This window comes from Variovorax sp. 05L425 (genome assembly GCF_056397705.1).
Map to the genome: position 1 here is coordinate 1 of NZ_JBFTNY010000018.1, position 110,825 is coordinate 110,825.

The window sequence follows — 110,825 nt, forward strand, 5'->3', positions numbered from 1 at the left end:
AGGGGCCGTCTGCGGCGTTGCCCACGCTTGCAAGGCCACAGCCTTGCTGCGCGCGGGCGCCTTGCATCCAGCCCCTTTGCACGGCAACGCGATCCCCGGAAGTAGTGTGAACAGACCCTAATGGACAAAGACTGGCTCCGTTTTCACCCCAACCCGTCGAAGCCGCGTTTTGCGCCGCCGCCCGGCGCGGTCGATGCGCACTGCCACGTCTTCGGGCCAGGCGCGCAGTTCCCCTACGCGCCGGAGCGCAAGTACACGCCCTGCGACGCCTCGAAGGACCAGCTCTTCGCACTGCGCGATCTGCTGGGCTTCGAGCGCAACGTGATCGTGCAGGCCACCTGCCATGGGAACGACAACCGCGCGCTGGTCGACGCCATCGCGCATTCGAACGGCCGCGCGCGCGGCGTGGCTTCGGTCGCGGCGGAGGTGAGCGACGCTGAAATCCGCCTTCTGCATGAGGCCGGCGTGCGCGGCGTGCGCTTCAACTTCCTCAAGCGCCTCGCGGACTTCACGCCGCCGGAGGTGCTGATGCGCACCGCCGAGCGCATCGCGCCGCTGGGTTGGCATGTGGTCGTGTACTTCGAGGCACAGAACCTGCCCGAGCTGTGGGACTTCTTCACCCGCCTGCCGACGATCGTGGTGGTCGACCACATGGGCCGCCCCGATGTCACCCAACCGGTCGACGGGCCGCAGTTCGAACGTTTCGTCCGATTGCTGCGAGAGCATCCGAACATCTGGTCGAAGGTGAGTTGTCCGGAGCGCATCTCGCAGTCCGGTCCGCCGACCTATGACGACGTGGTTCCGTTCGCGCGGCGGCTGGTCGAGACCTTTCCCGACCGCGTGCTTTGGGGCACCGATTGGCCGCATCCCAACCTCAAGACGCACATGCCCGATGACGGAACGCTGGTCGACATGATTCCCCGCATCGCGCCGACGGCGGAGCTTCAGCGCAAGCTGCTGGTGGACAACCCGATGCGGCTCTACTGGGCCTGAACCCGCCGCCGCCCTGTTACTGCTGCGGAATACCCGCTTGGCGGATCACCTCGGACCAACGCTGAATCTCGTCCCTGAGCAAATCCGCCTGTTGCCGCGGCGTGCTGCCCTGCGCTTCGACGCCGATCTGGCGCAGACGCTCCTTGACCTCCGGCGTGGCCAGTGCCGCATTGACTTCCTTGTTGAGCCTTGCAATGACGGCCGGTGGCGTCTTGGCTGGCACCGCGAATGCGTTCCACGAGGCGACATTGAAATTGGGCACGCCGCTCTCCGCGACGGTCGGCGTGTCGGGCAGCGCGAACGAGCGCTTCGCGCCCATGACCGCGATCGGACGCAGCGACTTCCCGCTGATCTGACCGAGGATGGGCGCGAGGATCTCTACGCCTGCGTCGATCTGCCCTCCGCGTAGCGCCGTGATCATGGCCGGTGAACCATTGAAGGGAACCACCAGCGCATCGATGCCGGTGCTGCGCTTGAGCAGCTCGGCGGCCAGGTGCTGCGTGCTGCCGACGTTGATCGTGCCGATGTTGACAGTGCCCGGGTGCGCCTTCGCATAGGCCAGCAGTTCCTGCATCGTCTTGAACTTCGAGTCCGCGGCAGCGACGAGGGCGACGTCGAAGTAGCCGAGCGTCGAGACCGGCGCGAAATCCTTGACCGTGTCGAAGGGCAGTTGCTTGAACAGCCCTACGCTGACGGCATTGGCGTTGGACATCAGCAGCACGGTGAGGCCGTCCGCCGGCGCCTTGGCCACGGTGTCGGAAGCGACCACGCCCCCTGCTCCGGGCTTGTTGTCCACGATGATGCTTTGCCCGATGGACTCCGACATCTTCTGCGCGACGGTGCGCGCGGTCAGGTCGGCGACGCCGCCTGCGCCGAAGGGCACCACGAGGCGGATCGGTTTTGCGCTCGATGGTTGCGCGTTCGCACCTGCACAGAGGGCCAATGCAGCCTGGAGGAGCGCTGAACGCCGGGCGATGTTGAGAGCCGTGCGCTTTTTCATGCCGCGGCATTGCGCGCCTGCGCATGGCGCGCAGCAAATGCCACATACCAGTCGAGGCTGCCGGGATTGGCCATCGCCTCCCGGTTCACGACGCGCTCGACAGGCTGGCCCAGCAGCAATTTCTTGATCGGCAGCTCCTGCTTCTTGCCGGACAGCGTGCGCGGAATCTCCGCGACCTGAAAGATGTCGTTGGGCACGAAGCGCGGCGACAGCGAGGTCTTGATGGCGTTGTCGATCTTCGCGCGCATCGCGTCGTCGAGCGCGACGCCTTCGCGCAGCACGACGAACAGCGGCATGTAGCTTTCCCGGCCGAGGTATTCGAGGTCGACCACCATCGAATCGAGCACCTCGGGCAGGCCTTCGACCGCGGTGTATATCTCGCTGGTGCCCATGCGCAGGCCCTGGCGATTGATGGTGGCGTCGCTGCGGCCGTAGATGATGCAGCCGCCGTCTTCGCCGATCCTGATCCAGTCGCCGTGGCGCCAGACGCCGGGGTAGGTGTCGAAGTAGCTCGACAGGTAGCGCGCGTTGCCTTCGTCGCCCCAGAAGTACAGCGGCATCGATGGAATCGGCTGGATGCACACCAGTTCGCCGACTTCGCCGATCACCGGTTGGCCCGATCCGTTCCACGCTTCGACTGCAGCACCGAGGAAGCGGCATTGCATCTGGCCCGGTATTTCCGGCAGTTCGCGGTTGCCGCCAACGAAGGCGCCGCAGAAGTCGGTGCCGCCCGAAATGTTGTACCACCACACGGCCGGCGAACCTGCCGCAAGCACTTGCGCCGTGCCCCAGCGTTGCACCTCTTCGGGCAGCGGCGAGCCGGTGCTGCCGAGCGCGCGCACGCGCGAGAGATCGCCGCATTGCTTCGCGACCAAGCCGGCCTTCATGCAGTTGGTGAAGTACGCCGCGCCTGCCCCGAAGAAGGTCACCTTGTGCCGCGCGACGAAGCGCCACAGCACGCCCCAGTCGATCTTCTCCCGGCTGCCCGCCGGATTGCCGTCGTAGATGCAGATGGTCGCGCCGAAAGCGAGCCCGGAGAGTTGCGAGTTCCACATCACCCAGCCGGTCGAGCTGTACCAGTGGTAGCGCTCGCCGTGGTTGTTGGCGCCGTAGCTCGGCCCCAGGTCGTGGTGCAGGCCGCAGGCGTACATGTTGACGATGATTCCGCCCTGGCCGTGCACGATGGGCTTCGGCAGGCCGGTGGTGCCGCTCGAATAGACGATCCACACCGGATGGTCGAAGGGCAGCCATTCGGGCTCGAAGGCGGCGGTCGCGGCATCGTGGCGTGCCGTCGCGCTGGTCCATTCGGCTTCGGCCGGAATCTGCGTCGCCGCGAAAGGCGTGCGCACCAGCACCAGCTTGCGCACGCTCGGCAGCGCGGCGCGCAATTCCTGCACCACGGCGCTGCGGTCCAGCGGCTTGCCGCCGTAGTGGATGCCGTCGACGGCGATCAACACCTTCGGCTCGATCTGCCGGAACCGGTCGACCACCGCGACCATGCCCATGTCCGGCGCGCAGACGCTCCACACGGCGCCGATGCTCGAGCAGGCGAGAAATGCGACGAGCGTCTCGGGCACGTTGGGCATATAGGCCGCCACGCGGTCGCCGCGTTCCACGCCGAGTTCGCGCAGTGCCAGTGCGAAGGCGGCGATCTGCCGGCGCAGTTCGGGCCACGACATCTCGCGGACTTCGCCGAGTTCGTTGTCGCTGATGATCGCCGGCATGCCGGCGGCGTGCGCCGCGTCGACGTGGCGAAACACTTCGCGCGTGTAGTTCACCTGTGCACCAGGGAACCAGCGTGTGCCGGGCATGTGCGTATCGGTGACCACGCTGCTCGCGGGCGTCGGCGAGTGCATGCCGAAGAAGTCCCAGATGCTCTGCCAGAACGCCGGAGGGTCGGTGACCGACCAGCGCCACAGCGCGTCGTAGGACTCGAATGAAAGTCCGCGCCGGTCGCGCAGCCAATCCTGGTAGAGGCGGATCTGGGGAATGAAGGGTGCGGGTGTGGTCGGGTTCACCCGTCGAGCCTATCGCGCCCTGCCCCGGTCCTTCAATGCGGGTAAGCACAGAGGCTCGCGTCGACCCTGCCGGGGAACGGGGCGCAGGGGGCGCAGGGTTGGATGCCTTGTCTGTGTCACCGGTTCGTGGTGTACTTTTGGGTGATCCAGAACCACCGATTTTTGAAGGAGCGGACATGTCACTGCGCATCAACGACGTCACACCCGATTTCACGGCGAACACCACCCAGGGCCCGATCAAGTTCCACGACTGGATCGGCGACAAATGGGCGGTCCTGTTCTCGCACCCGAAGGACTTCACGCCCGTGTGCACCACCGAACTTGGCTATATGGCGAAGATCGAGCCCGAATTCACCAAGCGCAACGCCAAGCTGATCGGCCTGAGCATCGATCCGGTCGATGCGCACGATCGCTGGGCCAAGGACATCGAGGAGACCCAGGGCTACCTGCCCAAGTACCCGATGATCGGCGACACCGACCTCGCCGTGGCCAAGCTCTACAACATGCTGCCCGCCGAGGAGCCCGGCACCTCCGAAGGCCGCACCGCGGCCACCAACGCGACGGTGCGCTCGGTCTTCATCATCGGCCCCGACAAGCGCATCAAGCTGATGCTGACCTACCCGATGACCACCGGCCGCAACTTCGACGAGATCCTGCGAGTGCTCGACTCGATGCAGCTCACCGCCGCACACAAGGTCGCGACGCCGGTCAACTGGAAGAACGGCGAGGATGTGATCATCTCCGGGTCCGTTTCCGACGAAGACGCCAAGAAGCTCTTCCCGGAAGGCTGGAAGGCACCGAAGCCCTACCTGCGCGTGGTCAAGCAGCCGGGCTGATCCGCGCGGCGGTCCCCGCATGATCTTCGAGCAAGTCCCCACCGGCGGCTGCCAGTCCTACCTGATCGGCTGCGGCGACACCTGCGTGGGGGCGCTCGTCGATCCGGAGCTGAGCCAGATCGACCACTACCTCGCGCTGGCCAGCCGCGACGGCGTGCGCATCCGCTACCTCATCGACACGCACACGCACGCCGACCACTTTTCCGCCACCAAGGAACTGGCGCGGCGGTTGGGCGTGCCCGTCGTGATGCACCGCGCCAGCCCCGCGCCTTTCGTCGACATGCGCATCGGCGACGGCGAGATGGTCGTCATCGGCAAGCTGCGGCTGCAGGCACTCCACACGCCGGGCCACACGGCCGACTCGATGTGCCTGAAGCTTGACGACCGGGTCTTCACCGGCGACACACTGCTGATCGGCGGCACCGGGCGTACCGATCTGCCGAGCGGCAACCCCGAGGCGCTGCATGACAGCCTCTTCAACCGCCTGCTGCACCTCGACCCCGCGCTCAAGGTCTACCCGGCGCACGACTACAAGGGCCGCAGCCACTCCACCATCGGCGACGAGATCGCCAGCAATCCACGGCTGCAGAAGCGCGATCGTGCCGAGTTCGTGGAGATGATGCGCAGCCTCAACCTCACGATGCCCACGCACATCACCGAAGCGCTGCGCACGAACATGAGCGGCGGCAAGACGGTGGCGAGCCTGTTGGCCGAGGCCAGCGCGGCCGTGCCCTTCATGTCGCTGGGTGAACTCAAGTCGCGCGTCGAGGCGGTCGAGGACGACCTGATCGTGCTCGACGTGCGCGAGCGCGATGCCTACGAGGGCGGCCACGTCCCCGGCGCGCGACTGCTGCCGCGCGGCCAACTCGAACTGCGCGTGAACCAGGATCTGCCGGACCCCACGCGCCGCATCATCACGTGCTGCGAGTTGGGCTACATCTCGACGCTCGCGGCAGCCACGCTTCGCGCGATGGGATTCCAGCGCGCCGTCGCGCTCGACGGTGGCATGAAAGCCTGGCGCGAAGCCGGCTATCCGCTGAAGCCCGGCAAGGAACCCTGAGCGGGACGCTTGTAAGCCGGGCGCTGACATCCACGCGCGGGCCGCGGGGCCACATTCCAAGCTTGAAGGAGACGACATGAAACACCGAATCCTCACGCTTGTTTTCGTCTGCGCCGCAATCACTGTGCTCGCCGGGTGCGAGCCGAAGCCGCAGCCACCCAAGGCGGCTGCGGCAGCAGGCGTGGCGGCTTACCTGTAGTCTGCGGCGCCGAAGCGGCTAGAACTGAACGCCGATCCCCGCCTGAATCAGGTCGGCATCGCGGTCGTACCGGGTCGCAAAGCGATTCCAGGTCACGCGCGCCAGCCACTTCCGGCTGATCCTGTAGCTGGCCGACACGGAGACGAGCCCTGAAACACGGCCGTCGCCGGTGGAATCGATGGGCGACCGGTTCTTTTGGGTGATGGCGACATACGGGCCCACGCCAGCGGACAAGGTGAAGCGGTCGTCGAAGAAGGCGTTGGCGACCCAGAGCTGGACTGCGACGCCGTCGCGGCGGGACTGGACCTCGCCGTCTTCATGCAGCAAGGACGCGCTCACGTCGAAGTACCGGCCGAGCCCGTGCCGATATTCCAGGGATGCGGCGGGCGAGGACTCCGACCGGTCGCTGTTCAGGATCGACGCGCCGACCATCAGGGTCAATTCGTCGCCGGTGACATTCGACGTTCTTGGGATGGGGCGCTCGCGCGGACCCGGCCCGTCCGGGGCCTCCAGTTGATAGCCAATACCGAACAGCAGCGCGGTCGTGTCCGGACCGCCGTTGGTTTTCACGCGGTTGAGCTTCATCTCCCCGATCCAGCGGTTGTCGAAATAGTAGGCAAGTCGCAGGCTCAGGACCGCGCCCCATCCATGGGCGTTGTCATAGCTCGGGAGGTACTGGCTGGTGACCGTGTCGAAATAGCGGTAGGGGCCTGCACCGGCCGACAGTTCGAGGCGGTTCTCCGCCAGCGGCAGGCGCGCCCATAGCTGCAGCGCCTGACCGTCTCGATGGTGAGACGGAATGTGGCCTTCGTTGAGCCACGAAAAGCTCCAGGCGGCATAGCGCCCGAGGCCCTCGCGGTAGCTCCCTTCCCAGGAATACGAATGCTCGCCCGCGCTGACGAGAGGACCGGCAAGCAGGGACACTTCCTGGGCGCCGGCGATCGAAGTGGCGGCAAGGATGCCTGCAGCGACGAATGGTCGAAGGGACGCCGCGCGAAACGATCGCGCGCCGAATCTCGATGCCCGGTTGTCGGAAGGTTTGTTCTTCTTCAAGGCACAAAAGCATACCGACCTTGTGCAAAGTTTCAGTAAGCCAAATGTCTGATGCAGGGCCCTGCTCGTTCATTGACACCGCTTTCCGTCCAGCGCACCATTTTTGGCTTCCACGCACGCCCTTCGCAGGAGGAAACAGATGTCTGAATCGTTCCGCGATTTCGAACATGCCGGCTGGGCGGACCCCACCGTGTGCGCCAGCTACGACGACCTGATGTCGAGCCTCACGACCCAGTCCATCGGCGCCCTGCTCGACGGCGCACACGTGAAACAAGACAGCCTCGTGCTGGATGTCGCATCGGGTGCGGGCTACGTGGCCGGTGCGGCGCTGGCGCGGCACGCGACGGTGACGGGCATCGACTTCTCTGCCGAACAGGTGCGCATGGCCATGCAGCGCCATCCCGCCGCGACCTTTGTCGAAGGCGATGCCGGCAACCTGCCTTTCGCGACCGACGCGTTCGACGCGGTCGTCGCCAACTACGGCGTCCTCCACTTTCCGGATCCCGAGCGCTTCTTTGCAGAGGCCTTTCGCGTGTTGAAGCAGGGCGGCCGCCTGGCATTCACCGTGTGGGACGTACCAGGCGAGACCCAGCTCTTCGGCGCGGTGCTCGGCGCGATCGGCACGCACGGTTCGCTCGACGTGGGCTTGCCAGCCGGCCCCAACATGTTTTTCTTTGCCGATGCCTCGGCCTGCGAGAAGGCGTTGGCACCGGCGGGATTCAAGGATTGCGTGGTGACCCGCGTGCCGCAGACGTGGCGCCCTTCGACGGGCGAGCAGATCCTGCGCACGATCAAGACCGGCACGGTGCGCACGCGTGGCACGCTCCGGCGGCAAAGCGCTGAATCGCTGGACGCGATCGACGAGGCCATCCTGACGGCGCTGGAGCCTTTCAGGAAGGCGGGCGGCTATGAGGTCCCGATGCCGGCGGTGCTGGTGGTTGCAGTCAAGCCCGGCTGATCGCCCTTGATCTACGCAACGCTGTCGCGGCGAACGTCAGACGTCAGTAACGGGTGGTCGACATCACCGTCGCGCGACACCTGGGGCGTTCTTGCGGCGCCAGCAAGGCGCAGTTGTCCAGCGCGCGCCGCTGCATGTCGCTCAACCTTCGCTCGGCGGGTGCGGGTGCATATCCGTGACCATATCCGTAGCCGGGCGCAGGCCTGTAGACCGGCGGCGGCGGGGCGTAGTACCCCGGCGCCGGATAGTAGACGGGTGGCGGCCGCTGGTAGTAGACCGGTGGCGCGGGTTGATAGTAGACCGGCGGCGGAGCCACGTAGGCCGGCTCCGCCGGGACCACATAGGCGGGCGCCGGCTGAGGCTGATAGTAAGTCGGCCCGCCCACATCGACGCCGATCGACACGTCGGCACTGGCAGTAGCGGCAACCGAAAGGGCAGCGACCGCCACGGTGGCCGACAAGGCCCATTTGACGAACGCGATGCCATGGAATCTCAAGGGGAATTCTCCGAACAAGGGGCGATGGCCCTGTGGTGATGCATGAAACGCTCTACCGGCAACGCCGGTGGACACGCTGACATTCTGTGACGTATCCGAAGAATGCGGCGCGGAGCATTCTCGCGCACTTCACCGCCATCCCCTATGCGAGGCGAAACAGGCTTGTCGCTTCCAGGTCAAGCACCGGCAGTTCGCGCTGATTGAACAAGCGCCAGCGCCAGCGCAGGATGCCGAGCGTCGGCCGCTTTTCGGAAACGCGCACCTCGACCACATCCGCGATCAGCCGCAGGCTGTCGCCGGGCCGCACCGGGTTCGGCCACTTGAGATACTGGAGGCCGGGCGACGCGAAGGATTCGGAGCCGACCAGCGCGGCATCGGTCACAAGCCGCATCGCAATCGCGCTGGTGTGCCAGCCGCTCGCGATGAGTCCGCCGAACGGCCCCTCGGCGGACTGCTTCGCATCGGTGTGAAACCACTGCGGGTCATAGGCCCGCGCGAACTGGACGATCTCCGCCTCGGTCACGAGATAGGGCCCGGCCTCGATGACCTGCCCTTCGTGGAACTCGGCGAACTTCATCGTCAGTACGTTTCGAGGTGCAGTCGACCCTCGCGCTTGAGGCTCGCGCCCACGGTGTCCCAATCCAGGCCCGCTTCGGTCGCCACGTCGCGTAGTGCGAGCACCACGCCCTCCTCCATGCTTTTCAGGCCGCACACGTAGAAGTGGCTTTGCCCGTCCTTGAGAAGCTCGACGAGATCCGCCGCGCGCTCGCGCATCATGTCCTGCACGTAGCGCTTGGGCTGGCCTTGTGTGCGCGAGAACGCGAAGTTGATGTCGATGAAATCCTTGGGCAGCGTCTGCAGCGGTCCGAAGTACGGCAACTCCTGTTGCGTGCGCGCGCCGAAGAACAGCATCAGCTTGCCGCCCTCGAACTTGCCGCTCTTGCGCAGGCGGCGGCGCCATTCGGTCATCGCGCGCATGGGCGCGCTGCCGGTGCCGGTGCAGATCATCACGATGTGCGACTTCGGATGGTTCGGCATCAGGAAAGAGTTGCCGAACGGGCCGATGACCTGCACCTTGTCGCCGACCTTGAGGTCGCACACGAAGTTGCTGCACACGCCGCGCACCGGGTTGCCCTGGTGATCCTGCAGCACGCGCTTCACGGTCAGCGAGACGTTGTTGTAGCCGGGCCGCTCGCCGTTGCGCGGGCTTGCGATGGAGTACTGGCGCGCGAAGTGTGGCTTGCCGTTGGCATCGAGACCGGGCGGGATGATCGCGATCGACTGGCCTTCGAGGACCGGGAAGGGCATGGTGCCGAAGTCCAGCACGATGTGGTGCGTCTGGTTCTCGTAGCCGGCTTCGGTGCAGTTGAAATTGCCGACAACGGTCGCGGTGGTCGGGCTCTTGGGCGGGAAGAGGTTGGTGTACGCATGCGCGGCCGACCACGGCGGCACGGTCGCACCGTACTGCGCGGAGTTGAAGGCCACTTCGCCCGGCGCGGCAGGCGGCTGCGGCGAAGCCGTTGGCACCTGCATCTGCACCTCGCCGGGCGACGCGACGCCTTCGGCTTCCAGTTGTTCGGGCGAGAGTTCGGCGGGCAGTTCGTCCCAGGTCAACTGCTCTTCGATCGAGTAGGCGCGGGCCACGGGCATGGTGCGCCAGTTGTCGATCGACCCGGTCGGGCACGGCGAGATGCAGGCCATGCAGCCATTGCACACATCGGCGCGCACCACATAGTTGCGGTCGTCGTGCGTGATGGCGTTGACCGGGCAAGTCGCCTCGCAGGTGTTGCACCGAATGCAGATCTCGGGGTCGATCAAGTGCTGCTTGATGACGTTGATTTCGGCCATGTCCATGATGTCTCCTTGCTCTCCCCCGGCGCGTGCGCTTTCAGCCGAACCTGACGTATTCGAAGTCGACGGGTTGGCGGTTGATGCCCATCACGGGAGGGGCAATCCAACCGGCGAACTTGCCAGGGTCGACCACGCGGCCCATCAACGATGCCACGAAAGCGAAGTCTTCGGGCGTCGGCAGCCATTCGCCCTTCTTGGCGTTCCATTCGGCTTCGTTCACCACGCGGCCTTCGGGCGACATCTTGATGCCGGCAAGCGCGCCGATCTGGCGATTGAAGGCCTTGTGCGGCACGGTGAGACGGGTCGGGATGCCGGCCTTCTCAAGCACCTTGTTCCAGCGGCCGACGCCGGCCACGGAGTCCTTGATGAAGTCGTCGCGCAGCACTTCGTTGAGCGCGTTGAGCATCGGCACGTCTTTCTCGACGAGCTGGCCGTTCACGACTTCGAGCACCTTGTAGGTCTGGCCCTTGAGCACGTGGTCGTCGGTGCGCTTGCCTTCTTCGTAGCGGCCCTTGAGGCCGGAGCTGTAGAAGGTGGCGGCGTTGCTCGACTGGTCGGCGCCGAAGAGGTCGATGGTGACGCTGTAGTGGAAGTTCAGGTAACGCTGGATGGTGCCGAGATCGATGGCACCTGCCGCGCGCACCTTCTGCGGGTCGTCGGTCTTCAGCTCGTTCATGACCTGCGCGGTGCGTTGCAGCACGCGCGACACGCCGCTTTCACCCACGAACATGTGGTGCGCTTCTTCAGTCAGCATGAACTTCGTCGTGCGCGCCAGCGGGTCGAAGGCGCTCTCGGCCAGCGCCGACAGCTGGAACTTGCCGTCGCGGTCGGTGAAGTACGTGAACATGAAGAACGCGAGCCAGTCGGGCGTCTTCTCGTTGAAGGCGCCGAGGATGCGCGGGTTGTCCTGGTCGCCGGACTGGCGCTGCAGCAGCGCCTCGGCTTCTTCGCGGCCGTCACGGCCGAAGTGCTTGTGCAGCAGGTAGACCATGGCCCACAGGTGGCGGCCCTCTTCGACGTTGATCTGGAACAGGTTGCGCAGGTCGTACATGCTGGGCGCGGTGAGGCCCAGGTGGCGCTGCTGTTCGACCGATGCGGGCTCGGTGTCGCCTTGCGTGACGATGATGCGGCGCAGGTTGGCACGGTGTTCGCCGGGCACGTCCTGCCAGGCCTTCTCGCCCTTGTTGTCGCCGAAATGGATCTCGCGGTTCGCGTCGCCCGGGTTCAGGAAGATGCCCCAGCGGTAGTCGCGCATCTTGACGTGGCCGAACTGGGCCCAGCCTTGCGGGTCGACGCTCACGGCCGTGCGCAGGTAGACCTCGTAATTGGTCGAGCCATCCGGGCCGACGTCGTCCCACCAGTTGATGAAGTTCGGCTGCCAGCCTTCGAGCGCGCGCTGCAGCGTACGGTCTTCGCTCAGGTTGACGTTGTTCGGGATCTTCTCGCTGTAGTTGATCGTGCTCATCGTTGTTCCTTGGGGTTGATCGGGCTCTGGGTGCGCTGTGTCATCAGACGCGGTTCAAATCGAAGCCGGCCTTCTCGCCGGTGCCATAGACCTTCAATGCGCCCTTTTCGCCTACGGCGTTGGGACGCTGGAAGATCCAGTTCTGCCAGGCGGTGAGCCGGCCGAAGATGCGGGTGAACATGTTCTCCTGGCTCGCGAAGCGCAGGTTGGCTTCGAGGCCGGTGAGCGCGTCGGGCGACATGGCCACGCGCTCTTCAATGGCGATGCGGATTTCGTCGTCCCAGTCGATGTCGTCCGGCGCCATCGTGACGAGGCCGAGCGCCATGGCCGCGTCGGCGTCGAGCGGCTTGCCGGCAGCAGCACGAGCGGCTTCCATCGGCGCGGTCTCCTCGTAGAAGCGGCGCTGCAGTCGGCTCTGGTCGTTGACCAGCGGGAAGAAGCCGAAGTTGAATTCGTTGAGCGTGATCTTCGGAGCCTTCTCGGCATCGTCGGGCAGCGCGAGCATGTAGGCACGGTCGGCGGCGAAGGCGATCTCGGCCAGCGTGCCGGCGAAGCAGGAGCCCGACTCGATCAGCGCGAAGAGGCTGCGCGACGACACGTCGAGGCGTGCCAGCGTGCGGCGCAGCGCGCCGATGGTTTCGCGCACCAGCCAATGGTCCTTGTGGGCCAGCATCGTGGCGTCGCTGGCGAGCACGGCCTGGGCGTCGCCCTCGGTCTTCAGCAGCCAGGTGCCGATGTCGAGTTCGTTGGTGCGCATGCAGAGGATGGCGTCGTCCAGCTGGCGAGCCATCGCGAGCGGCCACCAGTTGACGCCGGCGGCTTCGATGCCGGCGATGTCGGTGGGTTGCGCACCCTTCGGTGCCTTGACCGTGAAGGTGGCGGTGCGGCGGGCGCGGTCGATCTCGATGGTGACGTGTTCGTAGCGCAGGCTGTCGGGGCCGTCTTCGCGCTCGACGCGGGTGAGGCTCACGCCCTTGCCGTTGGCTGGGCGGTCGCTGGCTTCAGCGAGCTTGGCGGCGCGATCCTGCACGGCGGCGCCGAACTGTACGGGCTTGGCGATCGCGTCGACGAGACGCCATTCGACGGCACGCTGGCCGCGCACGCCTTCGACGCTGGTGCAGAAGATGTCGGCGAGGTCATGACGCACGTGGCGCTTGTCGGTGACGCGGGTCAGGCCGCCGGTGCCGGGCAGCACGCCGAGCAGCGGCACTTCGGGCAGCGAGACGGAAGAAGAACGGTCGTCGACCAGGATGATCTCGTCGCAGGCCAGGGCCAGTTCGTAGCCGCCGCCGGCGCAGGCGCCGTTCACGGCGGCGATGAACTTGAGGCCGGAATGCTTCGACGAGTCCTCGATGCCGTTGCGGGTCTCGTTGGTGAACTTGCAGAAGTTCACCTTCCAGGCATGGCTCGACACGCCCAGCATGAAGATGTTGGCGCCCGAACAGAAGATGCGGTCCTTGGCGCTGGTGACGATGACCGAACGGACTTCGGGGTGCTCGAAACGCACGCGGTTCAGCGCGTCATGGAGTTCGATGTCCACGCCCAGGTCGTAGCTGTTCAGCTTGAGCTTGTAGCCGGGACGGATGCCGCCGTCTTCCGCGATGTCGAGCGACAAGCGGGCCACGGAACCCTCGACGCTCAGTTTCCAGTGACGGTACTGCGTGGGGTCGGTGCGGTAGTCCACGCGGGCAGGGTGAGCAGCGGTTTCAGCCATGACGGTCTCCTTGGGGGTTTCGAGGGCATCTAGGAACAATAGTGCATTTGCCTATCGCCATGACATGCATCATGCTGCATGTTTTGACGCGAGTCAACCCTGGAATGAATTTTTTACAGCAACGCGGATGCGTGGACTCAGCCTTCGCGGCTCATGGATTCGCGCACGGTGTCGCGCAGCAAGCTGAAACTCTCTGCCAAGTCGTGCCCGCTCGTGTCCACGCTCAGGTCGGCCTTTGAATAGAAAGCCGCACGGCCGCTCAGGATGCGCCGCAAGTCGTCCATGGCTTCCTTGCTGGCGGCCATCGGGCGGGTGTCGCCCTGTGCGGCGACGCGGCCCATGTGCTCTTCGGGCGCGGCCTGCAGCCAGACGGTGGTGCAGTGGGCCAAGAGCTGGTTGAACGTGGCGGGATCCGAGACGATGCCGCCGGGCGTGGCAATCACCACTTCGCTGTAGATCTGGACGGTTTCTTCCAGGGCGCGGCGCTCGTAGCGGCGATAGGCGTTGGTGCCGTAGAGATCATGGATTTCGCGCACGCTGCAGCCGGCGAACTTCTCGATCTCGCGACTCAGTTCGATGAACGGGACATCGAGGTCGTCGGCAAGCATCTGCCCCAGCGTGGACTTGCCGGCGCCGCGCAGGCCGACGAGCGCGATCCGGCGGTACCGGGCCGGATCACCCGCGGCGGTGCCGAGCAGTTCACCCAGCGCGACACGGGCGCGACGCAGGTCCGCCTCGCTGCGGTGTTCGAGAAGCTCGCGGATCAGCAGCCACTCAGGCGACGTGGTGGTCACGTCGCCCACCAGCTCGGCCAGCGAGCACTGAAGGGCGGTCGACACCTGCTGCAGCACCAGGATGGAGGCGTTGCCGATCCCGTATTCCAGGTTGGCCAGGTGACGCTCGGACACATTGGCCGCCTGCGCCACGGCCTTGCGCGTCAGCCCCCGGCGTGCGCGCAGGTTGCGCACCCGTTCGCCCAAGGCAACCAGCAGCGGATTCTTGGCTTCCTCGCCCTGCGGGGTCGCATCGGTGGGCGCGTTCAACACCGCTTCGTCGGCTCGCTCGTTCATGGCTCTCTTTCACTGTCCTTGATGGGCTGCGCTCAGGGTTAACACCCGCTCATGCACTATATTGCTTGACACCCTTGGGTCCGATGCTTATGGTTCGTGTACAGGCAAGATACTGCACACAAGCGATTGCCGCAAGTTTGTTCCCCACGCACCAAGAGACGCCCATGTCCAAGCAAGCCTTTCACCAGCTCGTCGCCGACGTGGCGACACAGATCGCCGGCCGCCCTCTCGACGCGGACCTCGACCTCTGGCTCAACACCCATCACGGAGCCGGCAGCCCCACTTACGAAAGCCTGAAGCAGGCCTGCATCGACGGCGCCGCCGAGGGCTACCTGTGCGACCGCGAAGGCGGCGGCATCCGCTACGGGCGGGTTTTCAAGGCCGAGGATGCGCTCAGCCGCTTCTCGGTCGACGTGGTCGACATGCAGGACATCGCCGGGCCGCATCACACGCATCCGAATGGCGAGATCGATTTGATCATGCCGCTGGAGGGCGACGCGACTTTCGACGGCCGTCCGGCCGGCTGGTGCGTCTATCCGGCGGGCAGCGCCCATCGCCCCACCGTTGCGCAAGGCCGCGCGCTGGTCCTTTATCTCCTGCCTGAAGGGCAGATCCAGTTCACCAAATGACAGAACTTCTCGCTAACTATGTCGCCGGCAAATGGCAGGCCGGAAGCGGCGCCGGCACGCAACTGTTCGACCCGGTGCTCGGGACCGAACTGGCGCGCGTCGACGCCACCGGGCTCGACTTGGCCGATGCCTTCCGCTTTGCACGTGAAACAGGCGGTGCGGCGCTCCGCGCGCTGACCTACCGCCAGCGCGCCGGCCTTCTGGCCGCCATCGTGAAGGTGTTGCAGGCCAACCGCGACAGCTATGACGAGATCGCCACCGCGAACTCAGGCACGGTGAAGAACGATTCGGCAGTCGACATCGACGGCGCCATCTTCACGCTGGGCCAGTACGCCAAGTGGGGCGACGCGCTTGGCGACGTGCGCGCGCTGCGTGACGGCGATGCCGTGAAGCTCGGCAAGGAGCCGGCGTTCCAGTCGCAGCATCTGCAAGTACCGACGCACGGCGTGGCGCTATTTATCAACGCGTTCAACTTCCCGTCATGGGGCCTTTGGGAAAAGGCCGCGCCCGCCCTGCTCTCCGGCGTGCCGGTGATCGTGAAGCCCGCGACTTCGACCGCCTGGCTGACGCAGCGCATGGTGCGCGACGTGGTCGAAGCCGGCGTGCTGCCGGCCGGCGCGCTGTCGGTGATCTGCGGGAGCTCGGCCGGGCTGATGGACCAGCTCGAAAGCTTCGACGTGGTCTCGTTTACCGGCTCGGCCGAGACGGGTGCGGTGATCCGCTCGCATCCCGCCGTCGCGCAGCGCTCGGTGCGCGTCAACATCGAGGCCGACAGCCTGAATTCCGCCCTGCTGCTGCCGGATGCGGCGCCGGGCTCCGACGCCTTCAACCTGCTCGTGCGCGAAGTGGTCCGCGAAATGACGGTGAAGTCGGGCCAGAAGTGCACGGCGATCCGGCGCATCCTGGTGCCGACCGCCGTCTACGACGCCGCCGCCGAGGCGATCGGCGCCAAGCTCGCCGGGATCACGGTCGGCAACCCGCGCAACGAAACCGTGCGGATGGGTTCGCTGGTCAGCCGTGCGCAGCTCAACGCCGTGCGTGAGGGTCTGGAAGCACTCAAGACGCAGGCCAACGTGCTGCACGACGGCAGCCAGAAGGCGCTGGTCGACGCCGACCCTGCCGTTGCGGCCTGCATCGGCCCGGTGCTGCTCGGCGCGCGCGACGCCGATGCGGCCGACCGCGTGCATGACGTGGAGGTCTTCGGGCCGGTCGCCACGCTGCTGCCTTATCGCGATGTCGATCACGCCGTTGCGCTCGCGCATCGCGGACAGGGCTCGCTCGTGACCTCGCTGTACGGCGCTGACGACGCCGCGCTCGGCCAGGCGGCCGTCCAGCTTGCTGCAAGCCACGGCCGCGTGCATGTCATCACGCCCGAAGTCGCGCAGGCGCAGACCGGCCACGGCAACGTGATGCCGATGTCGCTGCACGGCGGTCCCGGCCGCGCGGGCGGCGGTGCCGAGCTTGGCGGCCTGCGCGCGCTGGACTTCTATCACCGGCGCAGCGCGGTGCAGGCCAGCCCCGGCGTGCTGGCGCAGCTCGGGCTGCAATAGCAGCAGCCCGCAGCCGGCATCACGAAAGACGACGAACTGAGGAGACAAACGATGAGCCTGCCCGATACATTCAACTTCGCCGAGCACCTGTTCGCACTCAATCGCGGGCGGGCGCCGAAGACCGCCTATGTCGACGATCGCGGCGTGCTCGGCTACGGCCAGCTGGAAGACCGCGCCCGCCGCCTCGCCGCCGCGCTGCTTGCCGAGGGCGTTCACCGCGAAGACCGGGTTCTGCTGCTGATGCTCGACAGCAGCGACTGGCCGGTGAGCTTCCTCGGATGTCTCTACGCCGGCATCGTGCCGGTCGCGGTCAACACCCTGCTCACCGCCGACGACTACGCCTACATGCTCGCCCACAGCGGTGCGACGGCGGCGCTCGTGTCCGGCGCCTTGCTGCCGATGCTGCAGGAAGCCATGGCGAAGGGGCTGAGCGAAGTTCGCACGCTGTTCGTATCGCAACCCGACGGGCCGTTGCCAGCCGGCGCGCACAACCTCGATTCCGCCATCGCAGCGCGCGAACCGCTGGCCGCGCCTGCCGCCACGTCACCGCGCGACCACGCCTTCTGGCTCTACTCCTCCGGCTCGACCGGCAAACCCAAGGGCACGGTCCACACTCATGCCAATCCGTGGTGGACGGCGGAGCTGTATGGCAAACCCGTCCTGGGCCTTACGGAGGGCGACGTGTGCTTCTCTGCCGCGAAGATGTACTTCGCCTACGGGCTGGGCAACGCGCTGACTTTCCCGCTGTCGGTCGGCGCCACCGTGCTGCTGATGGCCGAACGGCCGACGCCCGACGCGACCTTCAAGCGCTGGACCGGTGCCCACAAACCCACCGTCTTCTTCGGCGCGCCGACCGGGTTCGCCGGCATGCTGGCCTCGCCTCGCTTGCCTGCACGCGAAGCTGTCGCGCTGCGCATGTGCTCCTCTGCCGGAGAAGCACTGCCGGGCGAGATCGCGCAGCGCTTCAAGCAGCACTTCGGCTGCGAGATCGTCGACGGCATCGGTTCGACGGAGATGCTGCACATTTTTATCTCGAACCGCCCCGGCGATATCCGCTACGGCACGACCGGCAAGCCGGTCGAAGGCTACGCGATCGAACTGCGCGGCGAGGACGGCAAGCCCGTGCCCGTCGGCGAAGTCGGAGACCTCTATATCAAGGGCCCGAGCACTGCGGTCATGTACTGGGGCAACCCCGAGAAGAGCGCCGACACCTTCCGCGACGGCTGGACCAAGAGCGGCGACAAGTACTCGTGCGACGCCGACGGCTACTACACCTACGCGGGACGCAGCGACGACATGCTGAAGGTCAGCGGCATCTACGTCTCGCCTTTCGAGGTCGAGGCCACGCTGATGCTCCATCCCGCCGTGCTCGAAGCCGCGGTGATCGGCAAGCAGGATGCCGACGGGCTGACCAAGACCAAGGCTTATGTCGTGTGCAAGGACGGCCAATCGGTATCGGAGGACGAACTGAAGGCCTTCGTCAAGGAACGTCTCGCGCCGTACAAATACCCGCGCTTCGTCGAGTTCGTCGACGAACTGCCGAAGACCGCGACCGGAAAGATCCAGCGGTTCCGCCTCCGCGAGCGGGAGCAGCAGGCGTGACCGCCGGCTCCGAATTCGCCGCCATCCGCTGGCGGGGAAAAGACGTGCGCATCGAATATGTGCGCATCGCACCGGAACGCGCCGATGCGCCACTGCTCGTCTTCCTGCACGAAGGCCTCGGCTCCATCTCGATGTGGAAGGACTTCCCCGAACGCCTGTGCGAGGCCGGTGGTTTTCGCGGGCTGGTGTTCTCGCGCCCCGGCTACGGCCGATCGACGCCGCGCGATCCCGAAGAAGTATGGGACGTCGACTTCATGCACCGGCAGGCGCACGAGGTGCTGCCGGCCTTCTTCGACGCCATCGGCCTCGCGGAAAGCCCCTGGCTTTTCGGGCATAGCGACGGCGGCTCGATCTCGCTCCTGTACGCTGCGCGCTTTCCTGATCGAGTGGCCGGCCTGGTCGTCCTGGCACCGCACATCCTGGTCGAAGACGTGACGGTCGCCAACATCGAACTGGCCCGACAGGCCTACCTGGAAACCGACCTGCCGAAGAAGCTGGGCCGCTACCACGACGACGTGGACTCCGCCTTCTGGGGCTGGAACCGCATCTGGCTGCATCCGCCCTTCCGCCAATGGAACATCGAGGCAGAGCTCGACGGCATCCGTTGCCCGGTTCTTGCTATCCAGGGAATCAACGATGAGTACGGAACCCTCCGCCAGATTCACGGCATTGCCGAGCACGTGCCGCAAACAAGGCTCGTGGAGATCCCCGACTGCGGGCATTCCCCGCATCGCGATCAACCTGAAACGGCGATAGTTGCGACCGTTTCTTTCGTGAATGAGTACTCGGGGAAACCCAGGGAAAACGCTTAATTGAGAGATGAATAGTTTACCTATAAAGTATTGACGTCTCGAGCATCGGCGGATGCCCCCTGGAAATCGGACCGGCCCGGTCCACAACCATCTGAATATTTCAACAAGGAGTCATCCATGAGCACCCGCATCGCACGCACCACCCTGACAGCCCTCGCGCTGGCCTGTATCGCCACGCTCGGATATGCCCAACAGGGCAAGCTGAAGGTGGGCATGATGCTTCCGTACAGCGGCACGTACGCGGCGCTCGGCGTGGCCATCGAAAACGGCTTCAAGCTTCGCATCGAAGAGCAAGGCGGCAAGCTCGGCGGCCGCGAGATCGAGTTCGTGAAGGTCGACGATGAATCCGATCCGGCCAAGGCCACGGACAACGTCAACAAGCTCATCAAGCGCGACAACGTCGACGTGATCATCGGCACCGTGCACTCCGGCGTCGCGATGGCGATGGCCAAGGCCGCCAAGGAAAGCGGCACCGTGCTGATCATTCCCAATGCCGGCGCCGACGCCGTGACGGGCCCGATGTGCGCGCAGAACATCTTCCGCAGCTCGTTCTCGAACTGGCAGCCGGCCTACGCGATGGGCGAAGTTGCCGGCAAGCAGGGCAAGAAGAAGGCGATGACCATCACCTGGAAGTACGCCGCCGGCGACGAGTCCGTGGCGGGCTTCAAGGAAGGTTTCGAAAAGGCCGGCGGCAAGGTCGAGAAGCAGCTGACCGTGCCCTTCCCGAACGTCGAGTTCCAGGCCCTGCTGACCGAGATCGCCGCAGCCAAGCCGGACGTGGTGTACGCGTTCTTCGCGGGCGGCGGCGCGGTCAAGTTCGTCAAGGACTACGCGGCGGCCGGGCTCAACAAGACCATCCCGCTTGTCGGCCCCGGCTTCCTGACCGACGGCACGCTCGAAGCGCAAGGCGATGCCGCCCAAGGCATGCAGACCACCCTGCACTATGCCGACGGCCTGAACACGCCGCGCGATACCAGCTTCCGCACCGCCTATGCCAAGTCCTTCAAGCTGCAGCCCGACGTGTATGCGGTGCAGGGCTATGACGCGGCGCAGATGCTCGCCGTCGGCCTCACTGCCGTGAAGGGCGACATCTCCAAGAAGGCCGAGTTCGCGTCTGCCATCGAGAAGGCCAAGATCGACAGCCCCCGCGGCACCTTCACGATGAACAAGGCGCACAACCCGGTGCAGGACATCTACCTGCGCAAGGTCGAAGGCAACGAGAACAAGCTCGTGAACATCGCCGTCAAGAACCTGGCCGACCCCGCCCGCGGCTGCAAGCTCTGAAGACGACCTGAGGAAAGACGCGCTGCATGGACTTCGGTACCTTTCTTGTTCAGTGCCTGAACTCCGTGCAGTACGGCTTGCTGCTGTTCCTGGTGGCTTCCGGGCTGACGCTGATCTTCGGCATCATGGGCGTGATCAACCTCGCCCACGGCAGCTTCTACATGCTGGGCGCCTACATGGCGTTCGCACTGTCGCCGCTCTTCGGTGACCAGTTCATCGTGATGCTTCTGGCGGGCGTGGTGCTTGCGGCGGTGTTCGGCTACGTGCTGGAGTGGGCCTTCTTCAGTTACCTCTATCAGCGCGATCACTTGCAGCAGGTGCTGATGACCTACGGGCTGATCCTCGTCTTCGAGGAACTGCGCTCACTGCTGGTGGGCAACGATGTGCATGGCGTGAAGGCGCCGCCATGGCTCGACGGCAGCTTCGCGCTGGGCGATCTCATGAGCTATCCCTGGTATCGGCTCTTCGCCTCGGCGGCGTGCGTGGTACTGGCGATCGGGCTGTACTTCGTGGTCAACCGCACGCGGCTGGGCATGATGATCCGCGCCGGTGCCAGCAACCGCGACATGGTGCGCGGGCTGGGCATCGACATCCGCCGGCTCTATCGCATCGTCTTCGCGGCCGGCGTGGCACTCGCTGCGCTGGCCGGCATGATCGCCGCGCCGATGTCGTCGGTCTATCCGGGCATGGGCGCGAGCGTCCTGATCATCTGCTTCGTCGTGGTGGTGATCGGCGGCATCGGCTCGATCACCGGCGCACTGGTCGCGTCGCTGCTGGTGGGCTTCGTCGACACCTTCGGCAAGGTGTTCTTCGCAGAGCTGAGCGGCATGGGCGTGTATGTGCTGATGGCGATCGTGCTCATCTGGCGCCCCGAGGGTTTGATGGGACGAAAGATCTAGCATGCAGCGCCTCTCTTATTTCGTTCCGCTCCTCTGCGCCATCGCGCTGGCCGTGCTCGGACCGATGCTGAGCCCCTATCTCTCGGACCTGATCGTGAAGGTGATGATCCTTTCGATCTTCGCGCTGAGCCTCGAACTGCTCGTCGGCATGACCGGCCTCGTGAGCCTCGGCCATGCGGCCTTTTACGGCATCGGCGCTTACGCGACGGTGCTCGGCTCGGGCAAGGAGGGTGGCTCGATCGCCTTCCTGCTGCCGCTGGCGATGGGCTCGGCCGCCGCCTATGCGCTCGCCGTCGGCGCGCTGAGCCTGCGCACGCGCGGCGTGTACTTCATCATGGTGACGCTGGCCTTCGCGCAGATGGCTTTCTTCGTGTTTCACGACACGGCGCTCGGCGGCGGCAGCGATGGCATCTACATGTACATCCGCCCTGCGCTCGGCGCACTCGACATGGAAAACAGCCGCGTGCAGTTCTACTTCGTGCTGGCGGCGCTCGTCGGCACTTACGGCTTCCTCGCGCTGATCCGGCGCTCGCGCTTCGGCGCGGCGCTGGCCGGCATCCGCGTCAACGAGCAGCGCATGCGCGCGGCGGGCTTTCCGGTCTACGGCTACAAACTCGCGGCCTTCGTGATCGCGGGCGCGCTGGCGGGGCTGGCGGGATTCCTGGTGGCGGCGCGCGACGGCGTCGTCAATCCTGAATTGCTGGCCTGGCACAACTCGGGCGAGGTGCTGCTGATGATCATCCTGGGCGGCCTCGGCCATTTGCGAGGCGCGGTGATCGGCGCCGTCGCCTTCACGCTTCTGAAGGAGCTGCTATCGACGCAGGCGCTGGTCGGTCCGCTCGCGGACCACTGGCAATTGACGCTGGGCCTCGCCATCATCGCCTTCGTCGCCTTGCTGCCCAAGGGCATCATCGGCATCGCGTCGCGACTGTCGCCGTCGCCGGGAGGTGTGCAATGAGCGCAGCGACGGGCCGCCCCGAGCAAGCTCGCACCCCCTCGGGGGGCAGCGAGGACACGAAGTGCCGAGCGCGGGGGCTTGTATGAGCACCCTGCTCGCCGTCGAAACACTCACGCGCCGCTTCGGCGGGCTGGTAGCCGTCAATGCCGTGACGCTGGACCTGCGCCGCGGCGAAGTCCACGCGGTGATCGGCACCAACGGCGCGGGCAAGTCCACGCTGATCAACATGCTCTCGGGCGAGATCAGCGCATCCGATGGCCGCATTTCGCTGGATGGTGAGGACATCACGCAGCGCGCGCAGTTCCGCCGCGCGCTGGCGGGCGTGGGCCGCAGCTACCAGCGCACGACGATCTTCCCGGAGTTCACTGTGCTGGAGAACTGCCGCCTCGCCGCGCAGGCCGCGACGCCGCGACCGTGGGCGATCTGGCAGTCTTCGCGGCAGTGCACCGAGAGCAACGCCGCCGCCCGTGAATCGCTGGCTGCCGCCGGCCTCGACGCCGTGGCTGACCGCATCGCAGGTACGCTGAGCCACGGCGCCAAGCGCCAGCTTGAAGTCGCGATGTGCCTCGCGACCAAGCCGCGCGTATTGCTGCTCGACGAACCACTCGCCGGCATGGGCGCCGAGGAGACGGAGCGCATGCTCGGGCTGCTGAGCAATCTCAAGATTTCGCACGCAATTCTTCTCGTCGAGCACGACATGGATGCGGTGTTCCGCATCGCCGACCGCATCACGGTGATGGTCAACGGCACGGTGATTGCGACAGGCGATCCGGCATCGATCCGCACGAACCCCGAGGTTCGGGTCGCTTACTTAGGCGAGGACCACTGAAATGCTTCAAGTCCAAGGCCTCAACACCTACTACGGCGACAGCCACATCCTTCGCGGCGTCGACGTCGAGATCCCTGCCGCCACCTCGGTCGGCCTTCTGGGCCGCAACGGCATGGGCAAGACCACGCTCATCCGCTCGCTGATGGGCTACGTGCGTCCGGCCTCCGGCCACGTGCGGCTCGACGGCCAGGAAGTCACGGCATGGGCGCCGGAAAAGATGGCGCGCCGCGGCATCGGCTACGTGCCCGAAGGCCGGGGCATCTTCCCCAACCTGTCGGTGCGCGAAAACCTCGTGATGACCGCGCGCCCCGGCATCGACGGTCGGCGCGACTGGACCTTCGACCGCGTGATGGCGACGTTCCCGCGCCTGACCGAACGGCTCTCGCACGGCGGCCAGCAGCTGTCCGGCGGCGAGCAGCAGATGCTCTCCATCGGCCGCGCGCTGATGACGAATCCGCGCCTGATGATCCTCGACGAAGCGACCGAGGGCCTGGCGCCGCTGATCGTGACCGAGATCTGGCGCGTGATCAGCGACATCCGCGCCACCGGCATCGCGACGCTGATCGTCGATCGCGACTGGCGCAAGGTGCTGTCGCACACGGACCAGGCCGTGGTGATGGAGAAAGGCCGCATCGTGCGGCACGGCGCTTCGGCGGAGCTGTTGGCTTCGCCGGCTGTGCTTGAAGAACTGCTGGGCGTTTGAGCCGAAGCAGTCGCGCTCAGAAGGTCGGCGCGTCCGGCTCCGGTTGCTGCGGCTTCGGCTTGGAAACCAGCGCCTTTTCCGCATCCGAGAACTTGTCGCCGATGTAGGCATCGAGCCGCTCGGCGGCGTCCTTGGCTTCCGCTTCCTTCGATCTCACCGCGCCCGCAACCCTCGCTTCGTCAGCCTGGACCGCGGTCTTCGCCGCCGCCAGCGACTGCTTGCTGTGTTCGTGGCACCCTGAAGCGGCGAGCACGACGCAGGCCGCGACCGCCGCTTGGATTAGCGTGAATGGATGATGCATATCAACCCCCCTTTTCCATGGCCGGCATTCGAATGCAAGAGGCAACGGACAGAGCGCACTCGGATGACTGCATCGCAATGACGGTGAGTGAAAGATATCCGGACGTCGCCGCGGTCGCGACTCCCATTCGGAAGATTGACGAGCGACATGCGCCATAACGCCTTCGAGATAGGGCCTCGATTGCGATTCCCTGCACCGAGTGCCAAAATTTCGGCCCTCTGATCCGAAGCATGCCCCTGCCGCAGACACTGCTGCGCCATGTCGGCGGTGTCCCGGTCCTCGAGGAGGAACGCCATGTCATTGCATCGATCCCCACTGTCGCGTCGGGGCATTCGCGCGGCCTCCGCCTGCATGGTCGCTTCGGCCACACTGCTGCCGGCAAACGGCAGTGCCGGCCGCGCCGCCGATGGCTTCGATCCGCTGCTTTCGTCGCCACGCAGTGTCTGCGGGCCCGTGGTCTCGGGTCCGCCAGCCCTTCTCAAAGCGCTGGTTCGCGTCGCAAGCCAGACCGCCGCATCCGCACCAGTGGCCAGCAGCGACGTGCCGCTCTACAAGGATCTCGGTTCGCTCGCGTTCCCCATCACGACCCGCAGCCCCAAGGCGCAGGCGTATTTCAACCAGGGACTGCGGTTGTCGTTCGGCTTCAACCATGCCGAGGCGCAACGCGCTTTCCAGGCCGCGCAGAAGCTCGACGCCACATGCGCGATGTGCTTCTGGGGCGAGGCCTACGTGCTCGGCACCAACATCAACGTACCGATGATGCCGGAGGCCAATGCGCCAGCCGTGGCAGCACTGGGCAAGGCGGTGGCGCTCAAGGGCGGCGCGAGCGCCAGGGAGCAGGCGTTGATCGGCGCGCTCGAAAAGCGCTATGTCGCGAATCCTCCGCCGGACCGCGCACCGCTCGACGCCGCCTATGCCGACGCGATGAAGACGGTCGCGGCGGCTTTCCCGGCCGACGACACGATCCAGACGCTCTACGCCGAAGCCGCCATGGACACGCAGCCCTGGGACTACTGGGAAGCTGGGGGCGCCAAGTCAAAAGGACGCGGCGAAGACATCGTCGCGACGCTCGAAACGGTGCTCCGGCGCAATCCTGTGCATCCCGGCGCGATCCATCTCTACATTCATGCGATGGAGGCGTCCACGCAGCCTGACAAGGCTCTGCCCTACGCCAATCGCCTCGCGGCGTTGATGCCGGGCGCCGGCCACGTCGTCCATATGCCCGCGCACATCTACTACCGCGTCGGCAGGTACCGCGAATCGATGACGCTGAACCGCAAGGCGGCACAAGTCGACGAAAACTACTTCAAGACCTCGGCGTCGGACCCCATCTACAAGACGGCCTACTACCCGCACAACATCCATTTCGTCTTGGTTTCGGCGCTGATGGGCGGCGACGGCAAGACCGCTGTGGAGTCGGCCGGAAAGCTCGATGCCTCGGTGCCGATGGAACTCGTGAAGAGCTTCCCGATCCTGCAGCCGATCAAGTCCGCGCCCTTTGCGGCGCATGCGCGTTTCAGCGACGCCGACACCATCCTCAAGCTCGCGCCGCCGTCGGGCGATGCGGCGCTGGTGTCGACTATGTACCACTACGCGCGAGCCGTCGCCTACGCATCTCGCAAGGACGAGGCCAACGCGCAGAAGGAGATTGACGCCATCCAGCAGATCGAACGCACGGCCGACTACAAGTCCTTCGAGGCATGGCAGTTGCCCGCCAGGGAGATCATCCGCATCGCCGGCCTCGTGGCGTCCGGGCGGCTCGCCGACGCGAAGGGCGATCTCGATGGTGCGGCCAGGTTCTATCGGGACGCCATTGCGATCGAGGACACCCTCCCCTACACCGAGCCGCCCTACTGGTACTACCCCGTGCGGCAATCGCTTGGATCAGTGATGCTGCGTCAAGGCAAGCTCGACGAGGCGCAACAGGTGTTCAGGGACTCACTGGTGCGCGTGCAAAACAACGGATGGGCGCTCGCCGGACTGGTGGACGTGGAGCGCCGGAAGGGCGACGCCGCGGCTGAACGTGCGGCGCGGAAAGCCTATGAACGCACATGGCTCGGAACGCGCGGAGGCCCGGATCTGGCCCGGCTTTGATCCTAGATCTGATCGATAAAGCGCCGCAGTCCTTCAAGATCGATCACGGTGATGCCGCCGTATTCGATGCGCAGCAAGCCGGCCTCGCGCAGCCGGTTGAGCGCTGCGTTGCACCGCTGCCGCGACAGCCCCGAAAGATTGGCGATCTCCTCCTGCGAAGTCTCCAGGTGCGTCTGCCCGAGCGGATGAAGCCACGGATGGAACAGCCCCGCCAGCGCGCGCGCCACCTGGCTGTCCGCATCGAGAAGCCTCTGCGCCGCATAGTTGCCCATGAACCAGTGCAAGCGCTCGTTGATCTGCACCAGCAGGAAATGATTGAAGCTCATCTGCGTGCGGTGCAGCCACTCGAAGGTGTCGATCGGCAGCACCGCCACGCGGCTGTCGCGCAGCGCGATGATGTCGGCGGTGCGCGGCACGGCGCGCAGCAACGTGCCCTCGCCGAACCAACTGCCCACCGACAGACCGCCGAAGGTCACCGAGCGGCCGTCCTCCGAGGTCAGCGACCATTTGAGCAGGCCTTCCAGCGTGCCGTACCAGTGCAGCGGGGTTTCGCCCCGCCGGCACAAAGCCGCGCCGGCGGCGACGTGTTCCTCACGCATGTCGTCGAGCACGCGGGCCTGTGCGTCTGGCTCCAATTGAGGAAACCAGCCTGACAACGCCAGTAGCGTGGAAATCGACAGTGACAGCGAAACGGACGCCGCTTGTCGCTCGGCCGGCTTCTTGTGATGCATGAACGCTCCAGCGCCTCGTAAACCCTGATCCGAAATGTCGTCGCGATGACTGCCAGGGCGAAGGCAGCCAAAAATAATACAGCGCTGTCCACAGGAGATAGCGCATGTCGAAACGCAAAGTGATCGTGACCATCGCCCCGACCGGCGGCATGGCGCACAAGTCCCAGAACCCCCACCTGCCCACCCAGCCCGCGGAGATCGCCGCAGACGTGGTGCGCTGCTGGAACGCTGGCGCCAGCGTGGCTGCGATCCACGCACGCCGGCCCGACGACGGTGCCACCTGCAATGCCGACGTCTATCGCGACATCAACACGCGCATCCGCGCAACCGGCTGCGACATCGTGATCAACAACTCCACCGGCGGCGGCGTGCATGGCGACATGGTGAAGCCGCTGCCAGGCAATCGCTGGGAGATTGCGTGGGAAGAGCGCATCAAGGGCATGGATGCCGGCGCCGAGATGTGCACGCTGGACGCGACCACGCTCAACTTGTCGTTCGAAGGGCGCGAGATCCTGATGGATACGCCGCTCACCAAGGGCCGCGAGCTGGCAGCCGGCATGAAGGCGCGCGGCATCAAGCCCGAGTGGGAGGTGTTCAGCCCCACGCACATCCTCCAGGACACGACGACGCTGATCAACGAGGGGCTGGACGAGGAGCCTTACTTCATCAACCTCGTGATGAACGTGCACCGAAATTTCCAGAACGCGATGCCCTTCTCGCCGCGCCATCTGCAGATGATGGTCGACACCTTGCCCAAGGGCGCGATCTTCTGCGTCAGCGGCATCGGGCCGTCGCAGCTGGAGGCGAACATCAGCGCGCTGCTGCTCGGCGGCCATGCGCGCGTGGGGCTGGAAGACAACCTCTACTACCGCCACGGCGAGGTCGCGACCAACCTGCAACTCACCGAGCGCATCGTGCGGATCATCCGCGAGATGGACATGGAGCCCGCCACGCCAGCCGAAGCGCGCCAGATGATGGGCCTGCCGCGCGTCGGCACGCCGCGGCCCGAGTTCGCGCCGCACTGAACTAGGCGACATGGCGGAGGATGCCAATGAGCACGACAACTGAACAAGCGAAGCGGGTGGCGGTCGTCGCCACCGGCGTGATCGGTGCAAGCTGGGCGGCGTACTTTCTCGCGCGCGGCCTCGACGTCGATGCGACGGATCCCTCGCCCGGCGCGGAGTCCCGGCTGCGCGATGCGGTCGCGCAGCACTGGCCCACCCTGCAACGCTTCGGGCTTGCGGAAGGCGCGTCGACAGATCGCCTGCGGTTCCACGAGCGGCTTGAAGACGCAGTGGTCCATGCGGACTTTGTGCAGGAAAACGGCCCGGAACGCATGGACGTCAAGATTGACCTGTTCCGCCGCATGGACGCCGCCGCGCCCCCGCGCACCATCCTTGCGTCCAGCTCGTCGGGCCTCGCGATCAGCAGCGTCCAATCCGCGTGCACGCATCCGGAGCGCGTGGTGCTGGGTCATCCCTTCAATCCGCCCCATCTGATTCCGCTGGTGGAAGTGGTTGGCGGCGAGCACACGTCGGCTGAGACGGTGGCGCGCGCGATGGCCTTCTACGCCGTGATCGGCAAGCGGCCGATCCACGTGAAGCGCGAGGTGAAGGGCCACATCGCGAACCGCCTGCAGGCTGCGCTCTGGCGCGAGGCCTTCCATCTGGTGGACCAAGGTGTCGCATCGGTGGCGGACATCGACACGGCCATCGCGCACGGCCCTGGGTTGCGTTGGGCCGTGATGGGCCCGTTCATGAACCTGCATCTTTCAGGCGGCGCGGGCGGCATTGCGCACGTGCTCGACCACCTCGGTGGTCCGATCGAAGATTGGTGGCACGACCTGGGTGCGCCTTCGATGACACCCGCACTCAAGCAGCAGGTGGCCGAAGGCGTGGCATCGGAACTCGGGGCGCGGCGCACCAGCGACCTCGAAGCGGCACGCGACACCTTGCTGTTGGACCTGATTCGCGCCAAGGCCGCGTCAAGCACACTCGAATGACAAGAAGCGACGGCCGGTGCAATCCGCGCCGCAGGCAAGCTCCGGAGACATGACCATGACCACCCCCGGCTTCTTCGACGACGAAACCCAGATCGCGCCGCCGCGCACGGTGCGCATCGATTTCGACGACGGCTCCTTCGTGCTGCGCTCGCCCGTCGCGCTCAGGCCTTACGCACGCTGCATCGGCGAATGGCTGGAGCGCTGGGCGCGCGAGACACCCGATGCGCTCGCGCTGGCAGAGCGCAACGACAGCGGTGAAGGCTGGCGAACGCTCGACTACCGCAGCCTGCGCCGTGCAGTCGGCGCCGTGGCGCAGGGCCTGCTGCACCTGGGGGTACCGAAGGACCGGCCGGTCGTGATCCTGTCGGACAACGCGATCGATCACGCGGTCCTGATGCTCGCCACGATGCACATCGGCCGCACCGCGTGCTCGCTGTCCAGCGCCTACTCGCGCATGGCGAAGGATCCGACGCGGCTGCACGGCATGCTGCGCGCGCTCGACCCGGCGCTGATCTACGCCTCCGACGCCAAGGTGTACGGCGCGGCGCTCGCAGGCTGCGGCAGCAATGCGATCACCGTGTTCAGCCGCCATGCCGACGCGCACTCCGGCGCGCAAGCCTTCGATCGATTGATGCAGACGGAAGAGACACCGGACGTCATGCAGGCCTTCGAAGCGATCGTGCCCGACGACCACGCCAAGTACCTGCTCACCTCCGGCTCGACCGGCCGGCCCAAGGTGGTGATCAACACGCACCGCATGCTGTGCGCAAACCAGCAGATGATGACGCAGACCTGGCGCTTCCTGGACAGGGAAAAGCCGGTGCTCGTCGACTGGCTGCCCTGGAGCCACACCTTCGGTGCGAACCACAACTTCAACATGGTGCTGTGCCACGGCGGCACGCTCTATATCGACGAAGGGCGGCCCGCGCCGGGACTGATCGAGAAGACCGTGCGTAATCTGCGCGAGGTTCGGCCCACGCTGCTGTTCAACGTGCCGCGTGGCTTCGACATGCTGCTCCCCTTCCTGGAGGCCGACGAGGCGCTGGCGGCCGAGGTGCTGTCGCGGCTGCGGCTGGCCTTCTATGCTGCCGCGGCGCTGGCGCCATCGACATGGCAGCGGCTGGAGGCCGTGGCGCATCGCGCCCGGCCTTCGCGCCCGCTATGGCTCACCACATCGTGGGGCGCGACCGAGACTTCGCCCGCCATCACTTCGGCGCACTGGCAGCTCGACGGCGCAGGATGCATCGGCGCGCCGCTGCCGGGGTTGGAGCTCAAGTTCGTGCCCAACGGCGACAAGCTGGAGATGCGGGTCAAGGGCGTGTCGGTGTTTCCCGCGTACCGCAACGCTCCGCGCGAAAGCGCCGAAGCCTTCGACCAGGAGGGCTACTACCGCATCGGCGATGCAGGCTATCTCGCGCATGCGGACCGGCCCGAACGCGGCGTGATGTTCCACGGCCGCGTGGCGGAGGATTTCAAGCTCTCGAGCGGCACCTGGGTGTCGGTCGGCACGCTGCGTGTCGATCTCGTCTCACGCCTCGCCCCGCTGGCGCAGGACATCGTGATCACCGGCCACGACCGCGCCGACATCGGCATGCTGGTGTTTCCGAGCCCGCAGGCTGCGTCCCGGCCGAGGGAGGAACTGCACACCGCGCTGCTGCGCGTGATGCGCGAGCTGCGCGACTCCGGCGCTGGATCGTCCCAATGCCCGGTGCGCGCGCTGGTGCTCGGTGCGCCGCCCGACATCGACGCCGGCGAGATCACCGACAAGGGCTACATCAATCAGCGGGCGGTGCTGACCCGGCGCGCGGCGGAGGTCGAGCGGCTGCACGGCGAGGGGCCCGATCAGGAGGTCGTTCGCGCGGCCTGAAGGCGCGGCCCGTCAGGGCGCCGCAAGGCTGCTGGCTAGAATCAAATTTGATCGCCAGCAGAAGGATTCGAAGTGAGAAGGTGGCTTGTATTGCTGAGCCTCGCGGGTTGCAACGCCCAGGCAGAGACCCAGTGGTTCACCGTGACCGGCAATCCGGCCGACGCGTCGGTCGACACGGTGCAGGTCGACCCCGTCGCGACGAAGACCGACGGCAGGCTCCGCACGATGAACGTGCGCGTCAGCCGCAAGACGCAACGCTTCAACTGGGATCAGGTGCCCTACCGCTCGTATGAATCCAGCGTGGTCTTCGATTGCCGCGCCCGGAAGGCCAGCTACATCTACGCCAAGTTCTACCAGGCGCCGCTCTGGCAAGGTCCGCCGAACAAGACGAGCGACTACGCGAGCAGTCCACCCCCCATGCTGTTCCTCGACGTCGACCCGAATCCGACGAACCGCATCATCCGCGCGGCCTGCCAGGTCACGGCGGGATAGCGGCCCGATGCCTGGCGATGGATCGGACCGGAATGACCGCATCGATCGCCCTGGTGCTGTTCGACCTGGATGGCGTGCTTTGCGGTTACGACCGTCCGGTGCGCGTCGACCACCTGGCGGCTACGACCGGCCGAAGCACGGAGGTGGTTCGGCATGCCATCTGGGGCACGGGCCTGGAATCGCGGGCGGACGCGGGGTTGATCGGCGACGACGAATACCTCCGCGAACTGGGCCGACTCCTCGGCTACCCGCTGACGCTGGATGAGTGGCTGGCCGCGAGGCGCGCTTCCATGACGCTCGACGACGAGGTGATGCGGCTGGCGAGGGCCGTCGCCGAACGCACCAGGATTGCGATCCTCACCAACAACTGCAAGCTGCTCGCCACGCACATGGACCGGCTCTGCCCCGAGGTGGCTGCACTGTTCGGCGACACCATCCATGCCACGGCATCGTTTGGCGCCACCAAGCCGGCGCCCGCCGCCTACCTGGGTTGCCTGGGGGCGCTGGGCGTGACACCTGCCGGCACCTTTTTCATCGATGACGCCGAGCCGAACGTTACCGGCGCGATCGGGGCCGGGCTGCAAGCCTACGAATTCACCGGCGCCGATGCGCTGGCGAAGGAGCTCGGGTCTCGCGGCCTCTTGTGAGCGCGCGCTCTCAGCGCCCGGACGCACCGCCCGGCGGGAAGCCGGCAAACAGCTTGTCGAGCGCGGCCTGCACGCTGGCATCCACACGTGAAGGATCGTCCGGCAGCACGCCGCTGGCACTGCCACGCCAGATCGCCCGTTTGGTACGCGCATCGAACATGTCGACCAGCAGCGTGCCCTTCTCATAGGTGTCGACGGACATCGTGTGGTAGCCCGGCCATCCGCTGCCGACACCGAGCCAGTTGAGATCGTGGCCGATGCCGCTGTAGAAGTTGTTGAAGTTCTGCCCCTGGACCCGGGTCACGTGGGCGGACACGTGCACGTCGCCTTCGGGTGCGAGCTTCCAGCCTCGCGCCTGCAAGCGGGCGTCGATGCCGGCGACGATGCTCTGCGGCAGCAACGCCCCGCCGTCGGCGCTGGTGATCCAGCTGTAGCTCCGGTAGTTGCCGAATTGGGCCTGAGGGTCGTAATCGGTCTGGATGGTGGCAGTACTTGCGCAAGCGGCCAGCAGCATCGTGAGGGCCATGGCAAGGAATCTTCCGATCATGTTCACTCCTGTTGCGGTGCCGACGCATCGTACAGGCGGAAAACTTGAGCCCCCATCAGTTGAACGTGTGTGTGCGCTCACGACACACCCATTTCTGCTGTAGCGTACGCGACACGGCAAGCCGAACTAAATAAACGGCACCGTATCCTTATTCCCTCCCCAACCACTGAACCTTTCTTTCCCTCTCTCATGATGAAGACAAAACTGTTTGCGCTGGCGGCCGTTGCCGCGCTCGGATCGGGCAGTGCCCTTGCGCAAAAGGCTGGTGACTGGCAAGTCGGCGCCGGCTGGTTTCACCTCTCCCCGCAGGATTCGAGCGATCCCCTGACCTTCACCTCGCCGGTGCACGCCGTGGTTCCCGGGTCCGGTGCCAGCGTCGGCAATTCCGACACGCTGGGCCTCAACGCCACCTATTTCGTCGACAGCCACTGGGCCGTCGAGGGCGTGATGGGTATCCCGCCGAAGTTCAAGCTCGACGGCGTCGGCACGCTGGGCCCGATCGGTGAACTCGGCGAGGCACGGCAGTGGAGCCCCACCCTGCTCGCCAAGTACTACTTCAACGAGGGCGAAGCCAAGTTCCGTCCCTACGTCGGTCTCGGCGCCACTTATGTCTGGTATAGCGACGTGAACCTCACGCCCGGCCTCCAGGGCGCGCTCGCCAGCCGAATTGGCATCCCGGTCGCCGTATCGTCGACCACGGCCAAGATCGACAGCAAGTTCGCGCCGGTGTTCAACGTGGGCATGGCCTATCAATTCGATCCGCATTGGGGCGTGGCCTTCTCGGTGTCGTACATCCCGTTGCGCACGAAGGCCAACCTGACCACGACAGCGCTGGGCGTGCCCGTGGCGACGAGCGAATCGAGCCTGAAGCTCGATCCGATCGTTCCGTACCTGGCCCTGACCTACAAGTTCTAAGCCCCCAAGCCCCGGTCTCGGGCCGGAGAGCGCACCGCGCTCTTCGCGTCTCCCTCAAGTTTGTCGGTTTCCAGCCGATATGCGTTGGCGCACTCCCTCCGCATCTTTCTGGAATCACGATCATGTTCTTGAGCAATATCTCGATTGGCAGGCGCCGGGCCTTTTCTCAACCGGCCTCGCTGATCTAGACCTCGGGCTGGGCCGGGTTTGCCTGCTGCTCGCTGAAGCGCTTTTCGGCAGCGACCAGATGGGTCGTCAGGACGTGTGAGATCACATTGATGCCGAGGCCCGCGAACAGCGCCGGAAGCAGGTATAGCGCGACGCGGACTTCCGAGACAAAGAGCACATCGTCCGCCAGCGACGGCGTCGCGGCTGCGGTCGTGGCCAGTCGCTGGAGGAAGAAGACGTCCAGCCCCGCGATCGCGACCAGCGAGAAGCCGAGCACCAGGACGGTCATGCGCGAGATGGCCTGCTTGGCGATCAGCACGGCATAAATGCAGAACGGCAGCACCACCGAGATCGCCACCATCATCCAGAACCTCGCTTCCGTGAAGACCGAATAGCTGACGTGCATGACTGAACACCTCGTAGGGACTGCTTTGATCGAAACGAAAGCGCGCAGCTTGGCATTCAAGCCGCCCCGGCATTGTCTAGCGAGCGTAAAGAAAATTGAACGGTCGATGCCTGCTGTAACGGCGGCAGCGCTCAGCGTTGCTTGGGCGGGGGCGCCGCGGGGCGCTGCTTCCTTGCCTCCTCATCCCCGAGCAGCTTGTCCAGTTGCTGCCCGATGCGCGCGCCGATCGCGGTGCCGACGCCCGGCAGCACGGCCGTGCCGACGGCCGCGCCTGTGAGCGCCGCGCCGGTCAGCGAGAGCACGGGCGCGTCGAGCGTGCCGCCGAGCTTGAGAGGCACGCCCACTACGCCGTCGACGAGGTCGACCGCCGCCTCGCCATCCAGGCGTCGATTGACCACGGTGGCGCTGCCGCTTGCCCTGAGGACGCCGGAGCGTGCCTTCAGGCCGCTGTAGCGCAGGATCACGCCTTCGTCGGCTATCTGCGTGTCGAGCGTGCCGCTGAGAGCGTCGAGCGGCGTCTGGCCGCCGCGACCGAAATTGCCGGTCACAGCCTTGGCCAGATCAAAGCCGGTCAACGTAGCGGGCGCCACGGTGAAGCGCGTGTGCGTATGCAGTCGGCGAACGAGTTCTCCAACGTTGTCGCCTTCGGCATCGACCTCGGTCTGCCCCTGCAGCCGGCCCTCGACCACGCTGTGCCGGCCAAAGCTGCGGACCAGCACGCTGACGTCCACGTTCTTCGGCGTCAACTGCGCCGTGAGACGCAGCCGTCCCTTGTCGTCGGTCTGGAGCTGGGTGCTGCCGTTCCACGTGCCGTCGGCGACGTCGATCAGCGTGCGCCAGCGGTCCTCGTTGCCTTCGCGCTCGACACGCAAGCTCGCGACCGGCGTCACGCCCGACCGCCGGATCTCGCCCTCGCGTGGCCGCCAGCGTGGATCGAAGCGAAGGTCCACGTCGTAGGCCAGCGCAATGTCGCGGCGGTCGACCCAGGTCACGTCACGCATGCGTACCCGCTCGACCGGGATGTCCGCGAGCGTCCACGCGCCCGCCAGCAGCACAACCGCGTCATCGGCGGCATCCCAGCGCCCACGGAATGCACGCACGGACGCGCTGGGCAGCATCGCCCCTTCGACCTCGATCTCGGCGATGGACACCTGGCGATGCCAGAGCGATGCCAGCCGAGGCCGAACGACCAGGTGGCGCACGGTGATCGGCCGTGGCTGAACAGTCGCCACATCCTCCAGCACGATGACCGGCGCGGGTCGCAGTGCCCAATGCGCTGCGCCGATCCGCAGGCCGATGCCGGACGCCTTCTCGAAACGCGAAGAAAGCGCCGCGGCAAAGGCCTCGTCGCCCGGCAAGTGTCCGCGGACCCAGAGGCCGACCCCGACGAGCAGCAGTACCACCACCGCGGCAGAAACAGCCATCCAACGTCGAGCCTGGGTCATGATGCGAGCTTGCTTGGTTTGTGTGGCTTGTGCTGTCAGCCGTGGGCGCGCGTTTTCGGCGGCAATCGCTATAGTTTTGCCACCTCAACTGGAGACTCTTTCAATGCGCATCTGGAAAAAAGAAATCTCGCTCAACGAACTGACCCGAAGCCACGTCGATACGACGGTCTCCAACCTTGGGATCGAATTCCTCGAAATTGGGGACGATTTCATCCGGGCGCGCGTGCCGGTGGACAAGCGAACCGTGCAGCCCTACGGCATCCTGCACGGCGGCGTCTCGGTGGTGCTCGCGGAAACGCTGGGATCGTGTGGCGCGCACTATTCGGCGCCAGAAGGCCACCGCGCGGTGGGCCTGGATATCAACGCGAACCATCTCAAGTCCGCCTCCACGGGTTGGGTCACCGGCACTGCACGCCCCGTGCACCGGGGCCGCACCACGCAGGTGTGGCAGATCGACCTGACCAATGACGAAGGTGAGCTCACCTGCGTCTCCCGCATCACCATGGCCGTCCTGGCGCCGCGCGGCGGCTGACGCATCCCCTGCATTCCTTTCGACAACAACAACGAGGAGACACACATGAGCGATAGCGATTCCTACCTTCCCCGGTGGCGCAAGGTCACGGCCTCCGCGGGCGCCATCGTCGCGCCCGACGAGCGCCTGCCGTGGCCACAGACCGCCGCGATGGGCGTGCAGCACGTGATCGCGATGTTCGGCGCCACGGTACTGGCGCCGATCCTGATGGGCTTCAACCCCAACATCGCGATCCTGATGAGCGGCATCGGCACGCTCCTGTTCTTCTTCATCACCGGCGGACGGGTGCCGAGCTACCTGGGGTCCAGCTTCGCCTTCATCGGCGTTGTCATCGCAGCCAGCGGCTATGCGGGCTCGGGGCCCAACAACAACCTGGGCGTGGCGCTGGGCGGCATCATCGTCTGCGGCCTGGTCTACGTGCTGATCGGCGTGCTGGTGGCGCTCACCAATGAGCGGCGCACCCGGCGCGCGCCGGTGCGCGGACTCGAAGGCCTCGAAGTGGAAGAGGTCGAGCAGGACGTCGCGGTGCACTGGATCGAGCGCCTGATGCCGCCGGTGGTCACCGGGGCGGTGGTCGCCGTGATCGGGCTCAACCTGGCGAGCGTGCCGATCAAGAACATGGCGCCCACGGGCTTCGACACCTGGATCCAGGCGCTGACCTTTCTCTGCGTGGGCCTGATCGCGGTCTACACGCGCGGGATGATCCAGCGGCTGCTGATCCTCATGGGCCTGATCGCCGCGAGCGTAATCTACGCCGTGCTGACGAATGGCCTGGGGCTGGGCAAGCCGATCGATCTCGGACCGTTGGCGGCAGCGCCCTGGTTCGGCATTCCGACGTTTTCGTCGCCGGTGTTCGAGGTCAATGCCATCCTGCTGATCGCGCCGGTCGCGGTCATCCTGGTGGCCGAGAACCTCGGCCACCTCAAGGCCGTCGGCGCGATGACGGGACGCGACCTCAATCCCTACCTGGGTCGCGCCTTCATCGGCGACGGCATCGCGACCATGGTGAGCGGCGCCGTCGGCGGCACGGGCGTCACGACCTACGCCGAAAATATCGGCGTGATGGCGGCCACCAAGATCTACTCGACGGCGATGTTCGTCGTTGCCGCGCTGATCGCGCTGGTGCTGGGCTTCAGCCCGAAGTTCGGCGCGCTGGTCCAAGCGATCCCGCTGCCGGTGATGGGCGGCGTGAGCATCGTGGTGTTCGGCCTCATCGCAGTGGCGGGCGCCAAGATCTGGGTCGACAACCGGGTCGACTTCTCGCAGAACAAGAATCTCATCGTCGCCGCGATCACGCTGATCCTCGGCACGGGCGACTTCACGCTCAAGTTCGGGCAGTTCGCGCTCGGCGGCATCGGCACCGCGACTTTCGGTGCGATCCTGCTCTATGCACTGCTGGGTCGATCACGCCGTTGAAGTGCAGCGAAACATGCAACCTCATGAAAGAGATGTTGTGTCGCGTCATCGAGATCGAAGAGTTTCACGGCGCGGAAGCCACTCCCGTTAGACTCCAACGCTTTTCGAACCTACGTTTTCCATGGCCGATGCTTCCGCCGCGCGCACCAAGGCGGTATTCGAATTCAAGAGCGCCACGCTGCCGCTGATCGCGGTCATCCTCAAGACCGCTGATCTAGAGGTCCTGGCGGAGGCGCTCGACGCCCAATTGGCGGACTCCCCCGACTTCTTCGAGCAGGAGCCGGTGGTCATCGACCTTTCGCTGTTGCAGGAAGAGCAGGCGGGAGCCGACATCGACTTCGCCGCGCTGCGCAGCCTGCTGGCGCGCCACCAGACGCAACCCGTCGCGGTGCGCGGCGGCAGCAATGCCCAGAACATCGCCGCGCGGGCTGCAGGCCTGTCGATCACGGCCATGCCGGTCGCGCCGACGCCTCGGGCGCCCGCACCGCCGGCCGAGGCGCCGAGCGAAGCTCCCCAGATCGTGCGCGAGGTGCCGGTGCCTGCCAACGGCACGCTCGTCATCGACAAGCCGCTGCGTTCGGGCCAGCAGGTGTATGCGCGCGGTGGCGACGTGATCGTGACCGCCGTCGTGAGCTTCGGCGCCGAAGTCATCGCGGACGGCAACGTGCACGTTTACGCACCATTGCGCGGCAAGGCGATCGCCGGAGCACGCGGCGACACCGGGGCACGTATCTTCACGACCTGCATGGAGGCGCAGCTGGTGGCCATTGCCGGCATCTACCGCACCGCCGAAGTCGCGCTGCCGGACGACATCGCCGGCAAGACGGCACAGATCTCGCTGGACGGCAAAAAAATAGTCATGAACCCGATCCTCTGATCCGGCTCCGCGCAACAGAACAACCGAAACGAACGAAGAAGGAATGGCAATGGCCAAAATTGTGGTGGTGACCTCAGGCAAAGGCGGCGTCGGCAAGACGACCACGAGCGCGAGCTTTGCATCGGGGCTCGCCCTCGCGGGCAAGAAGACGGCCGTGATCGACTTCGACGTCGGCCTGCGCAACCTAGATCTGATCATGGGCTGCGAGCGCCGGGTGGTGTTCGACCTCATCAACGTCATCCAGGGCGAGGCCAACCTGAGCCAGGCGCTCATCAAGGACAAGCACTGCGACAACCTGCACGTGCTGGCCGCCTCGCAGACGCGCGACAAGGACGCGCTCACGCAGGAAGGCGTCGAGAAAATCCTCAAGGAACTCGCCGACCAGGGTTTCGACTACATCGTGTGCGACTCGCCCGCGGGCATCGAGGTCGGGGCACTGATGGCGATGCACTTCGCCGACGAGGCGCTGGTCGTGACCAATCCCGAAGTCTCCTCGGTGCGCGACTCCGACCGCATCCTCGGCATGCTGAGCTCGAAGACCAAGCGTGCCAAGGAAGGCGGCGACCCCATCAAGGAACACCTGCTGATCACGCGCTACAACCCCAATCGCGTGGCCGGCGGACAGATGCTGTCGCTGGAAGACATCCAGGACATCCTGCGCATCAAGCTTATTGGCGTGATCCCCGAGTCCGAGAGCGTGCTGCAGGCCTCCAACCAGGGTGTGCCGGCGATCCACGACAAGGAAACCGACGTGGCCCAGGCCTACAGCGATGTGGTGGCGCGCTTCCTCGGCGAAGAAAAGCCGATGCGCTTCGTCGACGCCGAGAAGCCCGGCTTCTTCAAACGAATCTTCGGAACGAGGTAGCCATGTCACTCTTTTCCTTTCTGCTGGGCGAAAAGAAGAAGACGGCGAGCGTCGCCAAGGAACGGCTGCAAATCATCCTCGCGCACGAGCGGAGCAGCCTGAGCGGCAAGCGCCCCGACTACCTGCCTGAGCTGCAGCGCGAGCTGATCGCAGTGATCTCCAAGTACGTCTCGATCAAGGCCGAGGACATCAAGGTCCACCTGGAGAAGCAGGACGATCTTGAGGTGCTCGAGGTCAAGATCGAACTGCCCGACGCCGCGCTCGCGGCACGCTGAGCGCAGGCAGCAGGCTCGCCACGGCCGTGAATTCGTCATCCAGGGCTTCCATCGGACCGCCCTGAGGGCGTATCGTGGCAACTCCAACACCAACCTGGAGACACCGCACCATGGCAACTAGCAAAACGAGCACTACCGCCGCGAAAAAGGCGGGCTCACCGCGCGGCACGGCCGCCGAGGACGTCCAGGACGCCTTCATCAAGCCGCTGAAAGGCATTTCCGATCGCCTTCAGAACCTTCCACTGGCCGGCGCGGCCGGCGCGATCGTCGAAGGTGGACGCAAGGACCTGCAAGCCCTCATGCAAGCCAACGAGAAGTCCTACCAGGGACTGCAGGCCGTCGTGAAACGCCAGACCGAGATGCTCAAGACTTCGATCCAGGAATGGCAGGGCACGGTCAAGGGCATGTCGGCTGGCGATCCACGCGAGAACCTCGCCAAGCTCGACGCCATGGGCAAGGCGGCGTTCAAGCAGGCGCTCAATGACATCCGCGAACTGTCCGAGATGGCAGCCAAGTCGCAGGCCGAGGCTTTCGACGTGGTGCGCAAGCGCATCAGCGACAACGTGGACGAAGTCAGCAAGCTCTTGCGCACGCGCAAGTAGGCCTTGGGAAGGCCTTCGCTCAGTGTTTGTCCTGCGCGAAAACGAGAAATAGGTCCGTGACGTCGGCTGCAAGAAGCGTACATTGATACGGTTTACCTTTGCGATCCGAACGATCACGTATCAGCCATGGCATCGATTTCTCAGACGCGCGCATCTTCCAGGGCAGCCAGCGAAGCCGCCAACCGTGAACGACTGCGGCAGGCCCTGCCTGCCACCGTCGATCACCTCCAGCGCCACCAGGCTGGCCGGATTGACGACAACGACATCGACGCCTACGTCAGACTGAACTGGCTCGAATGGCACGGCGGCGGACTTCGCCTCACCATCACGGGTCGCAACGTCTGCGCACAGATGGCGCCGTCGACCACCTGAGCTACTGCGGCCAGTTGGCGCGCCAGCCGTTCACGACGGCATTTCTCGATACTCGCCAGACAGCCGGGCTCCGCGATGCCAGTCCGCGTAGGGCTGGACGTAGCCCCGTCCTATGAACTGCGGTTGCGGCCGTACATCCCGGTGGTCGCGGTCTGCGCCAGGGCCATGCTCGACGCGCGACCCCTGCTGCTCGTACCGGTCATGCCGATCGGGTCCCCCGTCGAAGCGCCGGTCCTGCGCGAAGGCGCTTCCTGCCATGCACATCGCCAGCGCGGCGGCAACGGCAGTCATGCTTTTCGACTTGTTCATCTGGACCTCCTTCTGCATTGACGAGGAGTCCAGTGTCGAACGCGCATGTATGTCTCCGATGAAGCAAAAGTAAAGCTGGGACCGGGACCTGCCCGGTCCGCCTCACGGTGCGGTGCCTTGAGGCCCAGTGGACGGCGCCGCGGCGTAACCGGCGCCGTGCGGCGTGATCTTGCGTCCCAGCGCCTCGCCCCATCGCCGCACCGGCGCGCTCGCCCGCTCGGCCGTGTTGTCCACGCCGCGCCGGGTGGCGCTGGCGCCGCGCTCGATGCCATGGCCGGCTGCATCCGTCCCGCGTTCGATGCCATTCAGGACCTTGCTGTCGTGCGGAGCCGCCTTCGCCGCCGCGTGGCTGCGCTTCGGCTGCGGCGGGCTGTCCGCGTTTTGCGCGAAGGCGGTTTGCGTCAGTGCTGCTGCGACGACAAGCGCGAGAGTCGTTGTTGCGCGGGATGAGAACATGGGCTTCGATTCCTTTCGATTCAAATTCAGGCTGTCTTGTTGTCGGCGGCGGCTCTCGCCATGCGCTCGCTCTTCCAGTACACGTCGTCGCCGCCATCCATCCGATTGAGCACGCGCGCCAGCACGAACAGCAGATCGCTCAGGCGATTGAGGTAACGGCGCGGCGTATCGTTGATCTCGGCCTGCGCGCCAAGGGAGACGACCGCGCGCTCGGCGCGGCGCGCGACCGTGCGGCACACATGCGCCAGCGATGCCGCGCGAGTACCGGCTGGCAGGATGAATTCGGCCAATCTCGGCAGAGTCGCATTGTGATCGGCCAGGGCGTTGTCGAGTTGCAGCAGCGCCTCTGCCTTGAGCAGGGTGAAGCCCGGCATCGACAACTCGCCGCCGAGGTTGAAGAGCTGATGCTGCACGTCAACGAGCAGTTCGCGCACGGCCTCGGGCATGGGCTCGCAGAGCAGCACGCCGATCTGCGAGTTGAGTTCGTCGACGTCACCCATCGCATGCACGCGCAGGTGGTCCTTGGGGACGCGCGTGTTGTCGCCGAGGCCGGTGGTGCCGTCGTCGCCGGTGCGCGTCGCGATCTGTGTGAGTCGGTTGCCCATGGAGTGCTCTGTATCTTTCGGGGGTGCGATTCGTAGAATGGTAGACCCTTCAGGAGACAGCCGATGAACGCGCCCACCGCCCTTTCCCATCTCACGCCGGAGATCGCGCTGCGCGAGGTACCCGACGCGCTGATCGAAGCCCTGAAGGCGCGTTTCGGCGAGCAATGCTCCACGGCGCTCGCCGTGCGCACGCAGCACGGCCGCGACGAGTCCTCTTTTGATGCACCACCGCCTTCGGCCGTGATCTTCGCCGAGAGCACGCAGGATGTGGCCGACGCAGTCAAGCTGGCAAGCGAATACAGCGTTCCGGTGATCCCCTTTGGCGTCGGCTCGTCGCTCGAAGGGCACCTGCTGGCCGTGCAGGGCGGCATCAGCATCGACGTCAGCCGCATGAACCGCGTGCTGTCGACCAATGCCGACGACCTGACGGTGACCGTACAACCCGGCGTGACGCGCAAGCAGCTGAACGAGGAGATCAAGAGCACGGGCCTGTTCTTCCCGATCGACCCGGGCGCGGACGCCTCCATCGGCGGGATGGCGGCGACGCGCGCCAGCGGCACGAACGCGGTGCGCTACGGCACGATGCGCGAGAACGTGCTTGGCCTCGAAGTCGTCACCGCGAGCGGCGAGGTGATCCGCACGGGCACGCGGGCCAAGAAATCGTCGGCGGGTTATGACCTCACACGCCTCCTGGTCGGCAGCGAGGGCACGCTGGGCGTGATCACCGAGATCACCCTGCGCATCTATCCCCTGCCCGAGGCCGTGTCGGCAGCGATCTGCTCATTCCCGAGCATCGAGGCGGCCGTGCGCACGACCATCGAGATCATCCAACTGGGGGTGCCGATCGCGCGCGTCGAACTGATCGACGTGAACACGGTGCGGATGGTCAATGCGTACGCCAAGCTCAGCCTGCGCGAAGAACCCATGCTGCTGATGGAATTCCATGGATCGCCCAGCGGCGTGAAAGAGCAGGCTGAAACCGTGCAAGAACTCGCCAGCGGCCACGGCGGCAAGGCTTTCGAGTGGGCCAGCACGCCGGAAGAGCGCACCCGCCTCTGGACAGCGCGGCACAACAGCTATTTCGCCGCCGTGCAGTCGCGCCCAGGTTGCCGCGTGATTTCGACCGACACCTGCGTGCCGATTTCCCGGCTTGCAGATTGCCTGCTCGAATCGGTCGCGGAAGCTGATGCGAGTGGCATCCCCTACTTCCTGGTCGGCCACGTCGGAGATGGGAATTTCCATTTCGGCTACCTTCTCGACCCCAACGCACCCGAAGAACGCGTAACTGCCGAGAAACTGAATCACGCCCTGGTATCACGCGCGCTCGCACTCGAAGGCACCTGCACGGGCGAACATGGCGTCGGGCTGCACAAGATGGGCTTCCTCGTGACCGAGGCCGGCGCTGGCGCGGTCGACATGATGCGCACGATCAAGCGGGCACTCGACCCGAAGAACATCATGAATCCCGGGAAGATCTTCAGCCTCTGAGACCTTCCCCGTCAATTCACGCCGTCTGGCGGATGCGGTCTATCAGGCCGTTGAGCGCGTCGAGAGAGCCGAAGTGGATGGCGAGTTCGCCGCTCTCTTCCACCCGGCCATTGCGCTTGCTCCGCTTCTTGATGCGGACTTCGACCTCGGCCGCCAACAGGTCGGCAAGTTCCTCCTCTACCCGAAGCAAGTCGCGCGACTTTTCGGCCGCGCCGCGCCGCGATGAAGGCGAGAGACTGAACTCGGCCGCCAGCTTCTTCACGAGCGCCTCGGTCTCGCGCACCGACATCTTCTTGGCGGCGATCTGGTTGGCGGCGGTGATTTGGGTGCCCTTGTCGAGCGACAGCAGCGCGCGCGCGTGGCCCATGTCGATGTCGCCGGCCATGAGCATCGCCTGAGCCGGCTCAGCAAGGTTCAGCAGGCGCAGCAGATTGCTCGCGGCGCTTCGGGAACGCCCGACGGCCTGCGCCGCCGATTCGTGAGTGAGCCCAAACTCAACGACCAGGCGTTGCAAACCTTGGGCTTCCTCCAGCGGATTCAGATCTTCACGCTGGATGTTCTCGATGAGCGACATGGCCGCGGCGGCTTCATCGGGCACGTCGCGCACCAACACCGGCACACTTTCGAGCCCGGCCAGGCTGGCGGCCCGGAAACGTCGTTCACCCGCGATGATTTCGAACTCGGCGTTCTTGGCGCGTGCGATGTCCGGATCGAGTCGGCGAACCAGAATCGGCTGCATGATCCCCTGCGCCTTGATGCTTTCGGCCAGCTCGTAGAGCGCGCCCTCGTCCATCTGCGTGCGTGGCTGGTAGACGCCGGGCACCATCTGGTCGAGATTCAAAGTCGTCGGGTTGGGTGGCGCGGCGTCGTCAATCACGGCATTGTCCGAGCCGTTGAAAGTCGGCCCGAGAAGTGCTTCGAGTCCGCGGCCGAGGCCCTTGGGTTTTTTGGTCGCCATGGAGATCATTTTTCCTTCAAGAGGTCGTTCAGCAGCTTGCGGCCTTCGGGCCAGTCGTCGAGGCCGGATTCGCTGTTGATATGGCCACAAGCACCAAGGTCAACATAACCGGCGCCCCAGTCCTCGGCCATTTCGCGGGAGCGTTCGGCTGCACAGTAAGGATCGTTGTTCGCCGCGACCATCAAGGCGGAAAACGGCAGCGGCCGGCGGACGATGGGCGCCCAGCCTGGGATCATCTGCCGCAGGTCGTCGCGCTCCGCATCGCCCGGTGCGACGAGCAATGCGGCACGTACCTTGCCCGTATGGCCCGAGTGAGCGGCCCATGCTGCCACGAGGACGCATCCCAGGCTGTGCGCCACGAGCGCCACCGGGCCGGGTGCGGCCAGCACCTCCTCCTCGAGTCGCGCCGACCAATCGCCGCGCAGAGGCCGCATCCAGTCGTGCTGGTCGACCCGATGGTCGCCATAGGCCGCCTCCCAGCGGCTTTGCCAATGGGCGGGGTCGCTGTTCTGCCAGCCGGGCAGCAACAGGATCTTGGGCTCAGGGGCCATCGGGGGCATGTACCGTGACTTGCGGCGCGTCCATGGGCACGGGTGCAGCGGGCGCCGTTTCCGCCGCCATCGCGCTCGCAGGCGGCATCTTGACGACGAGTTCCTGCGCGAAAGCGATGAACGCCTGGCTGCCCTTGGCGGGCGGGTCGAACACGACCCCGGGCAAGCCGTAGCTCGGCGCTTCGGCCAGCCGCACGTTGCGGGGAATCACCGTATCGAACACCTTGTCGCCAAAATGCGCCTTGAGCTGCTCGCTGACCTGCTGCTGCAGGGTAATGCGCGGATCGAACATCACGCGCAGCAGGCCGATGATCTGCAAGTTCTTGTTGAGATTCGCGTGGACCTGCTTGATGGTGTTGACCAGGTCCGTCAGCCCTTCGAGGGCGAAATACTCGCACTGCATCGGGACGATGACGCCGTGCGCGGCACACAAGCCATTGAGCGTCAGCAAGCTGAGGCTGGGCGGGCAATCGATCAGGATGAAGTCGTACTCCGCACCCACCGCCGCCAGCGCCGTGCGCAGGCGCTTTTCGCGCCGATCGAGCGCCACCATTTCGACTTCAGCGCCGGCCAGTTCCCGGTTCGCACCCAGAACGTCATAGCCGCACTTCTCTGACTTCACGCGGGCTTCGGCCACGGACGCCGACTCCAGCAACACGTCATACACCGTGGTTTCGAGCTGACGCTTGTCGATGCCTGAGCCCATGGTGGCATTGCCCTGCGGATCCAGGTCGATCATCAGGACGCGCTGGCCGACATTGGCCAGGCCTGCCGCCAGATTCACCGTGGTCGTCGTCTTGCCGACGCCGCCTTTTTGGTTCGCGATGCAGAAGATCTTTGCCATGTCTCAGCCGCCCTGCCCGGCAGTCTGGCGAAAAACATGGAAGGGATGCTGGAGGTTTTTCATGCTTACCTGGAAATCGCAAGCCTGAAGCCGAATCCGATCAGAAAAACGCCTGCCAACTTGCCCAGAACACCCGAGATGCGCGGATTGGCGCGCACCCGCTCGGCCAGGAAATGCGTCAACAGCGTTGCCGTCAGACCATACAGAAAGGTCAAGGTGGCGATGGTCAGGGCCATGACCGCGAAGGTGGTGAGCCCCTGATGGCGGGCCGGATCGACGAAGAGCGGGAAGAACGCCATATAGAAGACGATCGCCTTCGGATTCAGCAGCGTGATCATCATCGCTTGGCGAAGATACTGCCGGGGGCGGATGTTGAGGATCGGCGCGGCACCAGGCTTGGCCCGCAGCATCTTGAAGCCGAGCCATGCAAGATAGGCGGCGCCGAGCCATTGCACGCCCCGGAATGCCGTCGGGTAAGCCGTCAGAAGTGTGGCAACGCCGGCAACGGCAGCCCACATCAGCACTTGGTCGCCTGCAATGACGCCCAAAGTGGCCGCCAAGCCCCCGCGAATTCCGCCTTTGCTCGTCGACGTGATCAACGCCAGATTTCCCGGCCCGGGAATCGCCAGAAAGAGAACGATGGCCGCGACGAACGCGCCGTAATCAGCGATGCCGAACATGCAAATTGCTCAAAAAGGGAAGCGTCGAGTCTAAGCGAGGTCGACGCGCGCGACGTCGGTCAGGCGACAGGTTTTCGCATCCAGACGATGCATCGCTCGGCATCAAGGCCCGGAACAGACAGTTGTTCCACGTGAAACACCTCGACTTCGGGCGGAAGGTGGGCGATTTCCTCGTTGGGCACCCTGCCCTTCATGGCCAGCCAAGTGGCACCCGGGGCCAGGAGGTGTAACGACCCTGAGACGAAATCCGCAAGGGACGCGAAGGCCCGGGAGCTGATGACTTCGTATTGGCCCGTCATGGACTCGACGCGTGCGTGCAATCCCCGGAGATTGCGAAGCTCGAGCTCCGACGCAACCTGCTGAATGAACGCCGCCTTCTTGGCGACGGCATCGACACACGTGATGTCAATATCCCCTCGCAGAATCGCAATCACGACACCCGGCAGCCCGGCCCCGGCACCAACGTCCAGGAGTTTCGCCGGGCCGGCACGTTCTCGACTGAGCGGACCTACGGCCGCAAGGCTGTCGAGCAAATGATGCGTAAGTACCGTCGCCGGGTCGCGCAAGGCGGTCAGGTTGTAGACCTTGTTCCACTTGAGGATGAGCGCACCGTAGGCGAGCAGCTGCTCGCTCTGGCGGTCGGTCAATGTGATGCCGAGCTCTGAGGCACCCTGCCGCAGCATTTGCTCCTGGCTCATTCGGCGGCTTGCGGCTCTGCCGCCGGGTCGCGTACGAATGCGCGATGCCCGCCTTTGCGGAGATGGATCATCAGCAGAGAGATCGCCGCTGGCGTCACGCCGGAAATCCGCGAAGCCATGCCCAGAGTTTCGGGCCGGTGCTTGGTGAGCTTTTGCCGGACTTCGAAACTCAAGGCCTTGACCTGGCTGTAATCGAGATCATCCGGCAGTTTCAGGTTCTCGAAATGCGCGGCCCGCTCTACTTCGTCATGTTGGCGATTGATGTAGCCGGAATATTTGGCGGCGATCTCGATTTGCTCGATCTCCGTTTCGCCCAACGGAGCATCCGCACGATATTTGCCGCCGTCCAACGACATCAGCGACTCGTAGCTCACGTTCGGCCGACGCAGAAGCTCGCCAAGATTGTGTTCATGGTCGATGGCCTTGCCCAGCACACGCTCGGACTCGCTTGCCGGCAAGTTCCGCGGATTCACCCAGATCGAACGAAGCCGCTCTGTTTCACGTGAAACAAGATCTCGCTTGCGGGCGAACGCATCCCAGCGCGCGTCATCCACCAGACCCAGCTTCCGCCCCGCCTCGGTCAACCGCATGTCGGCGTTGTCTTCTCGCAGCTGCAGCCGGAATTCGGCGCGGCTTGTGAACATCCGGTAGGGCTCGGTCACGCCCTTGGTGATCAGGTCATCGACCAAGACTCCCAAATAGGCTTCGTCGCGGCGAGGCAGCCATGGATCTTCGCCGCGGCATTGCAGTGCAGCATTGATGCCCGCGAAGAGACCCTGAGCGGCCGCCTCTTCATAACCCGTCGTACCGTTGATCTGGCCCGCAAAGAACAAACCGTGGATGGCACGCGTCTCGAAATTGCTCCGCAGCTCGCGCGGGTCGAAGTAGTCGTATTCGATCGCGTAGCCGGGTCGGAGGATGTGGGCGTTCTCCAGGCCCGCCATCGAACGGACCAATTGGTACTGGATGTCGAACGGCAGGCTGGTCGAGATTCCGTTCGGGTAGTACTCGTTGGTGGTAAGCCCTTCCGGCTCCAGGAAAATCTGATGGCTTTCCTTATCGGCGAATCGGTTGATCTTGTCCTCGACACTCGGGCAATAGCGCGGGCCGACGCCGTCGATCTTGCCGGTGAACATCGGGCTGCGGTCAAAGCCTGAACGGATGATTTCGTGCGTGCGGGCGTTGGTGTTCGTGATCCAGCAGGGCATCTGCTGCGGGTGCATGTCCGCGCGGCCCATGAAGCTGAAAACCGGCATTGGGCCGGCACCGCCCGGCATGCCGTCGCCGGGCTGCTCCACGCACTTCGAAAAGTCGATGGTCCGCCCATCCAGCCGCGGTGGGGTGCCAGTCTTGAGGCGACCTTGAGGCAGCTTCAGCTCCTTGAGCCGTGCCGAGAGGCTGACCGCCGGCGGATCGCCCGCTCGCCCGGCCTGGTAGTTGTCGAGCCCCACGTGAATGCGCCCATCGAGGAAGGTCCCCGCCGTGAGCACCACTGCGCGAGCACGGAAGGCAATTCCGACCTGCGTGACGGCGCCGACTACGCGGTCGCCTTCGATCATCAAGTCGTCGACCGCTTGTTGGAACAGCGAAAGGTTGGGCTGATTTTCCAGCCGGCGCCGGATCGCCGCCTTGTAGAGAACCCGATCGGCCTGCGCGCGGGTTGCGCGCACCGCCGGCCCCTTGCTCGAATTGAGCACCCGGAACTGGATTCCTCCTTCGTCCGTCGCGATCGCCATGGCTCCGCCAAGCGCATCGACTTCCTTGACGAGGTGGCCCTTGCCGATGCCGCCGATCGAGGGGTTGCAGCTCATCTGCCCCAATGTCTCGATGTTGTGGGAAAGCAGGAGCGTGCGGGCGCCCATTCGGGCGGATGCAAGCGCGGCCTCGGTGCCGGCATGGCCGCCGCCAACGACGATCACATCGAATTCTTCGGGATAGAGCATGAGAGTGAGGACGCACTGGCGCGTGCGCTGCGCAAAGGGGCGCTGATTTTAATCGCCCGCGCCTTTGCATGCCCGTTGAAGGACAAACAAATCCCTACCCAGACTCGCTCCAATCCCTTGTCGCCATTGACTTTTCCGCTATCAATTGAATAGCAAACGTGCGCGCTATGGGGCTCGATCCAACGCCTTCTTCGCAGCCCCTACGCCCAGCGCGGCCAGCACGAGGAACACCACTGCAAGAATCAGGAACAGCCCGAACAGGATCTTGGCGATACCGGCCGCTCCCGCGGCCACGCCACCGAAGCCCAGCGCACCGGCAATCAGCGAGATCACGGCAAAAATAATCGCGTACTTCAACATGAGCCGACTCCTCGCGATGACACCACCGCAGCGCTGCGAGCTTAGAGAGTCGCACAGCCGGCGCTCATAGTCGCCCCACGCGAGACGCCGTAGGACAAAAACGCGGAGACCTCGAACCCGCTAGCATCAGCCTCCCCTTCCGAAAAATGTTTTTCGTCATTCCATTGGAGTTTTTCGCATGAAGCTGTACTACTCGCCGGGCGCCTGCTCGCTGTCTCCCCATATCGCGCTGCGTGAAGCCGGCCTCGCCTTCGAACCCGTGCTCGCCAGCACGAAGAGCCACAAGCTGCAAGATGGAACCGACTACTACGGCATCAATCCGTTGGGCTATGTGCCGCTGCTCGAACTCGACGATGGCACGCGCCTGCGCGAAGGCCCGGCCATCGTGCAGTACGTTGCCGACCTCGCGCCTGCGAAGAACCTTGCGCCGGCCAACGGAACCCTCTCGCGCTATCGCCTGCAGGAGTGGCTGACCTTCATCGGTACCGAGATCCACAAGAGCTTCTCGCCGCTGTTCAACCCCAACATGCAAGAAGAAGCCAAGACGGTTTTCAAGACCAAGCTCAAGTCGCGCTACGAGTGGCTCGACGGCCAACTCGCAGGCAAGGACTACCTCATGGGCGAACACTTCACCGTCGCCGACGGCTACCTGTTCACGGTGACCAACTGGACGCAGCCGACGGGCGTCGACATCTCTTCCTGTGCCAACGTCAAGGCCTGGCATGCGCGCGTTGGCGCACGACCGGCCGTGCAGGAAGCGATGAAGGTCGAAGGCCTGCTCAAGTAAAGGGGAGCGCTGCGGGTGCGGCACTCAGTGCGTCAACGGCTTCTGCCTTGACGCGAGCAATGCACCCGCCCATAGCGTGACCCCCGAGGCCACGAGACCTCGGGCCAGGCCGCCGGCCCCGTCCGAGATCCATCCGGCAACGGTCGGCCCCACGATCTGCCCCAACGCGAAGGCGATCGTGAAGGCGCTGATACCCGTCGCCCATTGCGCAGCCGGGAGGTTGTGCCTCACCAAGGCTGTCGTCGACGCCACGACCGACAGAAACACCGCGCCGAACAGAAGGCCCGACGCCATGGCCACGGGCCATGCATGGCTCAGCACCGGCAGCATCGTGGCCACCCCCAGCAGTGCGTTGAGAAACGCTTGCGGTCCCCCGCCGCGATAGCGGTCCAACAGGCCAGCCCATAGCCGCGACGAAGCCATGCAAGCCAGCCCCAGGAAGGCGTAGAACATCGTGATGTCGCCCGCCCTGGCGCCCTGCTCGCGCAGCAGCGCGATCACGAAGGTCATGTAGCCGATGTAGCCGGCACCGAACAGCGTGTAGCCGGCGAGCGCCCAGCTGAAGCGACGCACAGGCGTTCTGTCGAACCGCACGGCGTGCTGTGACGCGGCCACCGGTTGCACGTGCACCTGCACCGGCATCGCACGCATCGCGGCGGCCAATACTGCGGTCGCCGCAAAACTCGCGAGCGCAAGCGCCCACCATGCCCAGGCCCAGCCATGTGAAACACCGGCCGCGGCCTGCAGCACCGCGGGCACCAGCAGCGCCGAGAGCGTGATGCCAAGGCCCGTACCGCCGTAGTACAGCCCAAGCAGAAAACCAGCGCGCGACGGCTGCAGCGTGCCCAGGCGTGCCGCCAGCAATCCACCCGCCACGAACACCCAGGCACTCGCGAGCCCCGCCAGCAGCCGTTGCAACAGCAAGGCTGCCGCCGACGTGAAGAAGCCGCTGGCCACCATGAAGACACTGGCCCACAGCGCGCCGCCGACCAGCAGGCGTATCGGGCCGAAGCGTCGCATCAGAGCCGGCGTCATCAACGCGCCCAAAAGATAGCCTGCGGCGTTCGCCGTGTTCATGCTCCCCGCAAGGGTGTAGCTCCAACCGAGGTCTTCGCGCATGGGCGGAAGAAGCAGGCCGTACGAAAAGCGCGTGATGCCGAGCGAGACCGCGGCACCCAGCGAGAGCGCCAACGCCAATCGCAGCACTTGCGCGGGCGTGGGCGTGGCGTCGTGAACAGTCATGGATGCGCGGCGATTCTGAGGCAGCACCTACCAGCAAAGCGACAACCCCGCGACAGCGGGGCTGATGTCAGGGGACTACCCTCCGTCTCGTTCTCCACAACATTCATCAACTCCAAGATGTCCTCCCTCTTCGATCCCGTGCAAGCTGGCGACCTCCAACTCAGCAATCGCATCGTCATGGCGCCGCTCACGCGCAACCGCGCACCCGACGCAGTGCCGCGCGACATCACAGCGACCTACTACGCGCAGCGCGCCAGCGCCGGTCTGCTGATCACCGAAGCCACCGCCATCAGCCACCAGGGCCAGGGCTATGCGGACGTGCCCGGACTCTATGGCACCGAGCAGCTCGATGGCTGGAAGCGCGTCACCGATGCCGTGCACGCCGAGGGCGGCAAGATCGTCGTGCAGTTGTGGCACGTCGGGCGCGTCTCGCACACGGAGCTTCAACCCGACGGCGGCAAGCCTGTCGCGCCCTCCGCCATCGCGGCCAAGACCAAGACCGTGCTCATCAGGGACGGCGTCCCGACCTTCACCGACACCTCCGAGCCCCGCGCGCTCGACGCCAGCGAGCTGCCCGGGATCGTGCACGCCTATGCCGTCGCCGCTCGCAGCGCGGTCGAGACCGCGGGCTTCGATGGCGTGGAGATCCACGGCGCCAACGGCTATTTGCTCGACCAGTTCCTCAAGACCGGCAGCAACAAGCGCACCGACGACTACGGCGGCAGCATCCAGAACCGCGCGCGCCTGTTGCTCGAAGTGACGCGCGCGGTGGTCGACGCCGTCGGCGGTGGCAAGACCGGCATCCGCCTGTCGCCTGTCACCCCGGCCAACGACGTGCATGACGACGACCCGCAATCGCTGTTCGACTACGTCATCCGGCAGCTCGCGCCGCTGAATCTCGCCTACATCCACGTCATCGAAGGCGCCACCGGCGGCCCGCGCGAACTTGCCGATCGCCCGTTCGACTACGAATCCCTCAAGGCGGCCTATCGCCAGGCCGGCGGCAAGGGCGCGTGGATGGTGAACAACGGCTACGACAAGTCGCTCGCCGAGGAAGCACTGAAGGAAGGCGACGACCTGGTCGCCTTTGGCAAGCCCTTCATCTCCAACCCTGACCTGGTTCGCCGCCTGCGCGAAGGTGCGCCACTGAATCCATGGGACAAGAACACGTTCTACGGCGGCGGCGAAGCCGGTTATATCGACTACCCGGCACTTTGAGCTCGCCCCCAGGTTGCCCGCACTTCGTGTCGGGCGCCCACCCCCTACCGGGGCAACCCCAGCGGCCCGGCAAGCCGGTTCCGCGGGGTTCATGAGTTCGCCCCCAGGCTTGCCCACTTCGTGTGGCCGCCAACCCCCTTCCGGGGGCAACCCCTGCGGCTCGGCAAAGCCGGTTCCGCGGGGTTTCTGGCCTTGGCTGTGCGGGTGCGGCAGGCCTGCATTCAGGATGAGGTGAAGGCGACGCTGACGCGCAGGCCGCCTTCTTTGGACGCCTTGGCGAAGGTGAGTTCGGCACCGAGCAGCCTGGCGTAGCGGGCGACGATCGCAAGGCCGAGGCCCGCTCCTTGTCCCAGCTTTTGGCCCGCCGGCCCCTGCGCCCAGCGCTGCATCAGGTCGCTCTGCGTTTCCGGCGGAATGCCCGGGCCGTCGTCGACCACGCTCATTGTGTGTCCGGCGAGCTCGATGGTGATCGTGCGTCCGCCATAACGCAGCGCGTTGTCGATCAGGTTGTCGAGCGTGCCTTCGACCAGCGCCACATTCGCGACCACGGTCACCGGCTCGTCGAGCCCTTGCGCGCCCAGGTCCACACCCTTCGCATCCGCGCGTGCGAGGTGCCGCAGCACGGCGTGCTGAATCAGCTCATCGAGCCGCAGCGGTTGCCGCTGCAGGCCCGTGCGGCTCTCATCGGCCAGCGCGAGCGCCAGCAATTGATCCACGAGATGACTGGCACGGGCCTGGCTCGCGGCGATGTTCTCCAGCTGCTCGCGCCACACCGCCGGCGTCTGCTGCGCGAGGCCATAGTCAGCGAGCGCACGAATCCCTGCCAGCGGCGTGCGGAGTTCATGCGCGACATTGCCCGCAAACTCGCGCTGCGCCGACGCGCTCTGGGCCAAGCGGTCGAGCAGCGCATTGAGCGTGTCTCCCAACTGCTCGAGTTCGCGCGAGCTTCGGGCGACCGGCACCGGCGCGAGGTCATGAGCGTCCCGTTTCTCCAGCGTCTGCCGCAATTCGCCGAGCGGACGAAGCTCGCGTCCGATCCCGCGCCAAAGCCAGGTGGCCAGCGCCGCGAGAAGCACGAACTGCGGCGCCAGTGAATAGACCAGCAGTCGCTCGACCAGCACCGTTCGCGCGCGCGTGGTCTGCGCGATGACCACGCGATAGGCGTCGGGTGCCTCGTGGTTCAGCACCACGGCACGCAGAGCCTGGCCCTGGTAGAGGACGTGCGAAAAACGGTAGCGCGCACCCGCCTCCGGCGCCGGCGCCTCCAGCCCTTCATGGCCGGCCAGCAACGACCCGTCCGGCCGCAGCACGGCGAAGAACACCGACTCGGACTGGTCGAAAAGCACGCTTGTCACTTCGCGCGGCGACAGCAACAACTCCATGCCGCGCTCGCCGGCCTGCACATTGGCCGACACCGAGTAGGCGTCGTCGAGCATCGCCCGATCGAAGGCCTGCTCGGTGAAATAGCTCGCCACGTAGAGTGCGACCGCCGTGCCCACCAACCAGGTCAGGCCCAGCGGAATCAGCACGCGCCGCAGGACGCGCGCGGTCAACGACGGCGCCGCCGAGTCGCGCGGCGGCGTCGAGGTCACGCGTCCGCTTCCAGCAGATAGCCGATGCCGCGCAAGGTGCGAATGACCGCGCCGCTACCCACCAGCTTCTTGCGCAGACGCGAGATGAAAGCCTCCAGCGCGTTGTCGCCCAGCGATTCGTCGAAGGTCGACAGCTTGTCCGAGAGCTCGCGCTTGCTGATCGTGCGGCCCGGTGGACTCATCAACTCCCAGAGCACTTCGAATTCGCGGGCCGGAAGGTCGAGCGGCACGGCGCCAACCCCGAAGCGCCGCGCCCTCCGGTCCAAGCGCAACTGCCCGAGGATCGCGATGTCTTCGGTGCCCTGCGCACGCCGGACCAGCGCGCGAAGCCGCGCCTCGACCTCGGCCAGATCGAAGGGCTTGCCAAGGTAGTCGTCGGCGCCCGCATCGAGTCCGGCGATTCGCTCCTCCGTGCGGTTGCGTGCCGTCAGCACCAGCACCGGCGTGCGGTCGCCGCGCGCCCGCGCATGGCGCAATGCCGTCAAGCCGCTGGCGAGGCCGCTGGTCGGACTGACCGTGGCAGGCAGGTTCAGGTCCAGCAGCACGGCGTCAAAAGTCTGCACACGCCAGAGGTGGTCGGCCTCCTCGACGCTCGCCGCCACATCGACGCGATGGCCCGCGTCACCGAGGCTGCGCAGCATCACACCGCGCAGGACCGCATCGTCTTCAACCAGGAGGATTCGCATGGGATGTGAGAGAAAAAAAGGTATGTGTTTTTACAGCATGAGAGACGCGGTGCGGCGCGAACACGGTAGGCTCGGCCTGTCACGTCCCCTCGCTGGACATTGACATCGTGAGAAGGTTCAAACTTGCAACTCGTTCACACTGAAGGAGCATCCACGATGAGCCAGAAGTTTCAGGTCACGGGCATGAGCTGCGACCATTGCGCCAACATGGTGCAAAACGCCGTACAGACCATCGACCCCAAGGCGCAGGTCACGGTCGATCTCGAGACAGGTCATGTCGACGTGGTCAGCCAGCATCCGAGGCAGGACATCATCGTGGCGATCGAAAACGCCGGTTACAAAGCGCAGTAGCGCTGTACCACCGACGGCAACGGGTTCGGCGCCCGTTGAGAAAAAAGGAACAAATTCGCCGAATAGTTGAATACTTTGTGTTTCAAAGTGCAAAATGGCCGTTGCATTCACACTTGAACGCAGAGGGTCGCATGCTTGGGAACCTGATCCCGTCGTCAGTGCGGGAATCCTCCTATCGGCGCAGGTTCATGGAGAACCGCCAGGACAACCTGTTCATGGGTTCCTTCGGGGACTTCGAGGCTGCCGCGGCCTGTGCCCCGACACGCGCCGCAATCGACTTCTCGGACGCCACGGCACCCCTCCATATCCCTCAGGTCCAGTTCTCTGACTATCCCAGCGTATTCTGGCTCGGCCGGGCCTTGTCCGAGGGCATGCGCAGCGTGCTCGAAGTGGGCGGCAACGTGGGCGCGAGGTACTACGCGTTCCGCCGGATGCTGAGCTACCCGCCGGACCTGCGCTGGACCATCAGCGAATCGAAGGAAATGGTCGCACGGGGCCGGGAACTCGCCGCCCAGCGCCAGGTCGGCGATCAGCTGGCGTTCGTCGCGGACGATCAGCCCCTATTGGATGCACACGAGGTCGTGTACGCCTCAGGCAGCCTGCCGTACCTTCCGATCCGGATCTCCGACATCATCGCGGCCCAGCCCTCGAAGCCGAAGCGCATCATTCTCAATATGATCCCGGTGCACCCGGAGCGCACGCTCTACACGCTCAACAGTTCGGACGCCGGCATTTCGCCCTGCCGCATCCAGCATCACGACGAACTGCTCACCGAGTTGCTCTCTGCGGGCTATGAACGCCGCGACGGATGGCGCAACACTGGCATCAACATCCGGATTCCCTTCGTCCACGGGGGCGAGCAACTTTATTACGCCGGCTGCTGCTTCGATCTCTTCAACTAGCCGGACCGATCGCTGCAGGAACTCTCAATCGGTGGGGATGCGGATTCGAAGCTGCCGCCGCGAAGGGTCCGGCGCGGTTTCCGCGGACAGCGGCGCGATCATTGCGGGCAGCACCAGCGCCCGGGCGAGTGCTGGCGAACGACGCTGAAAGTCTTCCAGCCGCGTCAGCACCTTGTCGATCCACGTGAGGCGCTTGTCCAACGCCTTGGCCGCGCCCTCGGAGTTCTTGGTCGCCTCGACGGCCACCACCTCGTCCTGGAAGCCCTTCCAGTTCGACGGGTCCAGCATGTTGGTGCAAGTCGAAATCGAGGTCGACAACGCCCTGGCCGCATGCCACCAGTGCGCCGGCACGAAGATCATGTCGCCCGGCTTCAGCACCGTGCGGTAAAGCGTTGCCTTGGCGAGCAGCGGAAAGCGCACGCGATCCTGCATCACCGGATCGTCCACCATGGATTGGTTCGGCAACGCCGAGCGCGGATAGAGGTACTGGCTGTCTTCCGGGGCAAAGACCACGAACTCCTTGTCGCCGTAGATCTGCACGATCCCCGCGTGCGAGTTCTCGCCATCGAAATGCATGACCGGGAACTTGCTCCCGACCCCGCCGACCAGCAGCTTGAGATAGCCGTCCGGACGGCGCCATTTCTCCGGCATCAGCGGACTTGCATAGCGCCGCGGAAAGGAAAACTTGATCTGCGGCCTCACGTCCGGCAGCAGTTCAGGCAGCACCTCGTGCAGGAACGAGCGGTACATGTACGGGCCGGGCTTTTCCGCGCTGGACGCAAGCACCTCGTCGATGAACTGATCGAAAGGCATATCCCGCCCATAGCCGATCGCCACCGCCTGGCTGCCGAAGCGCTTCTTGAAGTTCTCCGGCGTCCAGGTCCGCATGGCCGCCCAGCCCTTGCCGACGTTCGAGATCACGACCGGCCGGTTGCCATGCATGTAGCGCGCAAGGAAATCGTCGTAGCTCAGCTTGTCGCCGTCGACGCGCTCGATGGGAAGCCACGAAGCCGCGACGCGCGCCGCGCCTTCGGTCGTTGTCCCGGCGTCCGTGGAATTTTGCATTTGCATACAAAGATACTACAAGGAAGCCATTGGGCTGCCTAGCTACCGTTCGTCACATGTCGAAAGGATCACTTCCGAATCACAATCCCGCGCGCCTGCAAAGCCCGCCCGTCATCAGACGATCGCTACCATCGGCCTCCATGCCCCCCAACCCGCGCATCCTCATCGCCGAAGACGAATCCGCCATTGCCGACACGCTTCAATACGTCCTGCGGACCGACGGCTTCGTACCTGTCTGGTGCCCGACGGCGCAGGAGGCGATCGCGCAGTTCACAGCAGAGCCGCCCGCGCTCGCCATTCTCGACGTCGGCCTGCCGGACATGAATGGCTTCGAGCTTTTCAAGCGGCTGCAGGCGCTGCCCGGCGGATCGCTGGTGCCAATGCTGTTCCTCACGGCCCGCAGCGACGAGATCGATCGCGTGGTCGGCCTCGAACTCGGCGCCGACGACTACATCGCCAAGCCCTTCTCGCCGCGCGAGCTGGTGGCGCGCGTACGAACCATCCTGCGGCGCAGCGCACGCAGCAACGGTCAAGGCGCGCCGGTCGTGTCAACGCCCGCTCCGCCGCCGGCACCGGCGATGCCCTTCGCACTCGATGCCGAGCGGATGCAGATTCGCTACTACGGTCGCCTCCTCGAACTCTCGCGCTACGAATACGGCCTGCTGCGCCTCATGGTGCAGCGCCCCGGCCGCGTCTTCACGCGCGACGAATTGCTGCGGCTGGTGTGGGACGAGTCGAGCGACAGCTACGACCGGACGGTCGACGCGCACATCAAGACACTGCGCGCCAAGCTCAAGGCCATCGCGCCGAACATCGAACCGATCCGCACACTGCGCGGCACGGGCTATGCACTGAACGAAGAGCTGCCGCCGAGCACGTGACAGGGTGACGAGAAGAACCCGCATCTTCATCGGCATCCTGCTGATCTACACGGCGGGCATTGCCTTCCTGCTCTACCGCGTCGTCGCCGACATCGACCCGCGCTACCGCGAATCGGCCGAGGAATCGCTGGTCGAGACCTCGCAGCTCATGGCGAGCCTGATCGAACAGGACGTCATCGCCGGCGCCATCAACATCTCGCGGCTGGAGCCTCTGTTCCGCTCGGTCTATGCGCGCCAGTTCTCGGCGCAGATCTACAACCTGCACAAAAGCCGCGTGGAACTGCGTGTCTACGTGACGGACCGCAATGGCCGCGTGCTCTTCGATTCGCTCGGCCGCAGCACCGGGGCCGACTATTCGAAGTGGAGCGATGTCAGCCACTCGCTTGCCGGTACCTACGGCGCGCGCACCTCACGCGACATCGAGGGCGACCCGATGACTTCCGTGATGTACGTCGGCGCACCCATCCGCTGGGACAACGAGATCGTCGGCGTGGTCACCGTCGGCAAGCCGGTGCGCAGCTTCGGCCAGTTCGTTCAGGATGCACGCGCGCGCACCTTGGGCGTCGGCGTGGGATCGGCCTTTGCGCTGCTGGTGCTGGCGATCATCGTGTCGATCTGGCTGGTCCGGCCATTCGGCTTGATCTCGGACTACGTCGGCTGGCTGCGCAGCCAGCGCAGCCTGAGCCTCTCGCGCATGGTCCGCCGGGCGGTGGACACGCTGCGCAGCGGTATCGGCGAGATGCGCGACGCGCTCACCGGCCGCAACTATGTGGCCGACTACGTGCAGACCTTCACGCACGAGATCAAGAGCCCGCTGTCGGCCATCCGCGGCGCTGCGGAACTGATCCAGGAACCGTCGATGCCTCAGGCCGAGCGCGAGCGCTTCCTCGCCAACATCGCGAGCGAGACGCAGCGCATCCAGGAAATCGTCGATCGCATGATGGAACTCACCGCCCTCGAGACGCGGCGTGCGCTGGAGCGCAGCGAGCCCGTCGCGCTCGCGCCGCTGCTGCGGGAGGTCGGCGCCGGTGCGCAGGCCGCGGCATCAGCGCGCGACATTCGCGTCAACGTCGCTATCCACAACGAAGCCAGCGTCGAGGGCGATCCCTTTCTGCTGCGCCGCGCGATCAGCAACCTGCTCGACAACGCGATCGATTTCTCGCCGCCGGGCGCGGAGGTTCTTCTCGCGTTGGAAGCCAGCGCGCGCCAGGCCAGGATCATGGTGCGCGATCGCGGCCAGGGCATTCCGGACTATGCGAAGGACAAGGTGTTCGAGAAGTTCTATTCGCTCGCGCGGCCGCACAGCCGCAAGAAGAGCACCGGCCTCGGCCTCGCCTTCGTGAAGGAGATCGCGACGCTGCACCGCGGACGGATCGAACTCTCCAACGCGCCACGTGGCGGTGCACTCGCGACGCTCACGCTCCCGCTGCTCTCACATCACTGACTGATCAGTGCCAGATAGGCGTTGCGGGTGCCGGGACTCACGGCGTCGATCAACTGCTGATAGGAGGTCTTGTGCCGCGCCAGCATGCGTGCGGATGCCACCGTCTTCGACTTGCAGTACCAGTGGCAGGTGTGCTGCATCAGGAAAAGCTCGGCCGACATCGTGAAGGCCTTGTCCTTCGGCGTGCGGTGCGCATCGTTGCGCATCACGTCGGCGATGCCGCGTGCGTGAATGGCGAATGCCTTGCGCAGATCGAAGGTCGCAGCCGGAAAGAACTGCTGCACGTAAGGGATGGCGATGGGCAGCTTGCTCACGCGCGTCTCGCGTTCGTCGACGCTCGCGAATTCCGCCGCAAAGCTGTCGAACTGCCCCGACAGCTTCTCCTCCGTGCTGTCCAGGAGGCCCCAGATCTGCGCACGCCGCTCCGGATCGTCTTCACCGAGGCAACGCAGATAGCCTTCGGTGAGGTTTTCCATCAGCTTCTCGATCTGGTAGTGGCCCAGATGGCTGCCCAGCAACGCGATGCGACGACGCTGGTCGGCGGACTTGAGGATGGAGGCGCCGACGACGAGGAAGGCCGCCAGGATCAGAATTTCCATGACTGCGTAAAAAGAGAGGGATGTGGAGTGTAGATACCTCCGCAACCCCCTCGCCTTCACGCGCTACCTGAACAGATCGAGGATGCGATTGCGCTCCTCGGGCTGAGCGGGCGGACTCACCGGCACCCCCGCCAGCTCCTCCGCCGTTGGCGCCGGTGCCTGCGCCTGCGTATCGACGCCGAGGCTTGCGATGCCACGGCCCGGCGCGTAGTCGTCGAAGTACCACTCGCCCTCGACGTTGACCACGCCCGCCGGGGCGCGTGGCTCGCTCACCGGCACGCCCTGCAGCGCGGTCTGCATGAAGCCGACCCAGATCGGCAGACTCAGGCTGCCGCCCGTTTCTCCTCGAACGCCCAACTGGCGCGGCGTGTCGTAGCCGACCCAGGCGATGCCGACCATCGTGGGTTGGAAGCCGGCGAACCAGGTGTCGAAGGAATCATTGGTCGTGCCGGTCTTCCCGAAGAGGTCATTGCGCTTGAGTGCCTGGCGCGCCTTGGTCGCGGTACCGCCATTCACCACGCTCTGCAGCAGCGAGCCCATGACGAAGGCATTGCGCGCCGGGATCGCGCGCTTGTCTTCGTCGAGCACCGGCGGTTCGGTTTCGAGCAGGACCTTGCCGCGCAGGTCAGTGACACGCGTCACGAGGTAGGGGTTCACGCGATAGCCGCCGTTGGCGAACACCGAATACGCAGCGGCCATCTGCATCGGCGTGACGGAGCCAGCGCCCAGCCCCATCGGCAGATTGGCCGGATGCCTGTCGCGGTCGAAGCCGAAGCGCGTGATCCAATCCTGCGCGTAGTCCACGCCGATGGACTGGAGCACGCGGATCGTGACGAGGTTCTTCGACTCCTGCAGCGCACGACGCAGCGTGATAGGGCCTTCGTAGGTGCCCTCGAAATTCTTGGGCTCCCAGGCCTGTCCGCCGGAGCCCGCTTCAAAATACAGCGGCGCATCGTTGACGACGGTGCTCGGCGTGAATCCCTTTTCAAGCGCGGCGGAATAAATGAAAGGCTTGAAGCTGGAGCCCGGCTGGCGCCAAGCCTGCGTGACGTGGTTGAACTTGCTCTTGCCGTAGTCGAAGCCACCCACCATCGCCTTGATTGCGCCGGAGCGCGGATCCAGTGCGACGAATGCGCCTTCGACTTCGGGCAGCTGCGTGATCTCCCACCCGCCCTTCGCTGTCTTCGCGACGCGGATCACCGCACCACGGCGAATCTTGATGGCGGCAGGCGCCTTGGCCGCCAGACCCGACTGCGCGGGCCTCAAGCCGTCGCCCGTGATCTGCAGCATCTCCCCGTTCGCGCGAACGGCGTTGACCTCCTTGGCGCTCGCATCGAGCACCACGGCTGCGATCACGTCGCCGTTGTCCGGATGGTCGGACAGCGCGTCATCCACCGCATCGTCGAGGTCCTTGGGATCGTCGGGAAGATCTGCGAAGGCCTCGGGGCCGCGGTAGGCCTGACGCCGTTCGTAGTCCATGATGCCCCGGCGCAGCGACCGGTAGGCCGCAGCCTGGTCGGTGGCGACCAGCGACGTGTAGACGTTGAGGCCGCTCGTGTAGATGCTGTCGCCGTACTGCGCATGCATCATCTGCCGCACCATCTCGGCCGCGTGCTCGGCGTGCAGGCGGTTCGGGTCGGCCGCATCGCGCAGATGCAGTTCTTCCGCCTTGGCCTGTGTCGCCTGCTCGGCGGTAATGAAGCCGGTCTCCTGCATGCGATCGATCACGTAGAGCTGGCGCGCACGCGCCCGGCGCGGATTGTTCAGCGGGTTGTTCGTGCCGGGCGCCTTGGGCAGTCCCGCCAACATCGCGGCCTCGGCGACCGTCACGTCCTTCAGCGGCTTGCCGAAGTAGGTTTCGGCCGCAGCGGCGAAACCGTAGGCACGACTGCCCAGGTAGATCTGGTTCAGGTAGATCTCGAGGATCTGGTCCTTGGTCAGCTCGCGTTCCAATTGCATCGCCAGCAGGATCTCGTAGGTCTTGCGGCTCAGCGTGCGCTCCGAGCTCAGGTACACATTGCGCGCCACCTGCATCGTGATCGTCGAAGCGCCCTGCTGCCTGCCGCCCTTGAAGCTCGCGACCGCTGCACGCAGGAAGCCCTTGTAGTCCACGCCGCCGTGGTCATAGAAGCGCGCGTCCTCGACGGCGAGGACGGCATCCTTCATGACCTTGGGGATGTCCGCAAAGGGCGTGAGATTGCGGCGCTCTTCGCCGAATTCGCCGATCAGGTTGCCTTCGGCCGAGAAAACCCGCAGCGGCAGCTTGGGCCGGTAGTCGGAGAGCTCCGAGATATTGGGCAGCTTCGGGTAGATCAGGACCACTGCGATGCCCGCGGCAATCAACAGGACGAGCGCTCCGGCCGCAGCAATGGAGCCGCCCCAGACGGCGATGCGCCGAAGCCGGTTCGATCGGCCCGGCTGCGCCGGCCCGCTGGAAGGTGATGTTTTGGACATGGCAAGAAGTGTCGACGGAGGGGGAAAAGCTCGGAGAGCCCGTTGCGGAAGCGCAGATTGCTATCGAATGAATAGCGCGGTCGACCCGGAGTAGGAGCGCCCAGACAATTCTCAAGTTCCCCGTCGAAACTGCATAAGAAACGAAGTCTTCATACTGACCGATTGAGCTGAAGCCCGTATGAAGTCCCGCCCGCCGCCGACTTCACACAGACTTCACACAACGCCGCCAGCTTCAAACAGGCTTCCAACTGGCTTCTCGGCGGCCCACGACATTGGCTCCCGTGCACTGTTGCACGACACCCATCGAGGGACAAGGACCAACGTCATGGAAACCACCCTACCCCGCCCCGGCCGCTGGCTCTGGCTCGGCACATTCGGCCTCGCCGCCGCCTGCTTCGTCATGCTCGTCGCGCGCCCCGCGCAGGCCCAGGAAGCGCCGGGGCCGCGGTTGAAGACCGAAAGCCCGTATTTCTTCGTGAAAAGCGACGATCCCGAAGTCGACCGCCTGCCGCTCAAGGGCACGGAAGTCGACGTGAAGATCTCCGGGGTGATCGCCGATGTCACCGTCACGCAGACGTATCGCAACGAAGGGCAGAGGCCGATCGAGGCGAGGTACGTGTTCCCTGGCTCGACCAAGGCGGCGGTCAGCGGACTCAATGTGCGCCTTGCCGATCGCCTCATCACCGCGCAGATCCGCGAGAAGGCGCAGGCACGGATCGAGTACGACAACGCGAAGAAGGAAGGCAAGACCGCCGCGCTGCTCGAACAGCAACTGCCTAACGTGCTCCAGATGAACGTCGCCAACATCCTGCCGGGCGACGACGTCAAGGTCGAGCTGCGATACACCGAGCTGCTGGTGCCGCAGGGCGGCAACTACCAGTTCGTGTTTCCGACGGTGGTGGGCCCGCGCTACAACAGCCCGCAATCGGAAAACGCGCAAGCCCGCTGGGTCGCGCAGCCGACGCTTCGCGCTGACATTGCGGCGGGCACCACGTTCAAGCTCAAGGTCGCGCTCGACACACCGCTGGGCATCAAGGAAGTCCGCTCGCTGACGCACGAGATCGACGTCAACCGGCGCGACGGTGACGCGCATGCCGACATCACGCTCGTCCGCAGCGCAGGGCCCGCGGACAACCGCGACTTCGTGCTCGACTACCGGCTGGCCGGGGAACGCATCGAATCGGGCCTCATGCTCTACAAGGGCCAGGGCGAGAACGCGGAGAACTTCTTTCTCGCCATGGTCGAGCCGCCGAAGTCGGTGGCTGCCAGCACCATCACGCCGCGCGACTACATCTTCGTCGTCGACATCTCGGGCTCGATGCACGGCTTTCCGCTCGACACCGCCAAGGTCGTGCTGGAGCGCCTGATCGGCGGCCTGCGACCCAGCGACACATTCAACGTGCTGCTGTTTTCAGGCAGCAACCGCATGCTGTCGCCGCACTCGGTGCCCGCCACCCGCGCCAACATCGACCAGGCGCTCGCCACCATCCGCAACTACAACGGCGGCGGCAGCACCGAGTTGATTCCGGCACTGAAGCGCGCCTACGCCGAACCCAAGGCCGAGGAGATTTCGCGCACGATCGTGGTCGTGACCGACGGCTATGTCACCGTCGAGCGCGAAGCCTTCGAGCTGGTGCGCAAGAACCTTTCAAAGGCCAACGTCTTCGCCTTCGGCATCGGAACCTCGGTGAATCGGCACCTCATGGAAGGCATCGCGCGCGCCGGCATGGGCGAGCCCTTCATCATCACCGACCCCGTCCAGGCGCCAGAACAAGCCGCGCGCTTCCGCCGCATGATCGAGTCTCCGGTGCTCACCAGCGTCAAGGCCCGGTTTGAAGGGCTCGACGTCTACGACGTGGAACCCGCCGCGCTGCCCGACGTGCTCGGCGAACGTCCGGTGATCGTGTTCGGCAAGTGGCGTGGCGAGGCGAAGGGCCGCGTCGTGATCGAAGGCCGCAGCGCCAGCGGCCCGTACCGCCAGGACCTGAAGGTCGATCCCCGGACGCGCCAGGACGCCGCCGCGCTGCGCAGCCTCTGGGCCCGCCATCGCATCGCAAGCCTCAGCGACCAGGAAGCGCTGGAAGGCGGCGACGACTTCCGCCAGCGCATCACCGATCTCGGCCTGCGCTACAGCCTGCTCACGCAGTACACGAGCTTCATTGCGGTCGACCAGGTGGTGCGCAACGCCGCACCGCAAAACAGCGTCGGCATCGACCAGCCGTTGCCGCTGCCCAAGGGCGTCAGCGAGTTGGCAGTTGGTCAAGGCCTGGGCGCCGAAGTGCCGAGCACGCCGGAGCCCGAAATGCTCGGCGCGGTCGCGGTGGTGTTGTCGATGCTGGCGATGCTGCGCCGCCGCGCACGCCGCAACGACACGCGTCGACTCACCTCCTGAGGAGACAACGCCATGACCCTCGCCGCCCTCGCACACACCCACCCGCGCGTCATCGACTGGGGCATCCAGCTCGATCGCGCACCGGCCGCCGGCTGGCTGGCCTTGCAAGCCGCTGCGCTCGCACCGCATTGGATCTGGATGGTCCAGCGCCTGCGCGATGGCTCCGACGATCCGCTTGGGTTGCTCGCGCTCGTAGCGCTGGCCATCCTGACCTGGACATTGCGGCGCGAGCTGCGCCCTGCGCCCTGCCTCGGCTGGCTGGCGGTGGCCGCGTTCGGCACACTGGCTGCGACGCTTCTGCGCACAGGCGCAGGCCCGCTGCCTTCGCTTCCACCGCTGGCCGCCGGTCTCGTCGCGGTGCTTGCCCTGGCCAGCGGACTGCTTGCCTTCCTTCCGAAGCGCGTGGCCGCGCTGCCTGTCGCAGGGCTTGCAGTGCTCGCGTTGCCGCTGCTCTCTTCGCTTCAGTTCTACGCGGGCTACCCCTTGCGGGTGCTCATGGCTGAAGCCAGCCGCTGGTTGCTGGCGCCTGGCTTCAGCGTGGTGCGCGAAGGCAGCAGCCTGCTGGTCGACGGACAACTGGTGATCGTTGATGCACCCTGCTCCGGCGTGCAGATGGTCTGGCTCGGCTACTTCACGGCCTGTGTGGTGGCGCTATGGGCCGGACGCGACGACCGTGGCTTTCTCGCCCGGCTACCTGGCGTGGGCTTGCTGGTGCTGGCCGGCAACATCGTGCGCAACAGCGTGCTCGTGGCGCTCGAAGGTGCAGGCCATGCGCCGCCGCCCTGGTTGCACGACGCTTTCGGACTGATGCTTCTCGCGCTGGTCTGCGGCGGTATCGCTGGGGTGATGGCCGGGGTGATGGCCCGCATCCATTCCACACCCACAGGAGCTCGCCGTGTCGATCACGCTCTTTGAACGCTGGTTCGCCAATCGATTCGTCAACCGGATCGCCCACAAGTCAGCCTTCGCCCTCGTCATGCTGCTGTGTGTGGTCTGGTCCGCTGCCAACGTGCTGCACGCCCGGCCCGAGCCCGCCGCCAGCACCCCGTTCCAGGAATGGCCAGCCGACTGGGACGGCGAACCGCTCCGCCCCCTGGCGCTGGGCGACGTGGAGCAGCGTTTCGCGGCGCACTTTCCGGGAGCCATCGCGCGAATGACTGATGGTCAGCAGATCCTCGTCATGCGCCGGGTCGACAAGCCCACCCGCATGCTGCATCCGGCGGCCGACTGTTACCGGGCGCTGGGCTACGGCCTCGCGCAGGCACGCCTGGAGCGCGATATCCACGCCCGACTGTGGCGCTGTTTCGTCGCCGAGCGCGCCGACGGGCAGAAATTGCATGTCTGCGAGCGAATCGTCGATGCCGAAGGCCGCGCTTTCACCGACACTTCAGCCTGGTACTGGGCGGCAGCCAGCGGCCGGTCGAACGGGCCATGGCAAGCTGTGACCCTGGCGAGACCGATCGAGTGAGAGAGATTTGCTGAAAAAAGCACTGCTTTACCTTTTCTTCGCGACCCTGGCCCTGGTGTTGACGGTCGCGGTCGCCGCGTTCCTGATCGTGAGACTGGCACTGGCCCCCGGCCCCGACGAATGGTCCGCACGCGTCAAGGCCGGGCCGGTGTCATTCGATGTCGGCGTCCCGACGGCCATCCGGTTGGCAACTTCCTCGTGGTTCGCACCCTGGATCGCCGGACGCACCCTCGACACCAAGTTCGGCCCGCTCACATTCGGTTGGAACGAGCCCTCCGCCACGCTCGAGCTGAAATGCGCACCCTGCGCCGCCACGGTGCCCGCGCTCGGCAGTGCGCCCATCCGTTTCGAGCGCCTCAAGGCGAGTGTGCGGCGCGACGGCGGCACATTGGGCGGCAACCTCGAAGCCTCGCCTTCCGGTCCAACGCCCGCGGCCCCGGATGGCAAGGGCGACGACACGCTCCGTGCCCGATGGGACGGCCGCCTGACTCAGAAAACCCTGCACCTGAACATCAACGTGGCGGAAGCGCCCATTGCCAGCTGGTACGCAGTCCTTGCACCCGACCTCGCCGAACTGCGGCGGGCGCGCATCGGCGGCACGCTGGGCCTCCGCGCCCAGGTCACGCTGCCCGCCGGAACGTTCGCCATGCAGCCGCAGATTTCCCAATTCACCGTCGACGGCCTGGGCACCGAGGCGATCGCCAACGCACGCAGCAGTTGCGGTACACCAAGCCGGCTCACAAGCGAAAACTGGCTAGCCCGCGCCGTCATCGCCGCCGAAGACCAGCGCTTCTTTACTCATCCGGGCTACGACCTCACGGAACTCGCCGCCTCGCTGGAAGCCAATCAGAACGCCTCCAAGGTCGCGCGTGGCGGCAGCACGCTGACCCAGCAACTGGCCAAGTTCCTGGTGACCGGCGGCCAGCAGAACGCCGACCGCAAGCTGCGCGAGTTGCTCTACGCGGTCGAAATGGAACAGACGCTGGGCAAGGCGCGCATCCTCCAGCTCTACCTCGACAACGCCCCCTGGGGCGCCCAGATCTGTGGCGCAGAGACCGCTGCACGCACCTATTTCAAGCGCTCCGCGCGCAACCTCGAACCCGCGCAGGCCGTCTGGCTGGCCGCCATGCTGAACAACCCGGCGGCGGCGGTGCGCAAATGGCAGCAGGACGGCAACATCAACGTCGACCGCGCCAAGTGGGTGGCCGACGGCGTGCGAGGCATCACCAAATCGCAGCGTGACGCGCTCTTGCGCAACGTAGCCGGAGCCCGCTTCGCACCACCTTGACGCGCGCTGCGCCGCGCACCAGCACGGCGCATCGCCGACCGGCTGGAAGGCTTCTTCGCTGGCACATGTCTTGCGATGGCATCCGCAATGGATGCTGTCACCGCCCCTCCGCCCTCAGCCGTTGAGATCGTCGCGCTGACCAAGCGCTACGCCGCCGGTGCGCCACCCGCCGTCGACCAGATCGACCTGCGCATCGCCAGCGGCAGCTACTGCTGCCTGCTCGGCCCCTCTGGGTGCGGCAAGAGCACGACGCTGCGGATGGTCGCGGGTCATGAGTCGGTGTCAGGCGGCGATATCCTGCTCGACAACCGCAACATCACCAACCTGCCCGCCGCCGCGCGCGGCACGGCAATGATGTTCCAGAGCTTCGCGCTCTTTCCCCACCTCTCCGCGCTCGACAACGTCGCGTTCAGCCTCAAGATGAAGGGCGTCTCGAAGAGCGAGCGCCACAAGCGGGCAAAGAACCTGCTGGAACGCGTCGCGATGGGACACCTGGCCGAACGCAAGCCGGCCGAACTCTCCGGCGGCCAGCAGCAGCGCGTGGCGCTGGCGCGGGCCCTGATCACCGAGCCGCGCGTGCTGTTGCTCGACGAGCCGCTGTCGGCGCTGGACCCTTTCCTGCGCATCCAGATGCGCGCCGAACTGCGCCGCTGGCAAAAGGAACTGGGCCTCACCTTCATCCACGTCACGCACTCCCAAGAGGAGGCGATGGCCCTGGCCGACACGATGGTGGTGATGAATCACGGATTGATCGAGCAGGTGGGTCCGCCGCATCAGGTCTACAACCATCCGTCCAGCGAATTCGTCGCGCGCTTCATGGGAGGCCACAACGTCTTCGCCCTGCACGGTGGGTTGATCGCGGTGCGCAACGATCACATGCGGATGGCGCCGGAGACTGGCGCGATCGGGGAAGTCGGCCTGCCGGCGCATGTGACCGATGTGGAATACCAAGGGACCTATGTGCTGCTCGGATTGCGGCTCACAGGTGTGCGGCCGGCGCAGAGCAGCGTCTCGGTGCTGCTGTCCGAACAGGCCTTCGTCGCCCGCACCTACGAGGTCGGCGAGAGCGTGCGCCTCAGTTGGTCCGAGGCCGATGCACGTCCGCTGGGCCCCGGTGCCGCGCGACCCGGCAAGCGCAACGACGGCACACCGATGCCCCGGCACGAACCGCTGGCCGCCCTCGCCGCGATGGCGGCCTGACAAGCCGCACGCGTGCCGCGTCGCCCCCTTCCCTTTCCTCACCACCGCCTCTTCGGAGACCCACCATGTCCAGAAAAATCGAAACACCCTCCACCGGCGTGCAGCGCCGCACGCTGCTGCAAGGCACCGCGGGCATTCTCGCGACCGGAATCTTTCCGGCCATCCATGCGCAGGAAAAGATCGTGCTGCGCTACCTCGGCACCGCGGTCAACCAGGACAAGGCGATCGCCGAGAAGTTCAAGGCCGACACCGGCATCGAGATCCAGTACGTGGCCGTCACCACCGACGACGTCACCAAGCGCGCCGTGACCGCGCCGAACAGCTTCGACCTGCTCGACACCGAGTACTTCTCGCTCAAGAAGATCGTGCCCACGGGCAACCTGAAGGGCATCGACACCAAGCGCGTGAAGAATGCCGACAAGATCACCACGCTGTTCACCAAGGGCGAAGTCGCCGGCAAGAAGGTCGGCAGCCAGGGGACGGCGCCGATCAAGGTGATCTACCTCGAAGGCGAGAAGAGCAAGGCTTTCGCGACGTCGCCGACGCAGTTCATGTCGCTGATCCCGACCACCTACAACGCCGACACGCTCGGCATCCGGCCCGACCTGATCAAGCGGCCGATCGGCTCGTGGGCCGAACTGCTCAATCCCGAGTTCAAGGGCAAGGCCGCGATCCTCAACATTCCGTCGATCGGCATCATGGACGCGGCGATGGTGGTGGAGTCCAAGGGCCTCCACAAGTACGCCGACAAGGGCAACATGACCAAGGCCGAGATCGACCTCACGATCAAGACGCTGATCGAAGCCAAGAAGGCGGGTCAGTTCCGTGCGCTGTGGAAGGACTTCAACGAGTCGGTCAACCTCATGTCCTCGGGCGAAGTCGTGATCCAGTCGATGTGGTCGCCTGCGGTCACGGCCGTGCGCAGCAAGGGCATCGACTGCACCTTCCAGCCGCTCAAGGAAGGCTATCGCGCCTGGGCTTCGGGCTTCGGCCTGCCGGCCACGCTCTCAGGCAAGAAGCTCGACGGCGCCTATGAATTCATCAACTGGTTCCTGGACGGCTGGGCCGGTGCCTACCTCAATCGTCAGGGCTACTACAGCGCCGTGCTCGAAACCGCCAAGGCCAAGATGGAGCCCTACGAATGGGCTTACTGGATGGAAGGCAAGCCCGCCACGCAGGACATCAAGAGCCCGCAAGGCGACGTCATCGCCAAGGCTGGCTCGTTGCGCGACGGCGGCAGCTACGAGGAACGCATGGGCGCCATCGCATGCTGGAACGCAGTGATGGACGAAAACGAGTACATGGTCCGCAAGTGGAACGAGTTCGTAGCGGCGTGAAGCTCGCCCCCCAGGTTGGCTCACTGCGTGTAGCCGCCCACCCCCCTGCCGGGGGGCAACACCAGCGGCCCGGCAAAGCCGGTTCTGCGGTGTTTCCCGAACGGGCATTGCTGCGCTTGCGATGAGTGCGCAGATTGCCAGTGTTCACGACAGCGCGACGCCCGAACGGGCTGTCAAGGCCTGGTGGCAGGCTGCGCCGTTCGCGCTGGTGTTCCTGTTGTTCTTCCTGATTCCGCTGGCGCTGATCGCGATGGTCAGCCTGTGGAGTTTCAACGAGTACGAACTCATCCCCGCGCTGTCGCCGCGCAACTACCTGAGCATCTTCGAAGGGTGCTCGCATCTCACCGACAACGGCGACCTCTGCGTCACGCTGTCGACCTATCTCAGCACGCTCAAGTTCTGCGTCCTCGTCTGGGCCATCACGCTGCTGATCGGCTTCGCCGTTGCGTACTTCCTGGCCTTCCACGTGCGTTCGCCGGGGATGCAGACGCTGCTCTTCGTGCTGTGCACAGTGCCGTTCTGGACTTCCAACGTGATCCGCATGATCTCGTGGGTGCCGCTGCTGGGCCGCAACGGACTGGTGAACCAGGGCCTGATGGGGCTGGGATTGATCGACTCGCCCATCGAGTGGCTGCTGTTCTCCGACTTCTCGGTGGTGCTCGCCTTCGTGCATCTGTACACGATGTTCATGATCGTGCCGATCTTCAATTCGATGATGCGCATCGACCGCTCGCTGCTCGAAGCCGCGAGCGACTCCGGCGCATCGGGCTGGCAGACGCTGTGGAACGTGATCGTGCCGCTCTCGCGCACCGGCATCCTCATCGGCTCGATCTTCGTCATCACGATCGTGATGGGTGACTTCGTGACCATCGGCGTGATGGGCGGCCAGCAGATCGCCTCGGTCGGCAAGATCATCCAGGTGCAGACCTCCTACCTGCAGTTCCCGCTGGCGGCGGCGAACGCGATGATCCTGCTGGCCGTGGTGCTGATGATCATCTGGGGCCTCACGCGCCTCGTCGACATCCGCAAAGAGCTATGAGCAACCGCATCGGCGAACAACGCGCGGCGGGCTTCTGGCCACTGGCCTTCGTCTTCGCGCTCTTCGTGCTCTTTCTCTACGGGCCGATGATCACGATCTTCGTGCTGAGCTTCCAGGGCCCGGAAGGCGGCCTCACCTTTCCGTTGCGCGGCGTCTCGCTGCACTGGTTCCACAAGCTGGCCGAAGGGCTCGGCACGGTGGAAATCGCCGCTGCATTCCGGCGCTCGCTGATGCTGGGCACGGTCGTGATGCTGTTCACCGTGGTGCTGTCCGTGCTGGCGGGCCTGGCGTTCCGCAAGAAGCTCAAGGGCGGCAACGCGCTCTTCTTCGTGACGGTGGCGAGCCTGATCATGCCGTCGATCATCGTGTCGCTCGGCATCGGGCTGCAGTTCCGCCTGCTCGACACAGGCATCAAGGGCGTGCTCACCGCGCTGGATGCGACCAGCACGCTCGAAAATTACGGCACCGCGCTGGGACTTCTCACTTCGGCGCTCGGCGCGCACCTGACATGGACGCTTCCTTTCGGCCTGCTGATCATGTTCGCCGTCTTCAACCGCTTCAATCCGGCGTATGAAGAAGCCGCCCGCGATCTGGGCGCGACACCATGGCAGACCTTCTGCCACGTCGTGCTGCCGCTGATCGGGCCGTCCGTGGTCGGCATCGGCATGTTCGGCTTCACGCTCAGCTGGGACGAGATCGCGCGCACCTCGCAGGCCATCGGCGACGTCAATACCCTGCCGCTCGAACTCCAAGGCCTCACATCGACCGTGACGACACCGTCCATCTACGCGCTCGGCACGGTGACCACCGTCGTCTCATTCGCCGTGATGGGGATCGCGCTCGGTACCGCGGCACTGCTGCGCAGGCGGGCCACGCGTCGTCGCTGATGGCCCGCCTGCTCGTCATCAACCCCAACACTTCGGCTTCGGTCAGCCAGTTGCTGGAACGCCATCTGCGTGCAAAGGCCGGCCCCGCGCTGGACATTCATACGGTCACCGCCCGCTTCGGCGCGCCTTACATCGCCAGCGAAGCCAGCTACGCAGTGGCGCAACACGCGACGCTCGACGCATGGGCCGTCGCGCATGCGCACGGCCAGCGGCCCGACGCGGTGCTGATCGGTTGCTTCGGCGACCCCGGCCTGTTCGCTATGCGCGATGGCGCGGGCTTGCCGGTCAGCGGCCTCGCGGAAGCCGCGTTTCAGTTCGCAAAGAGGTATGGCCGATTCGCCGTCGTCACCGGGGGCGAGCCGTGGCGGCCGATGCTCGAACGGCTGGCCTGGTCGCTTGGGTTTTCGACATCGCTCGCGGGCATCCATACAGTCGCACCGACCGGCGCGCAACTCGCCGCCGACCCGGCTGGTGCCCACGCCCTGCTCGCCGAAGCGTGCCGCGAGGCGATCGTGCGCTTCGACGCGCAGGCGGTCATCCTCGGCGGCGCAAGCCTGGCCGGCATGGCAGCCGAAATCGCCGCCGCGGTGCCGGTGCCGCTCGTCGACAGCGTAGATGCCGGCGCGGAATGGGCGCTGTCTACAACGCAAGCGCCAGCCACCTCGCGCGTGACGGCAAAGGGCTTCGGTATCGCCTGGCAAAGCGTGTCCTGGGAACTTGAAGCGCTCGGTTGAGGCGTCCCCACCCCTAGCGCGGTCGTCCCGACCGTGCCACCATCTTTCGATGACCACCCCACACCATGCCCACAACGCGCACGCGGTCGAACCGGTTGCGCTCGCCCAACCCCGTGGCGTCGACCAGATCGTCGCGGGCGTTTCCACCAGCGACGGCGACGGCGTCAAGCTCACGCGGGTGCTGCACCAGCCCCTGCAGCAGCGTCTCGACCCCTACCTGATGCTCGATGCCTTCGGCAGTGACAACCCCGGCGACTACATCGGCGGTTTTCCGAGCCACCCGCATCGAGGCTTCGAAACAGTGACCTACATGATCTCCGGGCGCATGCGCCACCGCGACAGCCACGGCCATGAAGGGCTGCTGTCGAACGGCGGCGTGCAATGGATGACGGCCGGCCGCGGCCTGGTGCACAGCGAGCTGCCCGAGCAGGAAGAAGGTCTCATGGAAGGCTTTCAGCTCTGGCTGAACCTGCCGGCCAAGGACAAGATGCGCGAGCCCTGGTATCGCGACATTCAAAGTGAAGAGATACCCGAATTCACCACGCCGGCCGGTGTTCACGTGCGTGTCATCGCCGGCGAAAGCCACGGCGTCGCGGGCGCGATGCAGCGCGAACATACCGAGCCGCTCTACCTCGACATCACGCTGCCGCCCGGCTCCGAGTTCGCGCAGCCGCTGCCGGAGAAGTACAACGCGCTGGTCTACGTGTTCCGCGAATCGATCTACATCGGAAGCAGCGAGGTCCCCACAAAGCGAATGGTGATCCTCGCGAACGAACCGGGCAGCGACGGCGTGGCGCTGCGTGCGCCGGCGTCCAATCACAGTCCGGCCCGTGTGCTGCTGATTGCCGGCAATCCGCTGCATGAGCCGATCGCCCAATACGGCCCCTTCGTCATGAACACGAGAGAACAGGTGACGCAGGCCGTGCACGACTTCCAGAACGGCAAGTTCGCCTGAGTGGCTCGCCCTCGTTCACCTATCTTTACGCAGGCTAACTCGGCCCTCACGGTCGGGAAACATGGGATCGCCACACTTGCCTTCACCTGCTGCCCATCGGCGGCGGGCTTCTTCGAAAGGAAGCACTCTCATGATCTCGTCTCGCAAAAGCCTTCTCTGTGCCGGTCTGCTGGCTGCCACCCTCGCTTCGACGGGTGCCTTCGCGCAAGCCCCGGCGGCACCTGCTTCGCCACCCGCCCAAGCCCAGTCCGGCGCCAATCCGTCGCACGCACGGCCTGACCGCGCGCAGCGCTTCGAGCAGATGCAGCAGCGCCGTGCTCAGCATCTCGCAGCCCTGAAGGAAAAGCTCAAGCTCACCCCGGCGCAGGAAGGCGCGTGGAGCACGTTCTCGGCCGCACAGCAGCCGCCGGCGCGCCCCGCCGGCCAACCCCGCATGGATCGCGAGGAGTTCACCAAGCTGACCACGCCGCAACGCCTGGACCTGATGCAATCGCGTCAGGCGGAACGCACCGCCATGTTTGCCAAGCGCGCCGACGCCACGCGCAGCTTCTACGCCGGGCTGACCCCGGATCAGCAGAAGACCTTCGACGCGGAGGCGATGCGACGCTTCGGTCCCGGCGATCGCGGCGAGCATGGTGAACACGGCGGCCGCCACCACCCGGCTGCGCCAGCCAAGAGCTGATCGCCTCGCCTCCATCAATAAGCCCACGACGTGCAAGCGTCGCGGGCTTATTGCATGGCGCTATGCCCATCGCTGTAGGAACAGGCCCATGTTCCTCGCGGTCTGGCGAAGAACGTCGCGCGTTCCTACACTTGGCGGACGTTGGTCAGCTTACAAACTTCATCTGTGAAGCCCTCGTCCCATACGGCGGCCGTGATGCCCCTGCCGACTTCGCTCAAAGTCATGACGGTGAACACCCACAAGGGCTTCACGGCGCTGAACCGCAAGTTCATCCTCCCCGAACTCAGGGACGCGGTGCGCACGGTGGGTGCGGACGTCGTCTTCTTGCAGGAGGTGCTCGGCACGCATTCGCGTCATTCACGCAAGATCGACAACTGGCCCGAGGCCCCGCATTACGAATTCCTGGCCGACACGATGTGGCCCCAGTTCGCCTATGGCCGCAACGCCGTGTACCCGAAAGGACACCATGGCAACGCGGTGCTGTCGAAGTTCCCGATCGTCCATCACCGAAACCACGACGTATCGATCACCGGCCCCGAGAAGCGCGGGTTGCTGCATTGCGTGTTGCGGCTGCCGGCAAGGCCGGTCGACGTGCATGTGATCTGCACGCATCTGGGCCTGGCCGAGAGCCATCGGCAGGAACAACTCGAACTGCTCTGCCATATCGTGCGTGACGAGGTGCCGGCCGACGCGCCCTTGATCGTGGCCGGCGATTTCAACGACTGGCGCGGCAAGGCCCATCGCATTCTCGAAGCGGGCGCTTCATTGCGGGAGGTGTTCGTCCTCGCGCACGGCAGCGCGGCCAGGACCTTTCCGGCACGGTTTCCGGTACTGCCGCTCGACCGCATCTACGTGCGCAACGCGGCCGTGCACGCTCCCATCGTGCTGCCGCGAAGGCCCTGGTCGCACCTGTCGGACCATGCGCCGCTCGTCGCGGAGATCGAGCTATGAGCGCCGCGCCGGGCCGCCCCAAGCAAGCTCGCACCGCAGTGCGCAGCACGGAGGTTAGCTTATGAGCGCAGCCGGTGGTCAGCGCTGGATCGGGGGCAACCGCGTCGAGTTGCTGGAAAACGGTGAGACGTTTTTCCCGCGCGTGTTCGAGGCCATCCGCAGTGCACGGCGCGAAGTCATCGTCGAGACCTTCATCCTGTTCGAGGACAAGGTCGGCAAGGCGCTCCATGCCGTCATGCGAGCGGCGGCGCAAAGGGGCGTGAAGGTCGACCTGATGATCGACGGCTTCGGTTCCCCGGACCTGTCGCCCGAATTCATCGAGGGCCTGACGTCCGCAGGCGTGAAGCTGCGCGTCTTCGATCCCGGCACGCGCCTGTTCGGACAACGCCTCAATGTCTTCCGCCGGATGCACCGGAAGATCGTGGTCGTCGACGGATCGACGGCTTTCGTCGGTGGCATCAATTTCGCCGCCGATCATCTGCTCGACTTCGGCCCGAAAGCAAAGCAGGACTACGCAGTGGCGCTCAAGGGGCCGATCGTCGCGGAGATCCATCGCTTCGTGCTCCACGCCATTGCGGTCGGCGGCAAGGGATCTGGATGGTTCAGGCGCCGGCTGAGCGCCTCCAGTCATGTTGCCGACGAGGCGCAAGGCGAAGCCGAAGTCCAGTTCGTGACGCGCGACAATCGCCGGCACACCGACGACATTGAACGCCACTACCGGGCTGCCATCCGGAGTGCGCGGCAACGTATCTTGATTGCCAACGCGTATTTCTTCCCCGGCTACACCTTGATCAAGGAAATGCGACGCGCGGCCCGGCGCGGTGTCGATGTGCGCCTGATCCTGCAAGGCAATCCCGACATGCCGATCGTCAAGACGGCGGCCAGCATGCTCTACCACCATCTCCTGCACGCCGGCGTACGCATCTACGAATACTGCGAGCGGCCGTTGCATGGCAAGGTCGCTCTGGCGGACGATCAATGGAGCACCGTCGGGTCGAGCAACCTCGACCCGCTCAGCCTGTCGCTCAATCTCGAGGCGAACGTGATCGTGCGGGACAAGGCCTTTAACCAGATCCTGTGGGATCGACTCGATGCGCTCATGCAGCACAACTGCAACCAGATCCAGGCCGCAGACCTCACTGACTGGAGCGCTTGGCGACTGGTGCGCAGCTTCTTCATCTTCCACCTGTTGCGCTGGTATCCGGCGTGGGCCGGGTGGCTGCCACGCCATGCACCGAGGCTGAAGCCGCTCGAAGGACCCCGCCCGGGCGGCTCCGGCGCGACCCGGACGGACGCGGCGTGATGGCCAACACTCCGGCAACGGGCGTCGTCGCGCCGTCACGCGCCGCTGCGTCGGACGGTTGGCACCGCGCGAAGCGCATCGCCGCATGGGTGTTCTTCGCACTGGTCGTCTTCCTGGTCGTGCGACAGGCCCGCACCATCGACTGGCGCAATGTACTGGCATCGGTGCGGGAGATCCCGCTGCCTATGCTGCTCGCGGCTGCCGGCCTCGCCGCCTGCAGCCACGCGCTCTACAGCACCTACGACCTGCTCGGCCGCCGAATGACGGGCCACCGGCTCCGCACCGGGCCGGTGATGAGCGTCACCTTCATCAGCTACGCATTCAACCTGAACCTCGGCGCGCTGGTGGGCGGCGTCGCCTTCAGGTATCGCCTTTATTCACGGCTCGGGTTGGACAGCAACACGATCACGCGCGTGCTTGGCTTCAGCATGCTGACCAACTGGTTCGGCTATGTCGTGGTCGCCGGCGCGGCCTTCTGCTTCTGGCCGATGTCCCTGCCCCCGGACTGGAAGATCGGCGACGAGGGCCTGCGCATCCTCGGCGCAGTGCTGATACTCGCCGGGCTGGCCTACCTGACGCTGTGCGCCATCGCCCGCGAGCACACCTGGCGCGTGCGCGGTCACGAGCTCGACACGCCGCCGCTGCGCATCGCGCTGCTTCAGCTGGTCATTTCCTGCGCGAACTGGTCGCTGATGGGCGGGGTGATCTGGTTCCTGCTCGAGCAACGATTGCCTTACCCGACAGTGCTTGCGGTGTTCCTCGTCGCCGCGGTGGCGGGCGTCATCACGCATGTCCCCGGCGGGTTGGGCGTGCTGGAAGCCGTCTTCCTCGCGCTGTTGTCGCACCGGCTCTCGCAGGACCAGCTGCTCGGTTCACTGCTCGCGTATCGCGCGCTCTACTACCTCCTGCCGCTGATCGTGGCCTGCGTGGTCTATCTCGTGACGGAAGTGCACGCCAGGCGCCTGCGTCGGCCATCGCCAGCGCCTCTGTCCTGACAACCCTGCGTCAGCGAAGCCAGCGCATCCTTCGCTGATTTACGGCTTATCGCCTACAGGAAGGCCATGAAGCGAGACCTAACTTGAGGGCATGTCGCTTCATTCCGTCACCCTTGCGAGCCAGACCGACCTGAACGGGTTCCGGCGCGAAGCCCGGGCCCTGCTCGCGGCGCTTGTTTCGCCGGAGGAGGTGCAATGGCATGCGCCGCCGGGGATCGCCACCGTCCTTTCGCAAGGAGCAGGAAATGCCGTGAATGGGCATCTTGCCGACAGGCCGCACGGCGGGATCAATCTCTTTCTGCCACGTTCATTCATGTCGTTGTGCGACATCGTCATCCTCAACAACGACCCGGATCGCTTCGGCCTCCTCTATCGGCTGCTGTGGCGACTCGTCCACGAGCCCGGCTTGCGCCGCACCCCGCTGGACGGCGACCGCGTGCGTGCGGTTCACATGGCCCAGGCGGTGCGTCGCGACATCCAGAGGATGAAGGCGCTCGTCCGCTTCAAACCCGTCGAAGAAGGGATCGCCGGGGAGTCGTTGCACATCGCGTGGTACGAACCCGACCATTACATCGTCGAGGGGATCGCGCCGTTCTTCGCTCGTCGATTTGCGCAGGTCCGCTGGGCGATCCTCACGCCGGCATGCAGCGTTCGATGGAATTGCGAAACGCTGGAATTCAGACCGGGCATTCGGCAGTCGATCCCACGCGAAGCCAGCGACGGCCAGTGGCTCATGCACTACCGCGAGGCTTTCGATACTGCGCGAACCAGCGTCGCGCCCGAGACGGCGAATCGCAGCGACACTCGACGGTCGTCGAACTCACGAGTAGGACTCCATCCTTAATCGATGTTGCAATGCAGCAATTTTGGCGGCGAAAGTCTATAGTGCTCTGACACCCAGCACACAACGTTCCATGACGCACGACATCTCTTCCCCCCGCTTTTTCAATCCGCTCATGCTGTGGGCCGACGTCGCCGTCAAGACCAACGAGATGCTCCTGTCGTCCGGCTCGGTCATCCAGATGCGTACCGAGCGCATCGCCCGCGCCGGGCTCACGCCGAGCGATGACGATCTCGCCGAATTTCAGCTCATGGGCCACGAGAAACTGGCCGCGGCGAGCGAGGCAGGTGCCGCGATGGCGAACCAGATTCACACAACGCAATTCGCTCTCATCAATCGGGCGGTCCGCCATTGGCTGGGCAGCGGCGTGGCGCTCTTCTCGTTGTCCACCAGCGTCACCGCCGCACAGGCCTTGAGGCACGCCGAAGCACTCGGAACCGCCGCCGCACGATCGGCCGCAGTAGTCACTCAGTTCACCAGCGCCGGCGCCCGCATCGTGCAGCGTGGGCTCAAGCCGATCCACGCCAAGGCGACGTCGAATGCGCGCCGGCTTGCCGGCGAACAGGCTGCGTGAACCTCAGCGCGCCGCGATCAGCCGCAGCAACGTAATCTCCGAAGGCGCACCGAAACGCTTGGGCGGCCCCCAATAGCCGGTGCCGCGGCTTGTGTAGACCCACATCTCGTGCAACTTGTGCAGGCCCGCCGTGAAGGGCTGCTGCAGCGGGACGAACAGATTCCACGGAAAGAACTGTCCGCCGTGCGTATGGCCCGAAAGCTGAAGGTGGTAGCCCGCCTCGGCGGCGGCTGGCGCGCTGCGCGGCTGGTGCGCAAGCAGCACACGCGTGTGAACCAGCGGAGGCGCGTCGAGCAATGCGCGCTGCGGATCGCTCGCATGCTCGGCATCGAAATGCACCGCGGTGTAGTCCGTCACCCCAGCCACCAATAGCGCGCTCTCGAGCACTTCCTCGTCGGTCTGCGCGCCCTTCACGTTGCGCGTCTGCAGGACGACATGTTCGTTCAGCAACACGCGAAGCCCCAGCCGACGCAGTTCGTCGACCCACGCATGAACGCCGGCGTAGTACTCATGGTTTCCGGTCACCACGAAAGTGCCGTGCTTGGCGCGCAAACCCTGGAGTGGCGCAATGTGATCACGCAATTCCGGCACCGTGCCGTCGACCAGGTCGCCGGTGATCGCGACCATGTCGGCACTCAAGCCGTTGACGGCATCGACGATGCGCTGGATATAGCCGCGCTTGATGGTCGGCCCCACATGGATGTCGCTGAGCTGCGCAATCGTGAATCCGTCCAGCGCGGACGGCAGGTCTCGGATCGGCACGTCGACGCGCACCACATTGGCCGTGCGCCGCGCATTGAGAAAGCCAATCAGCGAAGTCCCCGTGGCCAACAGCGGGACCGTGACGGCGCTCAGGTCCTGCCATCGCGACCAATCGATCGTCCAGCCAAGCGCCAGCGTCGTGAGCCAAGTCAGCAGCAAGCCGGCATCGCGCACCATCGTGAGCACGAACATGGATGAAAACCACCCCATGCTCAGTAGCCCGATCCATTTCCAGCCGTCGGCGAACTGCCGGCGTTCGGAACGCATGCCGACGAACGGAAGCGGCATGGTTGCCGCGGACACGACCAGCGCCGCCAGCAGCAATGACCAGCCGGCCCCATGGCCGGCGAGCGAAGGCAGCAGCCGCACGCCGATGTAGACGTGCAGCAGCGTAATGAGAAGGATCAGGGGTCGAAGCGGCATCGGAGCCTGGCAGGACGGGCAAAACCCGGACCCCACATGTGCGAGCAGGAAGCCCCACATTCAAGGTGCATGCCACCCTGCCGGCGCATATTTAATCTCAGGTCCGACAACCGTGCGCGCGACCGAGAACGCGCGCCTGAAACCGCGAACGTCAGGAGTGCGCGGCGATGCTCGTACCGGCCGGCCACACGAACACCGTGCGTGTCGGGCTGCCCGGCAGGATTTCCACCTGCTGTTTCAGCGTCTGGCCTCCGAGCGTGGCTTCGACTTCGTATCGGCCCGGATCAAGCCGCGCGACCAAGAACGGGCCATCGGACACGACGCGGCTCAATACCGTCTCGCCGGACGCATTTCGCACCGTCACCTCGACCTCGGCGGCGAAATCCGCCCGTTTCGCGTCCTTGATGGCGAATTCGAAGGTAGCCGGCCATCGGGGCGCAACGGTTTCCATCAACTCGGCCTCGTCACTGCTCACGCCGCCGCTCATGTACTCGACGCCGTTCATCATGTGGATCGGGGGGTTGTAGACCGCGTGTGCCGCCAGTGCACCGAAAAATGACACGCCGCCGATGGCCAGGCTGGCCACGGGATTCCAGAAACGCTTGGTTCTCATCGCGATGCCCTTCTTGTTGCCGTAATGAGTGTGAAGCGAACTTCACGCCAACACTATCTGCAAGAAGACTTAGGAGAACCTGATTGCGGTCGCAGTTTCGCGCGACCCCCGGCCATCAGAAGCCGAGTCAGTCGCCTGTGCTGGCGGAAGCCTGGTGTTCAGGCCGCGGCAAGCCCATCGCCGACGCGAAATCAACGTTCGATGGCCACATGAATACCGCCTTCGACCCGACGCCGTTGAAGACCACCAGCGGCTGGGAGAGCGTCACCCCGCCCATTGTCGCCTCGACATCGTAGGCACCCGGATTGAGGCGGGCCAGCATGAAGGGCGAACCGGTGGAAGCCTGCATCACCTCCCTGCCGGAATACCGTTCACGCACCACGACGTTCACGTCGGACGGAAACCGAACGCCTGAACCGGATCGCGTGATGCCGAACTCGAGCGTGGCTGCCCAGCGGGGCGACACAGTCTTCATGAATGCCGCTTCATCGCCGCTTCTGCCGCCGCACATGTATTCGATGCCCTGCGCCACCTTGATGGGCGGATTCGTCAGCGCCTGCGCCGACGTGAATGCACCAAAGACGACGACGGCCGCCAAGGGCCGGCAAAATCGGGTCGGGATCATTTGCTCTGCTGTCCTCTTGCTCAAAATGGCGTGAAATCCGCCGGAGATTTTGCTTAGCAAGAGTCGGGCTAGGAATAGCGTTTACGCGCATTCCCGAACAGAGCAGCGGTCAGGGGGCCGAAAAAGTCATAAAGCACCGTCGCTTTTGCTTTTGGAGCATCGGCGCCCCGCAACAACCATCAAACGTCGATATTCGCGGCTCGCAACGCGTTCTGCTCGATGAATTCGCGACGCGGCTCGACCTCGTCACCCATCAGCATCGTGAACACGCGGTCGGCCTCGATCGCATCGTCGATCTGCACGCGCAGAAGGCGCCGCACGCTGGGGTCCATCGTCGTTTCCCACAACTGCTCGGGATTCATTTCGCCCAGGCCCTTGTAGCGCTGGCGTGAGGTCGCGTTCTCTGCCTGGCCGATGAGCCAACGCATCGCTTCGCGGAAATCGCCGACCTTTTCTTCCTTGGCCCTCTCGCCTTCGCCACGCTTGACGAGTGCGCCCTCGCCCAGGAGATCACGGAAGGTCTTGGCCGCCTCGGCCAGCGCGGCATAGTCGGCGCCATGGACGAAGTCCTGAGTAAGCACGCTGCTCTTGATGTTGCCGTGATGGCGGCGGCTGACGCGCAGCAACGGCTTGTCGGTGCGCGCATCGAACTCGCTCGAAACGTCCGCCGGCGCGCCGGTGGTGTTCAATTCGCGCAGCTTGTTCTGCAGTGCGACAGCCGAGGCTTCTGCGCTGGCCGTGGTGTCGAGATCGAGTGAAACGCCATCGGCGATCGCGCGCAGCGCCTCCGCGTCGAGGAACACACCCAGGCGCGCGATCACCGCTTCGGCCAACTGGTGCTTCCGCGCCAGTTCGGCCAGCGTATCACCGCTGAGCGTGGTCGGATTGGCACCGCCGGTCGTGACGCTAGCATCCTTCAACGCGACCTTCAGCAGGAACGCATCGAGGGCCGGACCATCCTTCAGATACTGCTCCTCTTTGCCGACCTTGACCTTGTAGAGCGGCGGCTGCGCGATGTAGATGTGCCCGCGTTCCACCAGTTCCGGCATCTGCCGATAGAAGAAGGTCAGCAGCAAGGTGCGGATGTGCGCACCGTCCACGTCGGCATCGGTCATGATGATGATGCGGTGGTAGCGCAGCTTGGCAACGTTGAAGTCGTCAGCACCACCGCCTGAAGTCGTCGCGCCCGCGCGGCCGATGCCGGTGCCGAGCGCGGTGATCATGGTCAGGATTTCGTTGCTGGTGAGCAGCTTTTCGTAGCGCGCCTTCTCAACGTTCAGGATCTTGCCGCGCAGCGGCAGGATGGCCTGAAACTTACGGTCACGTCCTTGCTTGGCCGATCCACCGGCGGAGTCACCCTCCACCAAGTAAACCTCGCACAGCGCCGGGTCCTTCTCCTGGCAATCGGCCAGCTTGCCGGGTAGGCCCATGCCATCGAGAACACCCTTGCGGCGCGTCATTTCACGCGCCTTGCGTGCCGCTTCGCGCGCGCGCGCTGCCTCGACGATCTTGCCGCAGATGATCTTCGCGTCGTTGGGCCGCTCTTGCAGGTAGTCGGTCAGCAGACGGCCGACGATGTCTTCGACCGGCGCGCGCACTTCGCTCGACACCAGCTTGTCCTTTGTCTGGCTGGAAAACTTGGGCTCCGGCACCTTCACGCTCATCACGCAGCAAAGGCCTTCGCGCATGTCGTCGCCGGTCACTTCGACCTTGGCCTTCTTGGCCATCTCGTTTTCTTCGATGTACTTGTTGATCACCCGCGTCATCGCAGCGCGCAGGCCGGTGAGGTGAGTGCCACCGTCACGCTGCGGGATATTGTTGGTGAAGCACAGCACCTGCTCGTTGTAACCGCTGTTCCACTGCATCGCGACTTCGACGCCGATGTGCGTGCCGGGGATGCCGCCATAGGTATCGGCCGGCTTTTCGCCCGCCGCGTAGAACACGTTGGGGTGGAGGACCGTCTTGCCCTTGTTGATGAACTCGACGAAGCCCTTCACGCCGCCGGCACCCGAGAAGTCGTCTTGCTTGCCGGTGCGTTCGTCGATGAGCCGGATGCGAACGCCGTTGTTGAGGAAGCTCAGTTCGCGCAGTCGCTTGCTCAGGATCTCGTAGTGAAAATCCGAGTTTTCCTTGAAGATTTCGGTGTCTGGCAGGAAGTGCACTTCGGTGCCGCGCTTCTCGGTCTCGCCCGTCACCTTCATCGGCGAGACCTCGACCCCGTTCACCGTCTCGACGATTCGATTTTGCACGAAGCCCTGGCTGAATTCGAGCGTGTGGACCTTGCCTTCGCGGCGGACGGTCAGGCGCAGCATCTTGCTGAGCGCGTTGACACAACTCACGCCCACCCCGTGCAGGCCGCCCGACACCTTATAGCTGTTCTGATTGAACTTGCCGCCTGCGTGCAGTTCGGTCAGCGCGATTTCCGCCGCCGAGCGCTTGGGCTCGTGCTTGTCGTCCATCTTCACGCCGGTCGGAATACCGCGGCCGTTGTCGGTCACCGAAATCGAATTGTCGGTGTGGATCGTCACGACGATGTCGTCGCAATAACCCGCGAGCGCCTCGTCGATCGAGTTGTCGACCACTTCGAACACCAGATGATGCAGACCGGTGCCATCGGATGTGTCCCCGATGTACATGCCGGGACGCTTACGCACCGCCTCGAGTCCTTCGAGGATCGTAATGGAACCTTCGCCGTAGGACGTGTCGGCCGACGGTGGCGTCACTTCGATCGGAATCGCGTTGTCGATCTCAGGGGTGTAAACCGGCTCGGTGTGCGGCACTTCCGGCTTGTTTTCTTCACTCATCAGACTCTTTCTCATCGGCAGCCCCGGAGCTACCGTCTCATTTCGGGAAACACCGCGGAACCGGCTTTGCCGGGCTGCTGGTGTTGCCCCCTGCAAGGGGGTGGGCGGCTACACGCAGTGAGCCAACCTGGGGGTGTGTCAAATCCTCATCGGCATCACGACGTACTTGAACGACGCGTTTTCAGGGATGGTCATCAACACCGAGCTGTTGGAATCGGCGAGGTCCAGCTTCACCATGTCCTGGCCCATGTTGGCCAGCGCATCGATCAGGTAGGTCACGTTGAAGCCGATCTCGATGCTGTCGCCACCGTAGTCGATGTCGAGCTCATCCTGCGCTTCTTCCTGCTCGGCGTTGTTGGACGCGATGCGCAGGGTGCCCGGCTCGATGTTGAGCCGCACGCCCTTGAACTTCTCGCTCGTCAGGATTGCAGTGCGCTGGAGGCTGGCCAGCAGCGGCGCACGCCCCAACGTCACCGTGTTCTTGTGGTTCTTGGGGATCACGCGGTTGTAGTCGGGGAACTTGCCCTCGACCAGCTTGGTGACGAACTCCATGCCACCGAAGTTGAACTTGGCCTGGTTGTTCGCGAACTGCATCTCGATCGCGCCCTCGGCATCGGACAGCAGGCGCTGCATCTCGAGTACCGTCTTGCGTGGCAGGATCACTTCCTGGCGCGGGACTTCGACATCCAGTGTCGCGGAAGCAAACGCCAGACGGTGGCCATCGGTCGCGACCAGGCTGAGTTGCTTGCCTTCGGCCACGAACAGGATGCCGTTCAGGTAGTAGCGGATGTCATGGACAGCCATCGCGAAGGACACCTGGCTCAGCAGATCCTTCAACGTCTTCTGCGGAACGCTGAACACAGGACCGAAGTTGGCCGATTCCTGAACCAGCGGAAAATCTTCGGCCGGAAGCGATTGCAGCGTGAACCGGCTCTTGCCACCCTTGAGCACCAGCTTGTTTGCACTCGATTCGAGGCTGACCGTCTGGTCGGCCGGCATGGTGCGGAGGATGTCGATCAGCTTGCGGGCGCCGATGGTCGTCGTGAAGTTGCCCTCGTCGCCGCCGAGTTCGGCCTGGGTACGGATCTGGATTTCGAGGTCGCTGGTGGTCAGTTGCAACTGGCCGCCCGTCTTGCGAATAAGCACATTGGCCAGGATGGGCAACGTGTGCCGCCGTTCCACGATGCCCGCCACCGATTGCAGCGCCGCGAGGACCTTGTCTTGCGTAGTCTTCAAAACGATCATGTTCTTACCTCTTCCTTTATTTCTTTAATTCAAATTAGTAGTAGTAGATAAGGGATGCACCGCGCTGTGGACAGGGCGATTTTCCGCTTTCGTGACAAGGACTTGACGCGGCCCGTTCGCTGTGTGCAGCAGCGCTTTCGTGGTGTCGCGTCGGCGCGAACAACTTCGGGTTGCGCGATGCCCCTGTGGACAAGCTGTCATTTGTGCCGGAACTTTCCCCAGGGTTGTCCTTTGACAGGCTTCAAGATTCTGCTCAAGGAATCCATCCATCATCCCTTGAGAGTTTGCTCCAGCACGTGCAGTTGCTGGTTGAGTTCGGTGAGTTGTTGCCGCTCGCCGGAGATCTTGCGGACCGCGTGCAGAACGGTGGTGTGATCTCGGCCTCCGAAAAGCTCGCCGATTTCCGGAAGGCTCTTCTGCGTCAGTTCCTTGGCGAGGTACATCGCGATCTGCCGCGGCCGGGCGATCGAGGCCGGCCGCTTCTTCGAATACATGTCGGCGACTTTGATCTTGTAATAGTCAGCCACCGTCTTCTGGATGTTCTCGACCGAGATCTGGCGGTTCTGGATCGACAGCAGGTCGCGCAGGGCCTCGCGCGCCAACGCGATGGAGATTTCCTTCTGATTGAAGCGCGAGTACGCGAGGATCTTGCGCAAGGCGCCCTCGAGTTCGCGGACGTTGGAACGCACGTTCTTCGCGACAAAGAATGCAACCTCCTCCGGCATCTCGGTGCTCTCGGCGCGCGCCTTGTTGATCAGAATCGCCACGCGCATTTCGAGCTCGGGCGGTTCGATGGCAACGGTCAGGCCCGAATCGAAACGAGACACGAGTCGTTCATGAATGTCCGCAAGTCCTTTCGGATAGGTATCGCTCGTCATGACGATGTGCGACTTCTTGGCGAGCAATGCCTCGAACGCGTTGAAGAACTCTTCCTGCGTTCGATCCTTGTTTGCGAAGAACTGGACATCGTCGATCAAAAGCAGATCGAGGGAGTGGTAGCGCTCCTTGAACTCGTCGAAAGTCTTGCGCTGATACGCTTTGACCACATCCGAGACGAACTGCTCGGCATGGATGTAGAGAACTTTGGCGTCGGGCCGATCCGTCAACAGCCGATTGCCCACCGCATGCATCAAGTGCGTCTTGCCGAGGCCGACGCCGCCATAGATGAAAAGCGGGTTGTAAAGATGACCCGGCGTGGTCGCGACATGCATCGCCGCGGCGCGTGCCATGCGATTGGCCGTACCCTCCACGAGCGTCTCGAAAGTAAGGCCTGAATTTAGCCGGTTCTTGAACGCCGCTGGCGTCAGGTCTTCGCCCGGGCTCGGCAAGTCGCGCGGTACGTCGGCGTCGGACACGACGGTTAACGTCGTAGGCCGATTGACGATTTCCCGAGGAGCAAGCGCTAACTCAATAACCACGGGCTGACCGTAGAGCTTCTCGGCCATCGATGCGATTTTTCCGGCGTACTGCGCGCGGATCCAGTCCAGCTTGAACCGGTTGGCGACGAAGACGGTGACGCGAGAGAAGTCATCTGCCACCCTTGCGGTCAGTGGCTTGATCCAGGTGTTGAATTGCTGTTCTGACAGCTCCTGCGCGAGCTGGTCGACGCAGGCTTGCCAAAGGCTGTCACCGACGCCGTCACTCGACATGGGTGCCCTGAAAAGTGGTTTGTCCCTCAGCCATCTTCCGTTTTCGTGTTGTGGATAGTCGCACCCGAGATGCGCCGCCGATTCTAACTTGTCAAAAACTTATCCACATCATTTCGGCGGTGCTCGAAGGGATGCAGATGGTCCAGAGGGATTGTGGGGCACCCGAATATTTGCGATAATCGCGGGTTTCCCTGAAAACCCTTTTGTGTGTTTCGGGGTATCTCGGGTCCATGTCGGGTCTTCGGATCTGACTGGAGCTTGTGCCAAGGGGCGCAAATACCGGGAATGCCGGGTCATCCGGTCACATCAGGAAATCCATCATGAAACGCACCTATCAAGCATCCAAAACCCGCCGCGCCCGTACCCACGGTTTCCTGGTCCGCATGAAGACCCGCGGTGGCCGCGCCGTCATCAACGCACGCCGCGCCAAGGGCCGCAAGCGCCTCGCCGTCTGACGGCACGCATCGGCACCGTTGCCAGTCGTACCGTTCGCGCCACGATCTTCTGACGGCGTCTTGCGGTTGGCTTCCATGCAGCGGCTCAAGACCCGCGCGCAATTTCAGGCTGTACTCGCAGGTGCCACCGTGGCACGCACTGCCCACTTTGCATTGCACCGTTGCACGCTTGACGTGCCTTCGGGCGCCACAACATCACTCTTCGATAAGCATGATGTGTGGGTCGGCGCGATGGTCCCCAAACGCTGGGCACGTCGTGCGGTGACCCGCAATGCAATCAAACGCCAGATCTACGCCGTGAGTGCCGCCACGTCTGAAGGTTCGCTGCCGCGCGCGGCGCACGTCGTGCGTCTGCGCGCGGGATTCGATCGCAAGGCGTTCGTGAGCGCGACATCCGACAAGCTCAAGGCCGCCGTTCGCGCCGAACTTCAGCAATTGCTGGCACGAGCCGCCACGGCGGACAAATGATGCAGCGTCTGTTGATCGGCCTCGTGAAGGCCTACCGCCTGCTCCTGAGCCCTTGGCTCGGCCAGGCTTGCCGCTTCGAGCCCACCTGCTCTGTCTATGCGATCGCTGCCCTTGAACAGCACGGCGCGGCAGTCGGAAGCTATCTCACGCTGCGCCGCATTGCCCGATGCCAACCCTGGTGTCCGGGCGGCCACGATCCGGTTCCCCCCAAGGCCCAAGGCCCGACCTCGCAATCGAGATCGCTGTTCGCCTTTCTCACTACCGACGACAAGAAGTCTTCTTCATGAACGATATCCGCCGCACCATCTTGTGGGTGATTTTTGGTTTCTCGCTGGTGCTGCTGTGGGACCAATGGCAGGTCTACAACGGCCATAAGCCGACCTTCCTTCCGTCGACCAAGACAGCTGCGCCGGCCAATCCGCCGGTTGCGCCGGCCGCATCATCGGCCAGCGGCGTACCGGCTGCGGCTGGCGCCGCCACGAGCACGTCGGTGCCGGCGCAAGGCGCCGCAGCCGCCATCGGCGAAAAGGTGACTGTCTCGACGGACCTTTTCAAGGCGGTGATTGACGGCGAGGGCGGGACTCTGTCCGAACTGCAGTTGCTCAAGTTCGTCGACCAGACGAACAACGGCGGACTGGTGGAATGGGCGCGTCGTCTGGTTGGTTTGCCGGTCGCGCAGAACGAATCCAGGCCTGTGACATTGATGGAAAACGGATCGCCGGCGACGCGCTATGTGGCCCAGACCGGGCTGCTGAACCCGGTGGACACGGGTGATCGATTCCCCAATCACTTGACTCTGATGACTGCGCGCAGTGGTCCTCGCGAGTTGGCCGATGGCCAAAACACCCTGGAAGTGGCGTTCGAGTCACAGCCGGTAGGCGGCCTGAAGTACGTCAAGACCTACGTGTTCCAACGCGGCGACTATTCGATCCACGTCAAGCACCAGATCGTCAACGTGAGCGATCAGCCGCGCGATGCGCAGCTCTACCTGCAGTTCGTGCGCCACGGCACGGTCGCTTCCGGCACGATGTTCGGCACCAACACCTTCACCGGCCCGGCCATCTTCACCGAACAGAAGAAGTTCCAGAAGATCGCGTTCACGGACATCACCAAGAACAAGGTCGAGCTTCCCGGTCCTGCCACCAACGGCTGGGTGGCGATGGTGCAGCACTATTTCGTCTCCGCCTGGCTGCTCAACGTCCCGGGCAGCGATGGGATCAAGCGCGAGTTCCGCGTGGCGGATCTCGGCAACAACCTGTTCTCCGTCGCAATGGTTTTGGAGCTGCCCAAGCTTGCGCCGGGTGCTGCGCAAACCATCGACAGCAATCTGTTCGCCGGCCCCGAAGAAGAGAAGAAGCTTGAGGCACTCGCGCCGGGCCTCGAACTCGTCAAGGACTACGGCATTTTCGCGATCATCTCCAAGCCGCTTTACTGGCTCCTCAACCAGTTGCACGGCATCCTCGGCAACTGGGGCTGGTCGATCGTCGCACTGGTCGTGCTACTGAAGGCGGCCTTCTTCTGGCTCAATGCCAAGGCCTACGCAAGCATGGCCAAGATGAAGGCCATCAATCCGAAGATCATGGAAATGCGCGAGCGGTTGAAGGACAAGCCGCAGGAGATGCAGCAGGAGATGATGCGCATCTACCGCGAGGAGAAGGTCAACCCAATGGGCGGCTGCTTCCCGATCGTGATCCAGATCCCGGTGTTCATCGCGTTGTACTGGGTGCTGCTGTCCTCGGTCGAAATGCGCCACGCACCGTGGATTCTGTGGATCCATGACTTGTCGGCACCCGATCCCTGGTTCATCCTGCCGGTCGTGATGACCGCGACTTCGCTGTTCCAGACTTGGCTGAATCCGACACCGCCGGATCCGATGCAAGCCAAGCTGATGTGGATCATGCCGCTGGCGTTCAGCGTGATGTTCATCTTCTTCCCGGCCGGTCTGGTGCTGTACTGGATCACGAACAACGTGCTTTCGATCGCGCAGCAGTGGTTCATCAACAAGCGCCTCGGCGTGCTCGGCAACAAGCCCGCCAAGAAGTAGGGATCGACCCCACTCTCACCCTTCAAGGGCCGCGCAAGCGGCCCTTCTTGCTGAAAATCACAGTCATGCTTGCGCGCTCCACCGATCCGATCATTGCCATCGCCACCGCCTCCGGTCGTGGCGCAGTCGGGATCGTGAGGGTGTCCGGGCCGCAGATGGCGTCGCTGATAGCCGCAATCTGCGGGCGCAATCTCAAGCCACGCGAGGCGACCTACCTGCCCTTTCGCGATGCCGAAGGTGAGCCCATCGATCATGGCCTTGCGATCCATTTCCCGGCACCCAACTCCTTCACCGGCGAGGACGTGCTCGAACTGCAGGCACACGGCGGAACGGTTGTCCTGCAACTCTTGCTCGCACGCTGCCTGGAAGCTGCTGCCGAATTCGACCTCGAAACCGCGCAACCTCGACTCGCCGGCCTGCGCGTGGCCGAACCGGGCGAGTTCAGCCAGCGTGCCTTCCTGAACGGCAAGATCGACCTGGCCCAGGCGGAAGCCATCGCCGACTTGATCGACGCCAGCACCGAAGCCGCAGCACGCAGTGCGGGCCGGTCGCTGTCCGGGGCGTTTTCGAAGGAAATCCACACGCTGCTCGATGCACTGGTCCGTCTGCGGATGCTCGTCGAAGCGACACTCGACTTTCCTGACGAAGAAATCGATTTCCTCCAGGAGGCCGACGCAGTGGGGCAACTGGCGTCGCTGAAATCCCAGTTGGGCGCGGTGCAGCAGCGCGCCCGCCAAGGTGCATTGCTGCGCGAAGGCATCAAGGTCGTCATCGCCGGCCAACCCAATGCCGGCAAGAGTTCGCTGCTCAACGCCCTGGCAGGCGCCGAACTGGCCATCGTGAGTTCGGTCGCAGGCACGACGCGCGATGTCGTCTCGCAGACGATCCAGATCCACGGGGTCCCGCTCCATGTGGTGGATACGGCCGGACTGCGCGACAGCATCGACGAAGTGGAGCAAATCGGCATCGCGCGTGCATGGGGGCAGATCGAAGACGCTGATGCGGTGCTCTTCCTGCACGACCTCACACGCACGCCGTCGCCGGATTACGTGGAAGCGGATGCCGAGATCTCGCGCATCTTGGCGACGAAGTTGCCGGCGAGCGTCCCGGTGATCGACGTATGGAGCAAGCTGGACGCTGTGCCGTCCGCCCTGGCGTCTTCCGGCATCAGCATTTCGGCCCGGACCGGCTTCGGCATCGAAATGCTGCGCACCCGCCTGCTCGAAGTGGCGGGATGGCAGTCGGTTCCGGAAGGGGTCTACCTCGCAAGGGCGCGCCACGTACAGGCGCTGTCACGCGTCGAGGAGCACATCGACGCCGCTGCCGAGCACCTGGCCGCGAGGGCGCAATCCCTGGACCTGCTGGCCGAGGAACTGCGTCTCGCCCAGAACGCGTTGAACGAAATCACGGGCGAATTTGGTGCGGACGACCTCCTTGGCGTGATCTTTTCCCGCTTCTGCATCGGGAAGTAACCGAAAATGAAAGCATATGTGACAAGTGTCACCATGCATTTAAGCTTTCGCAGATACTCCGGGACGCATAGCAGGGGCCTACAACGATGTCATCCAGCATTCAAGATCTTTGCCGCGCGATCGCTCAGAACACCAGTTATGACGCCTTTGCGCCAGCGTTCACCGCGCAGCAATGGGAAACGGTGGGCTCCTATTTGCAGCCCCACGACCTGCCCGCGGGGCAGGTGCTGATCGACCAGGGTGCCATCGATCGCACCCTCTTTTTTATCGAACGCGGCGCTCTCAGCGTCCACCTGATCGGCGACAAGGGCCAGATGCAGCTGGCGATCCTGAATCCGGGATCGGTGGTGGGCGAAGGCGCGTTCTTTTCGAGATTGCCGCGCTCGGCCAACGTGGTTGCGACCGGCGCGGCCCGGGTCTGGCGCCTGACGGCGTTGCGATTTGCCGAGATGTCGAACCGGCAACCCAATCTTGCGCTGGAGCTCACGCTCGGGTTGGGCGCGGTGATTGCCAAGCGAATGGTGAACAAGCCGAAGCGGGTCGCGGTGACCTGAAGTCATGGCGGCGATATGCGCAGACTGCCGCACCGCCAATCGCGACGGCGCCAAGTTCTGCAAGGGTTGCGGCCACAGGATCAGGATCGCGCCACCGGACAACCCGGCTGAAAGCCGGTCGGACCTTGACGAGGACTGGCCCGCCACGCAGCGCATGTCGATGCGTCACGAACTGGATCACGTCGACGACTTGCCCCTGTCGCCGGAATCGCGCACACCGTTCCCACCCGCGCCACCACGGGGTGGTGGCTGGGAGGCGAATTCGGACAGCTCTCCTTCGACCAAGGTCGCCGGCGCGACCAAGACCGGAACGAACCGGATCGGGGTGTGGACCTTGCTGACGGCAATGATCGTTGGCGGTGGCTGGTACGCGTACAGCTCGCGAATCATCAATGGCCCGGCGAACATCCCGAGTCCAGCGGCAGTGGTTCTGCCGGCACCTGCGCCAGTCATTGCCGCGCCGGAGCCGGCTCCAGCAGAACTCTTGCCACCTCCGTTGACAGCGCTGGAGATCGTGCCGCCGCAAGCCACGCCAGCGAAGCCGGCCGTCACACCACCCAAGACACGCAAGGCCGCATCGGTCCGCGTTGCACCGCCACCGCCGGTCGTCACGCAGCCCGTTGCGCCCGCGTCGCCGCCTGCACCTGAGCCCGTCGCCCCAGCGAATCCGCAGACCGCTTGCGACGGACTGAATTTCTTCGCACGTGCGCGGTGCATGGCGGCGCAGTGCGCCAAGGCCGATTACAAGGCGCATCCCCAGTGCGAACCCGTGCGGCGCCAACAGCAAATCGACGAAGAGAAGCGGAATCCGTCGCTGCTCAACTGATCAGCGCCTGCCGGCATCAGCCCTTCTGCAGCTTGTCGATCGCCATCGCCAGCGCGCCCGGTTTGCCCGACAACACCAGCGTATCGCCGTCCGCGAGCACGGCTTCGGCCGTCGCTTCGGCCGTCTTCCCATCGCGGCGGCGCAGGCTGGCGATGCGCACGCCCAATGCCTCGAGCGCAAGCCGCGCAAGCGGCTGCCCGATTGCCCGCGCGCCCTCCGAGAGCGTGAAGGTGTTGAGTCGCTCGTGGTCGACTTCGTCTGCCTTGTCGTCGTCGGCCCCGTGGAAGTACCCGCGCAGCAGGTTGTAGCGCGCATCTCGCTGGTCCTGGACCACGCGGATCACTCGGCGCATCGGCACGCCCACCAAGGCAAGGGCATGGCTGGCAAGCATGAGGGACCCTTCGATCGCCTCAGGCACCACTTCGGTTGCGCCGGCGGCCTGAAGTTTTTCGAGGTCGCGATCGTCCCGCGTCCGCACGATCACCGGCACCTGCGGTGCGTGGGAGCGAGTGTTCGCCAGCACCTTGAGCGCACCTGGCACGTCCTGATAGGTGACGACCACGGCGCTCGCACGCGCCAGGCCGGACGCCATCAGCGCCTGCAGCCGGGCCGCATCGCCAAAGACGACCGAGTCGCCGGCTGCTGCAGCCTGGCGCACGCGATCTGGATCGAGGTCAAGCGCCAGGTACGGGATGCCTTCCCGCTCCAGCATTCGCGCGAGGTTCTGGCCGCAGCGCCCGTAGCCGCAGATGATCACGTGCTGCGCCGTATTGATCGTCTTGCGGGCGATGCTCGTCATCTGCAACGACTGCTGCAGCCAGTCGCTCGCGACCAGCTTTCGCACGATGCGGTTGCTGTACATGATGATGAAAGGTGTCGAGAGCATTGACAGCACCATCGACGCCAGCACCGGATTGATGAGCCATTCCGGCAAGAGGCCACGGCCGTTTGCCAACGCCAGAAGCACGAATCCGAACTCGCCTGCCTGGGCCAGATACAACCCGGTCCGCAGCGAGACACCGGTCGTCGCACCCAGCATGCGCGCCAGCGCCGTGACCAGCGCCAGCTTGAAGGCCAGCGGTATCAGCAGCAGCGCTGCCACGAGCGCCAGACGCTGCACGACGACATGCCAATCGAGCGACATGCCGACCGTGATGAAGAACAGGCCGAGCAGCACGTCGTGGAATGGCCGGATGTCTGTTTCGACCTGGTGCTTGAACTCGGTTTCCGAAACCAGCATGCCGGCCACGAAGGCCCCCAGGGCCAGGCTCAGGCCCGCCAGTTGCGTGAGCCACGCCAGCCCGAGTGTGACCAGCAGCAGGTTGAGCATGAACAACTCTTCGCTGCGTCGACGCGCGACCAGCGTCAGCCACCAGCGCATGACGCGCGGCCCACCGTAAAGCAAAACGGCGATCAGGAAGGTCGCCTTGACCAATGCGAAGCCGATCGCCTTGAGCAGTGTTTCCGGAGGTGCGCCGAGGGCCGGGATCAGCACCAGCAGCGGCACCACTGCGAGATCCTGGAACAGCAGCACCCCCATGACGCGCTTGCCATGCTCGCTGTCGAGTTCGAGGCGTTCGGCCATCAGCTTGACGACGATCGCAGTGCTGCTCATGGCGAGTGCACCGGACAGCACGAGGGCCGTCTGCCAACCCAGGCGCCATTCCGGCGGCAGGGCCGCGCCGATCACCAGGGCGCCGGCGGTCGCGATGGCGATGGTCAACATCACTTGAAGAAGGCCGAGCCCGAACACGTGCCTATGCATCGCGCGGAGCTTGGGCAGGCTGAATTCCAGACCGATCACGAACATCAGGAACACGACGCCGAACTCGCCAAGGTGCTGGATGCCGTCGGAGTTCTGGGCCAGCGCGAAGGCGTGCGGTCCGATCAGCACCCCCGCCGTCAGGTAGCCGAGCATGGGCGGCAGCTTGAGAGAGCGGCACGCGACCACGCCGATGACCGCGGCCAGCAAGTACATCAGCGTCAGGTCGAACGAGGACATGGCCTGATGCTACTGAATGTCGAAGGGCTCCAGCGATCGGCATATCGGGCGCTGGCCCTGCCCGATAAAATCCCGCGATGAGCTTTCGCCCCGACTCGCCCTTGACGGCCGCCCCCGAAGCCACGCTCGCGCGGGCGCGCACCACGTTCGACATCGAGGCGGCGGCCGTGCTCGGCCTCAAGGAGCGCGTCGGACCGAGCTTTGTCGACGCGGTTCAAAAAATCCTCGAGGTGCGCGGGCGCGTCGTCGTCATGGGCATGGGCAAGAGCGGCCACGTTGGCCGGAAGATCGCCGCCACCCTTGCTTCGACCGGCACGCCGGCCATGTTCGTGCATCCTGCCGAGGCCAGCCACGGCGACCTCGGCATGATCAAGGCCGTCGATCTGGTTCTCGCCATCTCCAACAGTGGAGAGGTCGAAGAGCTCACCGTCATCCTCCCGGTCGTCAAGCGGCAAGGTGTGCCGCTGATCGCGATGACCGGCCGCGTCGATTCCACGCTCGCGCGCCACGCGGACATCGTGCTCGACAGCAGCGTCGAAAAGGAGGCTTGCCCTCTCAACCTCGCTCCCACGGCCAGTACGACCGCGCAAATGGCGTTGGGCGACGCGCTCGCCGTCGCCCTGCTCGACGCGCGCGGCTTCGGCACCGAGGACTTTGCCCGTTCGCACCCGGGCGGCGCCCTGGGCCGGAAGCTGTTGACGCACGTCGGCGATGTCATGCGGTCCGGCGACGACGTACCGCGCGTGGCGCCCGGCGCCAGCCTGAGCGACCTGATGCGCGAGATGAGCGCCAAGGGGCTCGGGGCGACCGCAGTGGTCGACCCCGCCGGCCGCGCGATCGGCATCTTTACCGACGGTGACCTGCGCCGCCAGGTCGAGACCGGCGCGGACCTGCGCGCCCTTACTGCCGGCGACGTCATGCATGTCGGCCCACGCACGCTGCGCGCCGATGCGCTGGCCGCCGAAGCTGCGGAGCTCATGGAGCAGCATCGCATCACCAGTGTGCTGGTGGTCGACGCATCCGGCGTCCTGATCGGGGCGCTCAGCATCAACGATCTGATGCGCGCGAAAGTCATTTGATGGCAGTCGAATTCAGGGCAGAGACCCTGCTTTCCGCACAGGACATTCGCGTCGCATTCTTCGATGTTGATGGTGTGCTGACCGACGGCGGCGTCTACTTCAGCGAACATGGCGAAACGCTCAAGCGCTTCAGCATCCTCGACGGCTACGGTCTCAAGCTGCTGCGCGCGGCGGGCATCACGCCGGCGGTCATCACCGGGCGCGACTCGAAACCGCTGCGCGTGCGGCTCGAAGCGCTGGGCATCCGGCATGTCCGCTACGGCACCGAGGACAAGCTCCCGGCTGCCGAGGCGATGCTCGCACTGCTGGGCACCGATTGGAAACATGCCGCCGCAATCGGCGACGACTGGCCCGACCTGCCCGTGCTGGCGCGCGTCGCGTTTGCGGCAGCACCGGCCAACGCCCATGCGGAGGTGCGCGCCATTGCCCATCACGTCACAAGTGCACGCGGCGGCGAAGGCGCGGCGCGGGAGTTCTGCGACGTGCTCTTGACCGCCGGCGGGCACTACCGCCGGCTTCTGGATGGTGCGCGGGGCCTGCCCGCATGAAGTCGGCTTGGAGCTTGCTGCGCGACGGACTCGATCGCGTCACGATTTACCTGCCGCTCATCCTGACCGCCACCTTGGCGATGGGCACTTACTGGCTGGTTCGCAACGCGCCGAAACTGCTGGAGCCCGCACCCAAGGAGACGCCGGTGCACGAACCCGATTTCTTCATGCGTGGCTTCGTGGTCAAGAGCTTCCAGCCGAACGGCGACCTGCGCACCGAGATCTTCGGCAAAGAGGGGCGTCATTACCCGGACACGGACACGCTCGAGATCGACGACGTGCGGTTTCGCTCCATCTCGGACCAGGGGTTGATCATGCACGGGTCGGCGAATCGCGGGCTGTCCAATGGGGACGGCACCGAGATACAGCTGTTCGGCAATGCGATCGTGATTCGAGATGCAGCCACCTCGACCAGCGGCACCCTGCTGCCCCGGCTGGAGTTCCGTGGCGACTTCCTGCACGCCTTTACCGACACGGAGCGCGTCAAATCCGACAAGCCGGTCATCCTGACGCGTGGAGTGGACAAGTTCACGGCCGACTCGATGGACTACGACAACGTGACGGGCGTCGCCAATCTGCGAGGCCGTGTGCACGGACTCCTGGTGCCGTCTTCGGCCGTGCCGACGCCGGCGCCGAAGCACTGACGCCAAAACATGACGGCTCTCGCTTTCATCACCGGCGCGTCCAGCGGCATTGGGCAGGCGCTGGCGGCGCGCTTCTACGAAGCGGGCTACGACCTCGCACTGGTCGCCCGGCGTACTGCTGAGATCGAGGCATGGGCCGTGGAGCGGCAGATCGATCCTCGTCGCTGCCAGATCTACAACGCCGACGTGGCCGAGGTCGACAGCATCGTCGCGGCCGGAAACGCATGCCTGGAACGCCAGGGCGTCCCCGACGTGGTGATCGCCAATGCCGGCATCAGCGTGGGCATGGACACCGCGGAGCACGGCGACCTCGATGTGCTCGCCCGGACATTGGCGATCAACAACATTGGCCTCGCGGCGACCTTCCACCCCTTCATCCGGGCCATGCAGGCACGGCGCAGCGGCCGTCTGGTGGGGATCGGCAGCGTTGCCGCGATACGTGGTCTGCCGGGGCACGGCGCCTACTGCGCGAGCAAGGCCGGCGTCGTGGCGTATTGCGAAAGCCTTCGCGGCGAAATGCGCGCCAGCGGTGTCAAGGTGGTGACGGTCTCGCCGGGCTATGTCGATACGCCTCTGACCCAAGGCAATCGCTATGGCATGCCCTTCCTGATGCAACCGGCCGATTTCGCAGACAAGGCGTTCCGTGCCATCGAGTCCGGTACCAGCTACCGTGTGATTCCCTGGCAGATGGGCGTGGTCGCGAAGATCCTGCGCCTGCTTCCGAATGCCGTGTTCGATCGCGCGCTGCAAGGCCGCGGGCGCAAGAAGCGCGCTGGCGAATAGCCGTTAGCCATCAAAAAAGGCTCCCTAGGGAGCCTTCTTGCTGTTTGACGTCGGTCAGAGTCGATCAGTAGCCGCTGTTGCCGCCATTGCCGCCGCCGTAGCCACCGCGACCACCGCCGCCGCCACGCGGGCCAGCGCCATAGGGACTGCGGAAGCCGCCGTCGCCACCACCGCCACCGCTGCGGCCGCCACCCCCGTAGCCGCCACCGCCGCCGCCGTAACCACCGCCACCGCTGCGGCCACCGCCGCCACCGTATCCGCCGCCACCGCCGCCGTAACCACCACCACCGCCGCCGTAGCCGCCGCCACCGCTACGGGGGGGACGAGCTTCCATCGGGCGAGCTTCGTTCACCACGACGCTGCGACCGCCCAGGGGCTGACCGTTCATGCCGTTGATCGCAGCTTGTGCCTCGGCGTCGCTGCCCATTTCCACGAAGCCGAAGCCCTTGGAGCGGCCGGTATCACGCTCCATCATGACTTTGGCGCTGGTGACGGCACCGAATTGGCCAAAAGCCTGCTCGAGATCGCCGTCACGCACCGAGTAAGGCAGATTACCGACGTACAGTTTGTTGCCCATCAAGGGACTCCTATAAACACATAAAAAAAGCGATGGAGTCCCGAGAGCACCGCTCGGCGAAAAACTTCGCCAAGTTGCGCGAAACTGACCGATCACCCAATCGCCTCCTTCAAATCCGGAGGGAGGCTCGCGCATTATGTGGGAAATACAGGTTGCGCAAGTAGGAATTTGCCCGGACTGATACCGCCGTCAAAAATAAACTGCAAGTTGGCGCACGCTTACAACACGCTGCCACGCCACGCTACAATCGCGCGGTCATTGGGGAGTAGCCGCCTTCCATTGCGAGAAGGGTTTGCGTCAACAGACTTGTCCTACACCTTGTGGGATATGGCGTAAGCAGCGTGCAGCCTGGCGAGACCTTTGACCGTGCGACTTCGGGATTCGGCCGAGTTGTCGTGCGGTCAATTGCGTCTTTCGGCCGTTGGAATCCCTATTCATGGAAGCTTTTTTCGTTGCAACCGGCGTGGTCGCTCTCGCCGAAATGGGCGACAAGACCCAACTCCTTTCGCTCGTGCTCGCCGCGAGATTCCGCAGGCCTTGGCCGATCGTCCTCGGCATCCTCACCGCCACCATCCTGAACCATGCACTGGCCGGCGCCGTAGGGAACTGGGTGACGCATTTCCTGGGGCCGGTCGTCCTGCGCTGGATACTCGGTGGTTCATTCATCGCGATGGCGTTGTGGATGCTCATTCCCGACAAGCTCGATGAGGACGAAGTCCCCAAGTCTTCACGCTTCGGCGTTTTCGGAACCACGGTGATCGCCTTCTTCCTTGCGGAGATGGGCGACAAGACGCAAATCGCGACGGTGATGCTTGCTGCGCGCTATGTGGATGCCTACGTGTGGGTCGTTCTCGGAACAACGCTCGGCATGATGCTTGCGAACGCGCCGGTCGTATGGTTGGGTGAACGCATCGTCAAGCGCGTGCCGATCAAGCTCGTGCATGGCATCTCCGCCGTCATCTTCCTCGTCCTGGGTGTGATCGCGCTCATCGACTGGGGTTGAACGACGGATCGGCATATACTTTCAAGACGCGCCGATTTGCTCCAGCTTGCGGGCGCTTAATAAATGCAGCTAAAGACGGATGCCGGACCCGGCTCGTTTTTGGCGAGGCCGGGTCTTTTTCATCCATGTCGTTCGTCGTCACTCCGCAATCGATGCAGTTCGCCGGCCCGCTGGCCCTGACCAGCGGCGCTTCGATCTCCGACTACACACTCGCCTACGAAACCTATGGCGAGCTCAATGCCGATCGCAGCAATGCGGTGCTGGTGTGCCACGCACTCAACGCGTCGCACCATGTCGCCGGGATCTATGCAGGGCAGGACAAGTCCGAGGGCTGGTGGGACAACATGATCGGTCCCGGCAAACCGGTCGACACAGACCGCTTCTTCGTCATCGGCATCAACAACCTCGGTTCCTGCTTCGGCTCGACCGGCCCGATGCATCTCAATCCGGCGGCGACCGGCCATGCTTATGGCGCCGACTTTCCCGTGGTCACGGTGGAAGATTGGGTCAACGCCCAAGCCGCGTTGCTCGACGCGCTGGGCGTCCGCTCGCTTGCTGCCGTGATGGGCGGCAGCCTCGGCGGCATGCAGGCACTCTCGTGGACGCTCCAGTATCCCGAACGCGTAAGGCATGCCGTGGTGGTGGCCAGCGCCCCGAGTCTCACCGCGCAGAACATCGCATTCAACGAAGTGGCTCGCCGCGCGATCGTGACCGACCCCGATTTCAACGGCGGCCACTTCTACGAGCATGGCGTCATCCCCAAGCGCGGCCTGCGCATCGCGCGAATGATCGGCCACATCACCTACCAGAGCGACGACCTCATGAACGAGAAGTTCGGCCGTGCCCTGCGCAGCGCGGTCGAGGGCAGTGCCGCGAACACGGACTTTCTCTATTCGACACAAGAGGTCGAGTTCCAGATCGAGAGTTACCTGCGCTACAACGGCGACAAGTTCAGCGAGTACTTCGACGCCAACACCTACCTGCTGATCACGCGCGCACTCGACTACTTCGACCCCGCGCGAGCCTACGGCGGTGACCTTCGCGCAGCACTGGCGAAGGCGGCGGCCAAGTTCCTGCTGATCAGTTTCACGACCGACTGGCGATTTGCCCCGGCACGCAGCCGCGAGATCGTCAAGGCGCTGCTCGACAACCGTCGCAACGTGAGCTATGCCGAGATCGATGCGCCGCACGGCCATGATGCCTTCCTGCTCGATGATGTGCGCTACATGAGCGTTGTCCGTTCCTATTTCGAGCGAATCGCGCAGGAGCCTGCCGCGCCACGGACACCTACGGGAGTCGCACAGGCATGAGCGATCTCGACACTCAACAGCTCATCGCGCGGCTCGTGCCCAAGGGTTCACGCGTGCTGGACCTGGGCTGCGGCGACGGCGCGTTGCTCGATCTGCTGCAGCGCGAGCGCGACTGCACCGGCTACGGCGTCGAGATCGCAGATGGCAACGTGCTGCAGTGCGTGCGTCGCGGCGTCGATGTGATCCAGCTGAACCTGGATGAAGGCCTCGCGATGTTCGACGATGCGTCCTTCGACGTGGTGCTTCAGATCGATACCTTGCAGCACTTGCGCAATGCCGAGGTGATGCTGCGCGAAACCGCCCGCGTCGGCCGCATCGGAATCGTTGCCTTTCCGAACTTCGCGCATTGGCCCAACCGCATCAGCGTCGCGCGCGGCCGCATGCCGGTGACGCGTCGACTGCCCTACCAGTGGTACGACACCCCCAATATCCGTGTCGGGACTTTCAAGGACTTCGGCGTGCTCGCGCGCAAGAACCGCCTGCGTGTGCTCGATGCCTTTGGCCTGGAGGGCGGACACGAAGTGCGTTGGCTTCCCAATGCGCGCGCCAGCACGGCGGTGTTCAAGTTCGAACGCGGCGAATAGGCGTCGACAACCCGACCCCATGCCCTTCACTCTTGCTGCCCCGACCCACAGCGAGCTGATCATCAAGAAAAGCCGGTTCATCGGCTGCGTCCAGTCCGCCGCCGATCGCGATGCGGCGCAAGCGGTCGTGGCTGCGCTGCGCAGCGATCACCCCGGAGCCGCCCATGTCTGCTGGGCGCTGATGGCCGGCGGTCAATCGGCGGCCAATGACGACGGCGAACCTGGCGGCACTGCGGGGCGGCCCATGCTCGAAGTGCTTCGACATCACGAACTTGAAAGCGTGCTCGCGACCGTCGTGCGCTATTTCGGGGGCGTCAAGCTTGGCGCGGGCGGCCTTGTGCGCGCCTATACCGACAGCGTCGCGCAAGCGCTCCTCGGCGCAACGCTCGTTCCGCTGGTGCGACAGCGCACTCTGCATTGCGCCGTCGCCTATGCGCTCGAAGGCCTTGTGCGCCGAGAAATCTCCGCGATCGGTGGTTCGCTCGGCGAGGTGCGTCACGAAAGCCTGGTGCATTTCTCGTTCACCCTTCCCGATCCGGTCGCGGATGCGTTCATTACGAGGCTCGACAATGCCGCGCAAGGGCGCGTGGCATGGCTGTGCGAGTGATTTCTTGATTTCGTCAATTGCGCGGGCGCAAACGCAGAGCACAAAAGTTCGCAAGACTCGCGCTTTGGACTTATTCAGTTACGCATCTTGCGCAATGAAGTGCTGCCATCCGTGAAGGGGTTCTTACGATAGCCAATTTCGAGGAGCTACCCATTGGCTACACAGTCCCCCTTCTTCGGCAAACGTGATCGCGACGCCGAAAATCTCACTTCCCGCCCCGCGCCGCTGATGGGTTCCGGTACCAATCTTTCCGGTACGCCTGTCAGCCCGTCCACGCTCACCACGCAGGCTGCCAATGCGGTCGCCAGCGTCGCCGCCGCCAAGGAAGGCGGCAGCAAACTGACCGTCGGCCCCAACATCAAGCTCAAGGGCGTCGAGATCACGGATTGCGACACGCTGGTCGTCGAGGGCCTCGTTGAAGCCACGATGGATTCGCGCGTGATGCAGATCGCCGAACAAGGCGCCTTCAAAGGCTCGGCCGAGATCGACATCGCGGAAATCCGCGGCCTGTTCGACGGCAACCTCACGGTTCGCGAGAAGCTGGTGATTCACTCCACCGGCAAGGTCACCGGCAAGATCCGCTACGGCAAGATCATCATCGAGGAAGGTGGCCAGCTTTCCGGCGAGATCACCTTCGGCGCAGCGCCGACGGGCAGCAGCAAGCCCGCAGCGACCCTGCAAGCCGCGGCCTGACCCGCGTCAGCCGAGTCGTTCGATCAAGGCACCGGCAGCCGCCGGTGCCTTTTCTTTTGCGCCGTTGATAAAGAAGACGAACACGTCGCGTGCATTCGAAGCGCCGGACTTGCCTTCCTCGACATGCGGCAGTGACGAAGGTGTGCCGCCCTTGGACCAGGTCTTCGCGGCCTCGGCCCATTCGTCCAGCGACTTCGGCGTGTATCCGGACGCATGCTGCGCGTCACTGTTCATCAGGCGCGCATAGACGAAATCGCCGGTCAGGTCGGCAAACGACGGGAACTTGGGCGAATCGGTAAAGACCGTCGCAACCTTGTGCTCGCGCGCAAGCGCGAGGTACTCGGGCGAGCGAAAGCTGTCGTGGCGCACGTCCAGCACGTGACGCAGCACACGGCTTCCTTCCTTCTTCGGCAACAACGCCAGAAAGGCCGCGAGGTCTTCGGGATCGAACTGCTTGGTCGGCATGAACTGCCACACGATGGGGCCGAGCTTCTTGCCGAGCTCGCCGACGCCGCTGTCGACGAAGCGCTTGATCGAATCGCCCGCCGTGGCGAGTTGCTTGCGATTGGTCGAAAAGCGCGACGCCTTCATCGAGAACACGAAATCGTCCGGCGTCTCGTCGTGCCACTTCTTGAAAGTCGCCGGCTTGAACGTGCTGTAGTAGGTGCCATTGACCTCGATGGCCGTCACATGACGGCTGGCGTAGTTGAGTTCCTGGGCATGCGGCAGACCGGCCGGATAGAAGTTGTTGCGCCACGGCTCGAAGGTCCATCCGCCCACGCCGACCCGTATCCGCTGCGATGCTTCGGTCATTTCAGGCCCTTCCTTGCAATCTCTGTGGTCTGGCAAAGGCGAACTTGGGGGTGCGCAAGCATGGCATTCCTCGGAAGCGATGGCGAAGCCCGCCTTTTATCCCATCCGCCCAGAGCTTGCCACCTGCGCACAATGGGCCAAGACGCACTAACATCATTCTCCCCACCCCGCGGAGTACCTCCATGAACGCCCCCCTCCACCGCGAAATGCCCGCCGGCCTGCTCGACGCCGGGCGCGCGCTGTCTGACGTCTCATCCCAGTGGGACAACGACATCGTCAAGCAACTCACCGACTACATCGCCATACCGGCCAAATCACCGGGTTTCGACAAGGAGTGGGTGCAGAACGGCTATCTCGAAACCGTCATGCGCAACGCCGCCGCGTGGGTCGATGCCCAGAAGGTCGAAGGCCTGAAGCTCGAGGTCGTGCGACTCGAAGGCCGCACGCCGGTGCTCTTCTTCGAAGTGCCGGCCACGGGCACGGACATGAAGGAGACCGTGCTGATGTACGGCCACCTGGACAAGCAGCCCGAGTTCACCGGCTGGCGCAACGACCTCGGCCCGTGGACGCCCAAGTACGAAGACGGCCTGCTGTACGGTCGCGGCGGCGCCGACGACGGCTATGCGGTGTATGCCAGCGTCGCGGCCATCCAGGCGCTGAAAGCCCAGGGCGCGGCGCATCCGCGCATCGTGGGCCTGGTCGAAACGTGCGAGGAGTCCGGCTCCTACGACCTGCTTCCCTATGTCGATGCACTGCGCCCGCGACTGGGCGACGTGTCGCTCGTCATCTGCCTGGATTCGGGCGCGGGCAACTACGACCAGTTGTGGCTCACCACTTCGCTGCGGGGCATGGCGAGCGGCACGCTGAAGGTCGAGATCCTGACCGAGGGCGTGCACTCGGGCGATGCTTCGGGGTTGGTGCCTTCGAGTTTCCGCATCATACGACAGGTCCTTGACCGGCTTGAAGACAGCAAGACCGGTCGCCTGCTGCCCGAGAGCTTCCATTGCGCCGTACCCGCCGAGAGGTTGTCGCAGGCCAAGGCGACGGCGACGATCCTGGGCGAAGAGGTCTACAAGCGCTTTCCGTGGGCGCACTACGACTGCGGCGGCGCCAGCGCTTTTGCGCTGCCGACCACGACGGACCCGGTGGAAGCGCTGCTCAATCGAACCTGGAAGCCCACGCTTTCCGTCACGGGCGCCGAAGGCTTCCCCGCGTTGAAGGATGCCGGCAACGTGTTGCGCCCCTACACCGCGTTCAAGCTGTCGTTGCGTCTGCCGCCGCTGGTCGATGCGAGCCAGGCGGTGCAAGAGCTCAAGTCCCTGCTCGAAGACAACGCGCCTTACCAAGCGAAGGTCACCTTTGAAAGTCACGGCGGCGCGACTGGATGGAACGCGCCCGACACCGCGCCTTGGTTCGAACACGCGCTCAATGCCGCGTCGCAGGCGCATTTCGGCGCGAACTGCGGGTACATCGGACAAGGCGGAACGATCCCGCTCATGAACATGTTGAGCGTTGGCTTCCCGAAGGCCCAGATGATGGTCTGCGGCGTGCTCGGCCCCAAGAGCAATGCGCACGGGCCCAACGAGTTCCTGCACGTGCCCTATGCGAAGAAGCTGACGGCGGCGGTGGCTGAAGTCATTGCGGCGTTGCCTGCCGCCAGCGGCGTCGCTGCTTGAGCGCGCAACCGGCGCAACATACGCTGCGCACGCCGGACGGCGAAACGCTGGTAGTGCATGCCTGGCCCGCCGGGCTTGGCGCCGCCAGGGCCGTCGTCGTCATCGTTCACGGGCTCGGCGAACACGCTCGCCGCTATGCGCATGTCGCTCAGCGACTCAATGCCTGGGGCTTCGACGTGCGCGCCGTGGATCAGCATGGCCATGGGGCTTCGACCGGCGCGCGCGGCGGTTTGCCGACGGTCACCCGGCTCCTCGAAGACTTGGCCCTCGTGCTCGATGACGCAAGGCGCAGCCGTCCGGGACTGCCTGTGGTCTTGCTGGGTCATAGCCTCGGCGGCTTGGTGGCTGCGAGTTTTGTCGCGCGCGCGGTGCGCGCAGTGGATGCGCTGGTGCTTTCGTCTCCAGCACTCGACCCGGGACTGAGCGGGTTTCAGAAGCTCCTGGTTGCAGTGCTTTCGCGGCTTGCGCCCGATCTGCGCGTGGGCAATGGACTCGACCTCAAGTACCTGTCGCACGACCCCGCTGTGGCGGAAGCTTATCGCGCGGACCCACTGTGCCACGACCGTATCGGCGCCCGGTTGGCAAGGTTCCTCGCCGATGAGGGTGCCACGGTGCAGTCGGCCACGGCCAGCTGGCGGGTGCCGACGCTTTTGATCTATGCCGGCGACGACCGCCTGGTTCGTCCCGCCGGCAGCCGCACATTCGCAGCCGCAGCGCCAGCGTCGGTGGTGAGCACGACCTGCTTTCCGGCGCACTTTCACGAGATCTTCAACGAGAGCGACGCGGAGCCCGTGTTGGACACGCTCGAGCGCTGGCTGAACGAACGCTTCCCGAGCGCTTAGGCGACTGCAGTCGCGGACGTCGCGCGCCGTCGAGCAAGCCACAGCAGCGCAACGCCCGTCAACACCACGGGCACCAGCGAGCCGAAATTCAGCAAGCGCCAGCCCTGCGTCGTGACCAGTACGCCCGACGTGAAAGAGCTGATCGCGAGCGTCGCGAACATGCAGAAGTTGAGCGCGCCTTGCGCCCGGTCCTTTTCCTCGGCCGTGTACGCAATGAGCGACAGCGTCGTGCTGCCCGTGAAGAGGAAGTTCCAGCCCACCCCGAGCATGAACAGCGCGATCACGAACTGATGCAGGTCCACGCCGGAGAGCGCCACTGCGATACAGCCGAGATTGAGCAGCAGCCCCACGCCCATCACCGGCAGCGCGCCGATCCGCCGAATCAGGTGTCCTGTGAAAAAGCCCGGCGCAAACATGCCGATCACGTGCCATTCGAGGACAAGTGCGACGTCTTCGAACGGAAGGCTGCACACCTGCATGGCGATGGGCGTCGCGGCCATCAGCAAATTCATCACACCGTAGCCGAGCGCGCCGGAGACCGCAGCCACGATGAACACCGGCTGGCGCGCAATCTCGGAGAGCGGTCGGCCCCCTGTGGTCGCGCTCTTGACCGGCGGCGCAGGAAAATCGATGAACTGCATCATCGCCATCGAGACCAGCGCAATCAGCGCGAGGGCCAGGTACGCACCTGCGAAAGGCACCGCGAACCAGTTGCGGGTCACCGCGGCGAGATTCGGACCCGCCACCGCGCCGATCAGACCGCCAGCCATGACGAGCGAGACCGCCTTTTCTTGCCACCCGGGAGCGGCGAGCTCCGCCGCGGCAAAACGATAGAGACTGGCGTTGGCGTTGTAATAGCCGGCGACCACTGTCGCAAAGCAGAGAAGCCAGAAGTCCTTCCACACAGCGGCCTGCGCGCACAGCAGTGCCGAGACCAGAGCCACGGCAATGCCGATCTGGAACGAACGTCGCCGCCCGAGGCGCTGCTGCGTCTTCGCCACGAGACCGGTTGCCAGCGCGCCGCCCACCACATAGCCCATGACCGGCAGCGTCGCCATCCAGCCACGCGGCGCGAGTGCCAGCCCGACGAGACCATTGATCGCGATGAATGTGACGTTGTTCGTCAGGAACAGGCCTTGGCAGATGGTGAGCAGCCAGAGATTGCGATTCATGGGGATGGACGTTGCGGGGGGAGACAGAAAAATGGCGCCGCACGGCGCCATTTGTTTGCAAGGATCGGCACGCCGGCCGTCAGCTCTTCTGAAGCAAGCCGCTCAGTGATGACAACAGATCGTCGTGATTGCCCAGGCCCTCGGTCGGCACCTGGCCCTTCGGCGTCAGGTGGTCGATCAACGTCGGCAGCAGCGTGGCGAGCATCGGCAACAAGGTCGCACTGTTGACGCCGAGCTTTTGCGCGATGCCGGAGATGACGTCGCTGCCCAGCACGTCCTGCAACTGGCCGCCGGAAATGGGCGCGTTCTCGCCCTTGCCGATCCACGAGTTGACGACGTCACCCATTCCGGCCTGCTCGAACTTGGACACCAGCCCGCCCAAGCCGCCGGTTTCGCCGTTGTTGGCCAAGAGGCCGCCTAGCGCGCCGGCAATGCCGCCGAGGTCTCCCAGCCCGCCCGGGCCGCCGAGATTCCCGAGACCGCCTTCCTGAGGCTGCGGCTGCGCACCGCCGAGCACTTGACCGAGTACCGAATCGAGCAATCCCATGATGAGCTCCTGAAGCAATGAGGTGTGTGGAACGCGGACCTACTTGGAACGCGGTGGCCGCTTGGCCAGCAGGGGCTCGCTCACGCCCTGTACGCCGACCAGTCCAAGCACGGTCACGAGGGCATTCTGCGCGCCCTTCCACCCGTCTGTCACGTCGATCCATTCGGACAGTGCATGAAAGCCGCCAGTCTTGCCCCCGCTGCCGATGATGATGGCCGGAATGCCCAGGGACATCGGCACGTTCGCATCCGTGCTGGCGCCAGACAGCAGCGTCTTGTGGCCAAACGCGGCATTCGAGCGGACAACCGCCTCGACGATCACCGAGTCCGACCCCGTGCGGCCGCCGGGGCGATCACCGATCAGCTTGCTCGATGCGCTCAGCGTCGTGACGTTCCAGCGCTTGTTTTCCTCGGCCACCGCTTCGTCGATCGCGGCCAGCACCTTCTTTTCGGTGTCGAGCAGCGCGCCCATCTCGTCGGAGCGGATGTCCACCGCCATTCGCGCATCGGGCGCGATGGTATTGACGGACGTACCGCCGCTGACGGTTCCGACCGTGAAAGTGGTCTTGGGAAAGCTTGGCGTCTTGATGTCGGCGATCCTGGCGATGGCGCGGCCCATGCCGTGAATGGCGCTGGGCACCTGGCCGAAGGCCACGTAGCTGTGGCCGCCCGGACCCTTGAAGGTCACCTCGTAACGGTGGCTGGCCGTGCCGAGCACCACCGCGTTGCCGTCCGACGCGGGTTCGAGCCCAACCATGCCGTCAATGTCCGGATGGTCGCGAAAGATGGCCTTCATGCCACGCAGGTTGCCGAGCTCTTCCTCGCCGACATTGCCGACGAACATCAGGTCGCCGACCGTCTGTATCCTGTTGTCGTTCAGCACCTTGAGCCAGGACAGCAGCACGGAAAGGCCGCGCGTATCGTCCGAGATGCCGGGCGCATGAAGCTTGCCGTCGTGTTCCTTCACCTTGACGTCGGTGCCTGCCGGGAAGACGGTGTCGAGATGCGCCGAGATCAGCAGCGTCGGCCCGTTGCCGCTGCCCTTGCGCACGCCGATGACATTGCCTTCGGCGTCGATCCTGGCGTCGGTCAGGCCCAACGCCTTGAGGCGCGCGAGAAACGCCTCGGCGCGCTTCTGTTCTTTGAAAGGCGGCGCCTCGATCTCTGTGAGCAACTTCAGGTCGTCGATCGAACGCTCGTGGTCCGCCTTGACCGCATCGAGCAACTGCTTGATGTCCGGTGCGGCCATGAGCTGGGTGTAGGCTTGGTCGACCGCCGGCCGAACCTGCGAGGGTGTCGGCGCCACGGCGGATGTCTGGGCGTGCACGCCGCTGGCGTTACAGAGCACGGCAAGCATGACGGGCGCCATGCGCAAGGAAATGGAACAGGATGACATGGTGCTGCCGTGATGAAAACGAATTGAAAAGGGACGGGTTCCGGTACTACCCACCGGACAACAGCGCGAGTGCAGCCAGCGCGGCAGTTTCGGCACGCAACACACGTAGACCTAGCGTGAGCGGCGCAAACCCGCGAGCGATCGCTTCTTTTTCCTCCGAAGCGCTCAGCCCGCCTTCCGGACCGCTCAGCACCCAAGCGGCGCGGGGATCGCCCGACATGGCGTCACGCACGGGTCGGGTTCCTTCGGCAAGGCTCAGGATGAATCGCGCGGCATCGTCCGCAGGCGCTCCGAGCCAACCTGCCAACGGCCGAACGGGGTGGATCAACGGCACACGGTTGCGCCCGCACTGCTCGCATGCCGCGATCGCAATCGCTTCCCAGTGAGCGCGCTTCTTGTCGGCGCGTTCGCCTGCGAGCCGCAGCACGCCGTGCGCCGTCATGAGCGGCTGGATGCTCGCGACGCCGAGTTCGGTGGCTTTTTCGACTAACCAATCCATGCGCTCGTTGGCCGGCATTCCGACCGCCAGATGCACCGCACGAAAGGCCTCGCGCTCGATGGCCGTACGCGCGCCGACCTGGACGTCGACGTCGCTGCGTCCCATGCGCTGCACCGTCGCTGCGAACTCGCCGCCGCTGCCGTCGAACAGGATCAACGCGTCGCCGGGTTGCATTCGAAGCACCTGGACGTGGCGCGCAGCGCCGGGCGGCAGCGTGAGCGCGCTGTTCTCGGTCAGCGCCACGGCGCAGTGAAAACGCGCCGTCACATGCGTCCGTAGGCAAAGCCGCTCATCGGCTGCGTGCCTTCGATCTCGTCGATCACGCGCAGCAAGGGCGTGAGTTCGCGGTAGCGGCCGGCCGTAGCCCGGATGTAGGCGATGAACCGCGGCGTATCGCCCAAATACTTCGGCTTGCCGTCACGCAGCGTGAGTCGCGCGAAGATGCCGGCCACTTTCAGGTGACGTTGCAGCCCCATCCATTCGACGGCGCGGTAGAACGCGCCAAAATCGGCGTCGACCGGCAGACCGGCCTTGCGGGCCTGCTCCCAGTAGCGGACCGTGATATCGACCACGAATTCTTCATCCCAGCTCAGGAATGCATCGCGCATGAGACTTGCGATGTCATAGGTGATCGGGCCATGAACCGCGTCCTGGAAATCCAGCACGCCGAGCGCGGGGCCATCGTTGACCATCAGGTTGCGGGGCATGAAATCGCGATGCACGTACACGCGTGGCGAGGCAAGGTTGCTCTCCACGATGAGTCCGAAGCTGCGATCGAGGCGCTCCTTGAGCTGACCCTCCACGGGCAGGCCACGATGC

113 protein-coding genes, 1 pseudogene and 1 riboswitch (1 of these 115 running past the window's edge) are annotated in these 110,825 nt (G+C 64.9%); of the genes and pseudogenes, 70 read left to right on the forward strand and 44 right to left on the reverse strand.

The features are described from left to right. Window positions 1-120: 120 nt before the first annotated feature. The gene (locus AC1DN9_RS20165) at window positions 121-993 is read left to right on the forward strand and encodes an amidohydrolase family protein (RefSeq protein WP_478103211.1); all 873 of its coding nucleotides are present in this window, start codon (window positions 121-123) and stop codon (window positions 991-993) included. A 16-nt stretch (window positions 994-1,009) separates the two neighbouring features. On the opposite strand, the gene AC1DN9_RS20170 is transcribed toward AC1DN9_RS20165, so the two are convergent. Continuing rightward, entirely contained in the window at window positions 1,010-1,993 is a 984-nt protein-coding gene (locus tag AC1DN9_RS20170) for a tripartite tricarboxylate transporter substrate binding protein (protein ID WP_478103212.1), read from the reverse strand. After that, on the reverse strand, window positions 1,990-4,011 hold the full coding sequence (locus AC1DN9_RS20175; RefSeq protein WP_478103214.1) for an acetoacetate--CoA ligase: 2,022 nt from the start codon (window positions 4,009-4,011) through the stop codon (window positions 1,990-1,992). Before AC1DN9_RS20175 ends, AC1DN9_RS20170 begins: the two co-directional genes overlap by 4 nt. 176 nt (window positions 4,012-4,187) lie before the next feature. Here AC1DN9_RS20175 and AC1DN9_RS20180 point away from each other — a divergent pair, with 176 nt between their 5' ends. The 3 genes from AC1DN9_RS20180 to AC1DN9_RS20190 all read left to right on the forward strand — a co-directional run bounded on the left by AC1DN9_RS20180 (window position 4,188) and on the right by AC1DN9_RS20190 (window position 6,106). Beyond that, window positions 4,188-4,847: a peroxiredoxin gene (locus AC1DN9_RS20180; RefSeq protein WP_478103215.1), complete on the forward strand. Its 660-nt coding sequence runs from the start codon at window positions 4,188-4,190 to the stop codon at window positions 4,845-4,847. 19 nt (window positions 4,848-4,866) lie between these two features. Then, window positions 4,867-5,907: an MBL fold metallo-hydrolase gene (locus AC1DN9_RS20185; protein WP_478103217.1), complete on the forward strand. Its 1,041-nt coding sequence runs from the start codon at window positions 4,867-4,869 to the stop codon at window positions 5,905-5,907. A gap of 76 nt (window positions 5,908-5,983) precedes the next feature. Then, complete coding sequence (locus tag AC1DN9_RS20190; protein ID WP_478103218.1) at window positions 5,984-6,106, forward strand: hypothetical protein; 123 nt, start codon at window positions 5,984-5,986, stop codon at window positions 6,104-6,106. Between the two features lie 18 nt (window positions 6,107-6,124). On the opposite strand, the gene AC1DN9_RS20195 is transcribed toward AC1DN9_RS20190, so the two are convergent. Continuing rightward, window positions 6,125-7,066, reverse strand: coding sequence for a hypothetical protein (locus tag AC1DN9_RS20195; protein ID WP_478103370.1), 942 nt, complete (start codon window positions 7,064-7,066; stop codon window positions 6,125-6,127). Between the two features lie 232 nt (window positions 7,067-7,298). Here AC1DN9_RS20195 and AC1DN9_RS20200 point away from each other — a divergent pair, with 232 nt between their 5' ends. Beyond that, window positions 7,299-8,117: a class I SAM-dependent methyltransferase gene (locus AC1DN9_RS20200; protein ID WP_478103219.1), complete on the forward strand. Its 819-nt coding sequence runs from the start codon at window positions 7,299-7,301 to the stop codon at window positions 8,115-8,117. A gap of 43 nt (window positions 8,118-8,160) precedes the next feature. Here the strand turns inward: AC1DN9_RS20200 and AC1DN9_RS20205 are convergent, their stop codons facing one another. The 6 genes from AC1DN9_RS20205 to AC1DN9_RS20230 form a co-directional block, all read right to left on the reverse strand. Beyond that, a complete protein-coding gene (locus AC1DN9_RS20205) occupies window positions 8,161-8,613 on the reverse strand; it encodes a hypothetical protein (protein WP_478103221.1) in 453 nt (150 codons plus the stop codon). Window positions 8,614-8,755: 142 nt separating this feature from the next. Then, window positions 8,756-9,190, reverse strand: coding sequence for a MaoC family dehydratase (locus AC1DN9_RS20210; protein WP_478103222.1), 435 nt, complete (start codon window positions 9,188-9,190; stop codon window positions 8,756-8,758). 2 nt (window positions 9,191-9,192) lie between these two features. Continuing rightward, window positions 9,193-10,467, reverse strand: coding sequence for a benzoyl-CoA 2,3-epoxidase subunit BoxA (gene boxA / locus AC1DN9_RS20215; protein WP_478103223.1), 1,275 nt, complete (start codon window positions 10,465-10,467; stop codon window positions 9,193-9,195). A gap of 34 nt (window positions 10,468-10,501) precedes the next feature. Beyond that, the gene (gene boxB, locus AC1DN9_RS20220; protein ID WP_478103224.1) at window positions 10,502-11,929 is read right to left on the reverse strand and encodes a benzoyl-CoA 2,3-epoxidase subunit BoxB; all 1,428 of its coding nucleotides are present in this window, start codon (window positions 11,927-11,929) and stop codon (window positions 10,502-10,504) included. Window positions 11,930-11,972: 43 nt separating this feature from the next. Next, complete coding sequence (gene boxC / locus AC1DN9_RS20225) at window positions 11,973-13,643, reverse strand: 2,3-epoxybenzoyl-CoA dihydrolase (protein WP_478103226.1); 1,671 nt, start codon at window positions 13,641-13,643, stop codon at window positions 11,973-11,975. A 137-nt stretch (window positions 13,644-13,780) separates the two neighbouring features. Then, entirely contained in the window at window positions 13,781-14,713 is a 933-nt protein-coding gene (locus AC1DN9_RS20230) for a helix-turn-helix transcriptional regulator (protein ID WP_478103227.1), read from the reverse strand. Between the two features lie 164 nt (window positions 14,714-14,877). Here AC1DN9_RS20230 and AC1DN9_RS20235 point away from each other — a divergent pair, with 164 nt between their 5' ends. The 9 genes from AC1DN9_RS20235 (at window position 14,878) to AC1DN9_RS20275 (ending at window position 23,979) form a co-directional block, all read left to right on the forward strand. Then, window positions 14,878-15,342 carry a 4-hydroxylaminobenzoate lyase gene (locus AC1DN9_RS20235; RefSeq protein ID WP_478103228.1) on the forward strand — a complete coding sequence of 155 codons (465 nt, stop codon included), beginning with the start codon at window positions 14,878-14,880 and terminating at the stop codon, window positions 15,340-15,342. Next, a complete protein-coding gene (locus tag AC1DN9_RS20240; RefSeq protein WP_478103230.1) occupies window positions 15,339-16,892 on the forward strand; it encodes a 3,4-dehydroadipyl-CoA semialdehyde dehydrogenase in 1,554 nt (517 codons plus the stop codon). The genes AC1DN9_RS20235 and AC1DN9_RS20240 overlap by 4 nt, the downstream gene beginning before the upstream one ends. A 51-nt stretch (window positions 16,893-16,943) precedes the next feature. Next, a complete protein-coding gene (locus AC1DN9_RS20245; protein WP_478103231.1) occupies window positions 16,944-18,494 on the forward strand; it encodes a benzoate-CoA ligase family protein in 1,551 nt (516 codons plus the stop codon). Continuing rightward, on the forward strand, window positions 18,491-19,306 hold the full coding sequence (locus tag AC1DN9_RS20250; protein ID WP_478103232.1) for an alpha/beta fold hydrolase: 816 nt from the start codon (window positions 18,491-18,493) through the stop codon (window positions 19,304-19,306). Before AC1DN9_RS20245 ends, AC1DN9_RS20250 begins: the two co-directional genes overlap by 4 nt. 117 nt (window positions 19,307-19,423) lie before the next feature. After that, complete coding sequence (locus AC1DN9_RS20255; RefSeq protein WP_478103233.1) at window positions 19,424-20,590, forward strand: ABC transporter substrate-binding protein; 1,167 nt, start codon at window positions 19,424-19,426, stop codon at window positions 20,588-20,590. A 26-nt stretch (window positions 20,591-20,616) separates the two neighbouring features. After that, entirely contained in the window at window positions 20,617-21,489 is an 873-nt protein-coding gene (locus AC1DN9_RS20260; protein ID WP_478103235.1) for a branched-chain amino acid ABC transporter permease, read from the forward strand. Window position 21,490: 1 nt separating this feature from the next. Further along, complete coding sequence (locus tag AC1DN9_RS20265) at window positions 21,491-22,447, forward strand: branched-chain amino acid ABC transporter permease (RefSeq protein WP_478103236.1); 957 nt, start codon at window positions 21,491-21,493, stop codon at window positions 22,445-22,447. 82 nt (window positions 22,448-22,529) lie between these two features. Further along, complete coding sequence (locus AC1DN9_RS20270) at window positions 22,530-23,276, forward strand: ABC transporter ATP-binding protein (RefSeq protein ID WP_478103237.1); 747 nt, start codon at window positions 22,530-22,532, stop codon at window positions 23,274-23,276. A gap of 1 nt (window position 23,277) precedes the next feature. Then, window positions 23,278-23,979, forward strand: a complete 702-nt coding sequence (locus AC1DN9_RS20275) for an ABC transporter ATP-binding protein (RefSeq protein WP_478103239.1) — start codon at window positions 23,278-23,280, stop codon at window positions 23,977-23,979. 16 nt (window positions 23,980-23,995) lie between these two features. Here AC1DN9_RS20275 and AC1DN9_RS20280 read toward each other — a convergent pair whose 3' ends face one another. Then, complete coding sequence (locus AC1DN9_RS20280) at window positions 23,996-24,280, reverse strand: hypothetical protein (protein WP_478103240.1); 285 nt, start codon at window positions 24,278-24,280, stop codon at window positions 23,996-23,998. 294 nt (window positions 24,281-24,574) lie between these two features. Between AC1DN9_RS20280 and AC1DN9_RS20285 the strand changes: the two genes are divergently transcribed. Next, window positions 24,575-26,374, forward strand: coding sequence for a tetratricopeptide repeat protein (locus tag AC1DN9_RS20285; protein WP_478103242.1), 1,800 nt, complete (start codon window positions 24,575-24,577; stop codon window positions 26,372-26,374). Window positions 26,375-26,376: 2 nt separating this feature from the next. On the opposite strand, the gene AC1DN9_RS20290 is transcribed toward AC1DN9_RS20285, so the two are convergent. Continuing rightward, window positions 26,377-27,105 (reverse strand): Crp/Fnr family transcriptional regulator, encoded by a 729-nt coding sequence (locus AC1DN9_RS20290; protein WP_478103243.1) that lies wholly within the window; start codon window positions 27,103-27,105, stop codon window positions 26,377-26,379. A 104-nt stretch (window positions 27,106-27,209) separates the two neighbouring features. On the opposite strand from AC1DN9_RS20290, the gene AC1DN9_RS20295 reads away from it, so the two are divergent. From AC1DN9_RS20295 to AC1DN9_RS20320, 6 genes and pseudogenes are all read left to right on the forward strand, one after another. Next, window positions 27,210-28,130 (forward strand): beta-keto acid cleavage family enzyme, encoded by a 921-nt coding sequence (locus AC1DN9_RS20295; RefSeq protein ID WP_478103245.1) that lies wholly within the window; start codon window positions 27,210-27,212, stop codon window positions 28,128-28,130. Between the two features lie 26 nt (window positions 28,131-28,156). After that, the gene (locus AC1DN9_RS20300; protein WP_478103246.1) at window positions 28,157-29,107 is read left to right on the forward strand and encodes a 3-hydroxyacyl-CoA dehydrogenase NAD-binding domain-containing protein; all 951 of its coding nucleotides are present in this window, start codon (window positions 28,157-28,159) and stop codon (window positions 29,105-29,107) included. A 55-nt stretch (window positions 29,108-29,162) separates the two neighbouring features. Continuing rightward, a pseudogene (locus tag AC1DN9_RS20305) lies at window positions 29,163-30,413 on the forward strand (AMP-binding protein); the annotation flags it as partial. A 138-nt stretch (window positions 30,414-30,551) separates the two neighbouring features. Continuing rightward, on the forward strand, window positions 30,552-30,974 hold the full coding sequence (locus AC1DN9_RS20310; RefSeq protein WP_478103372.1) for a hypothetical protein: 423 nt from the start codon (window positions 30,552-30,554) through the stop codon (window positions 30,972-30,974). A 72-nt stretch (window positions 30,975-31,046) separates the two neighbouring features. Next, window positions 31,047-31,466 carry a surface-adhesin E family protein gene (locus AC1DN9_RS20315; RefSeq protein WP_478103247.1) on the forward strand — a complete coding sequence of 140 codons (420 nt, stop codon included), beginning with the start codon at window positions 31,047-31,049 and terminating at the stop codon, window positions 31,464-31,466. 32 nt (window positions 31,467-31,498) lie between these two features. Further along, window positions 31,499-32,113: an HAD family hydrolase gene (locus tag AC1DN9_RS20320; RefSeq protein WP_478103249.1), complete on the forward strand. Its 615-nt coding sequence runs from the start codon at window positions 31,499-31,501 to the stop codon at window positions 32,111-32,113. Between the two features lie 10 nt (window positions 32,114-32,123). Here AC1DN9_RS20320 and AC1DN9_RS20325 read toward each other — a convergent pair whose 3' ends face one another. Beyond that, the gene (locus AC1DN9_RS20325) at window positions 32,124-32,660 is read right to left on the reverse strand and encodes a DUF4136 domain-containing protein (RefSeq protein ID WP_478103250.1); all 537 of its coding nucleotides are present in this window, start codon (window positions 32,658-32,660) and stop codon (window positions 32,124-32,126) included. Between the two features lie 189 nt (window positions 32,661-32,849). Between AC1DN9_RS20325 and AC1DN9_RS20330 the strand changes: the two genes are divergently transcribed. Next, window positions 32,850-33,575: an OmpW/AlkL family protein gene (locus AC1DN9_RS20330; protein WP_478103251.1), complete on the forward strand. Its 726-nt coding sequence runs from the start codon at window positions 32,850-32,852 to the stop codon at window positions 33,573-33,575. Window positions 33,576-33,759: 184 nt separating this feature from the next. Here the strand turns inward: AC1DN9_RS20330 and AC1DN9_RS20335 are convergent, their stop codons facing one another. Together AC1DN9_RS20335 and AC1DN9_RS20340 are read right to left on the reverse strand one after the other, a co-directional pair. After that, window positions 33,760-34,149: a hypothetical protein gene (locus AC1DN9_RS20335; protein WP_478103252.1), complete on the reverse strand. Its 390-nt coding sequence runs from the start codon at window positions 34,147-34,149 to the stop codon at window positions 33,760-33,762. Between the two features lie 131 nt (window positions 34,150-34,280). Further along, complete coding sequence (locus tag AC1DN9_RS20340; protein WP_478103253.1) at window positions 34,281-35,573, reverse strand: AsmA family protein; 1,293 nt, start codon at window positions 35,571-35,573, stop codon at window positions 34,281-34,283. Window positions 35,574-35,697: 124 nt separating this feature from the next. Here AC1DN9_RS20340 and AC1DN9_RS20345 point away from each other — a divergent pair, with 124 nt between their 5' ends. The 7 genes from AC1DN9_RS20345 (at window position 35,698) to AC1DN9_RS20375 (ending at window position 40,533) form a co-directional block, all read left to right on the forward strand. Beyond that, window positions 35,698-36,126: a PaaI family thioesterase gene (locus AC1DN9_RS20345; RefSeq protein WP_478103254.1), complete on the forward strand. Its 429-nt coding sequence runs from the start codon at window positions 35,698-35,700 to the stop codon at window positions 36,124-36,126. Between the two features lie 45 nt (window positions 36,127-36,171). Continuing rightward, on the forward strand, window positions 36,172-37,542 hold the full coding sequence (locus AC1DN9_RS20350) for a solute carrier family 23 protein (protein WP_478103255.1): 1,371 nt from the start codon (window positions 36,172-36,174) through the stop codon (window positions 37,540-37,542). A gap of 121 nt (window positions 37,543-37,663) precedes the next feature. After that, window positions 37,664-38,419 carry a septum site-determining protein MinC gene (minC, locus tag AC1DN9_RS20355; protein WP_478103257.1) on the forward strand — a complete coding sequence of 252 codons (756 nt, stop codon included), beginning with the start codon at window positions 37,664-37,666 and terminating at the stop codon, window positions 38,417-38,419. Window positions 38,420-38,468: 49 nt separating this feature from the next. Further along, entirely contained in the window at window positions 38,469-39,284 is an 816-nt protein-coding gene (minD, locus tag AC1DN9_RS20360; protein ID WP_478103258.1) for a septum site-determining protein MinD, read from the forward strand. Between the two features lie 2 nt (window positions 39,285-39,286). Further along, window positions 39,287-39,559: a cell division topological specificity factor MinE gene (minE, locus tag AC1DN9_RS20365; RefSeq protein WP_478103259.1), complete on the forward strand. Its 273-nt coding sequence runs from the start codon at window positions 39,287-39,289 to the stop codon at window positions 39,557-39,559. 110 nt (window positions 39,560-39,669) lie between these two features. Next, window positions 39,670-40,161, forward strand: a complete 492-nt coding sequence (gene phaP, locus AC1DN9_RS20370; protein WP_478103261.1) for a TIGR01841 family phasin — start codon at window positions 39,670-39,672, stop codon at window positions 40,159-40,161. Between the two features lie 126 nt (window positions 40,162-40,287). Beyond that, a complete protein-coding gene (locus AC1DN9_RS20375) occupies window positions 40,288-40,533 on the forward strand; it encodes a hypothetical protein (protein WP_478103262.1) in 246 nt (81 codons plus the stop codon). Window positions 40,534-40,563: 30 nt separating this feature from the next. Here AC1DN9_RS20375 and AC1DN9_RS20380 read toward each other — a convergent pair whose 3' ends face one another. From AC1DN9_RS20380 to AC1DN9_RS20390, 3 genes are all read right to left on the reverse strand, one after another. Then, window positions 40,564-40,842 carry a hypothetical protein gene (locus tag AC1DN9_RS20380; protein WP_478103263.1) on the reverse strand — a complete coding sequence of 93 codons (279 nt, stop codon included), beginning with the start codon at window positions 40,840-40,842 and terminating at the stop codon, window positions 40,564-40,566. A gap of 102 nt (window positions 40,843-40,944) precedes the next feature. Then, window positions 40,945-41,298 carry a hypothetical protein gene (locus tag AC1DN9_RS20385; protein ID WP_478103264.1) on the reverse strand — a complete coding sequence of 118 codons (354 nt, stop codon included), beginning with the start codon at window positions 41,296-41,298 and terminating at the stop codon, window positions 40,945-40,947. A gap of 26 nt (window positions 41,299-41,324) precedes the next feature. Next, on the reverse strand, window positions 41,325-41,903 hold the full coding sequence (locus AC1DN9_RS20390; protein WP_478103266.1) for a cob(I)yrinic acid a,c-diamide adenosyltransferase: 579 nt from the start codon (window positions 41,901-41,903) through the stop codon (window positions 41,325-41,327). Window positions 41,904-41,966: 63 nt separating this feature from the next. Here AC1DN9_RS20390 and AC1DN9_RS20395 point away from each other — a divergent pair, with 63 nt between their 5' ends. Next, the gene (locus tag AC1DN9_RS20395) at window positions 41,967-43,391 is read left to right on the forward strand and encodes an FAD-binding oxidoreductase (RefSeq protein WP_478103267.1); all 1,425 of its coding nucleotides are present in this window, start codon (window positions 41,967-41,969) and stop codon (window positions 43,389-43,391) included. Window positions 43,392-43,407: 16 nt separating this feature from the next. Here the strand turns inward: AC1DN9_RS20395 and AC1DN9_RS20400 are convergent, their stop codons facing one another. From AC1DN9_RS20400 to AC1DN9_RS20430, 7 genes are all read right to left on the reverse strand, one after another. After that, window positions 43,408-44,349, reverse strand: a complete 942-nt coding sequence (locus tag AC1DN9_RS20400) for a ParB/RepB/Spo0J family partition protein (protein ID WP_478103269.1) — start codon at window positions 44,347-44,349, stop codon at window positions 43,408-43,410. A 5-nt stretch (window positions 44,350-44,354) separates the two neighbouring features. After that, window positions 44,355-44,900 carry an RBBP9/YdeN family alpha/beta hydrolase gene (locus AC1DN9_RS20405; protein ID WP_478103271.1) on the reverse strand — a complete coding sequence of 182 codons (546 nt, stop codon included), beginning with the start codon at window positions 44,898-44,900 and terminating at the stop codon, window positions 44,355-44,357. Beyond that, entirely contained in the window at window positions 44,890-45,744 is an 855-nt protein-coding gene (locus tag AC1DN9_RS20410; RefSeq protein WP_478103272.1) for a ParA family protein, read from the reverse strand. The genes AC1DN9_RS20405 and AC1DN9_RS20410 overlap by 11 nt, the downstream gene beginning before the upstream one ends. Window positions 45,745-45,809: 65 nt before the next feature. Then, window positions 45,810-46,424, reverse strand: a complete 615-nt coding sequence (locus AC1DN9_RS20415) for a LysE family transporter (protein ID WP_478103273.1) — start codon at window positions 46,422-46,424, stop codon at window positions 45,810-45,812. Window positions 46,425-46,483: 59 nt separating this feature from the next. Next, the gene (gene rsmG / locus AC1DN9_RS20420; RefSeq protein ID WP_478103274.1) at window positions 46,484-47,122 is read right to left on the reverse strand and encodes a 16S rRNA (guanine(527)-N(7))-methyltransferase RsmG; all 639 of its coding nucleotides are present in this window, start codon (window positions 47,120-47,122) and stop codon (window positions 46,484-46,486) included. Further along, entirely contained in the window at window positions 47,119-49,065 is a 1,947-nt protein-coding gene (mnmG, locus tag AC1DN9_RS20425; protein ID WP_478103276.1) for a tRNA uridine-5-carboxymethylaminomethyl(34) synthesis enzyme MnmG, read from the reverse strand. The genes rsmG and mnmG overlap by 4 nt, the downstream gene beginning before the upstream one ends. 165 nt (window positions 49,066-49,230) lie before the next feature. Beyond that, complete coding sequence (locus tag AC1DN9_RS20430; protein ID WP_478103277.1) at window positions 49,231-49,425, reverse strand: DUF1328 family protein; 195 nt, start codon at window positions 49,423-49,425, stop codon at window positions 49,231-49,233. A 178-nt stretch (window positions 49,426-49,603) separates the two neighbouring features. On the opposite strand from AC1DN9_RS20430, the gene gstA reads away from it, so the two are divergent. After that, window positions 49,604-50,212 (forward strand): glutathione transferase GstA, encoded by a 609-nt coding sequence (gene gstA / locus AC1DN9_RS20435; protein WP_478103278.1) that lies wholly within the window; start codon window positions 49,604-49,606, stop codon window positions 50,210-50,212. Between the two features lie 24 nt (window positions 50,213-50,236). On the opposite strand, the gene AC1DN9_RS20440 is transcribed toward gstA, so the two are convergent. Beyond that, on the reverse strand, window positions 50,237-51,454 hold the full coding sequence (locus tag AC1DN9_RS20440) for a YbfB/YjiJ family MFS transporter (protein WP_478103280.1): 1,218 nt from the start codon (window positions 51,452-51,454) through the stop codon (window positions 50,237-50,239). 117 nt (window positions 51,455-51,571) lie between these two features. On the opposite strand from AC1DN9_RS20440, the gene AC1DN9_RS20445 reads away from it, so the two are divergent. Beyond that, window positions 51,572-52,672, forward strand: coding sequence for an alkene reductase (locus tag AC1DN9_RS20445; protein ID WP_478103281.1), 1,101 nt, complete (start codon window positions 51,572-51,574; stop codon window positions 52,670-52,672). A 221-nt stretch (window positions 52,673-52,893) separates the two neighbouring features. Here AC1DN9_RS20445 and AC1DN9_RS20450 read toward each other — a convergent pair whose 3' ends face one another. Both AC1DN9_RS20450 and AC1DN9_RS20455 read right to left on the reverse strand, forming a co-directional pair. Then, the gene (locus tag AC1DN9_RS20450; RefSeq protein WP_478103282.1) at window positions 52,894-54,264 is read right to left on the reverse strand and encodes a sensor histidine kinase; all 1,371 of its coding nucleotides are present in this window, start codon (window positions 54,262-54,264) and stop codon (window positions 52,894-52,896) included. Then, complete coding sequence (locus tag AC1DN9_RS20455) at window positions 54,261-54,950, reverse strand: response regulator transcription factor (RefSeq protein WP_478103284.1); 690 nt, start codon at window positions 54,948-54,950, stop codon at window positions 54,261-54,263. The genes AC1DN9_RS20450 and AC1DN9_RS20455 overlap by 4 nt, the downstream gene beginning before the upstream one ends. A 156-nt stretch (window positions 54,951-55,106) precedes the next feature. On the opposite strand from AC1DN9_RS20455, the gene AC1DN9_RS20460 reads away from it, so the two are divergent. Both AC1DN9_RS20460 and AC1DN9_RS20465 read left to right on the forward strand, forming a co-directional pair. Further along, window positions 55,107-55,301, forward strand: coding sequence for a heavy-metal-associated domain-containing protein (locus AC1DN9_RS20460; RefSeq protein WP_478103285.1), 195 nt, complete (start codon window positions 55,107-55,109; stop codon window positions 55,299-55,301). A gap of 188 nt (window positions 55,302-55,489) precedes the next feature. Next, complete coding sequence (locus AC1DN9_RS20465) at window positions 55,490-56,203, forward strand: methyltransferase, TIGR04325 family (protein ID WP_478103286.1); 714 nt, start codon at window positions 55,490-55,492, stop codon at window positions 56,201-56,203. Between the two features lie 24 nt (window positions 56,204-56,227). Here the strand turns inward: AC1DN9_RS20465 and AC1DN9_RS20470 are convergent, their stop codons facing one another. Beyond that, complete coding sequence (locus AC1DN9_RS20470; protein WP_478103288.1) at window positions 56,228-57,268, reverse strand: cupin-like domain-containing protein; 1,041 nt, start codon at window positions 57,266-57,268, stop codon at window positions 56,228-56,230. A 140-nt stretch (window positions 57,269-57,408) separates the two neighbouring features. Here AC1DN9_RS20470 and creB point away from each other — a divergent pair, with 140 nt between their 5' ends. Together creB and creC are read left to right on the forward strand one after the other, a co-directional pair. After that, window positions 57,409-58,149 (forward strand): two-component system response regulator CreB, encoded by a 741-nt coding sequence (gene creB, locus AC1DN9_RS20475; protein ID WP_478103289.1) that lies wholly within the window; start codon window positions 57,409-57,411, stop codon window positions 58,147-58,149. A gap of 4 nt (window positions 58,150-58,153) precedes the next feature. After that, a complete protein-coding gene (gene creC / locus AC1DN9_RS20480; RefSeq protein ID WP_478103290.1) occupies window positions 58,154-59,593 on the forward strand; it encodes a two-component system sensor histidine kinase CreC in 1,440 nt (479 codons plus the stop codon). Here creC and AC1DN9_RS20485 read toward each other — a convergent pair. Together AC1DN9_RS20485 and AC1DN9_RS20490 are read right to left on the reverse strand one after the other, a co-directional pair. Next, window positions 59,587-60,192, reverse strand: a complete 606-nt coding sequence (locus AC1DN9_RS20485) for a hypothetical protein (protein WP_478103292.1) — start codon at window positions 60,190-60,192, stop codon at window positions 59,587-59,589. The two genes, creC and AC1DN9_RS20485, sit on opposite strands and share 7 nt — an antisense overlap. Window positions 60,193-60,255: 63 nt before the next feature. Continuing rightward, window positions 60,256-62,646 (reverse strand): penicillin-binding protein 1A, encoded by a 2,391-nt coding sequence (locus AC1DN9_RS20490; protein WP_478103294.1) that lies wholly within the window; start codon window positions 62,644-62,646, stop codon window positions 60,256-60,258. A 325-nt stretch (window positions 62,647-62,971) separates the two neighbouring features. Here AC1DN9_RS20490 and AC1DN9_RS20495 point away from each other — a divergent pair, with 325 nt between their 5' ends. From AC1DN9_RS20495 to AC1DN9_RS20570, 16 genes are all read left to right on the forward strand, one after another. Then, on the forward strand, window positions 62,972-65,038 hold the full coding sequence (locus AC1DN9_RS20495; RefSeq protein WP_478103295.1) for a VIT and vWA domain-containing protein: 2,067 nt from the start codon (window positions 62,972-62,974) through the stop codon (window positions 65,036-65,038). A gap of 12 nt (window positions 65,039-65,050) precedes the next feature. Further along, window positions 65,051-65,953 carry an exosortase Q gene (gene xrtQ, locus AC1DN9_RS20500; RefSeq protein ID WP_478103296.1) on the forward strand — a complete coding sequence of 301 codons (903 nt, stop codon included), beginning with the start codon at window positions 65,051-65,053 and terminating at the stop codon, window positions 65,951-65,953. Further along, window positions 65,934-66,506, forward strand: coding sequence for a hypothetical protein (locus AC1DN9_RS20505; protein ID WP_478103297.1), 573 nt, complete (start codon window positions 65,934-65,936; stop codon window positions 66,504-66,506). Before xrtQ ends, AC1DN9_RS20505 begins: the two co-directional genes overlap by 20 nt. Window positions 66,507-66,513: 7 nt before the next feature. Next, the gene (locus tag AC1DN9_RS20510) at window positions 66,514-67,794 is read left to right on the forward strand and encodes a biosynthetic peptidoglycan transglycosylase (protein ID WP_478103299.1); all 1,281 of its coding nucleotides are present in this window, start codon (window positions 66,514-66,516) and stop codon (window positions 67,792-67,794) included. Between the two features lie 87 nt (window positions 67,795-67,881). Continuing rightward, window positions 67,882-68,994 carry an ABC transporter ATP-binding protein gene (locus AC1DN9_RS20515; RefSeq protein WP_478103300.1) on the forward strand — a complete coding sequence of 371 codons (1,113 nt, stop codon included), beginning with the start codon at window positions 67,882-67,884 and terminating at the stop codon, window positions 68,992-68,994. A 65-nt stretch (window positions 68,995-69,059) separates the two neighbouring features. Further along, a complete protein-coding gene (locus tag AC1DN9_RS20520) occupies window positions 69,060-70,331 on the forward strand; it encodes an ABC transporter substrate-binding protein (protein ID WP_478103301.1) in 1,272 nt (423 codons plus the stop codon). 121 nt (window positions 70,332-70,452) lie between these two features. Beyond that, window positions 70,453-71,370, forward strand: coding sequence for an ABC transporter permease (locus AC1DN9_RS20525; RefSeq protein WP_478103302.1), 918 nt, complete (start codon window positions 70,453-70,455; stop codon window positions 71,368-71,370). Beyond that, window positions 71,367-72,257, forward strand: a complete 891-nt coding sequence (locus tag AC1DN9_RS20530) for an ABC transporter permease (protein ID WP_478103304.1) — start codon at window positions 71,367-71,369, stop codon at window positions 72,255-72,257. Before AC1DN9_RS20525 ends, AC1DN9_RS20530 begins: the two co-directional genes overlap by 4 nt. Then, entirely contained in the window at window positions 72,257-72,991 is a 735-nt protein-coding gene (locus tag AC1DN9_RS20535) for an aspartate/glutamate racemase family protein (RefSeq protein WP_478103305.1), read from the forward strand. Before AC1DN9_RS20530 ends, AC1DN9_RS20535 begins: the two co-directional genes overlap by 1 nt. A 49-nt stretch (window positions 72,992-73,040) precedes the next feature. Continuing rightward, window positions 73,041-73,946, forward strand: coding sequence for a pirin family protein (locus AC1DN9_RS20540; RefSeq protein ID WP_478103306.1), 906 nt, complete (start codon window positions 73,041-73,043; stop codon window positions 73,944-73,946). Between the two features lie 130 nt (window positions 73,947-74,076). Continuing rightward, entirely contained in the window at window positions 74,077-74,628 is a 552-nt protein-coding gene (locus AC1DN9_RS20545; protein ID WP_478103308.1) for a Spy/CpxP family protein refolding chaperone, read from the forward strand. A gap of 195 nt (window positions 74,629-74,823) precedes the next feature. Further along, window positions 74,824-75,579, forward strand: coding sequence for an endonuclease/exonuclease/phosphatase family protein (locus AC1DN9_RS20550; RefSeq protein WP_478103373.1), 756 nt, complete (start codon window positions 74,824-74,826; stop codon window positions 75,577-75,579). A 61-nt stretch (window positions 75,580-75,640) separates the two neighbouring features. After that, the gene (clsB, locus tag AC1DN9_RS20555) at window positions 75,641-76,882 is read left to right on the forward strand and encodes a cardiolipin synthase ClsB (RefSeq protein ID WP_478103309.1); all 1,242 of its coding nucleotides are present in this window, start codon (window positions 75,641-75,643) and stop codon (window positions 76,880-76,882) included. Beyond that, the gene (locus tag AC1DN9_RS20560; RefSeq protein ID WP_478103310.1) at window positions 76,882-77,877 is read left to right on the forward strand and encodes a lysylphosphatidylglycerol synthase domain-containing protein; all 996 of its coding nucleotides are present in this window, start codon (window positions 76,882-76,884) and stop codon (window positions 77,875-77,877) included. Before clsB ends, AC1DN9_RS20560 begins: the two co-directional genes overlap by 1 nt. 91 nt (window positions 77,878-77,968) lie before the next feature. After that, window positions 77,969-78,721 (forward strand): TIGR03915 family putative DNA repair protein, encoded by a 753-nt coding sequence (locus AC1DN9_RS20565; protein ID WP_478103311.1) that lies wholly within the window; start codon window positions 77,969-77,971, stop codon window positions 78,719-78,721. Between the two features lie 70 nt (window positions 78,722-78,791). Then, entirely contained in the window at window positions 78,792-79,292 is a 501-nt protein-coding gene (locus AC1DN9_RS20570) for a polyhydroxyalkanoate granule-associated phasin (protein ID WP_478103313.1), read from the forward strand. Window positions 79,293-79,295: 3 nt separating this feature from the next. Here the strand turns inward: AC1DN9_RS20570 and AC1DN9_RS20575 are convergent, their stop codons facing one another. The 6 genes from AC1DN9_RS20575 to dnaA form a co-directional block, all read right to left on the reverse strand. Continuing rightward, window positions 79,296-80,477, reverse strand: coding sequence for a metallophosphoesterase (locus AC1DN9_RS20575; RefSeq protein WP_478103314.1), 1,182 nt, complete (start codon window positions 80,475-80,477; stop codon window positions 79,296-79,298). A gap of 151 nt (window positions 80,478-80,628) precedes the next feature. After that, entirely contained in the window at window positions 80,629-81,090 is a 462-nt protein-coding gene (locus AC1DN9_RS20580) for a peptidase associated/transthyretin-like domain-containing protein (RefSeq protein ID WP_478103316.1), read from the reverse strand. 127 nt (window positions 81,091-81,217) lie between these two features. Further along, complete coding sequence (locus tag AC1DN9_RS20585; protein WP_478103317.1) at window positions 81,218-81,715, reverse strand: hypothetical protein; 498 nt, start codon at window positions 81,713-81,715, stop codon at window positions 81,218-81,220. A 179-nt stretch (window positions 81,716-81,894) separates the two neighbouring features. Beyond that, the gene (gene gyrB, locus AC1DN9_RS20590) at window positions 81,895-84,519 is read right to left on the reverse strand and encodes a DNA topoisomerase (ATP-hydrolyzing) subunit B (protein WP_478103319.1); all 2,625 of its coding nucleotides are present in this window, start codon (window positions 84,517-84,519) and stop codon (window positions 81,895-81,897) included. 138 nt (window positions 84,520-84,657) lie between these two features. Continuing rightward, a complete protein-coding gene (gene dnaN, locus AC1DN9_RS20595; RefSeq protein ID WP_478103320.1) occupies window positions 84,658-85,764 on the reverse strand; it encodes a DNA polymerase III subunit beta in 1,107 nt (368 codons plus the stop codon). A 269-nt stretch (window positions 85,765-86,033) separates the two neighbouring features. Then, a complete protein-coding gene (gene dnaA / locus AC1DN9_RS20600; protein ID WP_478103321.1) occupies window positions 86,034-87,413 on the reverse strand; it encodes a chromosomal replication initiator protein DnaA in 1,380 nt (459 codons plus the stop codon). 320 nt (window positions 87,414-87,733) lie between these two features. Between dnaA and rpmH the strand changes: the two genes are divergently transcribed. The 7 genes from rpmH (at window position 87,734) to AC1DN9_RS20635 (ending at window position 93,232) form a co-directional block, all read left to right on the forward strand. Continuing rightward, window positions 87,734-87,868, forward strand: a complete 135-nt coding sequence (gene rpmH, locus AC1DN9_RS20605; protein ID WP_047486751.1) for a 50S ribosomal protein L34 — start codon at window positions 87,734-87,736, stop codon at window positions 87,866-87,868. Between the two features lie 75 nt (window positions 87,869-87,943). Further along, window positions 87,944-88,336: a ribonuclease P protein component gene (locus AC1DN9_RS20610; RefSeq protein ID WP_478103374.1), complete on the forward strand. Its 393-nt coding sequence runs from the start codon at window positions 87,944-87,946 to the stop codon at window positions 88,334-88,336. Beyond that, a complete protein-coding gene (yidD, locus tag AC1DN9_RS20615; RefSeq protein ID WP_478103323.1) occupies window positions 88,333-88,623 on the forward strand; it encodes a membrane protein insertion efficiency factor YidD in 291 nt (96 codons plus the stop codon). Before AC1DN9_RS20610 ends, yidD begins: the two co-directional genes overlap by 4 nt. After that, window positions 88,620-90,380 (forward strand): membrane protein insertase YidC, encoded by a 1,761-nt coding sequence (yidC, locus tag AC1DN9_RS20620; protein WP_478103324.1) that lies wholly within the window; start codon window positions 88,620-88,622, stop codon window positions 90,378-90,380. The genes yidD and yidC overlap by 4 nt, the downstream gene beginning before the upstream one ends. A gap of 65 nt (window positions 90,381-90,445) precedes the next feature. After that, complete coding sequence (mnmE, locus tag AC1DN9_RS20625; RefSeq protein ID WP_478103326.1) at window positions 90,446-91,852, forward strand: tRNA uridine-5-carboxymethylaminomethyl(34) synthesis GTPase MnmE; 1,407 nt, start codon at window positions 90,446-90,448, stop codon at window positions 91,850-91,852. 86 nt (window positions 91,853-91,938) lie between these two features. Continuing rightward, window positions 91,939-92,406 carry a Crp/Fnr family transcriptional regulator gene (locus AC1DN9_RS20630; RefSeq protein WP_478103327.1) on the forward strand — a complete coding sequence of 156 codons (468 nt, stop codon included), beginning with the start codon at window positions 91,939-91,941 and terminating at the stop codon, window positions 92,404-92,406. Between the two features lie 4 nt (window positions 92,407-92,410). Then, window positions 92,411-93,232, forward strand: coding sequence for a hypothetical protein (locus AC1DN9_RS20635; RefSeq protein WP_478103328.1), 822 nt, complete (start codon window positions 92,411-92,413; stop codon window positions 93,230-93,232). 16 nt (window positions 93,233-93,248) lie between these two features. Here the strand turns inward: AC1DN9_RS20635 and AC1DN9_RS20640 are convergent, their stop codons facing one another. Next, entirely contained in the window at window positions 93,249-95,234 is a 1,986-nt protein-coding gene (locus AC1DN9_RS20640; protein ID WP_478103330.1) for a monovalent cation:proton antiporter family protein, read from the reverse strand. 77 nt (window positions 95,235-95,311) lie between these two features. Here AC1DN9_RS20640 and AC1DN9_RS20645 point away from each other — a divergent pair, with 77 nt between their 5' ends. Genes AC1DN9_RS20645 through AC1DN9_RS20660 form a run of 4 tightly spaced genes read left to right on the forward strand, consistent with a single transcriptional unit; the run spans window position 95,312 to window position 98,288 of the window. Next, window positions 95,312-96,313: a KpsF/GutQ family sugar-phosphate isomerase gene (locus AC1DN9_RS20645; protein ID WP_478103331.1), complete on the forward strand. Its 1,002-nt coding sequence runs from the start codon at window positions 95,312-95,314 to the stop codon at window positions 96,311-96,313. Next, window positions 96,313-96,861, forward strand: a complete 549-nt coding sequence (locus tag AC1DN9_RS20650) for a KdsC family phosphatase (RefSeq protein WP_478103332.1) — start codon at window positions 96,313-96,315, stop codon at window positions 96,859-96,861. Before AC1DN9_RS20645 ends, AC1DN9_RS20650 begins: the two co-directional genes overlap by 1 nt. Then, the gene (gene lptC, locus AC1DN9_RS20655) at window positions 96,858-97,505 is read left to right on the forward strand and encodes an LPS export ABC transporter periplasmic protein LptC (protein WP_478103334.1); all 648 of its coding nucleotides are present in this window, start codon (window positions 96,858-96,860) and stop codon (window positions 97,503-97,505) included. Before AC1DN9_RS20650 ends, lptC begins: the two co-directional genes overlap by 4 nt. A 9-nt stretch (window positions 97,506-97,514) precedes the next feature. After that, entirely contained in the window at window positions 97,515-98,288 is a 774-nt protein-coding gene (locus AC1DN9_RS20660) for an SDR family oxidoreductase (RefSeq protein ID WP_478103335.1), read from the forward strand. Window positions 98,289-98,352: 64 nt separating this feature from the next. On the opposite strand, the gene AC1DN9_RS20665 is transcribed toward AC1DN9_RS20660, so the two are convergent. Beyond that, complete coding sequence (locus tag AC1DN9_RS20665; protein WP_478103336.1) at window positions 98,353-98,865, reverse strand: RNA recognition motif domain-containing protein; 513 nt, start codon at window positions 98,863-98,865, stop codon at window positions 98,353-98,355. A gap of 248 nt (window positions 98,866-99,113) precedes the next feature. Continuing rightward, window positions 99,114-99,288: riboswitch (yybP-ykoY riboswitch) on the forward strand. A 13-nt stretch (window positions 99,289-99,301) separates the two neighbouring features. Here AC1DN9_RS20665 and AC1DN9_RS20670 point away from each other — a divergent pair. From AC1DN9_RS20670 to AC1DN9_RS20690, 5 genes are all read left to right on the forward strand, one after another. Beyond that, on the forward strand, window positions 99,302-99,868 hold the full coding sequence (locus AC1DN9_RS20670; protein ID WP_478103338.1) for a TMEM165/GDT1 family protein: 567 nt from the start codon (window positions 99,302-99,304) through the stop codon (window positions 99,866-99,868). A gap of 125 nt (window positions 99,869-99,993) precedes the next feature. Then, window positions 99,994-101,178 carry a homoserine O-succinyltransferase MetX gene (metX, locus tag AC1DN9_RS20675; protein ID WP_478103339.1) on the forward strand — a complete coding sequence of 395 codons (1,185 nt, stop codon included), beginning with the start codon at window positions 99,994-99,996 and terminating at the stop codon, window positions 101,176-101,178. Further along, window positions 101,175-101,762 (forward strand): methionine biosynthesis protein MetW, encoded by a 588-nt coding sequence (gene metW / locus AC1DN9_RS20680; protein WP_478103340.1) that lies wholly within the window; start codon window positions 101,175-101,177, stop codon window positions 101,760-101,762. Before metX ends, metW begins: the two co-directional genes overlap by 4 nt. 19 nt (window positions 101,763-101,781) lie before the next feature. Beyond that, on the forward strand, window positions 101,782-102,369 hold the full coding sequence (locus tag AC1DN9_RS20685; RefSeq protein WP_478103342.1) for an IMPACT family protein: 588 nt from the start codon (window positions 101,782-101,784) through the stop codon (window positions 102,367-102,369). Window positions 102,370-102,522: 153 nt separating this feature from the next. Continuing rightward, window positions 102,523-103,062, forward strand: a complete 540-nt coding sequence (locus AC1DN9_RS20690) for a bactofilin family protein (protein ID WP_478103343.1) — start codon at window positions 102,523-102,525, stop codon at window positions 103,060-103,062. A gap of 6 nt (window positions 103,063-103,068) precedes the next feature. Here AC1DN9_RS20690 and AC1DN9_RS20695 read toward each other — a convergent pair whose 3' ends face one another. Beyond that, a complete protein-coding gene (locus tag AC1DN9_RS20695; protein WP_478103344.1) occupies window positions 103,069-103,875 on the reverse strand; it encodes a DUF72 domain-containing protein in 807 nt (268 codons plus the stop codon). Between the two features lie 182 nt (window positions 103,876-104,057). On the opposite strand from AC1DN9_RS20695, the gene AC1DN9_RS20700 reads away from it, so the two are divergent. Together AC1DN9_RS20700 and AC1DN9_RS20705 are read left to right on the forward strand one after the other, a co-directional pair. Beyond that, window positions 104,058-105,551, forward strand: a complete 1,494-nt coding sequence (locus AC1DN9_RS20700; protein WP_478103345.1) for a M20 family metallopeptidase — start codon at window positions 104,058-104,060, stop codon at window positions 105,549-105,551. Beyond that, window positions 105,548-106,393: a lysophospholipase gene (locus AC1DN9_RS20705; RefSeq protein ID WP_478103347.1), complete on the forward strand. Its 846-nt coding sequence runs from the start codon at window positions 105,548-105,550 to the stop codon at window positions 106,391-106,393. Before AC1DN9_RS20700 ends, AC1DN9_RS20705 begins: the two co-directional genes overlap by 4 nt. Here the strand turns inward: AC1DN9_RS20705 and AC1DN9_RS20710 are convergent. The 5 genes from AC1DN9_RS20710 to AC1DN9_RS20730 all read right to left on the reverse strand — a co-directional run. After that, a complete protein-coding gene (locus tag AC1DN9_RS20710) occupies window positions 106,390-107,565 on the reverse strand; it encodes an MFS transporter (RefSeq protein WP_478103348.1) in 1,176 nt (391 codons plus the stop codon). The genes AC1DN9_RS20705 and AC1DN9_RS20710 overlap by 4 nt on opposite strands. Window positions 107,566-107,644: 79 nt before the next feature. Then, window positions 107,645-108,112 (reverse strand): YidB family protein, encoded by a 468-nt coding sequence (locus AC1DN9_RS20715; protein ID WP_478103349.1) that lies wholly within the window; start codon window positions 108,110-108,112, stop codon window positions 107,645-107,647. A gap of 39 nt (window positions 108,113-108,151) precedes the next feature. Then, window positions 108,152-109,507 carry a M20/M25/M40 family metallo-hydrolase gene (locus AC1DN9_RS20720; protein WP_478103351.1) on the reverse strand — a complete coding sequence of 452 codons (1,356 nt, stop codon included), beginning with the start codon at window positions 109,505-109,507 and terminating at the stop codon, window positions 108,152-108,154. Window positions 109,508-109,553: 46 nt separating this feature from the next. Further along, window positions 109,554-110,273 (reverse strand): 16S rRNA (uracil(1498)-N(3))-methyltransferase, encoded by a 720-nt coding sequence (locus tag AC1DN9_RS20725; RefSeq protein ID WP_478103352.1) that lies wholly within the window; start codon window positions 110,271-110,273, stop codon window positions 109,554-109,556. Then, window positions 110,270-110,825: the 3' portion of an aminoglycoside phosphotransferase family protein gene (locus AC1DN9_RS20730; protein WP_478103354.1), read on the reverse strand. Its footprint extends 539 nt past the window's final position; 556 of the gene's 1,095 nt are visible here — the last part of the coding sequence; the start codon falls outside the window, past its right edge; the stop codon is at window positions 110,270-110,272. The genes AC1DN9_RS20725 and AC1DN9_RS20730 overlap by 4 nt, the downstream gene beginning before the upstream one ends.

Bases quoted from the DNA above. Each gene is read 5' to 3' on its own strand.
- AC1DN9_RS20165 (WP_478103211.1), top strand. From the start codon at position 121: ATGGACAAAGACTGGCTCCGTTTTCACCCCAACCCGTCGAAGCCGCGT.
- AC1DN9_RS20170 (WP_478103212.1), bottom strand. From the start codon at position 1,993: ATGAAAAAGCGCACGGCTCTCAACATCGCCCGGCGTTCAGCGCTCCTC.
- AC1DN9_RS20180 (WP_478103215.1), top strand. From the start codon at position 4,188: ATGTCACTGCGCATCAACGACGTCACACCCGATTTCACGGCGAACACC.
- AC1DN9_RS20185 (WP_478103217.1), top strand. From the start codon at position 4,867: ATGATCTTCGAGCAAGTCCCCACCGGCGGCTGCCAGTCCTACCTGATC.
- AC1DN9_RS20190 (WP_478103218.1), top strand. From the start codon at position 5,984: ATGAAACACCGAATCCTCACGCTTGTTTTCGTCTGCGCCGCAATCACT.
- AC1DN9_RS20200 (WP_478103219.1), top strand. From the start codon at position 7,299: ATGTCTGAATCGTTCCGCGATTTCGAACATGCCGGCTGGGCGGACCCC.
- AC1DN9_RS20210 (WP_478103222.1), bottom strand. From the start codon at position 9,190: ATGAAGTTCGCCGAGTTCCACGAAGGGCAGGTCATCGAGGCCGGGCCC.
- boxA (WP_478103223.1), bottom strand. From the start codon at position 10,467: ATGGACATGGCCGAAATCAACGTCATCAAGCAGCACTTGATCGACCCC.
- boxB (WP_478103224.1), bottom strand. From the start codon at position 11,929: ATGAGCACGATCAACTACAGCGAGAAGATCCCGAACAACGTCAACCTG.
- boxC (WP_478103226.1), bottom strand. From the start codon at position 13,643: ATGGCTGAAACCGCTGCTCACCCTGCCCGCGTGGACTACCGCACCGAC.
- AC1DN9_RS20230 (WP_478103227.1), bottom strand. From the start codon at position 14,713: ATGAACGAGCGAGCCGACGAAGCGGTGTTGAACGCGCCCACCGATGCG.
- AC1DN9_RS20235 (WP_478103228.1), top strand. From the start codon at position 14,878: ATGTCCAAGCAAGCCTTTCACCAGCTCGTCGCCGACGTGGCGACACAG.
- AC1DN9_RS20240 (WP_478103230.1), top strand. From the start codon at position 15,339: ATGACAGAACTTCTCGCTAACTATGTCGCCGGCAAATGGCAGGCCGGA.
- AC1DN9_RS20245 (WP_478103231.1), top strand. From the start codon at position 16,944: ATGAGCCTGCCCGATACATTCAACTTCGCCGAGCACCTGTTCGCACTC.
- AC1DN9_RS20255 (WP_478103233.1), top strand. From the start codon at position 19,424: ATGAGCACCCGCATCGCACGCACCACCCTGACAGCCCTCGCGCTGGCC.
- AC1DN9_RS20260 (WP_478103235.1), top strand. From the start codon at position 20,617: ATGGACTTCGGTACCTTTCTTGTTCAGTGCCTGAACTCCGTGCAGTAC.
- AC1DN9_RS20265 (WP_478103236.1), top strand. From the start codon at position 21,491: ATGCAGCGCCTCTCTTATTTCGTTCCGCTCCTCTGCGCCATCGCGCTG.
- AC1DN9_RS20270 (WP_478103237.1), top strand. From the start codon at position 22,530: ATGAGCACCCTGCTCGCCGTCGAAACACTCACGCGCCGCTTCGGCGGG.
- AC1DN9_RS20275 (WP_478103239.1), top strand. From the start codon at position 23,278: ATGCTTCAAGTCCAAGGCCTCAACACCTACTACGGCGACAGCCACATC.
- AC1DN9_RS20280 (WP_478103240.1), bottom strand. From the start codon at position 24,280: ATGCATCATCCATTCACGCTAATCCAAGCGGCGGTCGCGGCCTGCGTC.
- AC1DN9_RS20285 (WP_478103242.1), top strand. From the start codon at position 24,575: ATGTCATTGCATCGATCCCCACTGTCGCGTCGGGGCATTCGCGCGGCC.
- AC1DN9_RS20290 (WP_478103243.1), bottom strand. From the start codon at position 27,105: ATGCATCACAAGAAGCCGGCCGAGCGACAAGCGGCGTCCGTTTCGCTG.
- AC1DN9_RS20295 (WP_478103245.1), top strand. From the start codon at position 27,210: ATGTCGAAACGCAAAGTGATCGTGACCATCGCCCCGACCGGCGGCATG.
- AC1DN9_RS20300 (WP_478103246.1), top strand. From the start codon at position 28,157: ATGAGCACGACAACTGAACAAGCGAAGCGGGTGGCGGTCGTCGCCACC.
- AC1DN9_RS20310 (WP_478103372.1), top strand. From the start codon at position 30,552: ATGTTCCACGGCCGCGTGGCGGAGGATTTCAAGCTCTCGAGCGGCACC.
- AC1DN9_RS20320 (WP_478103249.1), top strand. From the start codon at position 31,499: ATGACCGCATCGATCGCCCTGGTGCTGTTCGACCTGGATGGCGTGCTT.
- AC1DN9_RS20325 (WP_478103250.1), bottom strand. From the start codon at position 32,660: ATGATCGGAAGATTCCTTGCCATGGCCCTCACGATGCTGCTGGCCGCT.
- AC1DN9_RS20330 (WP_478103251.1), top strand. From the start codon at position 32,850: ATGATGAAGACAAAACTGTTTGCGCTGGCGGCCGTTGCCGCGCTCGGA.
- AC1DN9_RS20335 (WP_478103252.1), bottom strand. From the start codon at position 34,149: ATGCACGTCAGCTATTCGGTCTTCACGGAAGCGAGGTTCTGGATGATG.
- AC1DN9_RS20340 (WP_478103253.1), bottom strand. From the start codon at position 35,573: ATGGCTGTTTCTGCCGCGGTGGTGGTACTGCTGCTCGTCGGGGTCGGC.
- AC1DN9_RS20345 (WP_478103254.1), top strand. From the start codon at position 35,698: ATGCGCATCTGGAAAAAAGAAATCTCGCTCAACGAACTGACCCGAAGC.
- AC1DN9_RS20350 (WP_478103255.1), top strand. From the start codon at position 36,172: ATGAGCGATAGCGATTCCTACCTTCCCCGGTGGCGCAAGGTCACGGCC.
- minC (WP_478103257.1), top strand. From the start codon at position 37,664: ATGGCCGATGCTTCCGCCGCGCGCACCAAGGCGGTATTCGAATTCAAG.
- minD (WP_478103258.1), top strand. From the start codon at position 38,469: ATGGCCAAAATTGTGGTGGTGACCTCAGGCAAAGGCGGCGTCGGCAAG.
- minE (WP_478103259.1), top strand. From the start codon at position 39,287: ATGTCACTCTTTTCCTTTCTGCTGGGCGAAAAGAAGAAGACGGCGAGC.
- phaP (WP_478103261.1), top strand. From the start codon at position 39,670: ATGGCAACTAGCAAAACGAGCACTACCGCCGCGAAAAAGGCGGGCTCA.
- AC1DN9_RS20375 (WP_478103262.1), top strand. From the start codon at position 40,288: ATGGCATCGATTTCTCAGACGCGCGCATCTTCCAGGGCAGCCAGCGAA.
- AC1DN9_RS20380 (WP_478103263.1), bottom strand. From the start codon at position 40,842: ATGAACAAGTCGAAAAGCATGACTGCCGTTGCCGCCGCGCTGGCGATG.
- AC1DN9_RS20385 (WP_478103264.1), bottom strand. From the start codon at position 41,298: ATGTTCTCATCCCGCGCAACAACGACTCTCGCGCTTGTCGTCGCAGCA.
- AC1DN9_RS20390 (WP_478103266.1), bottom strand. From the start codon at position 41,903: ATGGGCAACCGACTCACACAGATCGCGACGCGCACCGGCGACGACGGC.
- AC1DN9_RS20395 (WP_478103267.1), top strand. From the start codon at position 41,967: ATGAACGCGCCCACCGCCCTTTCCCATCTCACGCCGGAGATCGCGCTG.
- AC1DN9_RS20400 (WP_478103269.1), bottom strand. From the start codon at position 44,349: ATGGCGACCAAAAAACCCAAGGGCCTCGGCCGCGGACTCGAAGCACTT.
- AC1DN9_RS20405 (WP_478103271.1), bottom strand. From the start codon at position 44,900: ATGGCCCCTGAGCCCAAGATCCTGTTGCTGCCCGGCTGGCAGAACAGC.
- AC1DN9_RS20410 (WP_478103272.1), bottom strand. From the start codon at position 45,744: ATGGCAAAGATCTTCTGCATCGCGAACCAAAAAGGCGGCGTCGGCAAG.
- AC1DN9_RS20415 (WP_478103273.1), bottom strand. From the start codon at position 46,424: ATGTTCGGCATCGCTGATTACGGCGCGTTCGTCGCGGCCATCGTTCTC.
- rsmG (WP_478103274.1), bottom strand. From the start codon at position 47,122: ATGAGCCAGGAGCAAATGCTGCGGCAGGGTGCCTCAGAGCTCGGCATC.
- mnmG (WP_478103276.1), bottom strand. From the start codon at position 49,065: ATGCTCTATCCCGAAGAATTCGATGTGATCGTCGTTGGCGGCGGCCAT.
- AC1DN9_RS20430 (WP_478103277.1), bottom strand. From the start codon at position 49,425: ATGTTGAAGTACGCGATTATTTTTGCCGTGATCTCGCTGATTGCCGGT.
- gstA (WP_478103278.1), top strand. From the start codon at position 49,604: ATGAAGCTGTACTACTCGCCGGGCGCCTGCTCGCTGTCTCCCCATATC.
- AC1DN9_RS20440 (WP_478103280.1), bottom strand. From the start codon at position 51,454: ATGACTGTTCACGACGCCACGCCCACGCCCGCGCAAGTGCTGCGATTG.
- AC1DN9_RS20445 (WP_478103281.1), top strand. From the start codon at position 51,572: ATGTCCTCCCTCTTCGATCCCGTGCAAGCTGGCGACCTCCAACTCAGC.
- AC1DN9_RS20455 (WP_478103284.1), bottom strand. From the start codon at position 54,950: ATGCGAATCCTCCTGGTTGAAGACGATGCGGTCCTGCGCGGTGTGATG.
- AC1DN9_RS20460 (WP_478103285.1), top strand. From the start codon at position 55,107: ATGAGCCAGAAGTTTCAGGTCACGGGCATGAGCTGCGACCATTGCGCC.
- AC1DN9_RS20465 (WP_478103286.1), top strand. From the start codon at position 55,490: ATGGAGAACCGCCAGGACAACCTGTTCATGGGTTCCTTCGGGGACTTC.
- AC1DN9_RS20470 (WP_478103288.1), bottom strand. From the start codon at position 57,268: ATGCAAAATTCCACGGACGCCGGGACAACGACCGAAGGCGCGGCGCGC.
- creB (WP_478103289.1), top strand. From the start codon at position 57,409: ATGCCCCCCAACCCGCGCATCCTCATCGCCGAAGACGAATCCGCCATT.
- AC1DN9_RS20485 (WP_478103292.1), bottom strand. From the start codon at position 60,192: ATGGAAATTCTGATCCTGGCGGCCTTCCTCGTCGTCGGCGCCTCCATC.
- AC1DN9_RS20490 (WP_478103294.1), bottom strand. From the start codon at position 62,646: ATGTCCAAAACATCACCTTCCAGCGGGCCGGCGCAGCCGGGCCGATCG.
- AC1DN9_RS20495 (WP_478103295.1), top strand. From the start codon at position 62,972: ATGGAAACCACCCTACCCCGCCCCGGCCGCTGGCTCTGGCTCGGCACA.
- xrtQ (WP_478103296.1), top strand. From the start codon at position 65,051: ATGACCCTCGCCGCCCTCGCACACACCCACCCGCGCGTCATCGACTGG.
- AC1DN9_RS20515 (WP_478103300.1), top strand. From the start codon at position 67,882: ATGGATGCTGTCACCGCCCCTCCGCCCTCAGCCGTTGAGATCGTCGCG.
- AC1DN9_RS20520 (WP_478103301.1), top strand. From the start codon at position 69,060: ATGTCCAGAAAAATCGAAACACCCTCCACCGGCGTGCAGCGCCGCACG.
- AC1DN9_RS20525 (WP_478103302.1), top strand. From the start codon at position 70,453: ATGAGTGCGCAGATTGCCAGTGTTCACGACAGCGCGACGCCCGAACGG.
- AC1DN9_RS20530 (WP_478103304.1), top strand. From the start codon at position 71,367: ATGAGCAACCGCATCGGCGAACAACGCGCGGCGGGCTTCTGGCCACTG.
- AC1DN9_RS20535 (WP_478103305.1), top strand. From the start codon at position 72,257: ATGGCCCGCCTGCTCGTCATCAACCCCAACACTTCGGCTTCGGTCAGC.
- AC1DN9_RS20540 (WP_478103306.1), top strand. From the start codon at position 73,041: ATGACCACCCCACACCATGCCCACAACGCGCACGCGGTCGAACCGGTT.
- AC1DN9_RS20545 (WP_478103308.1), top strand. From the start codon at position 74,077: ATGATCTCGTCTCGCAAAAGCCTTCTCTGTGCCGGTCTGCTGGCTGCC.
- AC1DN9_RS20550 (WP_478103373.1), top strand. From the start codon at position 74,824: ATGCCCCTGCCGACTTCGCTCAAAGTCATGACGGTGAACACCCACAAG.
- clsB (WP_478103309.1), top strand. From the start codon at position 75,641: ATGAGCGCAGCCGGTGGTCAGCGCTGGATCGGGGGCAACCGCGTCGAG.
- AC1DN9_RS20560 (WP_478103310.1), top strand. From the start codon at position 76,882: ATGGCCAACACTCCGGCAACGGGCGTCGTCGCGCCGTCACGCGCCGCT.
- AC1DN9_RS20565 (WP_478103311.1), top strand. From the start codon at position 77,969: ATGTCGCTTCATTCCGTCACCCTTGCGAGCCAGACCGACCTGAACGGG.
- AC1DN9_RS20570 (WP_478103313.1), top strand. From the start codon at position 78,792: ATGACGCACGACATCTCTTCCCCCCGCTTTTTCAATCCGCTCATGCTG.
- AC1DN9_RS20575 (WP_478103314.1), bottom strand. From the start codon at position 80,477: ATGCCGCTTCGACCCCTGATCCTTCTCATTACGCTGCTGCACGTCTAC.
- AC1DN9_RS20580 (WP_478103316.1), bottom strand. From the start codon at position 81,090: ATGAGAACCAAGCGTTTCTGGAATCCCGTGGCCAGCCTGGCCATCGGC.
- AC1DN9_RS20585 (WP_478103317.1), bottom strand. From the start codon at position 81,715: ATGATCCCGACCCGATTTTGCCGGCCCTTGGCGGCCGTCGTCGTCTTT.
- gyrB (WP_478103319.1), bottom strand. From the start codon at position 84,519: ATGAGTGAAGAAAACAAGCCGGAAGTGCCGCACACCGAGCCGGTTTAC.
- dnaN (WP_478103320.1), bottom strand. From the start codon at position 85,764: ATGATCGTTTTGAAGACTACGCAAGACAAGGTCCTCGCGGCGCTGCAA.
- dnaA (WP_478103321.1), bottom strand. From the start codon at position 87,413: ATGTCGAGTGACGGCGTCGGTGACAGCCTTTGGCAAGCCTGCGTCGAC.
- rpmH (WP_047486751.1), top strand. From the start codon at position 87,734: ATGAAACGCACCTATCAAGCATCCAAAACCCGCCGCGCCCGTACCCAC.
- AC1DN9_RS20610 (WP_478103374.1), top strand. From the start codon at position 87,944: ATGCAGCGGCTCAAGACCCGCGCGCAATTTCAGGCTGTACTCGCAGGT.
- yidD (WP_478103323.1), top strand. From the start codon at position 88,333: ATGATGCAGCGTCTGTTGATCGGCCTCGTGAAGGCCTACCGCCTGCTC.
- yidC (WP_478103324.1), top strand. From the start codon at position 88,620: ATGAACGATATCCGCCGCACCATCTTGTGGGTGATTTTTGGTTTCTCG.
- mnmE (WP_478103326.1), top strand. From the start codon at position 90,446: ATGCTTGCGCGCTCCACCGATCCGATCATTGCCATCGCCACCGCCTCC.
- AC1DN9_RS20630 (WP_478103327.1), top strand. From the start codon at position 91,939: ATGTCATCCAGCATTCAAGATCTTTGCCGCGCGATCGCTCAGAACACC.
- AC1DN9_RS20635 (WP_478103328.1), top strand. From the start codon at position 92,411: ATGGCGGCGATATGCGCAGACTGCCGCACCGCCAATCGCGACGGCGCC.
- AC1DN9_RS20640 (WP_478103330.1), bottom strand. From the start codon at position 95,234: ATGTCCTCGTTCGACCTGACGCTGATGTACTTGCTGGCCGCGGTCATC.
- AC1DN9_RS20645 (WP_478103331.1), top strand. From the start codon at position 95,312: ATGAGCTTTCGCCCCGACTCGCCCTTGACGGCCGCCCCCGAAGCCACG.
- AC1DN9_RS20650 (WP_478103332.1), top strand. From the start codon at position 96,313: ATGGCAGTCGAATTCAGGGCAGAGACCCTGCTTTCCGCACAGGACATT.
- lptC (WP_478103334.1), top strand. From the start codon at position 96,858: ATGAAGTCGGCTTGGAGCTTGCTGCGCGACGGACTCGATCGCGTCACG.
- AC1DN9_RS20660 (WP_478103335.1), top strand. From the start codon at position 97,515: ATGACGGCTCTCGCTTTCATCACCGGCGCGTCCAGCGGCATTGGGCAG.
- AC1DN9_RS20665 (WP_478103336.1), bottom strand. From the start codon at position 98,865: ATGGGCAACAAACTGTACGTCGGTAATCTGCCTTACTCGGTGCGTGAC.
- AC1DN9_RS20670 (WP_478103338.1), top strand. From the start codon at position 99,302: ATGGAAGCTTTTTTCGTTGCAACCGGCGTGGTCGCTCTCGCCGAAATG.
- metX (WP_478103339.1), top strand. From the start codon at position 99,994: ATGTCGTTCGTCGTCACTCCGCAATCGATGCAGTTCGCCGGCCCGCTG.
- metW (WP_478103340.1), top strand. From the start codon at position 101,175: ATGAGCGATCTCGACACTCAACAGCTCATCGCGCGGCTCGTGCCCAAG.
- AC1DN9_RS20685 (WP_478103342.1), top strand. From the start codon at position 101,782: ATGCCCTTCACTCTTGCTGCCCCGACCCACAGCGAGCTGATCATCAAG.
- AC1DN9_RS20695 (WP_478103344.1), bottom strand. From the start codon at position 103,875: ATGACCGAAGCATCGCAGCGGATACGGGTCGGCGTGGGCGGATGGACC.
- AC1DN9_RS20700 (WP_478103345.1), top strand. From the start codon at position 104,058: ATGAACGCCCCCCTCCACCGCGAAATGCCCGCCGGCCTGCTCGACGCC.
- AC1DN9_RS20710 (WP_478103348.1), bottom strand. From the start codon at position 107,565: ATGAATCGCAATCTCTGGCTGCTCACCATCTGCCAAGGCCTGTTCCTG.
- AC1DN9_RS20715 (WP_478103349.1), bottom strand. From the start codon at position 108,112: ATGGGATTGCTCGATTCGGTACTCGGTCAAGTGCTCGGCGGTGCGCAG.
- AC1DN9_RS20720 (WP_478103351.1), bottom strand. From the start codon at position 109,507: ATGTCATCCTGTTCCATTTCCTTGCGCATGGCGCCCGTCATGCTTGCC.